Below are 112,399 nucleotides of genomic sequence, written 5' to 3'. Positions count from 1 at the left end.
CGCCCACCGCACGCGGCGCGCGGCCACCGAGGTAGCCCCCGGCAGGCTCCGGCTGGACGTCGTCTTCGAGGCCCCGTCAGGCCAGAAGCTCGACACGCGCTACGGCCCGTCGACCCGCCTGCTCGTGTCGTCGACCCCGCCCGGGCTGCTCCTGGCGGGAGAGGGCGCGGACACCGACCTCTCCCGCGAGCTGGAGCTCAACCCGGCCGTCACGGAGGGGGTTCTGCACATCTCGGCGATGGCCGCGTCCTGCGACGACGACCCCGCCAACGAGTACCCGGCCTGCCATGTCCACCAGCAGGACTGGGGCGTGCCGGTCCGCCTCACGGACCAGGGAGCGGACCGGCTCCCCCTGATCCTCGCCGGCATGGACCAACACCCCTAGGGGCCTACCGGCGGCGCGGAGCCAGCTTGTACAGGGCCGCTCCCGCCGCCACCAGCGTCGTGGCGGCCACCACCATCGCCATGCTGTTGACCCACAGTCCGGTCGCGGCCAGCGTCGCGCCTCCGGCCCCGGTGGTCCCGGCGCCGATCACTCTTCCGTACATCGTGCTTCTCCTGAAGGGGTTCTCTGAGGGGTTCTCTGAGGGGTTTACAAGGGTTTGTCGCCAAGTGGCCTAGGTGGCCACCCACTTCTCCTCGCTGCGGCGCAACAGCCCCCACAGCGAGGTGAAGTAGACGGCGTGCTGGAAAAGGTCGTAGAGCATCTCGGGGACCATCAGCGCGGCGACCAGCACCGCTCCCGGCCCCGCCCGCCGCACCGAGACGGTCTTCTCCACCAAGAAGATCAGCCCGATCGCGGTCCAGAACGGCGACAGACCGGGCCAGCCGTACAGCGACGTGTACGTGATCATGAAGGTGAGGTAGACGAGGAAGGACAGCGCGCCGAAGCCCATCAGGAGCTGCTGCGCGAAGTACCGCGCGGTGACCCGGGTCCAGCCGTAGTCGCGCAGGTTCTCCAGCGCCCCGCGCTGCCAGCGCAGCCGCTGGTGCCAGAGCTTGCCCAGGGTCGGCATGACCTCGGTGGTGACCGCGCAGCCGGCCGGTGACATGGCCCGGTAGCCGAGGGTCTTGACCGCCTTGGTCATCTCGTCGTCCTCGGTGAGCGAGGCGAGGCTGTAGTAGCCGCTGCCGCCGCCGATGACCCCGGCGCGGCGGGCGGCCCGGACCTCGCGCAGCACCCGCGCGCGGAACATCGTGCCGGTGCCGGTGAGGACCTGGGCCTTGCCGCCGGTGCGCTCCAGTTCCCAGGCGTAGCGGTGGAACTCCATGCGCTGGAGCAGGCCGAGCAGTCCGCCGCCCTCCTCGCCGTAGAAGACACCGCCGACCGCGCCCACCCTGCGGTTGAACGTGGACATCGCGGTCTCGCTGAACCACGGGTTGAGCACGGTGTCGGCGTCCTGCACGAGCAGCAGGTCGCGGTCCTCCAGGTGCGGCAGCACCCAGGCGATGGCCTGGTTGAGGGCGCCGGCCTTCTTGTGCGTGTTGCCCTGGGTGTGGAAGACCTGCGCGCCGTGCGCGGCGGCGATCTCGGCGGTCGCGTCGGTGCAGTTGTCGGCGACGACGACGATGAGGTCGGGGCGCCGGGTCTGCGCCCACAGGCCCTCGATGGCGTTGGAGATACGTTCCTGCTCGTTGTGAGCGGGGATCAGCACCACCAGGCGCGGTGGCAGGTCGAAGTCGTCGGGCGCGGCATGGGCGCGACGCGCGGCGTGCCGGCGCGGGTGCCGTGGCCTCGGATCGGGTGCCACGGCGGTCGTTGCCGCCGAGTGGAGCACGGGAGCCCCCGGTTGTGCTGGTGGACCACGCCCGGCACGTGCATCCCCCCGGGCTCTCAAGGCTCCCGAGTCTTCACGGTATTCACACAACCGCACAAGGCGACTCCGGTCACGGAATGCTCACGGTTGTCTGTGCTCGCCCTGTGCGCCGGAATTACTCGCCTTGCTCGCCTTACTGGGCTTACTCGCCTTACACGCCGTATCCGTCGCTGTAGCCGTCTCGCCGGGTGTGCGTGCGGGTCTCCTCGTCGATGACCGGCGTCGTGGGCGGGACCACGACCCGCCGGCGACGGGCGATGCTGCTGAAGGTGCTGACGCCGATGAGGCCGACGATCATCAGGATGATGCCGACCAGGTCGAGGTTGACTCCCTTCATGTGCCAGTCGGTCGCGAAGGTGAGTATGGCTCCCGCGGCGATGAGGATGATGCATCCGCCGAGGCCCATGAGTGTCCCTCTCTGTCCGGTCCATCCGGTTCCCTGGTGGAATCCGTGTACCCGGCCGGAGAAGGCCCATGCGCGGCGCCAGTTGACTCCCCCTCGGCTCCCCGGCCGCTAGCCCGCCAGGAACGCCGCCAGGGCGCTGGCCAGCAGGTGCGGGTCGTCCACGCCGCACAACTCCCGTGCGCTGTGCATGGAGAGGATCGCCACGCCGATGTCGACGGTCCTGATGCCGTGCCGGGCCGCGGTGATGGGGCCGATCGTGGTGCCGCAGGGCATGGAGTTGTTGGAGACGAAGGACTGGAAGGGCACCCCGGCCTTCTCGCAGGCGGCGGCGAACACCGCGCGCCCCGAACCGTCCGTCGCGTACCGGTTGTTGACGTTGACCTTGAGGATCGGCCCGCCGTTGGCCCGCGGATGGTGCGTGGGGTCGTGCCGCTCGGCGTAGTTGGGGTGGACCGCGTGCCCGGTGTCGGAGGACAGGCACACCGTCCCGGCGAAGGCCCGCGCCCGGTCCTCGTAGGACCCCCCGCGCGCGAACACCGAGCGCTCCAGCACGCTGCCGAGCAGCGGCCCGTCCGCACCGGTGTCGGACTGCGAGCCGTTCTCCTCGTGGTCGAACGCGGCCAGTACGGGGATGTAGGGCAGGTCGGCGCCGGAGGAGACCGCCGCCAGCGCGGCGACGCCCGCGTGCACCGACAGCAGGTTGTCCATGCGCGGCCCGGCCAGCAGCTCCCGGTCGCGGCCCAGGTAGGCCGGCGGCTCCACGGAGTGCACCATCAGGTCCCAGCCGGTGACCTCGCCCGCCGGGAGCCCGGCCGTCTCCTCCAGGAAGGCGATCAGGTCGCCGTCGCGCACGTCGTCGCCCAGGCCCCACACCGGCTGGAGATGACGCTGCTTGTCGAGCTTGAGCCCCTCCGCCGTCACCGAGCGGTCCAGGTGGACGGCGAGCTGCGGAACGCGCAGCAGCGGCCGGTCGACGTTCACCAGGCGCGTCGAGCCGTCCCGCAGGGTCAGCCGGCCCGCCAGCCCCAGGTCGCGGTCGAGCCAGGAGTTGAGCAGCGGTCCGCCGTAGATCTCCACCGCCACCTGGCGCCAGCCGTGCGCGCCGCTGTCGGGCAGCGGCTTGACCCGCAGGTTGGGGGAGTCGGTGTGGGCGCCGACGATCCGGAAGGGCGTGTGGGGGGCGGCGCCCTCGGGGACGTACCAGGCCATGATCGCCCCGCCGCGCAGCACGTACTTGCCGCCGCTGCCCGCGGCGGAACCCGCTGATGTCTCCGCGTCCCAGGCGTCCGTCTCGGCGACCTGTCTGAAGCCGGCCTTCTCCAGCCGCTCGGCGGCGGTCGCCACCGCGTGGTACGGGGACGGGCTCGCGGTCAGGAAGGACATGAGATCGTCGGTGTGGCCGCGGTCGAAGCGGTGGGGTGCGCTCATGGGTTCACCTTAACGACGTACGAGGGGCCCGTTCCCGGGAAGAGAACGGGCCCCTCGTGAAGAAACTGCGCCTACGCGGACGCCGGGGACGTCAGAACGCCGCCTCGTCCAGCTCCATCAGGTCCAGCTCGACGCCCTGCGCGAGCTTGCGCGCGCCGGTGACGCCCGGCAGGACGTTGGCCGCGAAGAACTTCGCCGCCGCGATCTTGCCCGTGTAGAACGCCTTGTCCTTGGCGGAGGCGGTCTGGAGCTTCTCGGCGGCCACGGCGGCGCCCTTGAGCAGCAGGTAGCCGACGACCACGTCACCGGAGGCCATCAGCAGGCGGGTGGTGTTCAGGCCCACCTTGTAGATGTTCTTGACGTCCTGCTCGGTGGCCGCCAGGTCGGTCAGCATCAGGCCGACGATGGCCTCCAGCTCGACGGCCGCCTTCGCCAGGTGCTCGCGGGCGCCGGCCAGCTCCTCGCCGCCCGTGCCCAGCGCCAGGAACTTCTTGATGTCCTCGGCGAGGGAGTTCAGGGCCGCGCCCTGGTTGCGGACGATCTTGCGGAAGAAGAAGTCCTGGCCCTGGATCGCGGTCGTGCCCTCGTACAGGGTGTCGATCTTGGCGTCGCGGATGTACTGCTCGATCGGGTACTCCTGCAGGAAGCCGGAGCCGCCGAACGTCTGCAGCGACTGCGCGAGCTGCTCGTAGCCCTTCTCGGAGCCGTAGCCCTTGACGATCGGCAGGAGCAGGTCGTTGAGCGCGTGCTCGGCCTTGGCGTCCTCGCCCGCGGCCTCCTTGACGGCGATCGCGTCCTGGATGGAGGCGGTGTAGAGGACCAGGGCGCGCATGCCCTCGGCGTACGCCTTCTGCGTCATCAGCGAGCGGCGCACGTCGGGGTGGTGGGTGATGGTGACCTTGGGCGCGGTCTTGTCCATGAAGTTCGCCAGGTCGGGGCCCTGGACGCGCTCCTTGGCGTACTCCAGCGCGTTCAGGTAGCCCGTCGACAGCGTGGAGATCGCCTTCGTGCCGACCATCATGCGGGCGAACTCGATGATGCGGAACATCTGGCGGATGCCGTCGTGCTTGTCGCCGATCAGCCAGCCCTTGGCGGGGTGCTTGTCGCCGAAGGTCATCTCGCAGGTGTTGGAGACCTTCAGGCCCATCTTGTGCTCGACGTTCGTGGCGTACACGCCGTTGCGCTCGCCCAGCTCGCCGGTCTCGAAGTCGAAGAGGTACTTCGGGACCAGGAAGAGCGACAGGCCCTTGGTGCCGGGGCCGGCACCCTCGGGGCGGGCCAGCACGTAGTGGAGGATGTTCTCCGCCATGTCGTGCTCACCGGAGGTGATGAAGCGCTTGACGCCCTCGATGTGCCAGGAGCCGTCCTCCTGCTGGACCGCCTTGGTGCGCCCGGCGCCCACGTCCGAACCGGCGTCCGGCTCGGTGAGCACCATCGTCGAACCCCACTGCTTCTCGACGGCGATCTTCGCTATGTGCTTCTGGACGTCGTTGCCCTCGTCGTGGAGGATCCCGGCGAAGGCCGGGCCGGAGGAGTACATCCACACGGCCGGGTTGGCGCCCAGGATCAGCTCCGCGTACGACCAGATCAGCGACGGGGGAGCGGTCGTGCCGCCGATGGCCTCGGGCAGGCCGAGACGCCAGTACTCGGAGTCCATGAAGGCCTGGTAGCTCTTCTTGAAGGACGCCGGGACCGGGGCGGTGTTCGTCTCGGGGTCGAAGACCGGCGGGTTGCGGTCGGCGTCCGCGAAGGATTCGGCCAGCTCGTTCTCCGCGAGCCGGGTCAGCTCCTCCAGGATGCTCTTCGCGGTCTCCGTGTCCATCTCCTCGAAGGGGCCGGTGCCGTACAGCTTGTCCCGCCCGAGTACTTCGAAGAGGTTGAACTCGATGTCGCGGAGATTCGACTTGTAGTGCCCCATGGCGACGGCTCCGTTAGAGAGATCGGCGAGGCACTCGGTGTGGATCCTCGCGCTAGTTCACGTACCAACAAGTAGCTACGATGATGCTACCCGTCGGTAATAACAAGCAACCCCGATCCGGCCATCTGTGACCGAACCCTCGCGCCCGGGTCAGTACGCTGTGGGGCATGTACGGATACGGCCAGCCCATGGATGGCGGCGCCGCCCAGCAGCAGTACGGCGTTCCGCCGCAGCAGCAGATGCCCGGCGGGTACGGCCAGCAGCCGCCGCTGTACCCCGAGCCGTCGCCGCCGTCGCTCGCGGACGCGGTGCGCGCCTTCACCACCGGCCAGCTGTCGGCCGAGGACTTCCAGCAGGTTTTCGCCACGTCCAAGGTGTACTGCCCGCGCGGTGACAACCCCGGTTTCCTCGCCCTGCACAACACCCAGCAGCCGGTGATCCCGATGTTCACCTCGCTCAAGGAGCTGCGCCGGTACGCGGGCAAGGAGTCCAAGTACTTCGTGATCACGGGTGCCGAGGTGATCGACCTGCTGCCCACCGGCTACGGCTTCGTCCTCGACATGGAGGGCGAGCACCGGATGGTCTTCGACGCGAAGGCCGTCGAGCAGATGGTCGACTTCGCGATGCGTCGCATGTACGGCTGAGGCGCGCGGTCCCTGGAACAGGCCCGGAGGGAATGCCCTCCGGGTCTTCTGCGTTCTGGGGTGGCAGAAAGTTCAACGCTCAACTAAACTGGCCGCACAAGGAGGTACCGACATGCCCGCTGTGACCGTCGAGAACCCGCTGACGCTGCCCCGCGTGGCCGCTCCGGCCGACGCCGTGGCACGACCCGTACTCGCCGTCACGACCGCGCCGAGCGGTTTCGAGGGTGAGGGCTTCCCGGTGCGCAGGGCGTTCGCCGGGATCAACTACCGCCATCTCGACCCGTTCATCATGATGGACCAGATGGGCGAGGTGGAGTACGCCCCGGGCGAGCCCAAGGGCACCCCCTGGCACCCGCACCGCGGCTTCGAGACCGTCACCTACATCATCGACGGCATCTTCGACCACCAGGACTCGCAGGGCGGTGGCGGCACCATCACCAACGGCGACACGCAGTGGATGACCGCCGGTTCCGGGCTCCTGCACATCGAGGCCCCGCCGGAGTCCCTGGTCATGTCCGGCGGTCTCTTCCACGGGCTCCAGCTGTGGGTGAACCTCCCGGCCAAGGACAAGATGATGGCGCCGCGCTACCAGGACATCCGCGGCGGCAACGTCCAGCTGCTGACCTCCCCCGACGGCGGCGCGCTCCTGCGGGTCATCGCCGGCGAACTGGACGGCCACGCGGGCCCCGGCATCACGCACACCCCGATCACGATGATCCACGCGACGCTGGCGCCGGGCGCGGAGATCACGCTGCCGTGGCGGGAGGACTTCAACGGACTGGCGTACGTGCTGGCCGGCCGGGGCTCGGTTGGTGCCGAGCGGCGTCCGGTCCACCTGGGCCAGACGGCGGTCTTCGGCTCCGGCGGCTCCCTGACGGTCCGCGCGGACGAGAAGCAGGACAGCCACACGCCGGACCTGGAGGTCGTCCTGCTGGGCGGACAGCCGATCCGGGAGCCGATGGCCCACTACGGCCCGTTCGTCATGAACACCCGCGAGGAGCTGCAGCAGGCGTTCGAGGACTTCCAGAAGGGCCGGCTCGGGACGATCCCGGCCGTGCACGGCATGACCGAGGGCGGGCTGTAACTCCGTTCGGCACCGCCGTTCGGCGCGACACGGGCCCGGAGCCGCACCTTTCGTCGTGCGGCTCCGGGCCCGTGTCCCGTCATGGCCCGTTCGGCCCACGGGGGGGCACGGATTCCGCCCGGGCCGGCAGGCCGCCGCGGCCCGGCCGTGATGCGCTGGGACCATGCAGCTCCTGCCCGAGTCCGTACGGCGGCTGGCGGCCTGGTGCGTGGTCGTCCTGCTGGTCGCCGGGGTGGGCTGTGTCGGGGTGCGGCTGTGCGCGGAGCTGCGGACCGCCGTCGTGCCCGTGCTGCTCGCGCTGCTCGGGACCGCCCTGCTCGGTCCGCTGCACCGGCGGCTCGTCGCGGTCGGCGTCCACCGCTCCGTCGCCGCCGCGCTCACCTGCGTCGCCGTCGTGGCCGTCGTCGGCGGGGCCGTGTACATCGTCGTCGCCGCGCTCATCGACACCGGCGACCAGATCGTCGCCTCGCTCAAGGACGCGGCCCAAGGGGTCGCCGACCACTTCGGAGCGGCCGGGACCTCGCTCGACGACCTCGCCGCCAACGCCAGGGAACTCCTCGCGAAGTTCGGCGGAACCGCCGCCTCCAACGTCATCAGCGGCGTCAGCGTCGTCGGCGAGGCCATCGCCATGGCCGTACTCGCGCTGCTCCTCGTCTTCTTCTTCCTGCGGGACTCCCACAAGGCCGCCGACCTGCTGCACACCCTCGCCCCGCGCGGCAGCGGCGACATCGTGGAGGCCATGGCCCGACGGGCATACGAGGCCGTCGAGGGCTTCATGCGCGGGACCACCCTCATCGCCCTCATCGACGCCGTGTGCATCACCGTCGGCCTGCTCGTGCTCGACGTCCCCGGAGCCGTCGGGCTCGGCGCGCTCGTGTTCGTCGGGGCCTACCTCCCCTACCTCGGCGCCTTCGTCTCCGGCGCGGTCGCCGTGCTGGTTGCGCTCGCCGACCGGGGCTTCGTGATCGCCCTGTGGGCCCTGGGGGTCGTGCTCGCCGTGCAGGTGCTGGAGGGGCATGTGCTCCAGCCCGCGATCCAGAGCCGGACCGTGCAGATGCATCCGGCGGTGGTGATGGTGACCATCACGGCGGGCGGGTCCGTCGCCGGCGTCCTGGGCATGCTGCTCGCGGTCCCGCTCACCGCCGCCGCCTTCGGCGTCGTCCACGAACTGCGCGCCCGCCACGCGCCGCGGCGGCCGTAGCCCCTCCCGCGGGCGTTCCCACCCCGAGGCGTCACTCGCCGGTCCCTTCCCGCAGCTCGAACCAGATGCTCTTGCCCTCCCCGCGCGGATCCACCCCCCACGCGTCCGCCAGCAGCTCGATGAGCATCAGACCGCGGCCCGAGGAGGCCAGTTCGCCGGGGCGGCGCTTGTGGGGGAGGTCGTCGCTGGTGTCCGTGACCTCCACGCGCATGCGGCGGTCACCCGTCTCGCCGCGCACCTCCGCGAGCAGGACCGCGTCGGCGTCGGTGTGGACGAGGACGTTGGTGAGCATCTCGGACAGCAGCAGGACCGCCGAGTCGATCTGGTCCTGGGAGGGCCAGTCGTGCAGGAGCTCGCGCAGCTGCTGGCGGGCCGCGGCGACGCGTTCCGGTTCGGCCTGGGCGATGGTGAGCATGGTGCGCCGGACCGTCAGCCCGGCGGCGGCCGTGTCGTCCTTGCCGGTCCGGGACAGCAGCAGGACCGCTATGTCGTCCTCGCGCCGGTCGGCGAGCGGGCCGGTGGTGTGGTGGGAGAAGGGCCCGTGCACGCCCCGCACCAGCGCGTCGGCGAGCTCCTCCAGGTCGTCGCCCGGGTGGTCCTCCAGGATCTGGCGGATGCGCCGCCAGCCGGTCTCCATGTCGTGGCCGCCGGTCTCGATCAGACCGTCGGTGCAGATCAGGAGGGTCTCGCCGGGTTCGAGGATGATCCGCGTGGTGGGGTAGTCGGCGTCCGGGTCGATGCCCAGCGGCAGCCCGCCCGCCGTCGGCCGCATCAGCACCGTGCCGTCCGCCATCCGGATCGCCGGGTCCGGGTGGCCGGCGCGGGCGATGTCGAGGGTGCCGGTGGCGGGGTCGGCCTCGACGTACAGGCAGGTCGCGAAGCGCAGGTCGGAGGGGTCCTCGTCGGCCATGCCGTGCAGGAAACGGGAGGCGCGGGAGAGGACCGCGTCGGGGCGGTGGCCCTCGGAGGCGTAGGCGCGCAGGGCGATGCGGAGCTGGCCCATCAGACCGGCCGCGCGGACGTCGTGGCCCTGGACGTCGCCGATGACCAGCGCGGTACGGCCGCCTCCGGAGGCGGGAGCGCCGGGCAGCGGGATCACGTCGTACCAGTCGCCGCCGACCTGGAGGCCGCCGCCGGTCGGGACGTAGCGGGCGGCGACGCTCATGCCGGGTATGCGCGGGCCCAGGTTGGGCAGCATGGAGCGCTGGAGGCCGTCGGTCAGGGCGCGCTCGGTCTCCTCGGCGCCGGCCCGGGAGAGGGCCTGCGCGAGCATCCGGGCGACGGTGGTGAGCACCGAGCGCTCGTCCGGGGTGAAGGCGACCGGGTAGGCGAAGGACGCCATCCAGGCACCCATCGTGCGTCCGGCGACGGTCAGCGGCAGGAACGCCCAGGACTCGCGGCCGAAGCTCTCGACCAGCTGCCACATCGCCGGGTAGCGCGCCTTGTAGGCGGCGGGGGAGGAGAGATAGACGGCACGGCCGGTCCGTATGACCTCGGCCGCCGGATAGTCCGTGTCCAGCGGCATCGGCGAGAACGGCTCCCCGTCGTCGGGGTGGTAGCCGTGCAGGCCGACGATGGTCAGCCGGTCGCCCTCCGCGCCGAACACCGCGAGCCCGTCCGGGGTGAAGCCGGGCATCGACAGGCCCGCCGCGACCCGCAGCACCTCCTCCGTGGACCGCGCCTCGGCCAGCGCCCGGCCCGCGTCCAGCAGGAACGCCTCCCGCGAGCGCCGCCAGTCGCCGGTGACCGCGCTGCGGCCGGCCGGTGTGCCGGGGGTGGGCTCGGTGACCTCCTGCAGGGTGCCGATCAGCCGGAAGGACTGCTTCTGCTTGTCGTAGGACGGCTTGGAGCGGGAGCGGACGACGCGGATCACCCGGCCCTGCTCGTCCATGACCCGGATCCGCACCTCGGCGAGCGTGCGCTCGGCGACGGCGAGGCCGACCACGCTGATGATCTCGTTCCAGTCGACCGGGTGCAGCCGGGACCGTGCCTGGGCCTCCGTGAGGGTGGTCTGCCGGGCGGGCAGCCCGAGCAACCGTGCCGCCTCGGCGTCGACCGTGACCAGCTCGGTGGCGGTGTCCCAGTGCCACAGGCCGGTCGCGAGGGCGGCGAGGACCTCCCCCACGGCGGGCAGGGGCTCGCCAGTGCGCATTGCCCCACTTTATGAACAGGTGATCGGTGCGTGCCACTGAACAGCCGAAGAGTGCCGCCCGTCACTCCGCGCTCGGGGCCGGGGAGAGCTCAATGGTGGAGAGGCGATCTCGGGCCGGCCGGTACCCTGGGGAGAGTTTCACGTGAAACACGGCCCCCATTCGCGAAGACTGGATGAACGACGATGCATCGGTACAGGTCCCACACCTGCGGCGAGCTCCGCGCCTCTGACGTCGGCACCGACGTCCGGCTGAGTGGCTGGCTGCACAATCGGCGCGACCTGGGCGGCATCCTCTTCATCGATCTGCGCGACCACTACGGCATCACGCAGCTGGTCGCCCGTCCGGGCACCGCGGCCTACGAGGCCCTGGACAAGGTCTCCAAGGAGTCGACGATCCGCGTCGACGGCAAGGTCGTCTCCCGCGGCGCCGAGAACGTGAACCCGGACCTGCCCACCGGTGAGATCGAGGTCGAGGTCGGCGAGGTCGAACTGCTCGGCGCGGCGGCCCCGCTGCCGTTCACGATCAACACCGAGGACGGGGTCAACGAGGAGCGGCGCCTGGAGTACCGCTTCCTGGACCTGCGCCGCGAGCGCATGCACAAGAACATCATGCTGCGTACGGCGGTCATCAGCGCCATCCGCCACAAGATGACGGCCCTCGGCTTCAACGAGATGGCGACCCCGATCCTCTCCGCCACCTCCCCCGAGGGCGCCCGCGACTTCGTGGTCCCCTCCCGCCTGAACCCGGGCAAGTTCTACGCCCTCCCCCAGGCACCGCAGCAGTTCAAGCAGCTGCTGATGATCTCCGGCTTCGACCGCTACTTCCAGATCGCGCCCTGCTTCCGTGACGAGGACGCGCGCGCGGACCGCTCGCCGGGCGAGTTCTACCAGCTCGACGTCGAGATGAGCTTCGTCGAGCAGGAGGACGTCTTCCGCCCCATCGAGCAGCTCATGACCGAGCTGTTCGAGGAGTTCGGCGGCGGCCGCCACGTCACCTCGCCCTTCCCGCGGATCCCGTTCCGCGAGGCGATGCTGAAGTACGGCTCCGACAAGCCGGACCTGCGGGCGCAGCTGGAGCTCGTCGACATCACCGACGTCTTCGAGGGCTCGGAGTTCAAGGCGTTCGCCGGCAAGCACGTGCGCGCGCTGCCCGTCCCGGCGGTCCAGGACCAGCCGCGGAAGTTCTTCGACCAGCTGGGTGACTTCGCCGTCTCGCTGGGTGCCAAGGGCCTGGCCTGGGTGCGGGTGGCCGAGGACGGCTCGCTGACCGGCCCGATCGCGAAGTTCCTCACCGAGGACAACGTCGCGGAGCTGACCAAGCGCCTGTCCCTGTCGGCCGGTCACGCCGTCTTCTTCGGCGCGGGCGAGTTCGACGAGGTCTCCAAGATCATGGGCGCGGTGCGGGTCGAGGCCGCCAGGCGGGCCGGGCACTTCGAGGAGGACGTCTTCCGCTTCTGCTGGATCGTCGACTTCCCGATGTACGAGAAGGACGAGGAGACCGGGAAGATCGACTTCTCGCACAACCCCTTCTCCATGCCGCAGGGCGGCCTGGAGGCCCTGGAGACGCAGGACCCGCTGGACATCCTGGGCTGGCAGTACGACATCGTCTGCAACGGCGTCGAGCTGTCCTCCGGCGCGATCCGGAACCACGAGCCGGAGATCATGCTCAAGGCCTTCGAGATCGCGGGCTACGACCGGGCGACGGTCGAGGAGAAGTTCGCCGGCATGCTGCGCGCCTTCCGCTTCGGCGCCCCGCCGCACGGCGGCATCGCGCCGGGCGTCGACCGCATCGTCATGCTCCTGGCCGACGAGCCCAACATCCGCGAGACCATCGCCTTCCCGCTCAACGGCAACGCCCAGGACCTCATGATGGGCGCCCCGACGGAACTGGAGGAGGCCCGCCTGCGGGAGCTCCACCTGTCGGTACGCAAGCCGCAGCCGAAGTAGGGCACAGGCGGAGTAAGACGCAGGCGTAAGGCACAGGCGTCACGAAGGGCTCGAAACCGGCGTCGGTTTCGAGCCCTTTCCCTTGGGGCCCCTGATTCACAGCTCTTTCCGATGTTCCTGCCCGGCGGGCCGCGCCTACGGTCGCTGGCCATGACAGACACTCAGACACCGGAAGAAGGAAGTCGGCCGGCCCGTCGTACGGTCCTCGCGGCCGGTGGTGTGGCCGTGACGGCGGTCGGGATGGGCGGGGCCTTCGTGGCCGGCGCGCAGGCCTCCGACCAGGTCCCGGAGACGTCGGACGGGGACGCCTGCTACACGCTGACCTCCGAACTGGTCGAGGGCCCGTACTACATCGACGCCGACAAGATCCGGCAGGACGTCACCGAGGACCAGGAGGGCATCCCGCTGCGGCTCCGGCTCAAGGTGATCGACGCGGAGACGTGCCGTCCGCTGCGGGACGCGGCCGTGGACATCTGGCACTGCAACGCCTCGGGCGTCTACTCCGGGTACGAGGAGATGGGCAGCGGCGGCGGAGGCGGCACCCCGCCGACCGGCGCGCCGACGGACGCCCCCACGGGGACCCCCACCGGCTCTCCCCCGCCCGGCGGTGGCGGCGGCCACCAGGAGCCGACCGACGACAAGCGCTACCTGCGCGGCACCTGGCGCACCGACCGGCACGGGTACGTCGCCTTCCGGACCGTCTTCCCCGGCTGGTACCAGGGCCGCTGTGTGCACATCCACGTCAAGGTGCACGTCGACGGCGCCTGGACCGACGCCGGCTACGAGGGCGGGCACACCTGCCACACGGGTCAGCTGTTCTTCGACGAGACGTCGGTGCTGCTGTCGGCGGACGTGGAGCCGTACGCGAGCAACACCACCCCCCGCACCACCCTCGACGAGGACACCATCTACCCCGGCAACGGCCATGAGGGCGGCCTGCTCCACCTCTCCTACGACCGCCACCGCATCGCCCGTGGCGTCCAAGCCCACCTGACGCTCGGCGTCTCCCCGGACGAGACCCACGACGGCTGACCCCCGCCGCCCGCCCGGCCTGGAACCCTCACCGGAGGCCCACAGGAATCCCGAGGGGCCGGCACAGAAGCCTGTCGTCTCATGGGGGTGACAGCGCAGGTGAGGCCTCCGGGCCGGGCAGGGCAAGGCAGGGAGGAAGCCATGGGATACGCGATCGCGCTCTCGGTGCTGCTGATCGCCGGGTCGGTGGGTGCGCTCGTCGCACTGCGCCGCTCGGCGCGGGCGGACGGCGGCACCTCCGGGCTGGACGCGGAGGCCGAGGCCAACCGCTGGCTGATCCGGCTGGGCGGCAGCCTCGTCCCGCCCGGCGCCGCCGTCTGGGCGAGCGCCGGCGAGACGGCGGGCCGGGAACTGACCCGGGCCGCCGCGTGCCACAGCGCCGCCCGCGCCCTGCTGACGGACGCCCGTACGGCCACGGAGTACGCGCAGGTGACCCGCACCGCCCAGGAGGGCCTACGACACGTCCACGCGGCCCGCGAGTCCCTGGGCCTACCGTCGGAACCACCCCCGCCGCCCCCCGCTGCCCCGCACGCCTCCGCCCCAGACGCCCCCGAGCCTGCCGCGGCCCTCCGGCCCGTGGCGTGACAGGCCGGACGCGAACGCCGGGACCGTCGACCTGTACCACCCGCCTGGAGACGTCGGCGTGCTCTCCGACGCCTCAGGTGTCGTACGAGCCGTCCCAGGGCGCCGTGAAGAACAGGCGGTCCGGGTAGAGCTCGGCCCAGCCGCCCTCCGCGTCCTCACCGGTCAGCAGACCGAAGGTCACGTCGTCGACGGTGACCTGGAACGGCCGTATCGCGATGTCGGTGTAGGCGCGGCGGGGCAGGCTGCGCAGCAGTTTCGCCAGGTGGACGCGGGCCCGCTGGAGCACCGAGTCGGCCCCGTCGGGATCGCGCAGCTGCTCGGCCCAGGTGCCGGCACACCAGATCTCCGAGTCGCGGTAGCGACCCTCGGTATCGAAGGTGTGCAGCACGGTGTAGAGACGTTTTTGCTCTTCCCAGCCGTGGTCCAGACGGAACCCCGCGGGAAAGGCGTACGTGATCGACGCCAGGAACTGACCGTCCCCGTACCGGCCGATGGATTCGGTGCGGTGCCGGGGCACATAGGCGATCGGGACGACTTCGGGCACTGCCATGGCCGAACAATACGGGGCCCGGAAAGCCCACCGGCCTCCCGAGCCCCTTATGTCACCGTTCCTGCGCCGAGTCGCTACGCCGGGTGCCTACGCGGCCTCGCCGCCGAAGCGCTCCTTGTACGCGGCGAGGTCGTCGTCCGTGAGCTTGGCGAACAGGACGGGGGGCACCGTGAAGGGGGTGCCGGCGGGGACGGAGGCCAGTGCCCCGGCCTCGTCGGCGGTGACCCAGGTGGCGTTGTCGTCGGTGAGTGAGAACGCCTCGCGCATGGCCTTGGCGGTCGTCGGGATGAACGGCTCCGAGACCACCGCGTAGAGGTGGATCAGGTTCATCGCCGTGCGCAGGGTCAGGGCCGCGCCGTCCTTGTCGGTCTTGATCTCCAGCCAGGGGGCCTTCTCCTCCAGGTAGGAGTTGCCGGCCGACCACAGGGCGCGCAGCGCCGCCGCGGCCTTGCGGAACTGGAGGGACTCCATGTGCTCCTCGTACTCGGCGAGCAGGCGGGCGATCTCCTCGCCGAGCCGCGCCTCCGCCGCGCCGGGCTCGCCGCCCGCCGGGACCTCCTCGCCGAAGCGCTTCCTGGAGAAGGACAGCACCCGGTTGACGAAGTTGCCGAGGGTGTCGGCGAGGTCCTTGTTCACCGTCGCCGTGAAGTGCTCCCAGGTGAACGACGAGTCGTCGGACTCGGGGGCGTTGGCGATGAGGAAGTAGCGCCAGTAGTCGGCGGGCAGGATCTCCAGCGCGTGGTCGGTGAAGACACCGCGCTTCTGGCTGGTGGAGAACTTCCCGCCGTAGTACGTCAGCCAGTTGAACGCCTTGACGTAGTCGACCTTCTTCCACGGCTCGCGCACGCCCAGCTCGGTGGCCGGGAACATCACGGTGTGGAAGGGGACGTTGTCCTTCGCCATGAACTCCGTGTAGCGGACGGTGGTGTCGACGTCGTACCACCAGGACTTCCAGTCCCGGTTCTCCGGGTCGAGGTCCGCCCACTCCTTCGTCGCGCCGATGTACTCGATGGGGGCGTCGAACCAGACGTAGAAGACCTTGCCCTCGGCCGCCAGCTCCGGCCAGGTGTCCGCCGGGACCGGCACGCCCCAGTCCAGGTCACGGGTGATCGCGCGGTCGTGCAGGCCCTCGTTCAGCCACTTGCGGGCGATGGAGGAGGCCAGCTGCGGCCAGTCGTCCTCGTGCCGGGCGACCCAGGCCTCCACCTCGTGCTGGAGCTTCGACTGGAGCAGGAAGAGGTGCTTGGTCTCGCGGACCTCCAGGTCCGTGGAGCCCGAGATCGCGGACCGGGGGTTGATCAGGTCGGTGGGGTCCAGCACGCGGGTGCAGTTCTCGCACTGGTCGCCGCGGGCCTTGTCGTAGCCGCAGTGGGGGCAGGTGCCCTCGACGTAGCGGTCCGGGAGGAAGCGGCCGTCGGTGGGGCTGTACACCTGGCGGATCGCCCGCTCCTCGATGAAGCCGTTCTCGTTGAGGCGGCGGGCGAAGTGCTGGGTGATCTCCACGTTCTGCGGGGAGGAGCTGCGGCCGAAGTAGTCGAACGCGAGCGCGAAGCCGTCGTAGACCGCCTTCTGGGCGTCGTGCGCCTGCGCGCAGAACTCGTCGACCGGGAGGCCCTGCTCCTTCGCAGCGAGCTCGGCGGGGGTGCCGTGTTCGTCGGTGGCGCAGATGTAGAGGACGTCGTGGCCGCGCTGGCGCAGGTAGCGGGAGTAGACGTCCGCCGGGAGCATGGACCCCACCATGTTGCCCAGGTGCTTGATCCCGTTGATGTACGGAAGGGCGCTGGTGATGAGGTGTCGAGCCATCGGGGGCTGCTCCCAGGTCGGTGTTCTTGGTTTGCGTTGCGAACCTTGAAATCGTAGCCGACACGGGTGGGCCGCCCGCTTCCCGTTTTGCGGGGCGAGAAGGGGCGGCCGGGGGTGGTGGTTCTACGGCGTCACGGGCGCCAGTTCGCCAGGATGCCCTCGTAGATCTCCGCGTCCGTGAGTTCCTTCGGGGTCTCGCCGGCCAGGAAGTGGGACGTGTTGGGGAGCTTGAGCTTGCGCAGGTAGTCGAAGGCCTTGTTCTCCGGGTCGCCGAAGGCGACGAAGGAGAAGAAGACGGAGGGGTGGGTCTTCGCCGCGTCGGTGAGGGCCTGGGTGGCGGGGGTCTTGGCGTCGGGGGCGCCGTCCGTCTGGAACACGACCAGGGCCGGGGTGTCCGGGGATTCCTTGGTGTGGTGCGTGAGGACTTCTTCGACGGCCGCGTGGTAGCTGGTACGGCCCATGCGGCCGAGGCCGGCGTGCAGGTCGTCGATCTTGTTGTCGAAGTCGGTGAGGGTGAGTTCGCCGGTGCCGTCGACCTCGGTGGAGAAGAAGGTGACGTGGACGGTGGCGGCGGGGTCGAGGTGGGCGGCGAGGGCGAGGGTCTGCTCGCCGAGGGCCTGGGCCGAGCCGTCCTTGTAGTAGGGGCGCATGGAGGCGGAGCGGTCCAGGACGAGGTAGACCTTGGCGGTGGTGTCGGTGAGGTTGTGGGTGGCGAGGGTGGTGGCGGCGGTGTCGTAGGCCGTGCGGAGGGGGGCGGGGACCGGGGGGTTGTTCCCACCCGCACCGCCCGTGCCGCTTTCGTGGCCGGGTGCGGGCCCCTGCGGGGCGCTGTCACCGTCGGCGACCGCGGGTTCGGGGGTGGGAGCGGGGCTGGGGGTGACCTGGGGTTCGGACACCGCTTCGGGTTCGGGAGCGGTGGCTTCGGAATCGGGAGCGGTGGCTTCGGGTTCGGAAACGGCCGCTTCGGGTTCGGACGCCGCTTCGGGTTCGGGAGCGGGGGTTTCGGATTCGGCAACGGCCGCTTCCGGCTCGGTGACGGTCACCTCGGGTTCGGTGGCGGTCACTTCGGGTTCGGTGGCGGTCGTTTCGGATTCTGCGGCGGCCGCTTCGGGTTCGGTGGCGGTCGTTTCGGGGGTCGTGGCGGGCTCCGGCTCCGGCTTCAGCTCCGGCTCGGCCTCCTGCTCCGGTTCCAGCTCCTGCACGGGCTCCGGCGCGGGCTCGGGCTGGGGCTCCGGTCCGGGCTTCGGCGCTGGCTGCGGGGTCTCGTCCGCAGGCGATGCCTCGGGCGCAGCAGCCTCGGGCTCCTCCGCGACGGATTCCTCGGCGGCAACCTCCGCGGCAGGTTCCTCCGCCACCACCGGCTCCCGCTCGGACTCCGCCTTCTCCTCCGTCACCGTCACCGTCGCCGGCTCCGGCTCCGGCTCGGGCGTCGGCTCCTCTTTCTCCGTCACCGCGACCGACTCGGGCTCCCGCGTCGGCTCCTCATCCTTGGCCGCCGCGACCGGCTCCGGTTCCTCTTCCTCCGTCACCGCCACCGGCTCGGCCTCCGGTGTCGGCTGCTTCGGGATGGTGACGTTGTCGAAGGCCGCTGCGACCAGTTCGTGTTCGTCGTCCGTGTTGGTGGGCGTGGGCTCCGGGGACGGGGACGCGGACGGGACCGTCGGCTCGGTGGAGGGCGTGGGCGTCGGCGTCTGCGAGGAGCCCGCACCCTCTGCTTCGGCGCCGCGCCCCTTGCGTGACCGGCCGAAAGTGTTCCGCAGGAGAGTGAGAATGCCCATGTGCGCACCCCTTCGCGTGAGTTGATGCCCGTCAATCCCTGGCCAGGACGGACACGTAAGGTTAGCGGCCCCGGACGGGCGCCCGATGACGCGCCCGCTCGTTCACTCGCCGTTCATCCGGCAGCAGCGCCTCCGCGCATACGCCCCCCTACCGTCACGCTCACACCAAGAGACCGCAAGGGGAGAGTAAAGTGCGCAAGCCGTTGCCCGTCGTCCCGGCGTCGTCCGCCCCGCATGCGGGTGGACGTTTCGCCCTGACCCGGACGCCCCCCACCCACTTCGTCTCCACCGACGGCAACAGCTCGGCTCGCACGACGGCCTGTTCGGGGTGGCCACGCGCGGCGAGCGGCGGGGTGAGCTGAAGCAGTTCCTCACCGTGCCGACCGGGGCCGACCGGGAGGTCGACGGGGCGTCCGTGGAGAAGCCGGCGAGCACCTGGCCCGACGGACCCGGGAAGATCACACGGCCGGCGGTGGTGGCCGTGTGGCGCACGGACGGACGGACGATCGGCGGCTGAGCGCTCCGCCGGGTGTGCGGCGACGGGCCGTCGTTCGGCTGCGGCACCGCCGGTCAGGTCATCCGCGCTGGTGGAGCGTGATGTCCACGAGCAGGGCGCGGTGGTCGGTGTCGGGGAGGGTGAGGAAGCGGGCGCTGTTCGCCGCGAAGTCCCGGGAGACGAGGACGTGGTCGATCTGGGCGCCGATCGCGGGTGCGGTGCGCGCCGGCCAGCTGGGGGTGCGATCGTGGCCGGCGAGGCGGGCGGCGTCGCGCAGGCCGGTGTCCAGGATGCGGCGGAAGGCGGCGTGGTCCTGGGTGGCGTTGAAGTCGCCGGCCAGGATCAGCGGCGTGCGGACGGCGGCGGCCGCGTCGCGGAGCCTGCCGAGCTCCCGGCGCCAGACGCCGACCTGGCCGGGCAGCGGGGGCATGGGGTGCGCGAGCTGGAGCCGTACGGCGTGGCCGCCGACGTCGGCGACGGCGCCGGGCATGCCCATGGTGCCGGTGACACCGCCGGCGGGCGTGAGCGGGAAGCGGCTGAGGATGAGCGAGCCTTCCGAACCGCCGGCCACCACGGCCCGGCGGTAGGGGTAGCCGGCGCGGAAGGTCTTCGTCAGCGTCGCCTGGCAGGTGTACTCGCACTCCTCCACGAACACGACGTCGGGACGGCGGGCGCGGACGACGGGAACCAGGGCGTCGGTGCCGCGGCCGAACTCGACGTTCGACGTCAGCACGCGCAGTTCGGCGAGGGCGGGGCCGCCGGGCTCGGCGCTTCGGCCGTACGGCTCGAAGTACCAGGCCAGCAGGGCCAGTACGACGACTGTCCAGACCAGGCCGGGCCACCAGCGGGCGAGCAGGGAGAGGAGGAGGGCGAGGGCGGTGGGGGCGAGGAGCCAGGGCAGGAAGGCGAGGAGCTGGGGGACGGGGGTGACGCCGTCGGTGTCGGCGACGCGGCAGCCGACCACCGCACTCACGCCGGCCAGGAGCAGGGCGCCGAGCCACCGTCCCGCGACCCGGGCCCGGCGTCGCGGGACGGTGGCTCGGGCGGAGTCGGTCACAGCCTCCGAGCGTACGAGTGGCCGTCCACCCGCGCCAGGAACTCCCCCAGCGCCGCGTTGAACTCCTCCGGCCGCTCCAGGTTCGGCAGGTGGGCCGCCCCCTCGATCACCCGCAGCGTCGAGTCGGGAAGGGCCGCGTGCATCGCCTCCGCGTCCGCGACCGGGGTATAGGTGTCGTCGCTGCCGACGACGACCAGGGCGGGGACGGTGACGCGGGCGAGCAGGGCCCGGTAGTCGGGGCGTTCGGCGCGGGCGCGCAGGGCCGCGGCGGCGCCCTCGGGGCGGGTCGCCGTCATCATGCGGTGGACGTGGGCCTTGACCCCGGCGTCGGCGTACGGCGCCACCATCTTCTCCAGGACCTCGTCGGCGTATCCGCGCATGCCCTCGGCGAGCAGCCGGTCGGCCGTCTCGTTGCGGACGATCCTCCCGCCGGCCGTCTCCGCCGCGGGGAAGGTGTCCGCGAGGACCAGGCCCCGGACGCGGCCGGGGAATCGCCGGTAGCAGTCCATGACGATCTGGCCGCCCATGGACAGGCCCGCCAGCACGCAGGTGTCCACCCCGAGGCCGTCGAGCAGGGCCTCGATGTCCTCGGCGAACTGCTCGAAGCGGGTGACGGGGGTGGCCGGCGAGGCGCCGTAGCCGCGCAGGTCGGGGGTGACGACCTGGCGTTCGGCGGCGAAGGCGGCCCGCTGCGGGTGCCACATGGTGTGGTCGAAGGGGTGGCCGTGGACCAGGACGAGAGGAGTGGGAGTCGCCATGGGAGCGAAACTAGGCGGGCCCGACTCCTCGGTGCAATAAAATCTTTGCCCTCGGTGCAATGTGCTCGGTGCGGGAGCCGCGCCGACCCGACCGGCAGGGACGGAGACCCGTGAGCGACTATCTGCGCATCGCCGACCGCATAGCCGCCGACATCGCCGAGGGGCGGCTCGGCCCGGGTGAACGGCTGCCGCCGCAACGGCGGTTCGCGCGCCGGCACGGCATCGCGGCCTCGACGGCGGAGCGGGCGTACGGCGAACTCGTGCGCCGGGGGCTGGTGGTCGGGGAGGTCGGCCGGGGCACCTTCGTGCGGGCCGCCCCGCCGCGTCCGGCCGGACGCGCGCTCACCGAGGCGGCCGGCGACTCGGCGCCGGTGAACATGGAGCTCAACTACCCTTCCGCGCCGGGCCAGTCGGAGTTGCTCGCACCCGCCCTCGCTCCCCTGCTGCGGCCCGACGTGCTGACCGAGGCCCTGCGCCCCGCGCCGGCCGCCGGCACCGCCGCGGCCCGCGCCGCGGTGACCGGGATGCTCGCCACCCCGGGATGGCGGCCGGACCCCGAGCGGCTGCTGTTCACCGGCAACGCCCGCCAGGCCATCGCCGCCGCCCTCGCCTCCCTGGTCCGCCCGGGCGACCGGGTCGGGGTGGAGGAGCTGACGTATCCGCTGGTCAAGGAGATCGCCGCGCGGCTGGGGCTCACGCTGGTGCCGTTGCCCACGGACGAGGACGGGCTGCGTCCGGAGGCCGTCGCCGCCGCCCGTGTGCGCGCCCTCTATGTGCAGCCGACCCTGCACAACCCGACCTCCGTGACCATGAGCGGCGCGCGGCGGCGGCAACTGGCCGAGGTGGTGCGGGGGTTGGGGCTGCCCGTCGTGGAGGACCGGATCTGGTCCTTCCTCGACGCCTCGGCCGAGCCGCCCCTCGCCGCCCACGCCCCCGAGCTCACCCATGTCGTCGACGGGCTGTCCAAGCGGGTGGCGCCCGGACTGAGCGTCGGCTTCCTCGTCGTACCGCCGCGGCGGGCGGACGCCGTGGCGGCGGCGGTGCGGTCGGGCGGGTGGAGTGCGGGGCGGTTCGCGCTGGAGGCGGCCGTGCGGTGGGCCGGGGACGGGACGGTGGCGCGCCTGGTGGCGGCGAAGCGGGCGGACGCCGCGGCACGGCAGCGGCTGGTGGCGCGCACGCTCGACGGGTTCCGGGTGCGGTGCGATCCCCGGGCCTACTTCGCCTGGTGGCGGCTGCCGGCGGGGTGGCGCGCGGAGCCGTTCACGGCCGCGGCGGCCGAGCGCGGGATCGCCGTGACGCCGGGGCCCGCCTTCGCCGTGGACCCCGGGTGCACACCTGATGCGGTCAGGCTTGGGCTTGCGTCGGCGTCGGTGCCGGAGTTGGAGCGGGCGTTGGGCACGCTGGTGGAGGTGGCGCGGAGTCGGTGACGGTTGCGGCGGCCGAGCGCGGGATCGCCGTGACGCCGGGGCCCGCCTTCGCCGTGGGCCCCGGGCGCACACCTGATGCGGTCAGGCTTGGGCTTGCGTCGGCGTCGGTGCCGGAGTTGGAGCGGGCGTTGGGCACGCTGGTGGGGGTGGCGCGGAGTCGGTGACGGTGGGGTGCGTCAGCCGGGGCCGGTCGGCCCGGTGGTGCCGGCGCGGGCGATCGCCGTCAGGTCGTCGGACGCCCTGACGGCCACGCCCGGCTCGGAGACCTGCGTGGCCGCCTGCATCTGCGGAGCCGGCGCGGCGAGGCCCAGCGCCTCCGGCACAGGTCCGTGCGGCCGGACCAGCGGCCGTACGAAGCGGGTCAGCCAGGTGGCCAGGGCCACCGCGAGGCCCACGGCGACCAGCAGCCAGGCCGCCTGGCGCAGGGTCGCGGTGAGGGCGTCGTAGACCGCGCCCGCGGCCGGCTGGTGGGCCGGTTCGGGCAGGTCGGCGAGGGTGAGGTGGCGGCCGATCGCGATCGCGAGGCCCAGGAAGGCGCCGCCGAGCGCGGTGCCCAGGGCGGTCGCGGTGAGCGCGCGGCGGCGGCAGACGGCGACGGCGATGCCGGCGACCGCGAAGACCACGGCCGCCAGCGGCAGCCAGAATCCGGCGACTTCCAACGCGTGGAACCCCTTCCGCAGCCGGTCCAGATCCTGGGCCGGAAGAACGGCGACCTCGGTGTGCTCGACGGGGATGCGCTCCGCGAGCGGCATGTGCTCGTCGGCCAGTTCCCGCTTGACCTGGGCGGTGACCGGCGCGAGGTCCACGGTCACCGCGCGCTCCCGCTCGTCGCGCAGGGCGTGCAGCACGGCGTCGTGGACGGCCCGGTTGCCGGCGTCCCAGGCGGTGCGGAAGGCCTCGGTGCGGGTGAAGGACCGTACGGCGTCGTGCACGAAGGGCCGTACGCCCCGCATCGGCCGTACGTCCATCCGGTCGTCGACCTCGTGCAGGACCTCGGTGCCGACGGTGTCCGCGACCGCGCCGCGCACCGCCGGGTCCGCGGCCAGCGGCGCCATCGCGGTGACGTAGCGCCCCGTGTCGGCCAGCCCGTACGCCGCCCACGCGGCCAGCGCGCCGCACGGCGCGAGCAGACAGGCGAGGGCGATGAGGGAGGCCGACAGAGCGGTTCTGAGACGTGCGGGCACCCTTCCAGGCAACGGGCCCGGGGCGGAGGGCGCGAGCGGGACGCCTGCATCCGGGTGTACATCCCGGGTGTACCTCCCGGGCGCTGCGGAACGGAAAGCAGGGCGGAACTGCGACTTCCGTTCTCCGGTGGAGGGTTCACCCGAACGGGTGTTTCCTGGTGCTGGGGAGAAGGAGGCCGATCATGCGCACCACTCCGGCCCTGAGGACCTTCACCGCAGCGCTGCTCGCCGGTGGCACGGTCGTCGCCGCGGCGGCGGGCACGGCGGCGGCCGCGCAGACCGCCCGTGACGGAGGCGGCGGCAGTCCGGTCTGGGGCACCGTCGTCTCGCGCACCGCGCTCAACGTGCGGGCGGGACCCACCGTCGACTCGTCCGTGGTGGACCGGCTCCCGCCAGGCGGTCAGGACCGTGTGCAGTGCATGGTCCGCGGACAGCGCGTCGACGGCAATCCGTACTGGTACTGGCTCGTCGGCTCGCAGGGCTGGGCGAGCGCCGTGTTCGTGGACACCGGCGGACGGCCGGTGCCGACCTGCGCGCACCCGTGCCCGCGGTGGAAGGACGGCGGCTGGTCCAACGCCGACCTCGACGACCCGAGCTGGAACGGCTCCTGGGCGGTGACCACCACGGTCTCCGTCGGCGTCTCCACCACGTGGAGTGCACTGGCGGTCCGGTGAGGTGAGGGAACCCGAGGGCCCCGGCGTCCGGCGCCGGGGCCCTCGGGCGTGGTCAGCGGATGCGGTTGCCCGCCGCGTCCTCGCGCGTGTAGTAGCGGTAGAAGAACACGCCGAAGACGGCCGCCGTGACCACCACGCCCATCGCCACGGACCGCAGGATCGACTCGCCGGTCTGGCTGTACAGGAAGCCCACCGCCGCACCGGCGAACGCCGACTTCACCAGGGAGTGGAGCTCGCGCTTGAGCAGCGGGGCGAACGTCGCCACGGCGATGCACAGCACGATGAACACGGCCGCGGTCACGAAGCCGAACAGCACGTTCCAGCCGGTGATGGGGCCGCCGCCGCGGCGGTTCGCGGCCGCCCAGAAGCCGTAGAGCAGTCCGAGGACCACCGGGATGCCGTACCGGGCCACGGTGTGGACGCGTTCGTCGAACAGGTCCGGTGTCCGGGTGGGCCGGGCCGCCCGGTTCGCCCTGACCCGCCCCATCATCCCGCCGGACGCGGGTGCCGCCTGAGCCATGAGAGCACTCCTCTCTCTCCTCGCCCCCGCTTCCAGAGCACACCTGGCGGCAGGGCCTGGCAAGTCGGCACAGCGCCCGAACCGGCCCGGATGCGCGGGTGCGGGGCGCGTGTTTCGCTGGGGATCATGAGCGGGCGCGGGCTGAGGCCGATGGCCGGGCGGCGGGGCCTGCTGCAACGGGTGCCGGCCGGCCAGGCGCAGGGCGCGCGGCGCGGCCAGACCCTGCGGTTGGGCGGGCGCAGTGTCGCGTGGCTGCCGCCGCTGCTGCTGCTCGTCGCGATCACGGTCGTCGACTTCAACACCACCGGCCGGTTCCGGATCATCTCCTGGGCGGTGCTGGTGCCGGCGGTGGCGGCGGCGATCTGCGGGGTGGTCGGCACGGCCGTCCTCGCCGTGCTGGCCGTCGTGGACTACCTGCTCGCCGACGCCGCCTGGCCGCACCAGTACCGGACCGGCCTGCCCGACTTCATCCTCGTCGCCACCGGCGGCATCCTGGCCACCGTGGCCTGCGCGGTGCGGACGCGCGGCGAGCGCCGCATGCTGCACATGCGGGACGTCGCCGACACCACCCGCCGTACCGTGCTGCGTCCGCTGCCCCCGGGCTTCGGGGGCCTCGACCACGCCGCCGTCTATCTCGCCGCCGACGTCGACGCCCGCGTCGGCGGCGACTTCTACGACGTCCAGCCCGGCCCGCACGGCACCCGCGTCCTGGTCGGCGACGTCCAGGGCAAGGGCCTCGGCGCGGTCGAGGCGGCGGCCGCCCTGCTCGGCACCTTCCGCGAGGCCGCCTACCACGAGGGCGACCTGAGCACGGTCGCCGACCGCCTGGAGATCCGCATGGTCCGCCACCGGGGCCACACAGCGGCCCTGCGCGCCGCCCCCGGCTCCCCGCCCACCCCCGCTGCCCGCCGCGAGCAGCACGCCCCGAACACCCGCCGGGAGTGCGACGACGACGCTCGCCGTACCGACGGTGACCGTTTCGCCACCGCCGTTCTGCTCGGGTTTCCCGACGACGACCCCGACGCCGTGGACGTGATCCTCTTCGGGCATGATCCCCCGCTCGTCGTCGGGCCCGGCGGGGTACGGCCGCTGCCGGCGGCTCACGCCCTGCCCATCGGCCTCGGTGACCTGGCCGCCGGCGGCCCGCCCGTCCCGCGCCGGGTGCGCCTCGCGGCCGGTGAGACGCTGCTGCTGACCACCGACGGCGTCACCGAGGCCCGCGACTCCGACGGCTGCTTCTACCCGCTCGCCGACGACGTGGCCCGCGCCGTCGCCGCCGACCCGCGCACCGCCGAACCGCGCCGCCTGGTCGCCTACGTACGCGACCGCACCCTGCGCCACTGCGGCGGGCGGCTGGACGACGACACCACGATCTTCGCCGTACGGCGCAAGCCGGGCGCCGACGGCTGAAGCGGACGTCTGCAGGCCGCACGCCCACCTTTGCAGCCGCAGCGGTTACGGTGCTGCCGTACGTGATCGACGGGGGATGGGGAGGGACCGATGCCCGGAACCGTGCTGCTGCTCGCCGCCGCGCCGGCCGGCAAGGGGTGCTTGGTGGACGCGGCCTCCGTGCTCCCCGTCCTCGCGGCCGTCCCGCCCGCCGTGCTGTCCGGCACCGAGACTGCGAACGTCGTCGAACTCGCCGACCCCCTGGAACCGCAGGCCGTGCTGACCCGGCTGCGGGCCGCGGCGGCGGCTCCCGGACCCCTCACCGTCTTCGTCACCGGGCAGCTCCAGCTCGACCGCCGCCAGCGCCTGCCCCACCTCGCCCTGGCCCGCACGACACCCTCGACCGTCCGCTACACCGCCCTGCCCTGGCACTGGATCCGCGAGGAACTGCGCCTGCGCCCGGCCGGTTCCACCACCCTCCTGCTCGACCTGCACGCCGACGCGGAGACCTGGCAGTGGCTGACCGCGCACCCCCTCGACTGCGGTGCCGCCCACGCCGTCTACGGCCGCATCGCGCCGCCGCCGGCCCGGCGCACGGTCGCGGTGCCGGCGTACATGAAGGCGGTGGCGACCATCCTGCGCAGCGGCCGGCGTCCGCCGCTGGAGCAGCTTCACCAGCAGGCGCTGGCCCGGATCACCGAGGAGCCCGCGGGGCTGGTGCTCACGGCTCCGGGGCCGCCGCCCGGCGACCCCCACGACGTCATCTCCGCCGCCGTCCGCGCCGGCCGCCACCCCGACGCCGACCTCCTCGCCGCCCGGCACGAGCAGGCCGCCGTCCGCGCCTTCGGGCCGGGGTCCGAAGAGGCCCTGCACTGGGCCGAGGTGCGGGCCGACCTCGCGATGCTGGCGGGGGACCCGGTGCGCAGCTGCCGGACCTGGCTGGCGGTGGCCGGTGCCCGGCTGGCGGCGGGGCAGCCGGCGGACACCCCGGCCGTCGAGGCCGCCGTGGACCGGGCGCACCACCAGTGGGGGCAGATCCGCGACACCCGCCCGGCCCGCGAACTGGGCGCCGCGCTCGCGGAGTTGCGGGCCCGTGTGCCCGGCCGGCGGCAGGGCGCGCTCGACCATGTGCAGCGGCAGCTGCGGCAGTTGCAGACACAAGGCTGAACCGGCTCTCCCCTACCGGACAAATCCGGTGCCATGATGGTGAGTTATGGCTGAGGGGGATGGAGTGGCCAACCAGGAGATCCGCGTACGGCTGGACCGCACGGCCGGGGAGAGCGATGTCGGCGCTCTGAAGAAGTGGCTGGAGCGGGAGGAACCGCTCGATCACTGGGCCCGGCGCGGGGAACTCAGGATCGAGGTGCGCGGCCGCAGGGACGGTGAGCCGGGCACGCCGATGGGCTTCGGCTCGGAGATCGTCGTCGCGCTGATCGGCGCGGGCGCCTCCGCCGCGTTCAAGGAACTCGTGCCGGCCGTCCGGCTGGCCGTACAGGCCTGGCGGGACAACCGCCGGGAGGTGGAGGACGGAGAACCGCCGGACGCCGACGTCGACGGTGTGGGCCCCGACGACAGGTAACCCCGTGAGCCGAGTCGACCCGCGGGGGAAGGCGAACCGGGCGTTGCTCGTCGGTGTGTCCGAGTACGACCACACGGAGCCCCCGCACGGCGTCCCGGGCGACCTGCCCGCCGTCAAGCACAACCTGGACCGGCTCGGTGAGGTCCTGCCGCGCGCGGGGGTGTTCGCCGCCGACGAGGTCACCGTGCTGCACTCGCCGCACACCAAGGAGTTCGAGCAGGCCCTGCACCCGGTGATCGAGGAGGCCGAGGGGCTGCTGCTGGTGTACTTCGCCGGGCACGGCGCGATCCCCAGCGCGGCCGACGAGCTGTTCCTGCAACTGCGGGGCGCCGGGGTGTACGCGGGCGCCGAGACGGGCGTGTTCCCGGGCGCCGAGATGTTCACCACCGTCCTGGGCATGCTGGGCGCCAGCCGGGCCGAGCGGATCGTGGTGGTGCTCGACTGCTGCTTCGCGGGCAACGCGGCCTGGATCTGGGAGCGCTTCCCCGACCCGGACCGGCGGCGGACGCTGCTGCTGACGAGCGTGCAGGCCAACCACCGCATCGACGCGGGCGATCCGGACACGCCGACGCCGTTCACCGCGCTGCTCGCCCGGCTCCTTGAGGAGGAACCCCGGGCCGGGACGGGCGAGTTGTGGTTCGGCGAGCTCGCGGAGCGGTTGCGGGAGCGGATGCGGGCGGCCCGGCTGAGGACCGTGCGCGGCCTGCCGTGGGAGCCGCTGAGCAGGGCCGAGCCGGGGGAGGACGTCCTGCTGGCCGCGGCGCTTCCCCGCCCGGCGCCCCCGCCGCCCCCGCCGCCTCCGCCCCCGCCCCGGCGGCTCCGGGAGAGGCTGCGGCTGCGGGAGGCGCTGCGGCGTGCCCGCGCCGCCGTGCTCCGCCTCCTGCGCGCCCTGCACCGGACCGTGCTCTTCGGCCTGCTGCTGGCCGTCCTCGCCACCGGCCTCGGCTCCTGCGGGCTGTCCGCCCTGCTCGCCTCCCACACCACCTGCGCCCCGCCGCTGGAGCTGCGCGTGCTCACCGACCCGGACCTGGAGCCGACGGTGACGTCGGCGGCCGACGCGTACCTGACGTCGGACGCCAACCGGGACGGCGACGGCTGCCGGCGCACCGGCATCACCGTCTACAGCGCCGGTGCCGCCGACGCGGTCGACGCCCTGGGCCGGCAGACCGAGGCGTGGCGGGAGCCGCGGGACGAGGACACCAACCCGCAGCGCGACATCGGCCCGCAGCCGGACGTGTGGATCCCGGCCTCCCCCGCCGACGTCCAGCGGGTCACCCACGTCCAGGACAGCGGCGCGGTGGCCCGGCTCCAGTCGGACGCCCACCCGCTCGCCTACTCGCCCGTCGTGCTGGCCGTGCCGCAGAACATCGCCGGCGCCTCGCAGGCCGAGCGCACCGCGCCGACCCTGGCCCGGCTGCTGGAGGACCTGCGCCGGCGCGACAAGGAGGCCGAAGTGCGCCGCCCCGACCCGGAGTTCACGGACGCCGCGCTGCTGGCCACCACCGGCCTGTACGGCACCGCGGGCGCCCGCGCCGAACGCGAGGCCGCCCAGCCGGGGCCGCCCGCCCGCACCGCCGCCGACCTGCTGTGCACGCTGCCCGACGACGACGCCGTGGACCAGCGCACCGCCGCCCTCGTGCCGGAGTTCCTGCTGAAGACGGGCGTGGGCTGCGACCGTACGACGCGCACCCCGCGGCTCGCGGAGTACGCGGACGACGTGCCCGGCATCGAGCCCACCTTCGTGCGGGTCCGCTGGGCGGACGCCGACCGGGACGAGGGCGCGCGGGAGGACGCGGCCGACCGCTTCCACGCCTGGCTCGCCGGCGAGGGCGGCCGGAAGGTGTTCGCCCGCGACGGTTTCCGGGCCGCGACGGGCCGGCGGGACCTGCTGGACGAGGACGACGTCGGCGACGGCGTGCGCCGGATCCTGTCGCAGCCCTTCCGCCCGGCCGGACGGGAGGCGATGGACACGGCGCTGAAGGAGTACCGGGGCGCGCACGGGCCCGGCCGGGTGCTGTTCCTGCTGGACAGCTCCGGCTCCATGGCGGGCCTGTGGCAGGGCCCGAGCGGCGGCCCCGGGCTGCTGAAGCAGTCGCTGGGCGGGCTCGGCCCCCAGGACGAGTACGGCGTGTGGGCGGTCGCCGGCACCTCGGGACGGCCGTACACGGTGCTGCTGGAGTTCGGGCAGCACCGCAGGCCGGAGGCCGAGAGCACCATCGACGGCGGTGCGAAGGTCCGGGACGCCGAGGCCGACCCGCACGCCGCGCTGCTCGCCGCGCTCGACGACATGGCCCACCGCGGCGCCGACGACGACCGCCCGCAGCTGGTCGTGTACGTCACCGACGACGAGGACGACTCCCGGCTGACCGGCGCCGCCCTGCGGCAGGTGCTGGCGCGGGCCCGGTCGGTGAAGGTGCCGGTGACCATGGTGTCCCTGGTCGGCGGCGGCTGCGACCGGGGCCGGCCGGACGCCGGCGTCTCCGGCGCGAGCGGCGGGCGCTGCCTGGACGCCGACGACGACCTCGGCACGGGCCTGGCGGACGAGGTGGCGCGCACCGGGACGGGGGAGGACTGATGACCGTACGGCCGCTGCGGCGGATCGCGGCCCTGACGGTGCTGCTGGTGCTGGCCGCGTGCACGGGCGGCGGGCACGGGCCGTCCGCGCGGGAGGTGCCCGGGGACATCGTGGTCGCCAGCGGCCGGGACGTCACCGGCAAGGACGGGGTGCGCCAGCAGCTCATCGACGCCTGGAACCGGCGCCAGGACAGCCGGCACACCGGCTACCACGCCCGCCTGGTCGAACTCTCCGGCAGCGCGGACGAACAGCGCAGCCAGCTCCTCGGGGCGCTCCAGTCGGGCGGGGCGTCCTACGACGTGGTCAACCTCGACGTGACGTGGGTGCCGGAGTTCGCCGCCGCGCATCTCGTACGGCCGCTGCCGGACGGCATGATCGACGGCGACGTCGTCAAGTCGGTCGCGGACACCGCGCGGTGGGACGGACACCTCTATGCCGTGCCCTTCAACAGCGACGTCGGCCTGCTCTACTACCGGCGCGACTGGCTGCGGGCGGCGGGCGTCCAGCAGACCGACCTGAGCGCCGTGGACCTCGACTGGACCAGCCTGGACTCGCTGATGAGCGCGGTGAACGACCACCAGCCCGAGGGGTACGAGAAGGGCTGGACCACCCAGCTCGCCGGGTACGAGGGCCGGACGGTCAACGCCGTCGAGGCGTTCGCGACCGCGGTCCCGGGGCTCTCGCTCACCGCGGCCGACGGCCACTACACCGGTGACGTGGACGAGTTGGCGCGGGGCGTCGCGGAACTGGGCCGGCGCACCGACCAGTCGTATCTGCTGCCGGACGCCGTGCACTCCGACGAGGCGGCCTCGCTGAGCGACTTCGCCGACGGACGCACCGCGTTCCTGCGCCACTGGCCCTACGCCTACCGCACCCTCTTCCAGACCCTCACGCCCGGGCAGCTGGGCGTGGCGCCGCTGCCCGGGCGGGCGGTGCTCGGCGGGCAGAACCTGGCGGTGACGGCGTCCTCGACCAAGGCGAAGGGCGCCGCCGACCTGATCTCCTTCCTCACCGGCAGGCAGAGCGAACGCTGCCTGCTGGACGCGGGCTTCGCGGCCACCCGCGCGTCGGCGTACACGGACGACGACCTGCGCTGCGCCACCGGCACCCCGTCCGCCTCCCCCACCGGCGAGAGCGCCGACCGCATGCCCCGCGACCAGGCCGGCCGCCCCGCCTACGCGCGCGGCATCCTGCTCCCGGCCCTGAAGAAGGCGGTCCCCCGCCCGCGCACCCCGCTGTACGGGGCCTTCACGCAGACGCTCACCGCCCAGCTCGGCGCGCTGTTCAGCGCCCACCCGCCGGACGCCGAGACCCTCGCCAGAAGCCTGGACAAAGCCCTGCGCAAGGCCCTGTCCGGCTAGGCCAGACAGGTGAGCGCGCCCGAGACCAGCGTCCGCACGCCGGGGGCGATCGTGGCGGGGTCGGGGGCGAAGTGGGGGCTGTGGTTGCTGGGGACGGCCAGGAACTTCTCCATCAGGTCGTCGCCCTCGGCCGCGTCCCACACCGCGGCGGGGGTGGTGGTGACGAACCAGTACGAGTACGGGATGCCGCCCCGCGCCAGCCGCGGGAAGTCCTCGCTGCCCATCACCGGCCCGAAGTCCAGGACGGTGCCCGCCCCGAGCACCTCCTCGTGCACGGCGGCCACCCGGCGGTCGGTGTCCGCGTCGTTCACGGTCACCGGGAAGGTGGCGCCGACGGTGACCTCCGGCTCCCGGGGACACCCGGCGGCGAGGGCCTCGCCGGCGGCGATGCGGCGGATCGCGGCGAGCATCCGCTCGCGCACCTCGTCGGACTGGGTGCGCAGGTTGAGGGCGATGCGGGCCTCGGCGGGGATGATGTTGTGCCGGGTGCCCGCCTCGATGCGGCCGACGGTCAGGACGGCGGACTCGCTGGCGGCGATCTCGCGGGAGACGACGGTCTGGAGGCGGGTGACGAGGTGGGCGGCGGTGACGACGGGGTCGACGGTCGTCTCGGGGCGCGAGCCGTGCCCGCCCCGGCCGTGCACGACGATGTCGACGTCCGTCGACGCCGACATGATCAGCCCCGGCGAGTGCGCGTAGAAGCCGACCGGACCGGGGGCCGCGTGCTGGCCCAGCAGCACGTCCGGGCGCGCGAACCGCTCGTACAGCCCGTCCGCCACCATCCGCTCGGCGCCCTGCCCGGTCTCCTCGGCGGGCTGGCCCACCACCAGCAGGGTGCCGCTCCAGGTCTCCCGTCCCTCCGCCAGCGCCCGGGCGGCGCCCGCGAGCCAGGTGACGTGCAGGTCGTGCCCGCAGGCGTGCATCACGCCGTCCGTCTCGGAGGCGTATGGCAGTCCGCTCTCCTCCCGCACCGGCAGCGCGTCCATGTCGGCCCGCAGCAGCACGGTCGGCCCCTCGCCGTTGCGCAGCACACCGGCCACCCCGGTACCGCCGACGCCCTCGGCCGTCTCGTACCCGGCGGCGCGCAACCGCTCGGCCAGCCGGCCGGCGGTGCGGTGCTCCTGGAGCGAGAGTTCGGGGTGGCGGTGCAGGTCGCGGTAGAGGTCCTCCAGGTCGGGGACCGGCAGATCGGCGGTGAGGTCCAGGGCGGTGCGGGCGGCGGCGGAGGTCATCCCCGCAGCGTACGCGTGGCGGAGGCCCGGGCACCGGTCAGGCGTACGGGTCGAAGGCGATGCCGCTGGGCAGGGCGGTGGCCAGGTGGGCGTCGAACTTGGAGTCCTGGAGCGGGAAGTTGGCGTCGCCCCAGTCGGAGGCGTTGAGGATGTCGCGCAGGTTGGACGCCATGTTCTCCCAGGTGAGCAGGTTCTCCTGGTGCCAGGCGCCGGTGTCGTTCTCGGGGGTCTCGCCCCACTTGGCGAAGCGGAAGGCGTGGGTGCTCAGACCGTCCTTGTGGTAGACCACCTCGACCCGCTGACCGCTCATCGGCACGTCGGCGACCGCCTCGGTGTCGAAGTCGCCGTGTGCGGACGCCGAGAGGTACGACGGGGTGGACGCGCCGTCCCTGACCCAGACGACGATGCACTCCCAGTCGTGGCGGTGGCCGATGCCGGGGGAGGCCTCGTCCTTCTCGAAGTAGCTGGCGTAGACGATCCCGCACCAGCCGTTGTTGCACTTGGAGCGTGAGTAGGTGTTGGCGTGACCGAGGTGGCCGTCGCGGCAGTCGCCGGTGACCGAACCGGTGGGCTTGAGGCCGCCGTTGAGCGTGCCGCCGGGGTCGATGGCGGCGGCCGGGTAGCAGCTGTCGGTGTCGTAGTCGTACAGCGGCTCGAAGTTCTTCTCGAACGCGGTCGCGTTCTCGGGCAGGTTCTGCAGCACGCCCGCGGAGGCGGTGAACGGCAGGGCGAGGGTGAGGGCGGTGACGCTGCCCGTGACGGCGGCGGCTCGGGCGAGACGGCGGGTCCTGCTGCGGGTCATCGGGGCTCCAGTTGACGGTCCACGGACATCCGGTCAGTCGGAGAGTGGCCCACACGGCGAGCGATGGAAGGGCTTTCTACCAAACTCACAGGGGATTTTCGCCGAACGGATTCCGCGATACGGGTCACCCGAGCGGAGTCGTCTGACTACGCTCGGTACATGCCCCACATGCGTGAACTGGACCCCGCGGCCTCCCCGTTGGACTACTTCGGCTCCGAGCTGCGGAGGAAGCGGGAGGAGGCGGGGCTGACCCTGAAGGAACTGGGCTCGGCCGTCTTCTGCACGGGCTCGCTGATCGGCCAGATCGAGACGGCCTTGAAGGTGCCGCAACGGGAGTTCGCGGAACGGCTGGACGCGGCGTTCGGAACGGACGGCTCGTTCTCACGGCTGGTGGGGCTGGTACTGCGCAGCCAGTTGCCGAGCTGGTTCCAGCCGTACGCGGAGATGGAGGCGAAGGCGACGTACATCTCCACGTATCAGTGCCAGTTGGTGTACGGGCTTTTGCAGACGGAGGCGTACGCTCGCGCCCTGCTGGCCACCGGTTTGCCGGACAAGCTGGACGAGCTGGTCGCCGCCCGGATGGACCGCCAGCGCATCCTGATGAGGGACCGGCCGCCGCTGACGTGGATCGTCCTCGACGAGGCGGCCCTCGTGCGGCCAATCGGCGGTCCTCGGGTCATGCGGGACCAGCTCGCCCACCTGCTGAGCTTCCTGGACCACAAGTGGGTGCGCATCCAGGTGCTGCCGTTCTCAGCGGGACAACACGCCAGCCTCGCCGGCTCGTTCAACGCTCTGCGCTTCGACGACCACCCGGACCTCGTCTACACCGAGGACCTGATCTCCGGGCACATGACGGCCAACCCGGACACGGTCAGGGAGGCTGCCCTTCGTTACGCTCACTTGCAGGCGTCGGCTCTCTCCGTGGAGGATTCGGCGGCACTGATCACCCGCGTGATGGAGGAACGCTATGCGCATACACCGGGACCTGAGGGACGCGCACTGGCGTAAGTCCTCGTACAGCGGAAACACCGGCGGTGATTGCGTCGAGGTCGCCGAACTCCCCGCCCTCGTCGCCGTGCGGGACTCCAAGGACCCCGCCCGTGGAACCCTCACCCTGTCGCCGGGGGCGTTCTCCCTGTTCGTCGGTTACGTGGGGACGGGGGCCAGGCCCGGCGTTTCGGAGCGGTAGCGCGTTACGGCGGACCAGGAGGCCTCGGGGTCCGTCGCGAGCATCGCGCGGGCCGTGGCGAGGCGGTCGACCGGGTCCGGACCCGCGGTGCGCAGCCAGTCGAGATACAGGGACACGTCTCCCTCCGTGAACGTCCGCAACAGCGTGGCCCCCAGGGCCAGATAAGCCCGCACTTGGGACACGGCACGCGTGCCGGCGAAGTCGCCGGGAACGTCCGGGGGCGCGGCGGAGACGAGCACCTCCCACTCGTCCGCCGTCACCGGCGCCTGCGAGACGTCGGCGATCCAGCGCGCCGCGGCGGGCCCGCCCGCGCCGGTCAGCGTGGCGGCGTAACGGCTCTGCGCGGACAGGACGGACCGGGCGTCGTCCTCGATCAGCTTCCTCGTCAGCGCCCGCATGTCGACCGTCCCGCGCAGGGCCCGCTCGGTGGCCAGGCTGGTGACGGCGCGCAGCAGCTCACGGGGAAGCCCGCCGGACAGCACCTGACACAGCCACAGGTAGGGGTCGGGCAGCCAGACGCCCCGCAGCTCCAGCAGCCGGCGAGCCTGTTCGAGGGTGAGGGGCCGGACGGCGACCACCCGGTCCAGGGCGCTGTCGAACGCGGTGCGGACGTCGAGGACCTGTCGGCCGAACGTGGTGAGCGCGTCCTCGGACACCGCCACCAGGAAGTGGCAGCCCCGGACCCCGAAGACGGCCTTGAGGTCGTTGAGGAAGCGTTCGGCCTCCTGCGGGCTGCCGAGCTTGTCGAGCTCGTCGATGCCGATGACGACCTGCCGACGGGGGTTCCGCTCCCTCGCGACGACATCGAGGAACGCGCGGAACTGGGCGACGAGTTCGGGATGGGTGAGGACCTGCCGGGTGTGCTGGGTCTGGCCCGCGTCGGAGACCTGGAGGCCGCCGGGCAGGGCGAGTTGGGCGGTGCGGCCGCGGGTGACGGTCAACTGGTAGTGGAGGGCGCGCAGATGCTGCGCGGCCAGGGCTTCGGCGCTGCCACGTCGCAGACCGGGCCCGGTCGCCCGCAACGACAGCAGCAGCGCCCAGACGACGCCGGCGGCGATGAGCACGGCGGAGCCGGTGATCAGCAGCACGCGCACGTGCCCGGCCAGGGCGCGGGTGGCGGAGGTGAGGTGCGGCCACAGGAGCGTGCCGAGCAGGAGAAGCACACCGGCGAGGGCGGTCGCGGCGGCGCCGGCGTGGAGGGCGAGTGCCCGGCGCCGGGTCGCGTCGCGCCCCGGGCGCCCGTCGTCGGCGGAGTCCTCGCCGGTGATGCTGCGGCAGACCTCCGCGAACATGTGGATCAGGAACTCGCGGGGGTCGTAGGAGGTGGGGGCCGGAACGAGGACGAGCAGGTCGTCGGCGGCGGACAGCGGGCCCCGCGTACAGAACCGCTGCATCAGACTGGACTTGCCCGCGCCGCGCTGACCGCTGATTCCGATGCTCGCGCTCTCCAGCGAACGGAGGTGGTACTCGATCTCGTCGGCGGCGTCCGTGTTCAGGAACTGGTCCGACCGCCGGGAGCCGGTCAGCCGCGACGGATCGATGCCGGGCAACGGCGGCTCCGTACCCACGCCCGTGCCCACGGCCAGCTGGTCCCGTATCTCCGGCATGACCCCCTGCCGGGCCACGGCGTTCAGCCAGGACTGCCGGGCCTGAAGGGCGGCTTCCCGGAGATTGCGCAGCTCCGGCAGATCGGGCCACGCGGCGGGCACGTCGTCGAGGGCGGCGCGGGCGCGGGCGGGGTGGGGACGGGCGTAGAGCCAGAGGATGAGGAGGAGGACGGTGAGGGGGGCCGCGACCAGGGCCGACACCATCGCGGGGCGCCGGGGGACGAACGGGGCGAGGGCCCAGGGGGCCGCGAGGTAGAGGGCCACCGTCCCGGCGGACCGGCAGAGGAACGGGAGTCTGGATCCGGGGCGCTGCCGTGCGATGCGGACGTCCGCGAAACCCACGTACGTGATCAGGCCGCCGATGCCGAGGAACGCTTCCAGAACCAGCGCACCGAGGCCGGTACCGACCATGACGTGTATCGCTCCGAACGCCACGGCTCCGGCCGTCAGCGCGGCAGCCGCGTACGCCCGGGTCGGGACGGGCCCGGCCCACCAGGGCATCCTGACCGCGGCGCTCATGCGCTCGCGGGCCTTGCGGTAGACCTGGTACGCGTCGAAGCCCCTGTCGGCCACGTCCCGGAGCTTGGCGGTCCTCACCTGGTCCACGAGCCGCGCGATGCGCTCCGTCTCCGGCGCGGTGGTCGGCGAGGACGTGTCCGCGGTGCGTGCGACGTAGGCGACGGACTCGGGAAGGCCGAGGACTTCCTCCTGGATCTCCCGCCAGCATCGCTTCGTCGTGTCGACATACGCCCGGCGGTCCGGACCGTAGGCCAGGAGGGTCTCGCGGACCAGTTCGTGCCGGAACGCGTAGCAGCCGGAGCCGTATCCGTCGGCCGCGGTGAGCAGGCCGTGCTCCTCGGCCTGGCGCAGCAGACGGCCGAGGCGCGGCGGCAGTGCGCCGTCGACGACGAGGGCGAGGTGGGCGATCCGGAAGCGAGCCCACGCGGTGGTGGAGAGCAGGGTCGCCGCGAAGACCGCCGTGGCGAGGATCGCCGGGACGCCCCACGGCGGCCTGTACCGGTCCGGCTGGAACAGCAGCTGGGAGAGGACCAGCAGCGCCGCGGCACCGGACGCCGTGAGCCCGGCCAGCAGGTCGGTCCGAAGGTCTCCGGCCCGGCCGCCGCGTACCGGTACGGCGTTCGGCCGTGAGAGGAGGAAGGCTCCGAGGACCACGGCCGAGCCGAGGTCGGCCAGGTTCGATGCCGAGAAGACGTGGATGCTCGGAACCAGGCCGGAGACCTGGGAGAGCTGCCAGGTCAGAACGCCGACCGCCAAGCCCCGGGGGGCGGACGCGCGGATGCGCGCCGGCAGCGGCGCGGCTCCCCCGTACGAGAGCACGATGCCGACGACCGTCGCGTACGGCACCAGGAAGCGGGCTCCGGCATCCCGCGCGGCGGCCAGGGAGACGAGCGCCGCGACGGCCAGCAGCACTGCGGACGCGTACCAGGGACCCCGCCGGGAACCGTAGTTCTCCGCCATCCGCCACCACAGCAGCAGCCCGTCGCTCTCGCGTCCCATGGCGTCGGTGAGGAACGCCAGGTTGTCTCTGCCGACCGTGCCCCAGCCCTCGATGTTCGCGATGGTGTCGGCCGTGTCGAGGATGCGCTGCTGTACGGCGAGGGCGTCGGGGAGGGTCGTCAGTTCGGCCGGATTCCGGCTGCTGTCTCCTGCGTAGCCCTGGGTGGCCAGGGACAGGAGCCACGGCGAGGACAGCGCCTGGGCCACGGACCCGTCCGGGTCGTCGCCGATCGCCTGGATGACGGGTCTCCAGCGCTGCGCGTCGGCCTCCGAGAGATGCCGGGTGACGTCGTCCGGCCCGAGGGGGAGGAGTTCCACCGCCGTCCCCAGAGAGAGCCGGGACGTCTCCGGGTATTCCGCGCTACGGCAGGTGACCACGGACCCGGGGAATCCGCTCAGCCACCGCGGCAACACCCGTTCCGCCGCGCCGCGTTGGGCGGGCGGAAGTTCGTCCAGGCCGTCGAGCACCGGCAGAATGCGGCCCCTGAGCACCAGTTCACGGACATGGGCGGGGCGGATTCCGTAACGGCCCGCCACGCGTGACACGAACCATGCCTCGATCTCCTGCGAGGCCGGGTCCCACGAGGAGAGGCCGAGGAGGACGGGCACGGGCTCGTCGCCCTGAGTGCGGCGTCGCAGAAGGGAGACGACGAGCGAGCGGGCGACCGTCGTCTTGCCGGTGCCCGGCTCCCCGAGGATGAGCAGACGCCGTTGATGCAGGCCCTCGTACAGCCGGCCGATGTCCCGGCGGCGGGGTCCGTCGGCAGCCCCTCCGGGTTCGACGGTGAACAGGGGGTCCAGTCGCGTCGGTCCGGTGCGCCGCAGCTGTTCGGACTCGACGGCGAGGACGCTGCGCGCGAGGTCGTCGGCGGACGCCTGGGCGGGCAGCCGCCGGACGAATCGCCACGTCGTCCAGGCCACCACGGCCAGGGCCAGACCAACCACCCCCACCGGTCCGTTGGCCACCCAGTCCCGCCACCACACCCCCAGGTCCGCCATCCCCGCATCTTCCCCGACCACAGCCGTCCACGTCGTTAGCATGGGCCGAACAGGCAGGTCAGCGAAGCCGAACAGGCAGGTCAGCGAAAGAGACAGCGCGGTGACCGCACGTTACTCGCGCAAGGACATGGTGTTCGGCGCGTGAGCGGTGTGGGGGGACTGGTGGGTCCGGTCGACGTGGTGGGTGTCCGCCGCCCTCGCCGGACCCGCGTTCGCCGCCAGGACCAGGGCGGTGACTGCGATGACGGCTGCGCCGAACCCTCTGGCGTAACGCTCGGAGACGTGTCGGAGCACGGCAACCTCTCAACAGCGTTTCAACAGTGTTGTATTAAACGCGCTTAAGACGCCGCTTAACCTAGGGGCAGTCTAGGCTCAACAGCAAGAGGGGCTGGGGGAGTTGACGGTGTCGGAGCGGGACGATCCGGGGACGATCGGGCGAAGAGTCCAGCAGCTGAGGGCCGAACGCGGGCTGACGCAGAAACAGTTGGCGGAGCCCGCCTACACCCCCGCCTACATCTCCACCCTGGAGGCCGGCCGCGTGCGCGCCTCCGACGACGCCCTGCGGCACATCGCCCAGCGGCTCGGCGTGGCCTACGAGGAGCTGGTCACCGGACGTCCGGCGCATCTCGCCACCGACCTGCGCCTCAGGCTCACGGAGGCGCAGCGCACCCTCGCCGGCGGTGACGCCGAGCGCGCCGCCGGGCAGTACGCCGCGCTGCTCGCCGAGGCCGAGGAACACGAACTGGTCGACGTACAGGCCGTCGCCCTGCTCGGCCTCGGCGAGTGCGCCCTCGACACGGGCGAACTCGACACCGCCCGCCAGTACTTCGAGCAGAGCGAGAAGGCCGTCGCCGACGCCCCGCTGCCCGCCCGGGTCCCCGCCCTGCGCGGCCGGGCCGTCTCCCACTACCTCGCCGGTGAGCTGCGGTACGCGGTCTACCTGCTGGAATCGACCCTGGACGAGCTCAACCGGGGCGGCCTGCACGACCCCGACGCCCTGCTGCTGCTCTACGCCAGCATCATCGGGCCCTACATGGACATGGGCGCCCAGGCGCGGGCCGCCCAGGCCGCCGAGTTCGCCCTCGCCCTCGCCCCCCAGTCCGGCGACCCCGCCCTCGTCGCCCGCATGCACCGCTCCGTCGCCCGCACCCTGCTCGCCGAGGGCCGCGTCGCCGAGGCCGACGCCTCGCTCGCCAAGGCCGCCGAGCTGTACCGCACCCTGCAACTGCGCACCGAGCTCGCCAACTGCCACTGGATGCGCGGATACGTCTACGCCCAGAACGGCGAACTGGAGCGCGCGGAAAGCGAGTTGCGGCTCGCGCTCGACATGCTCTCGGCCGGCCGTGCCGCCCTCTACAGCAGTCAGGTCGCCGTCGAACTCGCCGACGTCCTGCACCGGCGCGGCGAGTCGGAGCAGGCCGCCGCCCTGCTGCACGACGTCCTCAGCGACCTGCACTCCGAACGCGGCGCCCTGCACTCCGCCGCCGCCCACCGCCTGCTCGGCATCATCGCCGACGACGCCCACGACACCGAGGCCGCCGAGGAGCACTACGTACGGGCGCTGAGCCTGCTGGAGCGGGCGGGCGCGGCCGGCGACCTGGCCGACCTGTGCCGGCTGCTGGGCGACCTGTTCCGCCGCACCGGACGCGTGGAGGCCGCCCTGGACGCCTACCGGACCGGGCTCGGGCACCGTACGGCCCCCGGCACCACCACCCTCGGACCGGCACCCGCACAGCCTCCTCTGTGAGGATTCCGGGCCTGCTCACAGCCCCGTCCGGCTAGCCTTCGCACGAACGGGAGCGACGAGCGGGACGGGCGCGTGGAAGATCGACGGACGGTGGCCGACGGGCTGCGGCTCGCCGTGCGCGCCCTCGTGTACGCGGTGCTCGGCGGGGCCGCGCTGGCCGCCATCGCCACCGTCGTCTCCGTACTCGGGCCGATGCTCGCGCTCGACCTCTACACCCCGCCCGTCGCCGCCTGGTGGACCGTCTTCACCGCCATCGCCGTGCAGGGCGTGCCCTTCCTGCTGCTCGGCACGGTCGTCTCCGCGGCGATCGGCGCCTTCGTGCCGGAGCGCGTCTTCACCCGGCTGCTGCCCCGCAGTCCCGCGCTCGCCGTGCCGGTCGCGGGAGCCGCGGGCGTGGTGCTGCCGGGGTGCGAGTGCGCCTCCGTGCCCGTCGCCGGGAGCCTGATGCGGCGCGGGGTCGCCCCGGCCGCCGCCCTCGCCTTCCTGCTGTCGGCGCCCGCGATCAACCCGGTGGTGCTGGTGGCGACCTCGATCGCCTTTCCCGGGCAGCCGAAGATGGTCCTCGCCCGGCTGCTCGCCTCCCTCGCCACGGCAGTCGTCATGGGCTGGCTGTGGGCGCGGTTCGGGCGGCGCGAGTGGCTGCGGCTGCCCGAGCGGCAGGCACCCGCGGCCTCGGGGCTGCGCGCCTTCGGCGCCGGGCTCCAGCACGACTTCCTGCACGCCGGCGGGTTCCTGGTGCTGGGCGCGGCGGCCGCGGCCACCTTCAACATCGCCGTGCCGCGGTCCGTCCTGGACGTCTTCACCGGCTCCGCCTGGCTGTCGGTGCCGCTGCTCGCCGTCCTGGCCGTGGTGCTGTGCGTGTGCAGCGAGGCGGACGCGTTCGTGGCGGCCTCGCTCAGCGGTTTCCCGCCGGTCGCGCGGCTGGCGTTCATGGTGGTGGGGCCGATGGTCGACCTGAAGCTCATCGCCCTCCAGGCGGGCACCTTCGGGCGGTCGTTCGCGGTGCGGTTCTCCTCGGTCACGTGGGTGGTGGCCGTGGTGAGCAGCGTGCTGGTGGGATGGTGGGCGCTGTGAGGCGGTACGGGCCCGCGCTGCTGCTGGTGCTGGTGGGTGCGGCGCTCCTGCGGATCTCGCTGTTCAGCACGCTGTACCTGCGCTATGTGCAGGCCGGGTTGCGGCCGTACCTGGTCGCCTCGGGGGCGGTGCTGGTCCTGCTGGGGGTGGTACGGGCCGTCCTCGGCGAACGGGGGCACGGTCACGAGCACGCGCACGGTCCTCGTGTCGCCTGGCTGCTCGCCCTGCCCGCCCTGGCCCTGCTGCTCTTCCCGCCCCCCGCCCTCGGCTCCTACAGCGCCGCCCGCGAGGCCGCTCAGCAGGCCGCGCAGGGAGTCGGGACCTTCCCGGCGCTGCCGGCCGGGGACCCGGTGGACATTGGCGTCGGCGAGTTCGGCTCCCGCGCGGTCTACGACAGCGGGCACTCCCTGAAGGGCCGTACCGTCCGCATGACCGGCTTCGTCACCCACGGCGACGGCGACACCTGGTACGTCACCCGCCTGCTGGTCTCCTGCTGCGCCGCCGACGCCACCACCAGCAAGGTCGAGATCCGCGGCGCCGACCCGCTGCCCGCCGACACCTGGGTCACCGTCACCGGCACCTGGCACCCCAAGGGCAGGCTGGGCACGGACGGCGCCTGGCCGCCGGTCCTGGACGCCACCTCGGTGCGCCAGGTCCGCGAGCCGGCGGACCCGTACGAGAAGAGGTGAGGGGCGGCGGCCACCGCCTCCGTGTTCGGCGGTGGCCGCCCGGCGGGCGCGCGGGCGCCCCCGGAGCGCGCGCTCGCCAGGGAGGTCCCCGTCCCGCTCAGGGCGGCGGGAGACGCCCCGGTCGGCTCGCGGGAGACGGGGACGAGGGTCCGTGAGGGGGAGGGGAGGGAGACGGCAGACGGCGAACGGCGCGGCGGATCGCCGTCGTGCGCTGTCGCGGCCTGACGCGCACCACGGCCGACGGTGGCGAGCCGCACCCCGTGGTGGGAAGAGCGGGGCGCGGCTCGCGGCGCCGACGCGGCGGCGTTTCGGGCCCGGGGCCACGGGTAGTCGGACGGCGCCCCGGACGAGCCCGCCACGAGCCGCGACCCCTGCTCCGGGTGAGCTTGTACCGGGGCCCGTGGAGGATAATGGCCGCGCTGCGATCGAAGGAGGCGGTGGCCGTGCGGCCCAGCGACGACCGCGACGCCTTTCCCCGGGAGCACTCGGGCGACGATCCGCGTCTGTCCGGCCGCAACGCCCGCGAGGAGCGCGAACGCGAGCGGGTGCGGGCCAGCGACGTCATCGCGGAGGGCGTGCGGGGTGCCGAACTCCGCGAGGTCCCGGGACGGCTGTGCACGGTGGCGGTGAAGCTGCTGCCGGTGGTCGGCGCGAGCGTGTCCCTGCGCAGCGACGGCATGCCGATGCAGCTCAGCGCCAGCAGCGACGAGGCCGCCCGGCTGTCCGAGATCCAGGCCACCCTGGGCGACGGGCCGTGCGTGTACGCCGCCGAGTTCGGCGCCCCGGTCCTCGCCTCCGACCTGACCGACGGCCCTGACGCGCGGCGCTGGCCGGTCTTCGCCCAGCAGGCGACGGCCGCCGGGGTGCAGGCCGTGTACTCGATGCCGCTGGGCAACGACGCCGTCTGCGTGGGCACGCTCGACCTGTACCGGGACACGCCCGGCGGGCTGACCGAGCGGGAGGTGCGCACGGCCCTGCTGGTGGCGAGCGTGATGACGATTGCCCTTATGGCGCTGCCCCGGCAGGAGGACAATGGGCCTCAGGGAGACGAACCCTGGCTGAGCGGTCTGGCCACCGATCACGACGAGGTCTACCAGGCCATCGGCATGATCATGGCGCAGCTCGGGGTCGGTGCCGACGAGGCGCTGGCCCGGCTGCGCGCCCACGCGTTCGCGGAGAACCGCACCGCGCTGGAGGTGGCGCGGGAAGTGGTCTCGCACAGGAAGAGGTTCGATCGTGACTGACGACGACTCTCCGGCGCCGCGGCCGTCGGATGTGCCGGGTGCAGCTCTGAGGAGGATCGGATGAACCGCGAGCTGCGGTTGACGCGTGCCTTCGTCGACCTGGCGGACACGCTGGCCGCCCGCTTCGACCCGCTCGACCTGTTCGCGCGGCTGGGCGACCACTGCCTGGAACTGCTGGCGGTGGACGCCGTCGGCGTGCTGATGGCGGACTCGCGGGGCGAGTTGCGCGCCATGGCCGCCTCCGAGGAGGAACTGAGCCGTCTCGACCTGTTCCAGGTGCAGAAGGACCAGGGCCCGTCCGTCGACTGCTACCGCAGCGGCGACCCCGTGGCCGCGGACGACCTGCGCGCCGGCGGTCGCTGGCCCGAGTACACCGAGCACGCGCTGGCCGCCGGGTACGAGTCCGTGCACGTGGTGCCGCTGCGCCTGGAGAGCCGCCCGATCGGCGCGGTGACGCTGGCCAACCGGCACAGCGAGGCCCTGCCGCCCGCCGACGTCGCCGTGGCGCAGGGCATGAGCGACGTCGCCGCGCTCACCCTGACCCACTGGCCGGTCCAGCGCAGGCGCCCGCACGACCTGCTGACCTCGCTCCAGGCCGCGATCTCCGCGAAGGCGACCGTGGAACTGGCCAAGGGCCTGGTCGCGGAGACGGCCGACGTCTCCCTCACCGAGGCGCGGGAGCTGATGGCGGCCCACGCCCACAGGGAACAGCTGTCCCTGACGTCCGTCGCCCGCGCCCTGGCCGAACGGCGGCTCGATCCGCTGGAACTGTTCGAGGAGGAACGGACCGCCTGACGGCGCTCAGACCTGCACGCGCCCCTGCCTGCGCACCTCCGCCAGCCGCCGCACACCGGTCTCCACGGCGGCCTGCGTCACGTCGGCCGACACGTCCCCGAGGCCGCCGTTGGTGAGCGCGATGGTGTCGTCGCCGGCCCGGACCGCGACGACGTCCAGCGTGAGCAGGACCGGCTCGCCCTCCTCCGTCTCGCCGGCCAGCGACACCCGCAGGCCCTGACGGGCGTCCCCGACCGCGGGCAGCCGCGCCTGAGTCACCTGCCCGTCCCAGACGGCCCCGTGCTGGGTGACCGCCGTGAACCGGCCGCACGTGCCCGGCAGCGTCCGCATCCACTCCAGCGTCCGGTCCACCTCCGCCGGCGGCAGCGCGAGCACCTGGTAGCGCAGCTGGGCCTGGTCCACGGCGTCGTCCAGACCGGTGACGGCGTGAGCGGTGGCGCCCGCGCCGGCACCGGTACCGAACAGGTCGTCGGCGTAGAGCGCGTCGAGCAGGTGCCGGCAGTCCGGCACCTCGGTCGTCGCCTTCAGGACGCCGTCCCGCCAGGTCGCGGCGCCCTGGGTGGGCGTCCAGGGCTCGCCGAGGTCGGCGGCGGTGATCAGGGCGGCCTCGGCCTGCGCCGCGGTCAGGGCGCGCGGCGAGGGCGGGGCGGCCGGGGAGGCGGACGTGGTCGCGGGCACCGCGGGTGCCTTCGCGGCCGGCCGGCCCGTGCAGGCGGTCGCGGCCAGCAGGACGGCGAGGGATACGACGAGGACGCGGGTCATGTCTCCCACGGGATCACCGCCGTACGCGCTCCACCAGCGCGCCGGTCCGTCCGGGTTACGCCCGCCCGCCGCCGTAAAACCCGTGGCGCCACCGCCCGTCCGCGCCGTACGGTCCTGTCATGCAGCGCGCCCACGCCTTGTGCACGACGACGCCGGAGAGTGTCCCGGCGCGCTGACAGCCGACCAGTCGACAGCCCCGGGGCGAACGCCCCGGGGCTTCGTCGTGTCCGTGGCGTTCGCCTCCCGCAGCAAGGAGAGCGACCATGACCGTCCCCGACCACCGCCGCCTCGGCCGCGCACTCGGCCTGTTCGACACCGACCCCCTGATGGGCGCCGGGCTGCCCTACTGGCTGCCCGACGGGGCCGTCGTACGGCACACCCTGGAGGAGTACGTACGGGACCTGGAGCGGGCCGCCGGCTACCGGCACGTGTACTCGCCCGTCCTGGGCAAACGCGAGCTGTACGAGATCTCCGGCCACTGGGACCACTACGGCGACGACATGTTCCCGCCGATGAGGCTGGGCGGCGAGGAGGTCGTCCTGCGCCCGAGCCTGTGCCCCCACCACGCCCTGGTCTACCGGTCGAGGTCCCACAGCCACCGCGAACTGCCGCTGCGGATCGCCGAGGTGGGCGGGATGTACCGCGCCGAACTCTCCGGCGTGCTGGGCGGCCTCACCCGGGTGCGGGCGATCCAGCTCAACGACGCGCACGTCTTCTGCACCCCGGAACAGGCGGTGCGGGAGGCCGGGGCGGCGCTGGAACTGATCCGCCGCGCCTACGCCGACCTCGGCATCCGCGCGGTCCGCCACCGGCTGTCCCTGCCGGGGGAGGGCGGCAAGTACGTGGCCGACCCCGGGCTGTGGCGGCGGGCCACCGCGCTGCTGCGGGAGGTGCTGGCCGCGTCCGGCGTCGCGTACGAGGAGGGGGAGGGCGAGGCCGCGTTCTACGGGCCGAAGATCGACGTCCAGATCGCCGACCCGGCCGGCCGCGAGTCCACCCTCTCCACCGTCCAGATCGACTTCCACCAGCCCGAACGCTTCGACCTGCACTACATCGGCGCCGACGGGGCGAAACACCGGCCGGTCATGGTGCACCGCAGCATCGTCGGCAGCGTGGAGCGGGCCGTGGCCCACCTGATCGAGGTGCACGGCGGGGCGTTCCCGGCCTGGCTCGCACCGGTGCAGCTGGCGGTGCTGCCGGTGTCGGAGCACCAGCGGGAGCGGGCCGAGGAGCTGGCGGGAGCGGCGGCCGGGCGGGGGCTGCGGGCGCGGGTGTACGGGGCCGAGGAGGGCACCCTGGGCGCGCGGGTCCGGGCGGCGCGGCTGGTGCCGTACCTCGCGGTGATCGGGGAACGGGAGGCCGCGGACGAACGGGCCGACGTACGGCTGCGGGGCGGGCGGCGGGTCGGGGCGGTGCCGGTGGTGGAGCTGCTGGAGCGGATCGGTGCACAGGTCGCGGCGCGTGGCGCCGGGCTGTGGGCGGCTGCGTAAGGTCACGCTCACCGGGTCCGCCGCGGGGCCCGGCGGAAGGAGCGCGCGCCATGACGACCGACCGGCCCATCCCCGTGATCATCGACTGCGACACCGGAGTCGACGACGCCCTCGCCCTGCTGTTCGCCGTCCGCCACCCGGGGCTCGACCTGCGGGCGGTGACCTGTGTCGCCGGCAACACGGACGTCGACGGCGTGGTCCGCAACACGCTGACCGTGCTGGAGCAGGCCGGTGCCCCGGACATCCCCGTCGGCCGGGGCGCCGAGCGGCCGCTGATCGAGCCCGCCCGCTCGGCACGGCACGTGCACGGCACGGACGGCATGGGCGACCTGGGGCTGCCCGCGCCGACGCGGACCGCGTGCGGGCTGGACGCGGTGACGCTGCTGCGGCGCGAGATCCTCGGGTCGCCGTGGCCGGTGACGCTGGTTCCCACGGCGCCGCTGACGAACATCGCGCTGCTGCTGCGCAGTCACCCCGAGGTGGTGCGCAACATCGAGCGGATCGTCTTCATGGGCGGGGCGGTGGGGGCCGGGAACGCCACGGCGGTGGCCGAGTTCAACGTCTGGCACGATCCGGAGGCGGCGGCGATCCTGCTCACGGCCGGGGTGTCGATCACCATGTACGGGCTGGACGTGTTCCGGCGGGTGGTGGTGCCGGGGGCGGACGTGCGGCGGCTGCGGGGGAGCGCGGAGGCGGGGGCTCGGCTGGCCGGGGAACTGCTCGCGCACCGGCCGTCGGCGCCGGACGTCACGGACGACGTGGAGGCGGGTGGGCTGGGGGACGCGGGGGCGGTGTGCGCGGTGGCCGATCCGGGGGGTATCCGCACGGAGTTGCTTCCGGTGGAGGTGTCGCTCGCGCCCGGGGTGACGCGGGGGCAGACGGTCGTGGACCGGCGGATCCGGCCCGGTGAGTCGGAAATCCACGAGGGCGAGCGCGAACAGGCCCTGGTGGACGTGGCGTTGGATGTGGACGTGGACCGGTTCGTGGGACTGTACCTGTCCGTCGTGGCCGGCGCCTGAAAGCCTTCCCACCCGCGCCACTTTCCTGGCCTGGTGCGGGTGGCCCTCGTGGAGGGTTCTTGCCGGTGGCGGCTGCGGGTGAGCGCGGCGGGTCTCGGGACACGGCGGGGGCTGGTGGTGGGGCTTTCGTGGGTCGGGTGCGGGTGGCCCTTGTGGAGGGTTCTCGCCGGTGGCGGCTGCGGGTGAGCGGGGCGGGTCTCGGGACACGGCGGGGGCTGGTGGTGGGGCTTTCGTGGGTCGGGTGCGGGTGGCCCTCGTGGGCGGTTCTCGCCGGTGGCGGCTGAGGGTGAGGGGTGGGGAGTTGGGTGTGGGGTGGGTCGGTTACTGGGGGTCCGCTGGTTGGGGGGACCAGCGTTGTTCGACCTTGGCCAGGCGCCAGTACGTCACCGCCGCTGCCCAGACCAGCACGAACAGGGCCACGACCATGTAACCGGCGTTGCCCAGGTCCAGGCCGAAGAGTTCCATCGTGGCGATGAAGAAGGCGACGGCGATGGACAGGCCCGTGATGGTCAGGTTGTAGAAGACCTTGCGCACCGGGTTGGAGAACGCCCACTGGTAGGCGAAGTTCATGAACGTGCCGTCCAGCGTGTCGAACAGGCTCATGCCGGCGGCGAACAGCAGGGGCAGGCACAGGACCCCGTACCAGGGCAGGCCCGCCGCCGCGCCCGAGCCGGCCATCACCATCAGCGTGACCTCCGTGGCCGTGTCGAAGCCGAGGCCGAAGAGGAAGCCCAGCGGGAACATCTGGCCGGGACGGGTGATCGAGCGGGTGAGGCGGCCGAGGACGCGGTTCATGAACCCGCGGGAGTCCAGGTGCGCTTCGAGTTCCCGCTCGTCGTACGACCCCGCCCGCATCGCCCGGAAGACGCGCAGGATGCCGACCAGGGCGACCAGGTTGAGGGCGGCGACGAGGTACAGGAACGTGGCCGAGATCGTCGTACCCATGAGGCCGAGCACCTGGTGGGTCCGGGAGTCCTCGTCCATCACCCGGTCCGCCAGCTGCGTGCCGCCCGCGATCATCGCCGCCAGCACGACGACCACGCTGGAGTGGCCGAGCGCGAACCAGAACCCCACCGACACCGGCCGTTTGCCGTCGGCCATCAGCTTGCGCGTGGTGTTGTCGATCGCGGCGATGTGGTCGGCGTCGAAGGCGTGCCGCATGCCCAGCGTGTAGGCGGTGACGCCGAGTCCGATGCCGAAGGTCTTGGAGCCGACCTCGTAGTGGCCGGGCACGACGAGGAGGAAGAGGATGCCGAAGGCCAGGACGTGGAGCAGGGCGATCACCGCCATCAGCCCGGCCGTCCGGACGGTGTCCTCGCGTCGCCAGCGGAAGGACGCAGGGTCGGTCATGCGGTCACGCTCCAGCACCTCGTGGATCACTTCGTGAGATGCCGTGGCCGGTCTCCTGGCTTGGGGGAGGGTCGAGCGTCGTCCGTCCGCCTTCCCGGGCGCCACAAGGCACCCAGTGACCGTCCCTCGCGGGACACGCCGGACGACTCCCCGGTCACAGTGGCGAGGGCCGCGCCGGCATCGCACCGGCTTCCCGAACACCACGGCCCGCCCACCGTAGGCGCCCGGCCGCACTCCTGCATAGCTGCACACCTGCGCAGGTATCCAAGATCACATACGGCCCTGCGAGGATGACCCCATGCATCTCGTCCCGGCCGACCGCGCAGACCGCCGCACCATAGACGGCCACCGGGTGTGCGACGCCATCGCCGCCATCGGCGACGCGGCGCGCGTGCGCACCTGGGCCGACCGCTTCGCCCTGCTCGGCGACCCCAAACGCCTCGCGCTGCTGCTGGCCCTGCACCGCACGGGCCCGATGGCCGTCTCCGACCTCGCCCTGGCCACCGACATGAACGACCCCGCCGTCTCACAGGCCTTGCGGCTGCTGCGGGCGGCGGGGGTCGTGGAGGGCGAGAAGGAGGGCCGGGTCGTGCGCTACCGGGTGGTGGACGACGAGGTGCGGCTCCTTCTCACCCACTGCACGTGAACTAGGCGCGCGTCGAACGCTTCCGGCGGGACGCCAGCACGATCGCCGCGCCGCCCGCCAGGAGCACCGCCGCGCCGCCCGCGATCAGCGGGGTGCTGCTGCTCGCGCCGGTCTCCGCGAGGTCGCCGCCACCGCCGTTCGGGGTGGCCGCGGGCGCGGTCGTCGACTCCGAGGACGACGGCGTGGAGGTCTCCGAGGACGGCGTGGACGTCTCCGTCGCCGGCGCGGTCGTCTCCGTGGCCGGCGGGGTGGACGTCCCGGACGCCGGCGTCGACTCGGACGCGGACGGGCTCGGCGACTGCGACTCGGTCGCCGTGCAGTCCTTCGTGCCGCCGTTCCAGGACGCGATCAGCTTGTCCTTGATGACCGCGTGGTCGGGACCGGCGGGCAGGTCGCCGTGCTCGAAGCCGTCCTTGGCGTCGAGCTTGCCGTCGTACTTCACCGCGCCGCGGTAGAGGTCGACCTGCGCGAAGCAGCCCTGGTCGGGCACCGAGATGTCGAGGGAGTCGGTCTGGCCGGCCTTGACGGTGACCGTGTCGAAGTCGTGGAAGACCTGCTGGCCGGAGGTGGCGAAGGTGGCGCCGTGGGCCAGGTAGGAGGCGAGGGAGGCGGTGCAGGTGGACGCGTCGCCCGCGGTGCGGACCTTGACGTGGACCTTGCCGTCGTCCGACGGCTTGAGGTTCTGGTCGTCGACCTTGACCGAGGCGAAGAAGTGCTCGCCGTCGAGCGAGAACTCGCAGCGGTCGGTCTCCGTCTTCGTGCCGGCGCCCGTCCCGGGCTTGTAGCTGCCACCGGACTCCCAGCCCTGGCCGCCGGGGCAGTCACTGGCCGAGGCGACGGAGGCGGAGGCGGCGCAGAGGGCGAGCGTCGCGGCGCCCGTCCCCAGCAGGCGCCGCATGGTGACACGTCTCGCTATGGACATGCGTATCCCATCAGGACAAGGGTGAGTGGTCTTGAGAAACACTGGTCCCATTGGTCACACGGGCCACAGTGTCCGCACATCGTGGATGCCGCCGCGGAACGCTGTCAACCTGCGGTGACGCGCCGGTAGTTCGGTCGGCCGTCACAGTTCCGGCACAGACGGAGGCAGATGCTCCGGATGATGGGAGGTTCGTCCGGCGCGACCGGTGGACAGAGTTCTCTTCGTGCACCAAAACGACCCCCGAACCGACCTGCCCACCGATCTCTCGTCCAAGGACCCCGACTGGTGGCGGCAGGCCGTCGTCTACCAGGTCTACCCCCGCAGCTTCGCCGACGCCGACGGCGACGGGCTCGGCGACCTCAGGGGCGTCACCGAGCGGCTGAACCACCTGGCCGCCCTCGGCGTCGACGCCCTGTGGCTGAGCCCCTTCTACCCGTCCGAACTGGCCGACGGCGGCTACGACGTCGCCGACCACCGGGACGTCGACCCGCGCCTGGGCACGCTGGACGACTTCGACGCCCTGGTCGCCGAGGCGCACCGGCTCGGTCTGAAGGTCGTCGTCGACCTGGTCCCCAACCACACCTCGCACCTCCACGTCTGGTTCCAGGAGGCCCTCGCGGCCGGGCCCGGCTCGCCCGCGCGCGAGCGCTACGTCTTCCGCGACGGCCGTGGCGCGCACGGCGAACTCCCGCCCTCCGACTGGCAGTCCGTCTTCGGTGGCAGCGCCTGGCGCCGGGTGCCGGACGGGCAGTGGTACCTGCACCTGTTCGCGCCCGAACAGCCCGACCTGAACTGGGCGAACGAGGAGGTCCGCGCCGACTTCCGCACCACCCTGCGGTTCTGGGCCGACCGGGGCGTCGACGGCTTCCGCGTCGACGTCGCGCACGCCCTCGCCAAGGACCTGGAGCCGCCGCTGCGCGACCTCGGCGACCTGCCCGGCGTCGCGGAGGAGGCCCTGGACCTGCTGGAGCCGGGCAGCCACCCCTACTGGGACCGCGACGAGGTCCACGAGATCTACCGCGACTGGCGCCGCCTCCTCGACGCCTACTCCCCGCCCCGCATGGCCGTCGCCGAGGCCTGGGTGCCGGCCGCCCGCCGGGCCCGCTACGCCCGCCCGGACGAGCTGGGCCAGGCCTTCAACTTCGAGTACCTGCAAGCCCGCTGGAACGCCGACGAACTGCGGGGGGTCATCACCGAGTCGCTGCGCACCGCGCACGCCGCCGGCGCCTCCGCCACCTGGGTGCTCTCCAACCACGACGTCGTACGCCACACCTCGCGGCTGATGCTGCCGCCGGGCACCGACGAGAACGCCTGGCTGCTGTCCGGCGGCCGCGCGCCCGCGCTGGACGAGGAGGCCGGGCTGCGCCGGGCGCACGCGGCGACCCTGCTCATGCTGGCGCTGCCCGGGTCGTCGTATCTCTACCAGGGCGAGGAACTGGGCCTGCCCGAGGTCGCCGACCTACCCACCGAGGTGCTGCAGGACCCGATCTGGGAGCAGACGGGACACGTCCGCAAGGGCCGCGACGGCTGCCGGGTGCCGCTGCCGTGGACGCGGACGGGTCCGTCGTACGGCTTCGGCGCGGGCGGCGCCTGGCTGCCGCAGCCGGCCGGCTTCGGGGCGTACTCCGTCGAGGCGCAGGACGGCACCGACGGTTCCACGCTGGAGCTGTACCGCAGGGCGCTGCGTCTGCGCCGCAAGCTGTCGGCCGGCGAGGAGCTGCGGTGGGCCGAGGCCCCGGACGGCGTGCTGCACTTCGCCCGCTCGGACGGCTGGCGGTGTGTCACGAACCTGGCCGGGGCCCCCGTTCCGCTGCCGCCCGGCGAGGTGCTGCTGAGCAGCGCCCCGCTCGGCGACGACGGCCTGATGCACACCGACACCACCGTGTGGCTCGGCTGAGCGGACCCGGTGAAGCCGATCACCCCACGGTCGGGCTGGGACTGGGGGTGGCGGAGCTGGAGCTCTCGCCGGGCAGGACCGGGGGCTGGGTGGTGCTGTCCACCGGCGGGGTCAGCACCACCTGCGGCTGGCCCCCCGCCGGGGGCGGCGGGGTCAGGTCCGAGGCGGGCAGCTTCGGCGGGGTCGTCTCCTGGAAGAGGACCTGGTCGAAGTTGACCAGCCCGGTCTGCTCCATGACCGTGATGTGGTCCAGCACGGTCGCGTTGGCCTGGTCGGCCAGGGTCCGCACCACGGAGTTCTCGGTCGTCGAGCGGATCTTCGCGATGGTGTTGAAGATCGAACCGTGCGTCACCCGCAGGATGTTGGCGAAGTCGGTGTCGAACTGCTTGCCGCTGTCCGCCTTGAGCGTGTTGACGAAACCCTGCTGCTGGGGGCTGGGCAGGTTGGGGATCGTGATGTTGAGCATCGTGGAGATCTTGCGGCAGCTGGCGTCCAGCGCCGCGTGCCCGTCGATCAGGTGCTTGCTGGCGGTCTTCACCGCGGCGCTCTGGCCCTTCTGCAGGCCCAGCTGCCCCACGGGGTACTCCCACAGTCCCGCGGCCCGCACCTTGACCACGAAGTCCCGGTCCGCCTCCGTCAGCGGTCCCCACTGCGTCTGCGCGATGACCCGCGACCCCGAGCTGGAGGTGGTGCTGACCCCGAGCATCGAGGGGTAGGCGAGAGCGGCGAGAGTGAGACTGAGGGCTCCGCCCACGAAGAGCGTTCCCGTCGCGTTCCGCGAAAAGCGCACCGTGCCTCCTGCCCGGTCGGGGGTCCCCGCCGGCGATCAGCGGGGTCGGACGGTGGGGAGTACGGATCCCGGCCCGGCGGGGAACCTTTTGATTTGGTAAAAAGTGGCCGGTGTGAGCCATGTCTCGGGTGCCGCGGCTTGGAAGGAGGCATGACAAGTTGACGGAACGTTGACCGCTTCACGGGAGAGTCGAGACGAACCCCTGACCTAGATTCGCCGCATGCCCCCACAGCCTGCCCCCAGGGTGCCCGCGGCCCTTCCCGTGCTGCCCTACCGCAAGCCCACCAAGGGCCGCGACTACTGGGTCCTCGACGACGTGCTGCCCGACGTGGACGCCGTACGCGCCCGCTGCCTGGCCAAGGACGACTGGGTCCAGGGCCACCCCTACACCTCGGAGACCTGGCCGGGCCTGCGCACCATGCCGGGGCTGGAGCCCGCCGAACTCGCCCGCGTCGAACGCCTGGTGAAGAAGGCGACCGGCGCGAAGGAGCTGTGGGTGCAGCAGGCGCCCGGCGGCGGCACCCTCAACCACAACTGCATCCAGGTCGTCGGCGAGGGGGAGAGCGAGCCCCGGCCGCACACCGACTCGCGGGCGCTGTGCCGGTACGCGGCCGTGCTCTACCTCAACCCGGACGTCCCCAAGGACTGCGGCACCGCCTTCTACCGCCAGTCGCTGCCCGGCGGCCGGCTCGGCGGCAACATCGTGCAGGCCCCGCACAACAACCTCGTCGAGGCGCTCGGCACGCGGTTCGTGCCCGGGGACCACTTCGAGGAGGACGTACGGGTCCCGCACAAGTACAACCGTCTCCTCCTCTACCACGCCAACCTCGTGCACAGCGCGACCGGTTACACCGGCCGCACGCTGGAGGAGAAGCGGATGACCGCGGTCTTCTTCTGGATGGCCTGAGCCCCGCGGCTCACCGCAGTCCCAGGCCGCCGCTGCCGAAGGAGCCGCTGGAGCCGGGCATCCAGCGCCGGCGCCGCTGGTCCTTTCCCGTCCGGCTGGGCGTGGGGTGCAGTTCGTAGGGCATCAGCCGCCGCTCGCCGTCCACGGGCACCTCGTCCGGTTCGCGCACCTCGCGCGCCTCGCGGACGGCACCGCCGTCGGGCAGGTGGGGCTGTTCGGTGGGCAGGGGCCGCGGCAGTTCCCGGTCGCGCACCCGCATGCCGTACCAGAAGGCCCAGATCAGGGCACCAGCGATGATCAGGCCACCGACGAAGGCGACGATCACGTTGCGAATCTCGATCGACGTGGCCGCCATGACAAACGTCGCGGTACTCATGGGGTGATTATCGCCCCAAACGCCGTGAAGCGGGAGGTCGGGCGCGGCGGGCCGTCCGGCCGCTCAGCCGAAGCGGCCCGCCACGTAGTCCGCGGTGCGCGGGTCGCTCGGGGCGCCGAAGACGTCGCTCGTGGGCCCCGCCTCGACGATCCCGCCCGGGGTGCCCTGCTCGGCCAGGAAGAAGGCGCACTGCTGGGAGACGCGGGCCGCCTGCTGCATGTTGTGGGTGACGATGACGACCGTGACCTGCCCGGCCAGCTCCTGGATCGTCTCCTCCACGCGCCGGGTGGAGGTGGGGTCCAGCGCCGAGCAGGGCTCGTCCATCAGCAGCACCCGGGGGCGTACCGCCAGGGCGCGGGCGATGCACAGGCGCTGCTGCTGGCCGCCGGAGAGCGCGCCGCCGGGCTTGCGCAGACGGTCGCGGACCTCCTTCCACAGGCCGGCGCGGGTCAGCGACTCCTCCACCAGCTCGTCCTTCTCGCGGCGGCCCGCCCGGGTGCCGGTCAGCCGCAGGCCCGCCACCACGTTGTCGTAGATCGACATCGCCGGGAAGGGGTTGGGCTTCTGGAAGACCATGCCGATACGGCGGCGCGCGTCCGTCAGCCGCCAGGACGGGGCGTAGACGTCCTCGCCCTCGAAGAGCACCTCGCCGCCGAACCGGGCCGCCGGGATCAGCTCGTGCATCCGGTTGAGGGTGCGCAGGAACGTCGACTTGCCGCAGCCCGAGGGGCCGATGAGCGCGGTGACCCGGCCCGCCGGCATGGTCAGCGAGACCCGGCTGAGCACCTGGTGCCCGCCGAACCAGGCCGAGACGGCGCGGGCCTCCAGGGTGGCGGGCGCGGCGGCGCCGGCCGGTGGCAGGGTCACCGTGTCGGTCAGGGGGTCGACGGCGGGGACGGTCACTGATTCGCTCACTTGGGACACCTCACAGCAGGTTCGGCAGGAGTTCGGTGGTGCGGGTGGCGACCTGGAGGCCCAGCACCGCGACGAGCGGCGCGCAGACGATCCACGTCTGGTGCCGGCCCCAGCGGTGCCAGGCCCACACGGCGGCGACGGCGGCCAGCAGCAGCGCCTGCAGCCACATCACCAGCGGCCAGGGGACGCCGGACGGGCGGGCCAGCGGCTCCTCGGAGTCCGGGAGCGTGCCCGCCCGGATGACCGCCGACGGCGTCTGGAAGGGGGCGGAGACCAGGTCGGCGTCGACCCGCAGGACACCGGACGGCATGAAGCGCGGCCCGGTGGCGGTGACCAGAACCAGACGTCCCTTGCCGGCGGCGAGCGCGCCGGGCGCCGGGTCGCCGGCCCGCCGTACGCCGGCCACCTCGTAGGTCGCCCGGCCCTGGCCGGTGGTCACGGTGAAGCGGTCGCCCGCGGCGAGCGAGCCCAGCCTCCCGAAGGGACCGCCGTAGGCCGCCGCGCGGCCCATGAGCACGCTGGTGCCCGCCTGGCCCGGCATCGGGGTGTCGCGGCGGTGGCCGGGACCGCCGGTCAGGACGGAGGAGTCGGTGCCCTCCAGGACGACCTGGCTCAGCCCCAGCCGGGGAACGTCGATGAGGGCGACCGGCGTGCCGGGCGCGAGCAGCCTGCCCTGCGCGTCGGTCTGCGCCACCGGGGCGGTGCCCAGGGCGAGTTGATTGCGCAGGTCGTCGAAGGCGGCGTGCTGCGCGGAGTGTTCCTGGACGCCGCTGACCAGCAGCAGCTGTGCGGTGATGCCGAGCAGCAGGGCGGCCAGGGTCAGCAGACCGCCCCGGGCGAGGTGGCGGACGGCGGTGACGCCCGGCACGCGCGGGAGCGTGAGTGTTACGGCGACCGTCACGGCGGCCCGCCTCCTTCGCGAGTCGGTGAGGGGATGGCCGTACGGCCGGGGAGACCTCTCCCTCAAGGGATCTCCCCGGCCGCCGGGACCGGGTGATCAGGTGGACTTGATGGTGAAGTCGGCGCCGGACTTGGCGTTGACCGTGGACGAGCCCGCGTAGGAGGCGTGCAGGACGTGCTTGCCCTTGCTCAGCTTCGGCAGGGTGAGGGTCACCTTGCCGCCGCTCAGCGTGCCGGTGGCGAGCAGCTTGGTGCCTTCGTAGATCTTCACCGTGCCGCCGGGCGTGGTGCCGGTCGCGGTGACCTTGACGGTGACCTTGGCGTGCGCGGTGTGGCTGACCGAGGCGGGGGCCGTGGTGGTGACGGTCGGCGTCGCCTTGGTGATCTTCAGGCTGAGGCTCGTCGAGGACGCGTACAGCTTGCTGGTGCCGGGGTAGGACACGGTCAGCGCGTGCGTGGCGACCTTGAGGTGGTTCGGCAGCGCGACGGTGACCTTGCCGGAGCCGTCCAGGGTGCCGGTGCCGAGGACCGTGGAGCCCTCCTTCACGGTGACCTTGCCGGTCGGGGCGACGCCGTGGCTGCCGGCGACGGTGACGGCGACCTTCGGGGTCTTGCCGTAGGCGGTGGTGGAGGTGGTCGCGGTCGTGGTGCTCCTGTACTTGACCGTGCCGGCCCAGTTCGCCGCCGCGCCGGTGCCGCTGAGGTTGGCGCCGGCGACCGTGGCGGAGTACTTGCCGATCGCGAGGCCGGTGAAGCTGACCGACGTGGTGGTGGCCGGCACGTCCTTGACGGCGGCGACGGCGCCGTCCGCGTCGTACAGCGTGACGCGGTAGTCCGTCAGCGGCAGCGCGGTCGCGGCCGGGGCGGTCCAGCTCAGCTTCAGGCTCTTGTCGCCCGGCGTGGCCTTCAGGGCGGGCGCGGCCGGCACGCTCACGTCGAAGCCCGTGCCCTCCAGGCCGCCCTGCTTGGCGTGCTTGGCGAGGTTGACGGAGCCGTTGTAGGACTCGTTGACGAAGCCGAAGGAGGCGATGACCTTCTCGGCCGCGTCGGAGGCCAGTTCGGCGGTGTGGCTGCCGCTGGTGACGAAGACGTCGTAGAGGTCCTTGTCGAAGAAGACGCTCGTCGGGTCCACCGCCCGGGTCGGCACGACGTTGTAGACGTCACGGCCGAAGGTGGAGTTCTCGTAGTAGGCGTCGACGGGCGTGAGCTTGCCGTTGACCGTGGTCACCGGGCTGGTCGCGCCGCCGGTGTCGCCCGGGAGCTGGATGGCCGCCAGGTGACCGCCGCCGGCCGCCGAGGACTTGCTGTAGTCGGGGGCCACGCCGTTGTTCTGGGCGATCCAGCTGCCGACCGAGAACGGCACGAGCGCGCCGTCCTCGGTGAGGGCGGCGTTGCCCTGGTTCTCCTGGACGACCGTGACGCCCGGGGCGAGGTCGGCGTCCTTCAGTCCGATCGCGTTCAGGAAGAACTTGCGGGTGCCCGAGCCGGACTGCGGGATCCTCGGGTGCACGGTCTGGCCGTTCACCGTGGTGAGGGTGCCGTTGTAGATGTCGTGCAGCTGGTCCACGGTCAGCGTGTCCAGCCCCGAGCCGCGCACCGCCACGCCCACGGCGTCGCGCGCCATCGGGATGTAGGTGAGGGCGGTGCCCTGGTTGGAGGGGGCGCCGGAGGAGCGGGCGAAGTCGACCTGGCCCTTGATGGAGACGCCGGAGGAGTCCGGGTACGCCTCGCCCGTCAGCGACTTGGTCAGGGCGATACGGCCGTTGCCGGAGCCGTTCGGGCGCAGGAAGGACGGGCCGCCGCTGCGGGTGGTGATGGCCGACGTGGTCGAGCCGGTGCCGGGCTCGATCGCGTCGTAGGAGGCGATGCCCGCGCCGGAGGCCGACTTCACGGCGGTGGCGGAGTAGCCGATGCCGTTGACGGTGTCGCCGGCGAGGGCGTTGAGCACGTCCTGCGTGGTGTCGGAACCCACGCCGACCAGCTGGCGGAAGGTCCCGGCGGGGGTGGGATCGGCGTGCGCCGGGCCGGCGAGGGCCAGGCCGCCGGTCACCACGGCTGCGGCGACCATGGCCGCCGTGGAGCGCGTTGTGCGCATCGAGGTCTCCGTGAGTGTGCGAAGGGGTGGATCTGGCAGGGTGGTGCGAGCCGTCCGCCCCGACTGCCTTTCGGGGCGGGCGGCCGTTCGTGGGAGCACGGGCCCCGCGGGGACCGGCTCGGTCGAGGGGTGCGGGCCGGTCAGGGGCCCGCGCCGGCGGGCGGACGGTGCACGGGTCCGGCTCCCGCCGGTGGCCCGGCGCGCGTCCCGGCCCGTGGCACGGCCCTCACCCCCGGTCCCGTGTCAGCAGCCCGCGCAGCCGCCTGAGGAGCGTGGCGTCCGGTACGAGGGTCACCGTGCGCCCGCCCGGCAGGGGCAGCCGCAGCGGCAGGCGCAGGCGGCTGCCGCCCGCGAAGGGGGCGCCCGCGCCGGCCAGGGCGCCGAGGGCCGCGCCGGCCGGGACGGCGTAGCGCAGCGGGTTGGCCGGGTCGGCGGGCGTGTCGCCGCCGGCCGTGGTCTGCACGGCCTGCCCGCCGCCGTACGACGCCCTCGCGCTCGGCGTGGCGCTCGCCTGCGCGGTCGTGGGGCCCGTGCCGTCGCCGGCCGCCGTACCGCTCGTCCCGTCGCCGCCGGCACCCGTGCCGGTGGTGCCGGAGCCACCGCTGCTGGTGCCGCCGGAGGCGTCGGCGGTCGGGCCGGTGTAGTGCAGCAGCGCCTGGGCGGCGCGGGCGGTGCGCTCGCGCAGGGACGCCGGCAGCGGGGCGTACCCGGCGGGCAGGCGGCCCGGGTCGGCGCCGCTGACCTGGCCGCTGCCCGCCGCGTACCGCAGCAGGGCCGCGTAGTCCTTGCGGGCGTCGCTCTTCAGCTTGGCCGGGCGCACCGCCGCGTACACCAGCTGGGCCAGCGGGTAGGCGTCCTTGGCCTTCGCGCCGGCCGGGGTGATCTCGGCGACGGGCTTGCCGGTGGCGCTCTTCGCGGCGGCGGTCAGGGACGCGGTGGTGGGGGCGACGAACGTGCCCGCCGCGTTGCGCAGCCGCGCGGTCTGCAGGCCGTAGCGGGCCGCCGAGGCCGCGTCGGTGACGGTGATGACGAAGCGGGAGCCGACGGTCTGCGGGCCGGGGCTCTTGAAGGCGGGCGGGTCGGCGAGCGCGTCCCAGCTCGACTTCCACAGGGTGTCCGTGCGCCGGGTGTGCAGGGCGCCGGCGTGCATGTTGTCGACGTACGGGTGGAAGTCGGTCATGCACTGCCGGAGCGTGGCGCCGGTGCCGGGCGGGACCGTGCACCAGGGGTCGCTCTTGGGGTAGTCGTCCAGGGCCGACGGGTCGAAGGCGATGCCGGACGGGTTCAGGTCGGCGTTGGTGCTGTAGTACGGGTTGACCCGCATCCCGTAGTCGTCGGGGACGCCGGCCAGGAACTGCCGGGCCTCCTTGTCGGAGACGATCCACTGCCACAGCGCGCGGGCGGTGTCCGTGTGGCCGAGGGAGGTCATCAGGTCGGTGTCGGTGGCGGGCGTCTCGGAGACCGACAGATACGCGAACTCCGGGTTGAGGGCGGTGAACTCGGGGTCGCTCGCCAGGCCGGCCGGGTTGCTCTTCGCCCAGCCGTAGCCCTTGGCGGCGGTGCCGTTGATCACCGCGCCCCAGGGCGAGTTGCGGTACGACTCGGTGAGCAGCTTGGCGACCAGGCGCGGGGTCAGCCGGATCGACTGGACCTTGGTGCCGGCGAGTTTGTCGACGGAGTCGGGTGCGTCGGAGCGCGGTCTTCGCTCGATGGTGAAGCCGATGACCGCCCCGGAGAGCGCGACGGGCGCGTACGTCGTGGTGTCCGAGGGCGCGGCCGAACTCGCGTCGGCGCCCAACGCCCGTGTGGTGAGGGCCAGTCCGGAGGAGCCGTCGTTGCTCAGCCGGGCGCGGGCGTCGGGCTCGCCGAGCTCGGTGTAGCCGTACACCGTCCCGCTCGGGCACAGGGCCGCCTGCCAGCTGGTCATGACGTCCGCGGCCAGTTCGCTGCCCGTGGTCGGGCGCTCCTCGGCGCCCAGGGAGCAGTTGGCGCCGACCGAGTTGAAGTGCAGCGGGATGGCGATCCGGTTGGCCCAGTTGGTGGAGGACACGGGGGAGCCCGCGTTGACCTGGCTGGTGTCGGCGTACGGCCTGCCGTCCAGGTCGAGGTGACCCTGCGGCACGATCACCAGCCAGCAGTCCCGCGGCCTGGTGACGCCGTCGGTGGTGACGGGGGCGCCGCAGCCGAGGTGCGGGGCCTCGTTGGCGGTCTGCACCTCGAAGTACTCCGTGCCGGTGCCGTCGGCGCCGGTGCGGGCGAAGTCGACCTCGTTGGTGGTGTTGTGGTTGAAGAACGGGTTGTTCTGGGTGTTGGTGGTGACCGTCGTGCCGTCCACCGACTTGAAGGGGACCTCGCCCGGAGCGTTGGGGTTGGCGGCTCCGTAGCGGTTGTCCTGGCCGTAGTTGGTGGGGTCGGCGCTGTAGAAGACCTTGCGGGAGTCGTCGTAGTCGTTGCCCGGCCAGCTGCCCCGGTCGGTGGTCGGGGAGGCGCCGTACTGGCACTGGGTGCGCGGCGGGCCGGGGTTGGACGGGACCGTGCCGTCGTCGTCGCCCCAGCACTGCATGATCTGCACGAAGTCCGTGTCGAACTGCGTGCCCGCGAAGGTGGTCGGGGTGCCGCCGGTCCAGGAGACCGTGACGGCCTGGCTGGTGAGGTGGCTGGTCTGGGAGACCGTGAACCTCATGTCCTTGAACTCGCCGCGTCCCGGGACGGTGACGGCGGAGTCGGCGCTCGCGGCGGTCGCCGGCGGTGCGGCCTGGGCGACCGCGAGGCCGGCGAGGGCGCCGACGGTGGCCCCGGCGGCGATCCGCAGCAGCAGCCGGCGTACGCGCGTCATCACTTGCCTCCGTCCGAGGAACGGCCGCCGACCAGGCGGGAGACGAGCGAGGGCAGCAGGATCAGGCCGGCGATCAGGACGACGGCCAGCAGCATCAGCGTCTGCGTGCCGGTCCAGCCGTGCCGGGCGGCCACGGCGACCGGCTGGGCGAGGGCGACGGTGCCGCCGGCGGTGGCGGCGGCACCGTCGCCCGTGCCGTCGGGGGAGACGGTCTGGCCGGTGTCCGGGTCGACCGAGGGCCGGGCGCCGGAGCCGGTGCCGTCGCCGGCCGCGCTGCCGGTGCCGCCGGCCGCCGTGCCGGTGCCGGAGCCGCCGGAGGTGCCGCCGCCGGAGCCGCTGCCCGAACCCCCGCTGCCGGAGCTGGACTTGGCGCCGCCGCTGCCCGAGGTGCAGGGCGCGGCGCCCTTCTTGTCGCAGGCCGCCGGGTAGGGGGCCGTCTCGGCGAGCTTGTTGCGGCCGGAGGTGGTGAAGGTCGGGTTGTTGCAGTTCCTGATGTTGATGTTCTGCGCCTGGACGCCCGGGATGCGGCGGATCTGGTCGAAGCCCGCCTGCACCAGGTTGATCGGCAGCGGCGAGTAGCCCAGGTCGGGGGCCTGTTGCTGGCCCTGGCACATGAAGTAGTAGGAGAACGCGCCCAGCGTCTTGCCCTTGGCCTTGGTGAAGGTGCCCTGCACCTTCAGCGGCAGGATCATGTACGAGTAGCTGGAGAGCGGGTAGTTGCGGCGGTCGGTGTCGTTGTAGACGCCGTCGAGCTGCTGGGTGAGGTAGTCCGGCGAGCTCTTGTCGGTGTCGATCTTCGCCTTGAGCAGCGAGACCGCCACGTTCTGCGGGGTCGGCTCGGTGTAGTAGCCCGCGTGGTTGAGGACCTTGGCGACCGGATAGTGGGCGTTGAGGGCGTAGGAGTAGTTGACGTAACCGATCGCGCCCTCGCCGTAGTTCTGCGCGACGTAGCCCGCGACGCCGAGGTCGCCGGACTGGGCGATCATGCCGGAGACGGTGGGGTAGTACGAGGTCTGGCCGCACGCGCCCGAGCGGCCGACCTTGGCGCAGTACGCCTGCCACAGCGCCTTGTGCTGGTTGGCCATCCACATCGTGAACTGGGCGGTGGAGCCGGAGCCGTCGGAGCGGACGACGGGGACGATGGTGCGGTGCGGGAGCTGCAGGCCGGGGTTGTCGGCCTTGATGGCCGGGTCGTCCCAGGTCCTGACGGAGCCCGTGAAGATCTTCGTCACCACGTCTCCGGAGAGGCGGAGGTTGGTGACGCGCTTGCCGTTGACGGTGAGGTGGTACATGAAGACGGTGCCGCCGGCGACGATCGGCATGTAGGCGTACGACCCCGTGGCCGGGCGCTCGGCCGCGCTGCCGTCGGTGGGGTGGGTCTGGAAGGGGATGTCGGAGACCGCGAAGTCGACGGTGCCGGAGAGGAACTGACGGCGGCCGTCGGAGGAACCGGTGCCGGCGTAGCTGATGCGCATGCCGTACTGGTTGACCGCGCGGCGCCATTCGTCGACGGCGTTCTCGGCCCAGGTGGAGCCGGCGCCGGCGATGGGGGTGTAGGTGTCGGCGCTTGCGGGGGTGGCTGTGGTGAGGATGCCTATGAGCGCGGCCAGGATGCCGAGCCGCCTGAGGGCGTTGATCATCAGTGACGATCTCCGTTGTCGGGTGCGGGTTCGTTGTGGCCGGTCGCGCAGTTCCCCGCGCCCCTGAGGGCGTTGAGCTCGGCGTACCTCTCCCTGTCCCGTCGGGACGCGCGGTCTGATCTGCGGGCCTGGCGTCTGCTCTGGTGGCCCGGCCCCCTCCCCCCGATCACCCGCGCGATCGCGAACAGGACCAGGACCAGGGCCATCAGGACCGCCGCCGCGCCGAAGCCGCGCGCGATCATCGTCGGCTCGGGGGAGCGGACGAAGTTGAAGACGGCCAGGGGGAGGGAGATCATCGGGCCGTCGGTGGGGTTGGCGTTCAGGGCCGCCGTGAAGCCCGCCGTGAGGAGGACGGGGGACGTCTCGCCGATGCCCCGCGCCGTGCCGAGGATGACCGCCGTCGCCAGCCCGGAGCGTGCCGTCGGCAGGACCACGTGCCACACCGTCCGCCAGCGCGGTGCGCCGAGGGCCTCGGCCGCCTCCGTCAGCGTGCCGGGCACCAGGCGCAGTACGACGTCCGCCGCCCGGACGACGATCGGCAGCATCATCACGCTGATCGCGAACCCGGCGGCCAGCCCCGACTTCTGCAGGCCGAGGCCGAGGATCCAGGTCGCGTACACCATCAGCCCGGCGACGATCGAGGGCAGCGCGGTCATCGCCTCCACGATCGTGCGGACGAAACGGGAGAAGCGGCCGGGGATCTGGTTCAGGTACACCGCGCAGGCCAGGCCCAGCGGCACGGTGATCGTCAGCGCGATGGTGATCATCAGCAGCGTGCCGAGCATGGCGTGCGCGATGCCGCCGTGGGTCAGCGGGTCCAGCGGGCCCGCCGCCTGCATGTCCTGGGTGAAGAAGTTGCCGTGCGGCAGCGCCTCACGGCCGCGCCAGGCGGTGAAGCCGACGACCGAGGCGAGGGCGCTGAACAGCAGCAGGGCCGCCGTCCACAGCACGACGGTCATCACCCGGTCCCGTACCGCCTGCGCGTCCTCCTCCAGGGCGGTCAGCGCCGCGTAGACCGCGAGGAAGGCGGCGTACGCGGTGACGGCGAAGCCCAACGGGCCCGAGAACGGCGCCAGTTCACCGAACAGGAGCACGGCGACGCAGATCCCGGAGGTCGCCGCGCCGAGCAGGGACAAGACGCCGGAGCGGGTGGCGCCGCCGATGCGGCGCGGGAGGTCCGGCGGTTGCGGGGCGACCGTGCCGGTCGCCGGCGTGAGCTCTTCCACGACGGTCATCTCATGCCTCGCTCTGCGCGCCGGACCGGGAGCGGGCCACGATGGAGGAGGCGGTGAAGTTGACCGCCAGGGTGAGCAGGAACAGCGCCAGGCCCGCCGCCATCAGCGCCGACATCCCGAAGGTGGAGGCATCGCCGTAGTGCAGGGCGATGAGGGAGGAGACGGAGTTGGAGCCGGTCTGCAGGAGGTGCGGCTGGATGACGAAGACCGGCGAGATGATCATGTAGACGGCGATCGTCTCGCCCATCGCCCGCCCGAGCCCGAGCATCGTGCCGCCGATGATCCCGCCCATGCCGTAGGGCAGGACGACCGTGCGGATCATCCCCCAGCGGGTGGCGCCCAGCGCGTACGCGCCCTCCCGCTCGCCCGCCGGCGCCTGCGTGAACACCTCGCGCATCACCGAGCACTGGATCGGCGCGACCATCAGCGCGACCACGAGCCCGGCGACGAAGGTGGAGGCGGTGTAGACGCTGGTGGAGGCGAGCGGCTCACCCGGCTGGGTGCCGTCGACCCGGAACGGCGGGATCCAGCCGAACCAGTCGGACAGCCAGCGGGAGAGCCCGATGACGTGCTGCTGGAAGAAGAACAGCCCCCACAGCCCGTACACCACCGACGGCACGGCCGCCATCAGGTCGACCATGGTGACCAGCGTGCGGCGCAGGCCGCGCGGGGCCACGTCGGAGATGAACAGGGCGGTGCCCACGGCCAGCGGCACCGAGACCACCACGGCGACCCCGGCGATCAGCAGGGTGCCGGTGAGGACGGCGGCGATGCCGAACCGGTGGACGTCGGGCTGCCATTCGGCGGTGGTGAGGAAGTCGAGGACGCCCACGGCGCGCAGCGCCTGAGCCGCCCTCAGCAGCAGGAACAGCCCCACGGCCGCCATCACGGCGAGGACCGCGACGCCGGTGGCCGTCAGCTGGAGACGGAAGAGCCGGTCCCCGAGACCCCGGGCCGCGTCGGGCCGTCGGGCTTCGGGTCTGTCGGACTCCGGTCTGTCGGAGTCCGGTTGAGCGGACAGCACGTGCGCCCCCCAGGAGGAAACGGTTCGCCCCGCGCCGCCGGTCACAGGCGGCGCGGGGAGAGTCAATGGCCGGATGCTGTCGGCGCGAGGCGTCACATGTGGATGAATGGTGAACGATTCATGTCACTTCGGTGGGGCTGCTGTGGAGACCGGATGGGCGGCGCCGCTCCCATGCGTCTCCTACGGGTTACGAATCCCTCAATCTCTGGTGGCTGTGCGGTGATCGGCGCACCATGGGCGTATGACCCCGGTCCAGAGAGCCATGGCCCAGCTGGAGACATGGCCCGACCTCAGCCCGTGTCCGACGAGTTGCGGCACGGGCCGCGCGCTGCGCAGCACCCGCGAGGAGATCGTGCACTTCCACTCGGACCGCGATGTGGACCTCCATCTCACCGATCCGGCGATCCACCGGCTCCACTTCGACTTCGCCGAGTCCACCGCGATCCGCCTGGTGCCGGGCTCGCGCTGGGTGACCGTGCACATCGACTGCGAGGCCGACGCCGACCTGCTGCTCAGCCTGGTCAGCGTCGCCCTCAAGGCCCACCAGACCCGCTCCCCCTCCGGCGACTCCTCGGCCGCGCTGTGCAACTTCCGCCGGGTGACGGTGCTTCCGCGCGGCGAGGGCGACTGAGCCCGCAGGCGAGCCCCGTACGGCAAACCCTTTCCCAACTGTCACAGGCATGACATAGGCTTCACGCCGCAGCCGCGCCCCGCGCGTCGCCGCCGTCGAGCGGTCACGTCCGGGCGTTGCGCGGCGCTCTCGTCTGCCCGGTGACCACCGGGTTTCCTCGTGGGGGTATCAGTACTGTGCGCATGCGCAGCATCTCGACCGCGACGGCGTTCGCGGTCCTCTTCGGCTCGGCGGCGCTCGCCGTCGGCGCCGCGGGACCGGCGGCGGCCGACTCCGCCAGGGTCCTGTCGGTGAAGTCGGTCGGCGACATGGTCGTCGACGGCGTCCACCAGCGGGTCTACGTCTCCGACCCGACCAGCGGCACGATCGTCGTCACCGACTACTCGGGCGCCGTGAAGACGACCCTCACCGGGCTGCCCGGGGTGACGGGCCTGGCGCTGTCCGCCGACTCCGGGCTGCTGTACGCGGCCGTCAGGAACGACGACCGGATCGTGGCCGTCGACACGCAGACGGCCCAGCCGGCCGTCAGCTACCCGCTGGGCTCGGCCGAGCCGGCCGACCTGGAGATCGTGGACGGCCGCGTCTGGTTCTCCTACGGCACCGACTTCGGCTCGCTGGACGTCTCCGGCGCCGAGCCCGTCGTCCACCTCGCCCAGCGCGGGGACGTCGGCTTCTTCGGCGGCGACACGCTCCTGGCCGCCGACCCGGCCGTCCCGGGCGTCCTGGTCGCCGGCAACGGCGGCGACCTCGCGGTGTACGACGTCACGGCGGACGGCGCCACGCTGCGGACCAAGGGCAGCATGGACACCGGCGTGAAGCAGATCGACCTGACGCCGGACGGCAAGGAGGTGCTCACCTCGTGGGGCGCCCCGGAGTACGGCTACGGCATCGGCGCGTACGCGGCCACCGACCTGAGCAAGCAGACCGGCTACCCGATCGACGCCTACCCCAACGCCGTACGGATCGCGCCGGACGGCAGCGTCGCGGGCGGCAGCTTCTCCTGGTACGAGCCCGACGTCCACATCTACAAGCCCGGCGAGCAGAAGCCGGTGCGGGAGTACGACTTCCCCAACACCGGCACCAGCAGCGGCGCCGACACCCTGGTGGACGGCGCGCTGGCCTGGGCGCCGGACGGCAGCCGGCTGTTCGCCGTGTCGGAGAACGACCTCGGCACCTACACCCTGCGCGCGCTGACGGCCCCCACCAAGGAGCTGCCGACCCTCACGGTGTCGGCGCCCGCCACCGCGGAGCGCGCCAAGAAGCTCACCGTCACCGGCAAGCTGGCCTCCCGCACGCTCCTGCCGGCCGGCACCGCCCTGACGGTGACCCGCACGGACCTGGAGTCGCCGAACGGCAAGGCGCTGCCCGCCGTCACCACGAAGGCCGACGGCACCTTCTCCTTCACCGACACCCCGCCGGCCGGCGGCAAGGTCACCTACAAGGTGTCCTTCGCCGGTGACGCCGGCCATGCGGCGGCCACCGGCTCCGACGCGGTGCAGGTCTCCCGGCACGCGACCGCGCTGAGCCTGAACAACAACGGCAAGGTGTACGCGTACGGCAAGGACGTGAAGTTCACCGCGCACCTCGGCACCACGTACAAGAACCGCTCGGTCGAGATCTGGGCCGACCCGTTCGGCGCCGACAAGCCCAAGAAGCTGATCAAGGCCGGCAGGGTCGACTCCCACGGCAACATCTCCGCGTGGGTGGACATGACCCGGGACACGCAGGTCTCCGCGGTCTTCAAGGGCGACGCCCGCTACGCGCCCAAGACGGTCAAGTCCACGGCCTTCGCCAAGGTGAAGATCTCCGTCGCCGTCTCCCAGCACTACAAGACGGGCAAGATCGGCTCGCACACGTACTACTGGTTCCACAAGAACACCGACCCGGTGCTCACCACCACGATGACCTACTACCCGGGCCGCCAGCAGCGCTTCGACCTTCAGGTCTACTACGACGGCTCCTGGTACTCCACCGGCTCCGAGTACTTCCCGCTCGCCTCGAACGGCAAGTCCGCGGTGCGCCTGGGCGCCCCGGGCGAGTCCGGCATCCGGGCGCGGATGCGCTCGGTGTACGTCAACGGCTCCTCCGGCGACACCGTCAACACCACGACGTACGGCTCCTGGAAGTACCTGTACTTCTCCAACTAGCTCACGTCGGCTCCCACCGGCGTCAAGAAGCGCCGGGCCGCCTTCGCCGCCGTCGCCCCCTGTGCGGGGGGCCTGTCAGTGGTGAGGGTGGCCCTGCGCCGGGGAGCCGCCCATCATGCGGAGCATCCCGGGGCCGCCGGTGCGCAGGAAGCGGACCAGCAGGGCCGCGGCCGGCAGCAGGAAGGCGATGTTGAGCCAGGTCGTGTAGTTCCAGGTGATGCCGGAGTCCGGGATGCGCGCGTCCGCCTGGTCGGGCACCAGGCCCAGGCCGCCGAAGGCGAACTCCACGGCGTACCCGGCGACGGCCATCGCGGCGAAGAACGTGACCAGCAGGAAGGCGGCCATCCGGACGCCGTAGTACTTGCGGTAGATGTTGAGGATCGGCAGGATCAGCAGGTCCGCGAAGATGAAGGCGATCACCCCACCGAAGCTGATGCCGCCCTTCCACAGCACGACGGCCAGCGGCACGTTGCCGATCGAGCAGACGAACGTCGCGATCGCCACCAGCGGGCCGACCAGCGGACCGATCGCCTTCGCGGCGAGGGGGTGGTCCTGGAGGAAGAACGACCGCCAGAAGTCGTCCGGCACCCACGCCGCGATCGCCCCGGCGATCAGCAGCCCGGCCACCAGGTCCCGCAGGATCGCCGCCCACTCCATGACGAAGATGTGCGCCACGGACGTGAACCCGTCCCGGGACAGCAGTCGGCGCAGGAACCCGCCCTCGCCACCCACCGACATGTCCATCGCCGCGTGCCCCTCCATCGACCCGGCGATCCCCCGCTCGGCCTGCTCCCGCGCCCCCTCCAGCAGCCGCCGGCGCAGGAACAGACGGAACAGCAGCGCGAGGACGAGGATCATCACCGGACCGCCGGTGAACTCCGCCGCGGTGAACTGCCAGCCCATCAACAGGGCCATGATCACGCCGAGTTCGATCACCAGGTTGGTGGAGGCGATCTCGAAGGCCATCGCCGCCGTGAAGTCCGCCCCCTTGCGGAACAGCGACCGCGCCAGCGCCACGGCCGCGTACGAACACGACGAGGAGGCCGCGCCCAGCCCGGCCGACAGGGCGAGGGTGCGCGGACGGTCGTCGCCGAGCAGCCGGACGACCGTGGAGCGGCGCACGACGGCCTGGACGACGGCCGAGAGGGCGAAGCCCAGGATCAGCGCCCAGGTGACCTCCCAGGTCATCGATCCGGCGATGGACAGAGCGTGCCCGATGGCGTCCATGGACGGAAGTGTACCCCTGGGGGGTATGGGCACACCGGAGGCGTCACCCGCCCCGCACGAGGTGCACACCAACTGTCCAGAAGGCGTAGCCGCGGAGTTCTTCCGTTCGTTGTGCCTGCCGTCTGTGGTGCTGGTACCGCCCGCGCGCCACGTGGTACGCGGGCAACGAGGAGGCGGCGTGAGCGTGTTGGCGGTGGCGCACCGGGGCGACCCGCGGGGCGCGGTGGAGAACACCCTGGAGGCGGTCCGGCTGGCCGACAAGGCCGGGGCGGACGCCATCGAGGTGGATCTCCGGCGCACGGCGGACGGGGTGGTCGTCCTGCACCACGACGACGACCTGCGCCGGCTGTGGGGCAGCGCCGAGCTGATCGCGGACCTGACCCTGAACCAGCTGCGCGCCCACGCCCCGGAGATCCCCACCCTCGCCGAGGCCCTGACGGCCACCGACCTCCCCCTGCTGCTGGACACCGGCGACCCCGAGGTGGCGCTGGCGGCCCACGCCGAACTGGCGGGCAGGCCGGCCATGTTCTGCGGCGCGGCCCGGGCGATGGCGGCGCTGCGGGCCGTGGACGAGGACGCCACCCTGTTCCTGAGCTGGTACGGCGCCGAGCCGCCGGGCCCGGACGTGCTGGCCGCCGTCCGCCCGCAGTACTTCAACCCCGAGCACCTCTTCCTCTCCGAGGCCGGGGTGGCGGCCTGGCACGAGCGCGGGGTGCTGGTGAGCTGCTGGACCGTGGACGGCGAGGCGCGCCGCGCGCAGCTGCTCTCCTGGGGCGTGGACGCGCTCATCAGCAACGACGTGGAGGGACTGGTGAGAAGCTGTGCCGCGGGATGACCTGGACGCCGGGACCGGGGTGGACCTGGAGCGGGCACTGGAGGTCGCCGTCGGGCTGGCGGAACGGGCCGCGGAGCTGATCCGGCGACCGCGTCCGGACGCCGTACGGGAGAAGGACTCGCCCGCGGACATCGTCACGGACACGGACGAGGCCGTGGAGGCGGAGGTCCGCGAGGTCCTCGGCCGGGCCTTCCCCGAGCACGGGATCGTCGGCGAGGAGTACGGCGTCACGAAGGGCGCCGCCGACGCCCCGCACTGGGTCGTCGACCCGATCGACGGCACCACCAACTACGCCCACGGCCTGGGCTGGTGCTCCTTCTCCCTGGGCCTGGCCGCGCCCGACGGAACCCCGCTGCTCGGCGTGGTGGCGGACCCCTGGCGGGGCGAGACGTTCACGGCGGTCCGGGGCGCGGGGGCCCGGCTCGACGGCACGCCGGTCCACGCGGCCGACCACACCACCCTCACCGGCCACGCCTTCCTCACCGAGTGGGCGGCCCACGCCCACTGGCCCGGCATGGACGCGCTCCTCGCCGAACTCGCCGCCCGGCACTGCACGGTGCGCGTGATGGGCTCCACGGCCCTCTCCCTGGTCCAGGTGGCGGCGGGCCGCGCGACCGCGGCGGCGATCGGCGAGTTCCACCACGTCGACGGCCTCCCGGCACTGCTCATCGCCACGGAGGCGGGCGCCGTCGCCGTACCCGAACGCCCCGCGTACGACGAGCCGTTGCTGCTGGCGGCCCCGGGAGCGGCGGCGGAGGCGACGGAGATCTGGCGGCGGTCGGGGGTGGGGGCGCGGGAGGCGGGGTGACCGGGGGCGGCGGTGCGCGGCGAGGCCCGCCCCCTTGTCACGCGGTCGGCGGACGGTGGGCTGCCCACAGACCGCGCACGTGGCCGAGGTGACGGGTCATGATCGTGCGTACGGCCTTCTCGTCCCGGGCGACCAGGGCGTCGAGGAGGTCCAGGTGCTCCTGGGCGGAGGCGAGCAGGCGGCCCGTCTCCACCAGTGCCGTGAGCCCGTACAGACGGGAACGGCCGCGCAGGTCGGCCACCACCCGAACGAGGTGGGCGTTGCCCGCCAGGGCGAGCAGACCCAGGTGGAAGCGGGTGTCGGCCTCGACGTAGGCGACGAGGTCGCCGGCCGCGGCGGCGGTGACGATCTCGCGGGCCGCCGGCCGCAGCGCCTCCAGGGAGACGAGATCGGCGCTGCCGGCCAGCTCCACCACGGTCGGGATCTCGATCAGGGCGCGTACGTGGGTGTACTCGTCGAGCTGCTTCTCGGAGACCTCGGTGACCCGGAACCCCTTGTTGGGAACGGCGTCGACCAGGCCCTCCTTGGCCAGGTCCAGCATGGCCTCGCGCACCGGCGTCGCGGACACCCCGAAGCGCGCGGCCAGCGTCGGCGCCGAGTACACCTCGCCCGGCAGCAGCTCGCCCGCGATCAGCGCGGCCCGCAGCGCGTCGGTGACGCGCTCGCGGTAGCTCCTCTTCTTGCCGCCCAGGACGGGCAGGTCGGGCGCGACGGCCATGGCGGATCTCCTCGTATGCGATGTCACGCGCCACCGGCGTCCGCTGCGGCCTCCGGTGGTGGGGCCGGCCGCGCTCAGAGGACGAAGCCGGCCGGGAACGGGTCGGTCGGATCCAGAAGGTACTGCGCGGTGCCGGTGATCCACGCCCGGCCGGTGAAGCTGGGCAGCACGGCCGGGCGGCCGGCGACCTCGGTGGTGCCGAGGAGGCGGCCGGTGAAGCGGGTGCCGATGAAGGACTCGTTCACGAACTCGGTGCGCAGCGCAAGTTCGCCGCGCGCGTGCAGCTGGGCCATGCGGGCGCTGGTGCCGGTGCCGCAGGGGGAGCGGTCGAACCAGCCGGGGCGGATCGCCATCGCGTGCCGCGAGTGCCGGGCGGTGGAGCCGGGGGCGACCAGGTGGACGTGGTGGCAGCCGCGGATGGACGGGTCCTCGGGGTGCACGGGTTCGTCCTCGGCGTTGATCGCCTCCATGAGGGACAGGCCCGCGGCGAGGATGTCGTCCTTACGGGTGCGGTCGAACGGCAGCCCGAACTCCGTCAGCGGCAGGATGGCGTAGAAGTTGCCGCCGTACGCCATGTCGTATGTCACCGTCCGCCCGTCGGCCAGGGTGGCCTTGCGGTCGAGGGCGACGGAGAAGGACGGCACGTTGCGCAGGGTGACGTGCTCGGCCCGGCCGTCCGCCACCGCGACCTCGGCGACCACCAGGCCGGCCGGGGTGTCGAGACGGATCGTGGTGACCGGCTCGGCCACCTCCACCATGCCCGTCTCCACCAGCACGGTCGCCACGCCGATGGTGCCGTGCCCGCACATCGGCAGATAGCCGGAGACCTCGATGTAGACGACGCCCCAGTCGCAGTCGGGCCGGCTCGGCGGCTGGAGGATCGCGCCGCTCATCGCGGAGTGACCGCGCGGCTCGTTCATCAGCAACTGCTTGATGTCGTCGCGGTGTTCGCGGAAGTACAGGCGCCGTTCGTTCATCGTCGCGCCGGGGATGGTGCCGATGCCGCCGGTGATCACGCGGGTCGGCATGCCCTCGGTGTGCGAGTCGACGGCGTGCAGGACGAGCCGGCTGCGCACGGCCTACGCCAGTCCGGCCGCGAGGGCCCGCTCGGTGGCCGCCCGCACGACCGCCTCCTGCTCGGGCCGCAACGGCACGCGCGGTGGCCGGCAGGCGCCGCCGTGGCGGCCGGCGAGGTCCATGGACAGCTTGATCGCCTGTACGAACTCGACCCTGGAGTCCCAGCGCAGCAGGGGATGCAGCTGCTCGTACAGCTTCTTCGCGGTGGCCAGGTCGCCGCCGGCCGCCGCGCGGTACAGCTCGACGGTCGCGGCCGGCAGCGCGTTGGGGTAACCGGCCACCCAGCCCTTCGCGCCCGCCAGCGCCAGCTCCAGCAGCACGTCGTCGGCGCCGATCAACAAGTCGAGTTCCGGGACGAGTTCGGCCAGCTGGTAGGCGCGGCGGACATCGCCGGAGAACTCCTTGACCGCGTGGACGTACCCCTCGCCGTGCAGCTTCGCGAGCAGCTCGGGCACGAGGTCGACCTTGGTGTCGACGGGGTTGTTGTACGCCACCACCGGCACGCCCGCCCCGGCGACCTCGGCGTAGTGCGCGAGCACCGAACGCTCGTCGGCGCGGTAGGCGTTGGGCGGCAGCAGCATCACGGCGGCGCAGCCCGCGTCCCGGGCCTGCTCGGCCCAGCGGCGGGCCTCGGCGGACCCGTACGCGGCCACCCCCGGCATCACGCGCTGCCCGCCGACCGCGGCGACGGCCGTCTCGACGACCCTGGCGCGCTCCTCGGGCGTGAGGACCTGGTACTCGCCGAGGGAGCCGTTGGGGACCACACCGTCGCAGCCGTTGTCGACCAGCCAGGCGCAGTGCTCGGCGTACCGGCCGTAGTCGACGCGGAGGGCGTCGTCGAAGGGGAGCGCGGTGGCGACGAGAACGCCCCGCCAGGGGCGGGTCGTCGGGGTGGTGGTCATCAGGGGCATCCTCCAACCGATGTGTGACACATTACCGACGGTCGTGCGCTTCCTCCCCGGCACGGGCGAGCACACCGAGCGGCACCGGCCGGGCGAACGGCCTGCGCGCGGCCGTCTCCGCGCACCCGGCGAGCCCGGCCACCGCCGGACCGCACATCCGCCCCTGGCACCAGCCCATCCCGGCCCGCGTCAGCAGCTTGACGGTCCGCGCGTCCCCGGCGCCCAGCTCCCGCACCGCCCGCCGGACCGCCCCCGCGGTGACCTCCTCGCACCGGCACACCACCGTCCCGTCGCCGACCTGCTCGGCCCAGTGCGCGGGCGGCGCGTACACCGCGTCGAGCGCGGCGAGGAACCGCCGCAGCCCCGCCCGCCGTCGTGCCGCCGCCGCCCAGGCGGAAGGGTCCGGCTCGACCCCGGCCAGCCGCGCGGCGGCCGAACGCCCCGCGATGTGCCCCTCGGCGAGGGCGAGCGCCGCGCCGCCGACGCCGGTGGTCTCGCCCGCCGCCCACACGCCCGGCACGTCGGTGCGCTGTTCGTCGTCCACGCGCACCGCGACCCCGTCGAGCCGGCAGCCCAGGGCCTCGGCGAGATCGGTGTGCGGCAGCAGACCGTGCCCGACGGCCAGCGTGTCGCAGGCGATCCGGCGCCGGGTGCCCGGGCGCACCCGGCCCGCGGAGTCGAGCGCGGCGACGGTGACGGCCGTCAGCCGGTCCTCGCCGTGGGCCTCCACCACGGTGTGGTGGACGAGGGTGCGGACCCGGTGCCGGAGCAACCGGGCGCCGTAACCGGCCCCTTCGGCGAGCTTGGCGGGCTGGGCGGCCAGTGCGCGGGCCCGGCGGGCGAACGCGCGCGGGTCGGCGGACTCCACCAGCGCCGCCACCCGTGCGCCGGCCGCCGCGAGGCCGGTGGCGACCGGCAGCAGCAGGGGCCCGGTGCCGGCGACGACGGCCGTGCGGCCGGGCAGCACCAGCCCGCCCTTGAGCAGGGCCTGCGCCCCGCCCGCCGTGACCACGCCGGGGAGGGTCCAGCCGGGGAAGGGCAGCACCCTCTCGTAGCCGCCGGTGGCGATCAGGACGGCGTCCGCGGGCAACTCGGCGGGCTCCGCCTGCTCGGGGCCGTGCAGGGCGTGCACGGTGAAGCCCCGCTGCCGGCGCTCGACCAGCCACACGTGGTGGCCCGCGACATGTCGTATGGCACCGGTTCGCACGCCTCCCGCCAGGCCGTCCCGGAGGCGTTCCCAGGTGCGCCGGTCGTGGTGCAGGGCCTGCGGGCGGGCGGCGCGCAGGGCCGGGGCCGGCTGCCGGTGGAACTGGCCGCCCGCCTGCTCCGCCGCGTCGACCAGGGTGACGCGCACCCCGTGGGCCGCGGCGGCGAGGGCGGCGGCGAGACCGGCCGGCCCGGCGCCGATCACCGCGAGGCGGGGGCGTTCAGTCACCGTGGCCCGTCCCCTCCTGCGTGCCGATCACATCGCCAGGCCGCACCGGGACCAGGCAAGCCCGTTGGCCCGGGCGGCCGTTGACGGTGACCAGGCAGTCGAAGCAGACGCCGATCCCGCAGAAGACGCCGCGCGGACGGGCCTGCACCCTGGTCGTCCGCCACGCGGTCACGCCCGCCGCCCACAGCGCGGCCGCGACGGTCTGGCCGGGCAGCGCCGTCAGCTCCCGCCCGTCGAAGGTGACGGTGAACGCCGGGCCCGGGCGGGCCCCGGCCAGTTCCAGGGGGTTCACGCGGCCTCCTCGGGGAAGCGGTCGGGGCGGAACGGCGTCAGGTCGAGCTCCGGCGTCTTCCCGCTCAGCGCCTGGGCGACCAACTGCCCGGTGCCGGTGGCGAGTCCGATGCCCGCGCCCTCGTGACCGCAGGCGTGGTGCAGGCCGGGGACGCGCGGGTCGGGGCCGATGGCGGGCAGGTGGTCCGGCAGGTACGGGCGGAAGCCCACGTAGCTGCGCAGCGCGCGGACGTCCGACAGGAACGGGAACAGCCCGGTCGCGCCGGCCGCCAGCGCCCGCAGGGCCGGCAGGGACAACGAGCGGTCGAAACCGACGCGTTCGCGGCTCGCCCCGATCAGCACCGGCCCGGCCGCGGTGCCCTCCACGACGGGCGAGGTCCGCAGGGCCGCCGAGTCGCTGGCGACGTCGGCCACGTAGTCGGCGGCGTACACCTTGTGCCGGATGCGGCGCGGCAGCGGTTCGGTGACCAGCACGAAGCCGCGGCGGGGGCGGACGGGGAGGGTGACGCCGGCGTGCGCGGCGAGCTCGCCGCCCCAGGTGCCGGCGGCGTTCACGACGGCCGGGGCGTGGATCGCGCCGCGGTCGGTGCGGACGCCGCGGACGGCGCCGCCTCGGGTGCGCAGCACCTCGGTCACGGCAGGGCCGGTCGCCAGGCGGGCGCCCGAGGCGCGCAGCAGGTGGGCGGCGGCGAGGGCGGGCATCACCTGGGCGTCCTGCGGGTAGAGCACACCGCCTGCGAGTCCGGGCGCCAAGTGGGGCTCCAGCGCGCGGAGTTCCTCGTGACCGACGCTCACCGCCTCTACCCCGGCCGCCCGTTGACCGACCGCGAGCGCCTTCAGCGCGGTGAGGTCGCCGGGCGTGGCGGCGACGACGAGACCGCCCTTCGCCTCGTACTCGAACGACGGCCCGAGATCCGGCTCCTCGGCCAGCTCGGCCCACAAGCGGGCGGAGAGCAGGGCGAGTTCGAGCTCGGGGCCCGGTTCCTTGTCGGAGACGAGCAGGTTGCCCTCGCCCGCGCCGGTGGTGCCGCCCGCGACCGGGGCGCGGTCCACCACGACGACGTCCAGGCCCGCCCGGGCGGCGTACAGCGCACAGGCGGCGCCGACCATCCCGGCACCGACGACCACGACATCGCAGGTCAGTCGCCCCACCCCGGTAATATGTCACATGGCACCCCCCGCCAAACCCCGGCGCGACAAGCCACCGAACCTCAGAGCGACGAGCGAGCCGCCGAACGTCCGCACGGCGAGCCGCCGAGCTTTCACGCGGTGGGCTGCTAAACCTCCGCGTGGTGGGCCGCCGAGCTTTCACGCGGTGGGCTGCTAAACCTCCGCGTGGTGGGCTGCCGAGCTTTCACGCGGTGGGCTGCTAAACCTCCGCGTGGTGGGCTGCCGAGCGTCCGCGCGGTGGGCCGCGAGACCTCCGCGTGGTGGGCTGCCGAGCGTCCGCGCGGTGGGCCGCGAGACCTCCGCGTGGTGGGCTGCCGAGCTTTCACGTGGTGGGTCGCCAAAACCTGGCGCGGTGAGCCGCCGAACCTCCGTGCGGTGGGCGCGCTAAACCCCGGCAGTGAAGGCGCGCGCGCCGCTCCCTCGCTCTCCCCCCGCGCTTCCGCACGCCGGGCGGTCACCCTTCCGGGGCCGTAACCGCCGCCACAAGAATGGCCCCCCGTGCCGCTGCTCCCAGCTCCCAGCTCCTCGGTCGTGAAGTCGTACCCGACCGGCGTCTCCGTCTGGAAATGACGGCACATTCCCAGAGCCGGACACCGCAAGCCTGCCACCACGAGCAAGGAACACGATCGTGAACTACCTCAGCGGTACCGGCACCGGACTCGTCGCGGGCGGTGCCTCGCTCGCCGCCACCGGTGTCTCCTCCACCACCCACCTGATCGTCGCGGCCAGCCTGGCCGCGTTCCGCCGTCGACGGCGCGACGCCGGCGCGGCCGGCGACTGAGCCGGGCCGCCGCCTCTCACCCCGGCACGGCCGGACCCGCCGCGCGCAGGTGCCGGACCGGCCGTGCCGGACCGGCCACCGTCGCCGCCACCACCCCGGGCCCACGCCCCGGGGGTTCGTCATGCCCCCTCCGCATGCCCCCTCCGCCGCGCGCGCCCGCGCCGTCAGGAAACCGGTGCCGTTCCGTCCGGCAGCAGCGCCCGCAGGGCCATCCGCGTCAGCTCCGCCTCCACCGCGTCCCGGTCCGGTACGACGGCCGCGCGGAACCCCCGGCCCGCGAGCAGCGACACCAGCCACCAGGCCGCCGTCCCCGGCTCGACGTCGGCGCGCACGTCACCGCTCGCCTGGCCGCGCCGCAGCAGGTCGGCGAGGGCGTCCGCGAAGTGCCGGTGGACCTGGCGCAGCGCCTCGCCGAGCTCCGGGTCGTGGGCCAGAGCGGTGGCGTCGGCGAACAGGAAGCCGTGCGCCCCGGGCCGGTGGAAGCGGTCCATGTGGGCCGGGTCGAGGAACTCGGCCAGCACCTCGGGCACCGGCCGGCCGGCGTCGGCGGCCCGGTGCAGCAGCCCGGAGACGGCGTCGGTGGCGTGGTCGAGGGCGGCGCGGTACAGCGCGGACTTGGAGCCGAAGTTCTGGAAGACGACCGGTTCGGTCACTCCCACCCGGCGGGCGATGTCGGAGACCTTGCCGCGCTGGTAGCCGGTCTCGGAGAAGACCTCGGTCGCCGCGGCCAGGATCGACGCCCGCCGTTCGGCGGCGGGCAGGCGGGTGCGGGTGCGCGGGCGGGACTCGGTCACGTCGCCCATCCTATGCCGCCCTTGCCACGGTTCTTAGTCGCGACTAAGTTAGGGACAGGTACTTAGTCACGACTAAGTTATGGAGGAGGGCCCATGTCCCTCGGACGTCTCATGCAGGGCGGGTCGCACCCGGACACCCCCGGCGTGACCATCACGACCCCACGCGCCTACGAACTCTTCGGCGACGTCTGCTTCGCCGGCCGCCGCCACCGCGCCTTCACCCGCCTCGCCGAGCTCAGCGGCGCCGCACCGGGCGACCGCGTCCTGGACGTCGGCTGCGGCACCGGCTACCTGACCCGGCACATGGCCGCCCGCGTCGGCCCGGACGGCACGGTGACCGGCGTCGACCCCTCGGGGCCGGTCCTGGACTACGCCCGCCGCCGCGCGCCGCGCCCCGGCAGCGCCCCCTGCATCTACCAGGAGGGCACCGCCGAGTCCCTCGACCTGCCGGACGCCTCCTTCGACACCGTCGTCACCAGCCTGATGCTGCATCACCTGCCGGAGGAACTGCGCCCCGCGGCGCTGCGCGAGATGTACCGGGTGCTGCGTCCCGGCGGGCGGCTGCTGGTCGCGGAGTTCCGCCCGCCGAGGAACCGGCTCGGCCGTCTGCTGGTGCACGGCGCCACGTGCCACGCCATGGCCCACCACCGCGTCGACCTGCTCGACACCCTCGTCGCGGACGCCGGCTTCGAGGTGAGCGGGACCGGGGACGTGCGGCCCTGGCTGTCCTACGTACGGGCGGCACGGCCCCTCTGACGGCACGCGAACCGCGTGCCGGGCGCGCTCAGCAGGCCCGCAGCGCGTCGGCGGGCGGTGTGCTCAGGGCCCGCCGGGTGGGCAGTTCGACGGTCAGGAAGGACGTCGCCGCCACGGTCACCGCGAGGGCGGGCAGCAACCAGAGGGGGCCCGCCGGCCAGGGGTGGCCGAGGAAGCCCTGGCCCAGCAGGGCGAGGGGGAGGGCGGCGAGCACCAGGCCCGCGGTGAGCGCGGCGACGGCGACCAGCGCGGCCTCGCGGCGCATCATCGCGCGGATCTGGCGGGGTGTCGTACCGACCAGGCGCAGCGCGGCGATCTCGGTGCGGCGCTGGGCGGTGGCGGCGACCAGCTTGTTGGCGATGCTGAGCAGCAGGTAGCCGAGCAGGACGACGATGGTGGCGAGGTTGATCCACACCTCGGGCGGGGTGCCCCGGCCGGCGGCCGCTCCGGCGTCCCGCAGGGTCAGACCGGGGCGCGCGGCGGCCAGTCCGGCCAGCCGGTGCGCGGTGGCCGCCGTCCCGTCCGTGCGGACCAGCAGGCTCTGGTCCAGGGCCGAGGTGGTGTGGCCGGCGGCCAGGTCGGCGGAGAGGACGACCGGGCCGAAGCCGAGCCCGCGGTCGTAGACGGCGACCACCCGGGCCTCGACCCGCGTGCCGTCCCCGAGCACCAGCCGCACCCGGTGCCCGAGCCCGGCGTCCCGGGTCCGCGCCACCTCGCCGCTGACGGCGACCGTGTCCCCGGACAGCCGGTCCAGGCCGCCCTCCCGCACCGCCGGGTCGAGCACGCCCGTGGCGGCCGGGGTGAGGATCATCGCGGTGTCGGCCTCGGTCTCGGTGTCGCCGAACTGCCGGTAGGACCACACCACCGTGGTGGTGCCGGCCGGCGCGACCGCCCGCACTCCCGGCACCTCCCGCACGGCCGCCCGCGTGTCCGTGGGCAGCCCGCCCAGGGCCGGCGCGCTCAGCCGGTACCGGGCGAGGGTGCCGGCGCGGGTGTCGTGCGCGGTGGCGGCCAGCACGGTGGTCTGCGCGAGGGCGTACGTCAGCACGAACACGACCGCCATGGCCAGCGGGCTGACCACGCCCGCGATCCGCAGCGCGTACGCCCGTACGTTCGCCAGCGCCAGCCAGGTCGGTGCGGCGGCCCCGGGCCGCAGCCGGCGCACGGCCGCCGCACCGGCGTACCGCACCAGCGCCGGGCCGGACAGGGCGAGGCCGATCGCGGCGAGGATGCCGGCGATGGAGGTCGCCGAGGCGCCGAGCACCGTGCGGGAGAACAGGGGCACCGCGCCCAGCACGCTCGCGGCGGCCATCAGCAGCAGCCCGGCGTGCGTGCGGGCGGGCGAGGGCCGGCGCGGTTCGCTGCGTGACTCGGCGACCGCCTCGGTGGCGGGCATCCGCGAGGTCCGCCAGGCCGCGCACCGGGCCGACACCTGCACCACCACCGCGAGCAGCGCCAGTGTGGCCAGCGCGGGCAACGGGCCGACGGTCAGCGGCAGTTCGGGCGGCAGGACGCCCCGGTCGGCGAGCAGCTCGCGGAACCGCCCGGCCAGCGGGTAGCCGAGCGCCACGCCGGGTACGACGGCCACGGTGGCGACGGCCGAGGACTGCGCGGCGGCCAGCCGGCGGATCTGCTTCGGGGTCGCGCCGACCGCCCGCATCAGTGCCAGCTCCCGGCGCTGCCCGGCGATCGACACGCCCAGCGCGCCCGCCGTGACGAACCCGGTGATCAGCAGCACGATCCCGGAGAGCGAACCGGCGAGCAGCACCAGCAGCGCGCGGGCCGAACCCACGCCGGGCGAGACCGACTCCCCGACCCCGGCGCCGGTGCGCACCCGCAGCCCGGTTCCGGCCACCCGGCTGCGCACCGCCTCGGCGACCCACCGCTCGGCGCCGGGCGCGGTCCGCAGGCCCACCAGGTCGACCGTGTCCGTGCCGCGACCGGCCAGGCGTACGGCGGTGGCGTTGGCGAAGTAGACGCCGGCGCCCGGCGCGTCGACCACGGCGGAGACGCGGTAGCGGGCGGCGGGGCGGCCGTTCGCGACGACCTCGACCCGGTCACCCGGCTCCAGGCCCGTCCCGGACGGTACGCCGACCTCGTCCGGCCCGGCCGGCGCCCGGCCCGTCACCCGCGGGTGGGCCAGCAGCTCCGTCGAGGACCAGCCGTGCCCGGCCGCCGCGGGGTCGTCGGCCGTCGGCAGGACGCGGCCGCCGCTGCCGACCAGCGCCGCCGGGAAGCCGATGTCCCCGACCGCCGCGGTCACGCCCGGCAGTCCGGCCAGCCGGCCGACGAGCCGGGCGGGGACGCGGGCGCGCTCGGGCAGGGCGAGGGGCAGATCACCGCCCGGGTGGTACTCCTGGTCGGCGGCCACGACGACGTCCGCGCCGCCGAGCCGCCCCGGCGGCACCGTCGAACGCAGCCCCGACTCGGCCAGCACCCCCGTGGCGGTGATCAGCGCCGCGCCCCCCAGCACCGCGCACACCACGGCGAGCAGCGCGGTGATCCGGTGGACGGCCATACGCACGGCGAGCTGGAACATGGTCCGGGACCTCTCTGTCGGATCAGTCGGATCTGTCGGATCTGACGGGCTTGACGGGGGCCGGCGTCCGCCGCGCCTAGCGCTCGCCCAACACGGCGAGCCGCTCCGCCAGTTGCGGTGCCGTCGGGGCGTCCAGGGCGTCGACGACCGAGCCGTCGGCCATCACCAGGGCACGGTGGGCGCGGGAGGCGGCGGCGGGGTCGTGGGTGACCATGACGACGGTCTGGCCCAGGTCGTCGACCAGGCCGCGCAGCAGCTCCAGCACCTCGTGCGCGCTGCGCAGGTCCAGCGCGCCGGTCGGCTCGTCGGCGAACACGACGGCCGGTTTCGCCGCCAACGCCCGCACGACGGCCGCCCGTTGCTGCTGCCCGCCGGAGAGCTCGGCGGGCCGCCGGTCGAGCCGGCCGGCCAGCCCGACCCGTTCGACCAGCCCCGCCACCCAGTCCCGGTCGGGCCGGCGGCCCGCCAGCCGCAGCGGCAGCGTGATGTTGTCCTCGACGCTGAGCGAGGGGATCAGGTTGTACGCCTGGAAGACGAACCCCACGCGGTCGCGGCGCAGTTCGGTCCGGCGGGTCTCGTTCAGCCCGGCGATCTCCCGGCCGTCGATCCGGACGCTGCCCGAGGTCGGCGTGTCCAGCCCCGCGGCGCAGTGCATCAGCGTGCTTTTGCCCGACCCCGAGGGCCCCATCACGGCGAGGAAGGTGCCGGGAGCGACCGTGAGGGACACGTCGTCCAGGGCCCGTACACCCCCGGGGTAGGTCTTGGTGAGGTGACTCAGCGCGATGGCCGGGGCGCGCACCGCGAGCGTGGTGACGCTCATCGACGGCCCCGCAGCCGCCGTACGACGAGGACGGCCGCGCTCAGCGCGGTGACCGCGCCGCACGCCAGGTGCACGCCGAGGCCGGAACCGGCGTACGAGGCCGCCATGTTGGCGACCGCGCTGACCACCAGCAGCAGCCAGAGCAGGACGCGCACGAGGTCGGCGCGGCTGACGGGGGAGGACGCGGAGGGGGTGTTCGTCATCCGGGGCTCCTTGGACGATCGGGGCTGACGTGCATCGACGCTAGGGATCACGGGCCCCCGCGGCCGATCCCGCCTGCCGCCCGATTCGAGGTACAGCAGGCTGTACTGCGCCGCGGCCTCCCCCGGCCGTAAGGTCGTTCGCGCCGACACGAGCGGAGGGCGCATGACGACCCGGACAGTGAGCCGAACCGACCCCGACGGCTTCCGGCGCATCGCCGTACGGGCCCTGCGCGCGGCCGGCGCGGCGCTCGGGGAGCTCGTCGGCGGGCTCGTCACGGCCGTCCTGGCGCTGGGCCTGCTGGTGCTGCTGGCGGTCTGCGCCGTGACCGCGCCGCTGGGCGCCGGCCTGCTCGCCGCGCCCCTCGCCGTGCGCGCCCTGCACGCGCTGGCCGGCCGGGAGCGGGAGCGGCTCTCCCGGCGGGGCCCCGAGGTCCTCGCGCCGGACCCACCGCCCACCCGGCTGCGGCTCGCCCTCGCCGACGCCACCACCCGCCGTGAGCTGCGCTGGCTGCTGCGGCACGGCACGCTCGGGCTGCTCCTGGGGCTGCTCGGCGTCTTCCTGCCGGTGGCCGCCGTCCGCGACAGCGTCTTCCCGCTGCTGTGGCCGTTCGCACCGGCCGACGCGACCAGCACGTCCCTCGGGTTCGGCACCGCCCGCTCATGGCCCGAGGCGCTCTCGGTGAGCCTGCTCGGCGTCGCCTGGATCGCGATCATCCTCGGGCTGGGTCCCGGCATGGCACGGCTCCAGGCCCGCCCCGGGCGCCTGCTGCTCGCGGCCGGTCCCGGCACCGACCTCTCGCTGCGCGTCGCGGAGCTGACCGCCACCCGGGCCGCCGCGCTGGACGCCCACGCCGCCGAACTGCGGCGTATCGAACGGTCGTTGCACGATGGCACGCAGAACCGGCTGGTGACCGTCACCGTGCTGCTCGGCGCCGCCCGCCGCCAGGTGGCCCGCGACCCGGCCCGCGCCGACGAGATCCTCGAACGCGCCCAGTCCGCCGCCGAACAGGCCCTGGCCGAACTGCGCTCGGTCTCGCGCAGCATCCTGCCGCCGGTGCTCTCCGACCGCGGTCTGGCCGGCGCCCTGGCCGGGCTGGCCGCGGAGTGCGCCGTGCCGTGCCGCACCGACGTCGAGGCACCCGAGCGGTGCGCCGCCTCCGTGGAGGCCACCGCCTACTTCGTCGTCGCCGAGGCCCTGACCAACATCGCCAAGCACAGCGGTGCCTCCCGGGCCGCGGTGACCGTGCGCTCCCGCGGCGGCCGGCTGCTGGTGACCATCGAGGACGACGGGCGGGGCGGCGCCGACGAGAACGGCGGCTCCGGACTGACCGGCATCCGCCGCCGCGTGGCCGCGCACGACGGTACGCTCCGCGTGACCAGCCCGCCCGGCGGCCCCACGACCCTGGACGTGGACCTGCCCTGCGGGCGCTGAACCACCTTCTCCAGCGAGCGAGTTGCCGATATGCGGATCGTGATGGCCGAGGACGACCCGTTGCTGCGCGAGGGGCTCGCGCTGCTGCTGGGCGCGGAGGGCCTCGACGTGGTGGCCAGGACCGGCACGGCCGAGGAGGTGCTGGCCGCCATCGACGCGCACGAACCCGACGTGGCCGTCCTCGACGTACGGATGCCGCCCACGCACACCGACGAGGGCGTGCGCGCCGCCGTCGAGGCCCGGCGCCGGCACCCCGGCCTCGCCGTCCTCGTGCTGTCCGCCTACGTCGAGCAGTCCTTCGCGACCGAACTGCTCACCGGCGGGGTGAGCGGGCTCGGCTATCTGCTGAAGGAACGCGTCGGCCGGGTCGAGGAGTTCCTCGACGCGCTGCACCGGGTGGCCGCCGGCGGCACCGCCATCGACCCCGAGGTCGTCGCCCAGCTCTTCACCCGCTCCCGCCAGGACACCCGCCTCGAACGCCTCAGCCCACGCGAGCGGGACGTCCTCGCCCTGATGGCCGAGGGCCTCGGCAACAGCGCCATCGCCGAACGCCTCGTCGTCACCGACGGCGCCGTCCACAAGCACATCCGCAGCATCTTCGCCAAGCTCGACCTGGCCCCCACCGACCAGGTGGACCGGCGGGTGGCGGCCGTCCTGCACTACCTGGAGGACGCCCGCAGGAAGGCGTGAGTACAGCCTGCTGTACCGCGGTTCGGGGCGCGCACGGCAATGATCGGCGGGCGCGGCGCTGGTGTGCTGGAGGCATCACACCAGCCCCCGCCGAAGGGACACCGCGGTGACGACCACCACCGTCGAGACGCCACTCGACCCCGCTTCCCACCCCCTGCGTGACGGCATCCGCCGGCGCCCCCTGACCTGGTTCTTCACGCTGGCGTTCGCGCTGAGCTGGCTGGCCTGGACGCCGTACGTGCTCTCCCGCAACGGCCTCGGCGTCTGGCACTTCGCCTTCCCCGGGGCCGGCGGCAGCAGCCAGCTGCTGGGCGTGCTGCCCGGCGCCTACCTCGGTCCGATCACCGCCGCGCTCCTGGTCACCGGCGTCACCGAGGGCCGCGCCGGACTGCGCGCCTGGCGTCGCCGGATGACCCGGTTCCGGGTCGGCTGGCGCTGGTACGCCGTCGTCCTGGTGTCGGTGCCCGCGACCCTGACGCTCACCTCGGCGGTGCTGGCCGGCCGGGGTCCGGCAGCGCCGTCCGCCGCGGTGCTGGCCGCGTATCTGCCGGGCCTGCTGCTGCAGATGGTCACCACGGGGCTCGCGGAGGAGCCGGGCTGGCGGGAGTTCGCGATGCCGCGGATGCAGCGCCGCTACGGGCCGCCGACCGCGACGCTCGTGGTCGGCGTGCTGTGGGGCGCCTGGCACCTGCCGCTGTTCCTGACCGAGTGGGGCGGCGGACCGCACGTGGACCCGGCCCGGCCGCTGGAGTTCATGGCCACGACCCTCGCCTTCAGCACCGTCATGACCTGGGTGTTCAACCGCTCCGGCGAGAGCATGCCGCTGGTGATGCTGCTGCACACCGGCGTCAACAACTTCTTCTCCCTGGCCTGGCCGGACCTGTTCCCCTCGCTCTCCCTCGCCGACACCACGCATGCCTTCCTGCTCGCCTCGGCGGCGGCTGCCCTGATCCTGCTGCTCGCCACCCGAGGCCGCCTGGGACTGCCCCCGCTGGTGTCGGCCACACCCAACTCCAGGGCAATCAAAGGGAGTTGACAGCGGCAGGGACAGCCTCGGCCGGCAGAGTCGCGGCACTTCGCGTCCCCGAGCACGCAAGAGGCCCCTGCCGTGACCCACCTCCGCTCACGCACCGCCCTCCCCGTCGCGGCCGTCCTCACCGCCTTCTCGGACTCCGACGGCATCTCCGGCGACACGGTCACCGACATCACCGGCAACGGTCACACGGTGACATACGACACCGCACTGAGCGCCAACAGCGCGCTGGACGGCCCTACGTACGCCCTGCGGGGCGGCGGCAGGCTGACTCCGGCGCGCTGACCGGTCCGGCGCGTTCAGGGACGTCACCCGGCTCGGGCCGGTGACGAGGAAGGAGCGGTCAGCTCCAGTCGACGGCCGTCGACTGCCAGGGCGCGGGCTGTTCCGCGGGCGTGGCGGGCGGGGCATCGTGGCAGGTGAAGCCGAGCCGGGTCAGCGCCCTGCGGACCTCGCCGACGGTGAAGTCGCGGCGGTCCTGCCGGGTGATCACCTCACCGACCTGCATGACCGGGTAGGTGCGGCGGCCGATGGTCACGGACACGCCGGTGACGGGCTCGGCCGTGACGCCTCGCATCGACTGCTCCACCTCGAACTTGGTGAAGTCGAACGGGTAACGGGCGATGACGCAACGCATGGTGCCTCCACGGGGGTGGGGAGCGGAACGCCGGAGGGGACCCGGCGCCGCGCGGGCGGTCAGGGGTCAGGGCAGCAGGGCGAGCACGCCCAGGGCGTAGCCGTGCTCGTCGACCACGGGGGACACCTCCAGCGCCCGGGTCCGCATGGCGGCCTCCGCGTCGCCGAGAGCGGCCGCGGACGAGGTGAACGGCCCCCGGTCGTAGGGGATGTCCCGCAGCCGGGCCCGGTCGCGGTACCACGAGGCACCCCGGTGGGCGGTGAGCTGGGCGCGGGTGACCAGGCCGGCGCACCGGCCGTCCTCGTCCCGCAGCAGCAGGTGCGGGACGCGGGCGCCGATGAGCACGGACAGCGCCACGTCGACCGCCATGTGGTCGTCGGCCTGGAGCCCCGGGGCGTCCATGGCGTCCTTGGCGGTCAGACCGGTGCCGAAGGCCACGTCGGCTGGCGGGGACCAGGGGGAGGGGTCGGACGTCAACGGCTTCTCCTGTTCGACCGTCCGCCGCGTCGGCGGCCGGCGGGGCGTGGACGCCCGGTGGGGGCGGCGTCGGCGGTGGCCGCGACGGTGAGGACGACCGGGGTGCCGGAAGGCGGCCGGGCTCCGGTGATGCGGGTCAGTTCGGCCTCGCCCGAGCGGGTGCGCACGGTGCGGGCGGTGACGCCGGCGTCGGCCAGCAGGCGGGCCATCGCGCGGCGCTGGTGGGGCAGCACGAGGGTGACGACGGTGCCGGACGCCCCGGCGCGTGCGGTACGGCCGCCGCGGTGCAGGTAGTCCTTGTGGTCGGCGGGCGGATCGACGTTGACGACCAGGTCGAGGTCCTCGACGTGGATGCCGCGGGCGGCGACGTTGGTGGCGACCAGGGCCGTGACGTGGCCCTCCTTGAACTGCGTCAGGGTCCGGGTGCGCTGGGACTGGGACTTGCCGCCGTGCAGCGAGGCCGCGCGCACCCCGACCGCCAGCAGCTTCTTCGCCAGCCGGTCCGCCGCGTGCTTGGTGTCGATGAACATGATCACCCGGCCGTCGCGGGCGGCGATCTCGGCCGCGGTGGCGTGCTTGTCCTCGTCCTCGACGTGCAGCACGTGGTGCTCCATCGTGGTGACCGCGCCGGCGGCCGGGTCGACCGAGTGGACCACGGGGTCGTGCAGGTACGTGCGCACCAGCCGGTCGACGTTGTGGTCCAGGGTGGCCGAGAACAGCATCCGCTGCCCGTCCGGGCGCACCTGGTCCAGCAGCGCGGTGACCTGCGGCAGGAAGCCCATGTCGGCCATCTGGTCGGCCTCGTCGAGGACGGTGACGGCGACCCGGTCCAGACGGCAGTCGCCCCGGTCGATGAGGTCCTTGAGCCGGCCCGGGGTCGCGACGACGACCTCGACCCCGCCGCGCAGCGCGCTCGCCTGCCGGCCGATCGACAGCCCGCCGACCACGGTGGCCAGCCGCAGGCGCAGTGCCCGGGCGTAGGGGGTGAGGGCGTCGGTGACCTGCTGGGCGAGCTCGCGGGTGGGGACCAGCACGAGGGCCGACGGCCGCCCGGGCTCGGCCCGTCGTCCCGCGGTGCGGGCCAGCAGGGCGAGCCCGAAGGCGAGGGTCTTGCCGGAGCCGGTGCGTCCGCGGCCCAGGACGTCCCGCCCGGCCAGCGAGTTCGGCAGGGTCGCCGCCTGGATCGGGAACGGCACGCGCACGCCCTCGGTGCGCAGCGCGTCCAGGACGGGCTGGGGCAGGTCGAGGTCGGTGAACGCCTCGGCGGACGGCAGTGCCGGGGTGGCGGGGGCCGGCGGCGCGATCTCCTCGCGGGGGCCGGCGGGGCGGGTCTTACGGCCGCCGTGTGCGCTGTCGGCCGGACGGGAGCGGGCGTTGCGGCGCGGGGGTTTCCTGCGGTGCAGGGGCGGGGGACCGTCGGTCGTGCGGCCTTCGCGGTTCAAGCGGAACCTTCCTCGATGCGGCACGTATCGAGGAATACCGGGAGGCGGTGAGGACCCGCACCGGGATTCGCAAGAATGAGCCTGACGTGGGTCGACTGGGCGTGACGTCTGGTGACGCGGGCCGACGTGGAAATGCATACGAATCGGGGCCCGCACCCGAAAGTGCGGGCCCCGGTCGCGTGGGACGCGGCGCGTCAGCGTCAGGCGGGAACGATGTTCTCGGCCTGCGGGCCCTTCTGGCCCTGCGTGACGTCGAAGGTAACCTTCTGGCCTTCCTGAAGCTCGCGGAAGCCGCTGGTGGCGATGTTCGAGTAGTGGGCGAACACGTCAGCGCCGCCGCCGTCCTGCTCGATGAAGCCGAAGCCCTTTTCCGCGTTGAACCACTTCACGGTGCCAGATGCCATATTGAATCTCCCTAAGGGGGCAGTGCCGGAATCCGCACTTTACGGATCCGAGTCGCCGCGATGATCACCCCTCCGGAAAGATCCGGAAAGCTCTGCAAAGAATGAAATCTCTGGCAACCAAAACTGCAACTGCTATCACGCTAACACAGGCCGGACCGGAAGACCTCATGAGTTTTCGGACCGCCGGGCAATTCTCCTCCCGCGGCCGCACCTATTTCTGCACCGGCGGGACCAGCTATTCGCCCCCGCGCTCGCCGAGCCTGCGGCTCAGGTCCCGGTTCTGGCGCAGGACGTCCTCCAGCCGGTCCTCCAGCGAGACGATGCGGCAGGCGGCCTCGACGGGCGTGCCCTGGTCGACGAGCTCACGGGCGCGGGCGGCGACGCGCAACTGGCGGCGCGAGTACCGGCGGTGGCCGCCGTCCGAGCGCAACGGCGTGATCAGCTCGGCCTCGCCGAGGGCCCGCAGGAAGGCGGGGGTGGTGCCGAGCACGTCGGCGGCCCGTCCCATGGTGTAGGCGGGGTAGTCGTCGTCGTCGAGGTTCCCGGCGACGGGGGCGTTCTCAGCGGGCATGACACCTTCGTTTCGAGGACGTACGCCAACCCTAACGCCGCCAGGCAAGCACATATGGCTTCGCCGTGACAGATTCCCAAACGGCCGTCCACCGCCCGTTCCCGGTCGAGGACGCCGAGATTCCGCGGGGCGGGCCGTCGGTGCCGACGGCGTGCGGCGGCAGGGCCGGTCCGCTCCCGCCGAACCGGCGTGTCAGCTCACACTCTTGATCCACTCGCCGCCGCCCGGCGGGTAGTTGTAACTGGTGCCGCCGACCTTGGCACACGTGCGGAACGGGGTGCCGCCGTTGTCGATGTGCACCGTGCCGTGCCGGCTGCCGCTGGACCAGTCCAGGGTGAGGTCCCAGCGGACGTCGTGGGCCTTGGTGTGGACGGTGACGTAGTAGACCTCCGGGTCCGACTCGCTCACCTTGTACGGGAAGTCGCGCTGCCCGTTCCTGACGGTGAGCGTGGGACTGCCGCTGTCCAGATCGGCGTCGAACGACCTGGTCTCGACACCGCCGCCGCAGCCGGACCCCATCGCGTACTCGTTCCAGCCGAGCGGCGCCCCCTTGGACAGGACGCGCAGGTGCAGCGCTTGTAGCACGACGGTGTCCTGACCGGTGCCCTGCACGGTGAGCGCGACCCGCTGCTCGCCCGAGGAGACGGCCCCGTAGGCGGCGGCCCAGCGCGTGGCGTCCTGCTCGCCCGCCGGCGGCCCGACCTGCCCCGGCTCGCTGTCGACGAGGAAGTACTGGCTGCACGGAGTGTCGTAGACGTAAGGGCGGACGTCGACGGTGAGGGGAACGGCGGCGGCGGAGCCGGTGCCCGCAGGCTGCTGACGCGCGCCCTCCTGCCCGCCGGTGCCGGAGCCGGAGCCGGTGGCGGTGGCGGCGGGAGAGGCGGAAGCCGGGGCGGAGGCGGATGCGGACGGCTTACGCCCCTTGCCGCCGCTCGCGGAGGGATCGGCGCCGGGCTTCCCGCCCCCGGCCGCGCCACTCGACGCCGGGACCGTGTCCGGCTGCCGGTGCGCCGTGTCGTCGGCGGAGCCGAAGGAACCGGGCAGGGTGAGGGCGACCGCGGTCAGGGTGGCGGCCGCGACGAGGGAGGCGACCAGCACGGCACGGCGACGGGAGGGGCGACGGGGCTGGGACGGGCCGGCGGTGTCGGGGAGATCGAGGACGACAGGCAGGTCGTCGCGGCCCGGGGCACCGGGCACGGTGGCGGCGGCGGCCGGGGGGTCGGCGGCGGGGACGCCGGGACCGGTTCCTCGGGCTGAGCCGCGTGCCTGAGCGGGACCGGTTCCTCGGGCTGAGCCGCGTGCCTGAGCGAGGCCGGTTTCTCCGGCTGAGCCGCTCTCCTCCACCGAGCCGGCCCCTTGCGGCGAACCGCTGCCCTGCGCCGGGCCGCTCTCTTGCGGCGAACCGCTGCCCTGCGCCGGGCCGCTGCCCTGCGGCGAACCGCTGGCCTGCGCTGGACCGCTCTCTTGCGGCGAACCGCTGCCCTGCGCTGGACCGCTGCCCTGCGCCGGGCCGCTGCCCTGCGCCGGGCCGCTGCCCTGCGCCGGACCGCTCCCCCGCGCCGAACCGCTCTCCTTCGCCGAGCCGGCCCGTCGTGCCGCGTCGGCCAGGATCCACCGCCGGTGCAGTTCGACCATTTCCTCCGGCGTGGCCCGGCAGGCTCTGGCGAGGCGCTCCACGGGCGCGTACTCGTTCGGTACGGCGGTGCCGTTGCAGTAGCGGTGGAGCGTGGACGTACTCATGTGGAGCCGCGTGGACAGCGCCCCGTAACTGAGTCCCGAGCGCTCCTTGAGCTCCCGCAGCAGCTGCGCGAACGCCTCCGTTGCCCCTGACACGCGTCCCCCTCATCCCAGTCGAGCGTTCCAGGGGAACGGCGTTTCCCCTAGCCAGACGCCGTTTCGGCGTTCCAGCGTCCCCAACTCCCCGCTGGCCCTGGCAGTTGGGACAGAACTCCTCACAAGCTTCGGTCATCCAATCACCAACGCCACCGGAACACCGAAGGGGCACGTCCATGTCGAACCTCCGTACCTCCCGCATCCGCCTCGCCGCCGCAGCCGCGACCACGGTGCTCGCCGCGCTCTCCCTGACGGCGTGCAACGACGGAACGGGCGCCCGCTCCGAGGGCCCCGCGACGCAGACGGAGCCCACGTCCACCCCGAAGACGAGCCCTTCCGCAAGCACCTCGAACTCTCCGGACCCCGAGGCCACTTCGAACCCCTCGAACCCTTCGGGCTCTTCGAACGGTTCATCCGGAGCCCAGTCCGCCACGGGCGCGAAGAAGACGACCGACCCGGCCGCCTCCGGCACCCCGGTCACGTGCGAGGGGTCCAACACCAGGACGGTGGCGGCCCCGTTGAACCGCCCCGTGAACCACATGCTGCTCACGGTGACGAACACCGGCAGCAGGAGCTGCTACCTCTACGGCTACCCGGCCGTCCGCTTCACCGACGCGCAGTCCGTGCCCCCGGCCATCGAGGACTCCAAGCCGCAGGCGGTCGTGACCCTGAAGCCCGGCGAGTCCGGCTACGCCTCCGTGAACCTCTCCAGCGCCGACGGCAGCGGAACGAACGGCCGCACGGTGAAGACGCTGACCGTCTACTTCTCCGGCCGCTCCCTCAGCGGAAGCGTCGGCAAGGCGGCCACCCCGCCGCTGCCCGCGCAGGGCGTCTACATCGACGACTCCCTCAAGGTCACGTACTGGCAGCAGTCGATGAACGACGCCACCGACTGGTGACGGCCTGACGGTGGTGTGAGGGGCGGGGGAGGGCTCGTGCCGTCGCCGAAGACGACGACCTACGCGCACCCCGAAGCCGCTCCCCCCGTCGACTCACTTGCCGGCTTCGGGGCCGTGCCACTGAAGCGCCTGTCCGGGTCGACTTCGGGGTGCGTGAACCGCACGGGCTTGCCCAGCGACCGGGCGTAGGCGATCTCGGCCCGGGTGCTGTCTCCGATGTAGTCGCCGACCACGAGCACCTCGTCGGCGAGCCGGATCTTCGCCCGGTGCAGATCGTCGAGCCGAACCTTCAGGGCCTCGGCCTCGACGGAATCGGACCACAGTTCGTGCGGCGACTTCATGTCACAGCCCGGTTTGACGACGATCTTCCCGTCTCTGGTCTCCCGCAGATCGGCCTCGCTCATCTCGGTCATGAAGCGGGTGGAGCCGCAGATCACGACGATACGCGGAAGCCCCAGCCGCTTCTTCGCGTCGGCGAGCTCCTCCTCAGGGGTGAGCGGTCGCGGGTGTGACACTGGTTCCTCCTGAGCGTGCAGCATGCGGAGATCCTGGACCGAGCCGAGCATCGACGGCCACGTGAGCGAGGGTCTGCCCCATCGCGCCCCTGGACGGTGCCGCCCCGTCCGGTCCCGGGTCGGCGGCGGGCGGCGGCCCTGGCCGGACGGACCAGAACGGCCGTCACGCGGCAGCGGCTCCAGACTGTACGGGCCGCCCGACGACCAGATGGACGCGGCGATGAACGTCACCGCATACGAGTCGGCCAAGGCGTGCGGGGCCTACGTGCTGGTCCGCACAGCCGGCCCCGGCGGCTGTCCCGCACCGACCACAGCTGCTCCCTGTCCACCGATGGCACCGGCTGCGGCGGGCGCACGACCGCTGCTCGGGACCCGGGCGACCCGGGCTGAGCACTGTTAGGCTGCGCCCCCATTGTTAAACGCGCAACTAACGCGCACATCATTGCCAGGAGAGGGCGGGGATGCTCCTCGATGACGCGTCCGCGGAGTTCCACGAATTCTTCGAACGCCACCATGCCGAACTCGCCCGTCTGGCATACCTCCTGACCGGCGAGGCCGACGCGGCGGACGACCTCGCGGCGGACGCCCTGGTCGCCCTGTGGCAGCGCTGGGACCGGTTGCGGCAGGCCGACCACCCGCTCGCCTATGCCCGCGGTGTGGTGGCCAACCTGGCGCGGGGACGGATCCGCAGCGCGGTGCGCGAACGACTCCGGATCACGCTGTTCTGGTCCCGCAGCCCCGAGAAGGTGGAGGGGCCGGACATGGCGGCCGTGCTGGACGTCCGTGCGGCGCTCGCCCGGCTGCCGTTCCGCAAGCGCGCCTGCGTGGTGCTGCGGCACGCCTTCGACCTGTCGGAGAAGGACACGGCGGCAGCGCTGGGCATATCGGTCGGTACGGTCAAGAGCCAGACCGCGAAGGGAATGGCGGAGCTGAAAAGGCTGCTGGGCGCGCGAGCCGTCGGGGACCTGGTCGCAGAGAGGAGGACCCGGTGAACGAGGAGATCGCTCGTCGGCTGCGCGAGGCCGCCGAGGCCCACCGGCCCGACCGCGCGAGGATGCTGGCCCGGGTGCAACGCGGCATGGCCGGCCCCGCCGTCCGTCACCGCGCCAGGCCGTTCGCGAGGTCCGGGACCAGGGTCGCCCTCGCCGGGCTCGCCGCCACCGGCATCCTGGCGACCGGTGGCCTCGCCGTCGCCGCCATCGTCGCGCACTCGTCGACGTCGCCCACCGTGACCACGCCTGCCACCCCGTCCCCGACTGTCAGTTCCCCGCACCCGACATCGGCCCGCCCCACCCCTGTCGCGCCGGCCCCGGCCACCACCCCGGGCAGCTCGCGCCGGACTCCGCCGGCCGCCACTCCGTCACCGTCCGCCGACGAGGGCCAGAACGGGGCGCTGTGGTCGGCCGGCTCGCTGGATCCGCACAGCACCGTCTACTGGACGCAGAGCAACCTCGTCCTCAAGACGACCCAGCCGCTCACCTCGCTCACCGTGGAGATCCGGATCGTGCAGACCGGCGGGGTGAAGAACACCGGCACCTGGCAGACCCTGCCGAGTGCCGACTTCACCGTCACCACCGAGGAGGCCGGCGGCACACTGGTCTACCGCTGGGTCCTCAAGCCGGGCCTGACCGTGCCGACCGGGAGCCATGAGTTCGCCGTCCAGTTCAACAACGGCACCGGCGAGCGCACCGCCACGGGCGACGGCTACCGCGTCGACGCGCGGGGTTCGGGCGGCCCCGCGTCGGTCCGAGGAGGGTTCGTCCCGGCCCGGTGAACGCCGCTGTGCGGCAAGGGCCAGCGGGTCGCCGTGGAACCGGGTGAGGACGGTGACGGCGGCCGTGAGGATTCCTCCATCGATCGCGGCAACCTTCGTGCGCCTGATGGCGACTGGCAGGCAACCGGGTCCGGATCAACGCCTGCTGTGCCAGAAGGACATGCCGCCGTCCGGCACTCCCAACTGCCCGGTGGGTCAAGTCCATCACCGGCGCCGGCACTCGCCTACTTGAGCGCTGTGCCGCCCGAGTTGTGATAGGCGATCGTCTTGCTGATCAGGTTTCCGCCGTCGGACTCGACCGTGGTCTGTTCCTGCTGCCCTGGACCGAAGAACAGGCCGGCGACATGGGCGTTCGCGACCTGGTCCATGTGCGCGAACAACCAGTCCACCTTCTTCCCGCGTTCCTCCGCCGGCACCTGGAGCCGTACGCCGACCCCGGCTTGACGGGTTGCTCTTGGTGGGGAAGAAGGGGACACCGACGGAGAGCAGCAAGTCGCAGCCGCCCCCGACGCCACAGTACGGAAGGCATGCCAGGATGCCGAGACCGTCCCGGAACAGCAGACGGTCACCGCGCACAGCAAAGAGGCCCGGGTCGATGACCTGGGCCTTCTTCATGGAGCGGGTGACGAGAATCGAACTCGCGCTCTCAGCTTGGGAAGCTAAGGGTATCTGGGGCTTGCTTCGGAGCTGACCTGCGGTGGGGCGGCCTCGGAGCCTGGCGGGCGGTCGCCTGGTTCCCCGGTGTTCCCCGTGGTTCCCCGCACGATCTGGCACGGGTCTGGCACAGATGGCCCTTCCGGGTCAGGCCTAGCGCGATCTGTGGCCACGCGTCAGGGCATTGCGCGGGTGAGGCGTTATGCCGCTTACGCGATATCGACGGTGTGCTATCAGGGGATTGGGCAAGATCCCTGATAGCACGATGCCGCCATGGGTAAAACAGGATGGAACTCAAAGCGAGACGCTCTGTCTAATCCCGTGGGCTGCTTCCTGCGGGGGATGTCGCCGGGCGTGAAGCGACGGCCTTTCCCGACTCTGGGCGATCGAGCTTGACCCTGCCCATTCCAATTTGCATGGCCATCAGATCCACGGCCTGCCGAAGATAAGGGAAGACGTCAGGAACGCCGATTTCATCCCCAAATTTCATTGCGTGTGCCGCCGGGATTTGAGGGTGATCAGGGCCAATTCGGTAATTTCCCACGACAATGGCCTCGATTTGACCGAGCGTCTTTTCGGACTTCCCGCGCGCCGTAGCGGTGCAGGATAGCCAGATGTGGATATGGTCCTTGCTAAACCCGAAAGATCGTTTGATCGAAATTTCCCACTCGGCTGTCCGTCCGGGGCGCTCTCTCTCGCCGCTCAGGCGCCTGGTTGCAACCTGGCACAAGTGAGCGTTTTCATGCAGCCATTTAGGGTCGGCTGCTACGTCTTCTTTGTGCGTCAACTCTGCCATATCACTGCGCCTGTACCGTGCGGTATTCGATCACGGAATCGTCGATACTTTCCCATGGAAAGGGTTCTTCTGGCTCCCTCTCCTCGGCAGGGGTATTCTCCTTGCGTACGACCGCAAGCTCCACAACTTCTGCCCAAGTGACTCGCTCTTGGTCACCCTCTTCTTCGCATTCTTCGTGAGGGCGATTGGCGACTACCTTATTTCGCGCCGTGCCTGCTTCGACTCGCTCTAGGGAGAGCTCGTAGCCCAGGGTGTGAAGGTATTCGGCGAGTGTGGAGATGCGCATATTACCATCCCCGTGTACAACCTGGTTGACGGCAGATTTTCGAATCCCAAGCCTGCGGGCAAGCTCGGCCTGAGTCATCCTGGAGTCTGTCAGGCTGTCATGAATAGTGGCGAGAACTTCGTACCGTAGTCGGGCCGCAGCAAGAGCGCGGGCGCCTTCTTCGGTTGAAGCGAGCCGCTCATACAAGTTCTTCATTGCGCTGTATCCTCCTTCATGACCCAGAGAGCCTTGTCGATATGCTTGCGAGGCGTCTTCTGTGATTTCTTCAGGAAGCCGTGAGTCAAGCGCGCAGTTTTGCCTATGAAGTGAGTGCAGTAAAAAAAGGGAAGCCTTACATCCCCGGCCTTGATTTCATAGATCTCGCCACGAAGATGGTTTAGTTGCAGTGGGACGCGAAGGGTTCCTCTTTCGGCAAACTCTTCCAAGCGTATTGCAATGTCTGCGAGTCTTTGCAGGTTGCCCTTCCGCTTAGCGTTTTTCTCTAAGTCGGCGATGAACTCGTCGGCTTCGAATCTCCCTTCTGTCGTTCGTGCAGCTTCGATCATGAGTGCCGTCCCTCGCTCGTAGCTGATCCTGCTGCAGTCTGCGCACGTTGTCCGTCGTACAGTTTCCACTGTACCGCCCTCCCCAAACGAGCGATATGAGTGAGCGGGATGCTAGCCGGGTTGAGCCGCTATGTGGGCGCTTCGGAGCGTTTCGTACCTGATCGATAGCTTGAGGTGGTGCCGCGTTGACCAGCACACACATCGCGGCTGGTGGAACGACTTTGGCCTGGAGCTGCTTTGGCGCGAGTGATCATGGCCCCGTAAGCTTCCGGCGCGTCGGGCAGTCTTTGGAGCTGCCCGGTGAAGCACGACGTTGGGGCCATGATCTTCGAGGCTCGCGCCAAAGTGGCTGGCTAAAGTCGTGGAGCCAGCCGCCCCAGCCACGACGTACCCCTCCTACGGCAAGTGGCTGATTGCTGTGCGCGCGGCACGGGCGCCGGCCGGGCTGGAGCGGGGCGGAGACAGGAGCGCAGGCCCGGCCGGGGGCCGGGCCGCGCGCGGTGAGCGGAGCGAGCCGCCTTGAACCAGTAGAGAAAGTTGTAACTCAGTCGGCAGCGTGGGGCTTGAAGTCGTACGCGCAGGCTGGAAGTTCGGCGCCGCTGCGGTGTGCGAGCGGCACGAAGAGCACCGGCCGGATCGTCCACGTGATCCGGGTGCGGGCCTGGGTGATGGACACGGTGCAGGGCTCGGACCGCAGGAGGGCTCGTCGTGTCTCGGTGCGGCCCTCGTATAGCCAGTCCCACGCCTCGTCGGAGGCTTCCGCGTCCAGCGCGGGTGTGATCGTGCGCAGCGTGACTGCCACCCAGTTGTCGGCCTGTGCCGCCGAGTACGCGTCGATCGATGCCAGGAGTGCCGGCCGTCGCTGCTCGTCCAGGTCCTCGGTCCAGCACTCGCACCAGTAGCCCCGCTGCGGCATGTCCATCAACACCGGTGGCCTCCAGGGCGCCAGTCCGCGAAGAGCTCCGCGGTAACCGTGTGGCCGCCGTCGGTCTCGTGGACCACGACCCGGTGCGCGATGACGCTCACCATGCCAAAACCGCGGCCGTGCTCGGCGTCCTGGTCCTGGTGCTCGACCTTCGGGGCCGTGCCGGTACCTCCGTCGTCTGTGACCGACAGGGCGATCACCTGCGGGGAGACGGCGAGTGCCAGGTGGAAGCTGCCCGACTCCGCGCCGCTGGCCGTGTGCAGGATCGCGTTCGCGCTCAGCTCGCTCACGATCAGCTCGGCGTCCTCCGCTAATGGTGATCCGCGCAGGATGTCGCGGGTCCATCGGCGGGCCCGGCTGACCTCTTCCGGGAATCCTGGGCAAGTGAGCCCCCAGACCCGGGCGCTACTCGTATACTCGTGCATACAAGTTCCTTCGTGCTGGTAGGCCGCCATGTGCAGCGGGTTCGGGCTAGACGAGTTTCACGCCGTCGTGGGCGCGAATGGCAGGCGGAGACGCCGCGTCCATTGCGTCCAAGACGCGGATCGCGTACGCCTCGTCGGCGAGCTCGGATACTTCTTCGCGGGTGGCCCAGCGCAGTGCGCGGGTTTCGCTTCCGGTGGTCGGCGTGCCGTCGGCGGCTTCGCAGCGGAAGACCAGAGAGACGATCAAGCCCGTCATGTTCTTGTAGACGCCGGTCAGGGTCGCAGGAAGTGCGATCTTGATGCCGGTCTCTTCGAGGACTTCGCGCTGGAGGGCCTCGGGGATGGTCTCCTCGCGTTCGAGGATTCCGCCCGGCGGTTCCCACTTGCCGTTGTCACGGCGCTGGATCAGGAGGGCCCGGCCGTGGGTGTCGACGACGACCCCGGCGACGCTCACGGAGTGCGGGCGTTCAGTGCTCACGTTCCTCGGCCCTCTCGGCTGGCTAGGCTCTCCACCGTAGCAACAAGACTCGCCCACTCGTCTAGATACCTAAAGGAGTACACACGTGAGCCCTGCTCTTCCTTCGGGCCTCCTCGGTGATCTCGACCCCACGAGCGATCGTGCGGTCTTCCGGCAGATCGCCGACCAGTTGCGTGAGGCCATCGACCGTGGGCGATTCAGAGAGGGCGACAAGCTGCCCTCCGAGGCTGACCTTGTCGAGCATTACGGGGTATCCCGTATGACGGTTCGAAACTCCTTCTCCATCCTCCAAGGGGAAGGGCTCGTGCACGCCGAACACGGTAAGGGCGTCTTCGTGCGGCCCCGGCCTCCCGTGCGGCGGCTCGCCTCTGACCGGTTTGCCCGGCGGCACCGGGAGCAGGGCAAGTCCGCCTTCATCGTCGAAGCGGACGCGGCCGGCAGCCACCCGCAGGTCGACAGCCTGGAGGTCAAGGAAGAGAAGGCGAGCCAGGACGTCTCCGCCCGGCTCGGGTCTGTACGGCGCGTGCTGGCTCGTCGGCGCCGGTATCTGCTGGACGGGCGGCCCGTGGAGTTCGCCACGTCCTATCTGCCGCTCGACATTGCTCGCGGTACGCCCATCGCCGAGCCGAACCCCGGCCCTGGTGGCATCTACGCCCGTCTCGAAGAGCTGGGCCACCGCCTCGACCACTTCGAGGAGGAGATCCGCGCCCGGATGCCCTCGCCCGCGGAGGTGAAGACGCTCCGGCTGGCCTCCGGCGTGCCGGTCATTCACCTGATCCGGACCGCCTTCGACACGGAAGGGCGGGCCGTGGAGGTCTGCGACACGGTGATGGCAGCGGACGCGTACGTGCTGTCGTATCAGCTTCCGGCGACCTGATCGTCATGGTTTGCGGTGGTGCGCGGGGACGCTTTCCCGAACTCGTACACCCCAACAGGCATACTCGTATAGACGAGTGGGCAAGTTGTGTGGCAACGTGGTTCCATGCGATCCCGGGAGATCGGGTTCGCGGGACGCATCATGTATAGACGAGTAGATAGGAAGAATCCCTTGCGTACCATCCGCGTTGAGACCTCCGGCGCCACGATCCTGCTGACCGAGGCTCCTGAGCCCAAGGTCCGCGACCGCCAGACCGGAGAGATCGCAAAGGACGCCAACAGCGGTGAAGCGCTGATGACCATCGGCGTCGTCTACATCGAGGACGGCGAGTCATCGCTGATCAAGGTCACCGTCCCGGAGGGCGGCATCTCCGAGGGGCTCGCCCTCGGGGCGCCGGTCTCGCTGCCTGGGCTGGTTGCCCGGCCCTGGGAGAGCGTGTTCAACGGTCAGCAGCGTCACGGCATCGCCTACCGTGCAGCCGCCGTCACCCCGGCCGCGTTCCCGGCCTCCACGGAGGCCGCCGCCTGATGAGCGACATAGCGACGCTTCTGGAGGTGGGTGGTCCTGTCGCCGCGCTTGGCGGCGGGGCCGCCTACGCCAGGGCCAAGCATCCGGCGGCGTACTGGTCCACAGTCGGCATGCCGGTATCCACAGTCCGGCTGCTCAGCACGTACGGCTCGGTCATGGAAGCGTGTGGCCTGACCGTCGCGCCGTCCCGGCTTCGGGTCCTCGCGGTCAAGGCGACCACCCGGCGTGAGGTTCGGCCTGTTCCGCCGCGTCGGGGGATCATTCGGCCCACGTCGACCGGGCTGCGCCTCCGCCTCCGGCTCGCCCCTGGGCAGGAACCCGCTGACGTCGCTGTCTCGGCCGAGCGGCTGCGGCATGCCTGGGGCGTTCACGCCGTGTACGTCACCACGCTCAAGCCGGGCGTGGTTGAGCTGCGGGTGGTCGGCTTCGATGTGCTTCGGAAGGTACGAATGCCTCGCAAAGTCGCGGGCGGGCTCCTCCGGGTGCCGGTTGCGCTGCGGGAGGACGCCACACCCTTCGTACGCGACTACCGCACCATCCCGCACCAACTCACCCTCGGTGCAACGCTGTCAGGCAAGTCCATGTACTTGCGCCACTTGATCACCGGCCTCGCTCGACAGCCCGTCGCCCTGGTCGGTATCGACTGCAAGCGAGGGGTGGAACTGGCGCCCTTCGCGCCCCGGCTCTCGGCGCTCGCCACCGACCCGGAACAGGCGGCCGACCTGCTGCCCGTGCTCGTCAAGGAAATGGAGGACCGCTACGACCTGATCAAGGCACGCAGGGCATCGCCCCCAGCACCCCCGATGAGGAGATCACCTCCGACATCTGGGGACTGCCAGAAGACGAACGGCCTGTGCCTGTCGTGCTGTTCGTCGATGAAGTCGCCGAACTCTTCCTCGTCGCCACGCGCAAGGACGAGGAACGCCGCGACGAGATGGTCACCCAGCTCATCCGACTCGCCCAACTCGGCCGTGCCGCCGGGATCTACCTGGAGGTGTGCGGGCAGCGGTTCGGCGCCGAACTGGGCAAGGGGGCCACCATGCTCCGGGCGCAGCTCACCGGCCGTGTCTGCCACCGGGTCAACGACGAAGCGTCCGCCAAGATGGCCCTCGGCGACATCGCCCCCGAGGCGGTCTTGGCTGCCTGCGCCATCGCTCCCGAGCGTCCCGGCCTGGCCGTTGCTGGCGACACCTCCGGCGGCTGGTCCCGCATCCGCACGCCGTACCTCTCCCTCGGCGATGCCGCCGAGACCTGCCGGGCCTCGGCACACCTGGTGCCCGACCTGCCTGCGCTGAAGCCCTTCCAGCCGTGACCGACTGACTTCCCCGACCCGTCGGCGTGGCCACCTCACGCCAACTCCCTACCCCTCCCATGTCTGAATCCGAAAAGGAGCCGCACCATGCGCGCCCACCTGGCCCGTGTCGACGCGGTGCTCATCCAGGCGCTCATCGCTGCCGCGCTGTCCTTCGCCCACCTCCACGACATCGCCTCGGCGGCCGGACAGGACGGTTGGAAAGCGTGGGCCTACCCGGTCAGCGTCGACCTGCTGCTCGTCGCCGCCTGGCGTCGACTGCGGTCCGGCGAGGCAAAAGCGGCCGGGTGGTGCTGGTTCGTCATCGCGCTCACCGCGTCCCTCGGCGCGAACGTAGCCACCGCCGGACTGCTCGACATGAACCAGGTGCCGGCCTGGCTGCGCATCCTCGTCGCAGGCTGGCCCGCAGTCGCCTTTCTCGGTGGGACGCTCCTCGCCCACTCCACACCATCAGCAACTGACGAGGACGACGACGGCGTTGAGGCCGTCGAGGACCAGGAGGACGCGCCCGAACCTGCGCCCGAGGCACCGCCCGCCCACCCCGTCATCGAGGCAGCGCCGGAACCCCCTTATGTACCCGTCCCGGCCGCCCTCGTCGAACACGCTCGCAAGGTCGCCGCCGACCACCAGACCCGCACCGGAACTCCCATCGACACCCCAACCCTCCGCGCACGGCTCGGCGTCCCGGCAGCCATGGCCGAAGCCATCGCCGCCCGCCTCTGAGAGGAGAGGAGATCCGTATGACCGCGAACCGTCGATTCCGGCACGTCACACGCATCGGCCCCGTCCAGGTCGGCACCTCGTACGACGGCCGGGGCCGCGAGAAGCACACCGCCGCCTGCACCGCCCCGCGCTGCGGTTTCTCCGCCGACTACGACAGCCGTGCCGCCGCCGAGCTGGCGGCCCGTACCCACCGCTGCCCCGTTCGCTGAAAGGACTCCGCCAACCGTGACCGTCAGCCTGCCGCTCGTCGTCGTCCTCGGCTTCTTCGCCTGGGGCGCGGTCAAGTTCCTCGGCGTCCGCACATGGATCGTCGTCCTGATCGCCCTCTTCGGGTTCTGGCTCTCGCACACCTTCCTCGCCCCGGCCATCGAATCCGGCACGCGTTCCGGCGTGGACGTCATAAACGGCTCGCATGTATAGACGAGTAGATAAGGAGATCCGCGCCGTGTTCCTGCCCAAGTACCCCGACAACCAGACTCCGCCGGCCGCACACACCCACATACCGGCTGATCCGGCGCCCGTAACGCGCTCGCTCCCGCAGGTCTCGATTAGTACGGGAGCCGTAGTGGCCGTGATCACGGGTGGCGTGGTCCTCACCGCGCTCTTGGCGGCCGTCGCCGTCTCGGCCATCTCCGTGGCCATCGCCGCCGTGGTCCTGCGCTCGCTGCTCCGCGAACACAACCGGCGCTGAACTGCGCCCGGCCTCCGGGGCGGCGCGACACGGCCAAGCATCCGCCGCCCCGGGGCCTGTCCTCCCTGACCAGATCAGCCAGAAGGAGAACGCCATCTTCACCCGCACCACCCCGCCCCCACTGCCGGAACTCGCGAACCTGGCCACGGACGGCACGTTGCCGGGTATCGTCCACCAACTCTCCGGCCTCGGCGGCTGCACCCACCCGATCCGGCTCGACGGCCACCGCACCGAGTACGACATCGACACAACGACCGGCGAGATTGGCCGAGTCCTCCACCACCTCGACTCGACCAGCCTCCCGGCCGGGCAGCTCCTGGTCCGCTGCAACAACCGCCGCATGACGCGGTGCCCGGCCTGCGCGGAGGTCTACCGCCGGGACACCTTCCACCTGATCACCTCGGGCCTACGCGGCGGCAAGGGCGTCCCGGAACACGTCGCCGCCCACCCGCGCGTGTTCGCCACCTTCACCGCGCCGAGCTTCGGCCCGGTCCACAACCGTCCCACCGGCCAAGCCGGAAGGGTCCGCCCCTGCCGCTGCGGCGTCACACACGACCAGGACGACGACGCGCTTGGCACCCCGCTTGCCCCGGACACGTACGACTACGAAGCGGCCGTGCTGTGGAATGCACACGCCGGTCAGCTCTGGCGACGCTTCTCGACCTACTTGCGCCGGGAGGTCGCCAAGCGTGCGGGCCTGTCTCAGCGCCGGTTCCGCGAACACGGGCGCGTGTCCTTCGCCAAGGTCGCCGAGTACCAGAAGCGGGGCGCCGTCCACTTCCACGCAGTCATCCGCATCGACGGCCCCAGCGGTGGCGACACCCCGCCTCCGCCCTGGGCCACGGCCGAGCTGCTCACCGACGCCATCCGCGCTGCCGTAGCCAAGGTCCGCGTGGACGGCCCGGTCATCGACGGGCGCACCCACACCTTCACCTTCGGCCACCAACTCGACGTCCGCACCATCCGATCCGCCGAGTTCAACGACGGCCAGGAACTGACCGAGCGCGCGGTCGCTGCGTATATCGCCAAGTACGCCACCAAGGGCGCCGAGACCGCGACCGGTGCCCTCGACCGGCCCCTGAAGTTCGCCGCCGAACTCGCCCAGCTCGACATCAGCGACCACGCCCGCCGCCTGATCCGTACCGCGTGGACTCTCGGCGCACGGAAGGAACTGGAACACCTTCGCCTGCGGGCTTGGGCCCACATGCTCGGCTTCCGCGGCCACTTCTCCACCAAGTCCCGGCGCTACTCCACCACGCTCGGCGCTCTCCGCGATGCCCGTGCCGAATGGCGCCGAGCCCAAGCCGCAGCGGCCAACGGTCCCGAATCGGACACGACGTACGTCCTCGCGCACTGGGTCTTCGCCGGTACCGGCCTCTCGGACGCCGAAGCCTGGCTTGCCGCATCTCTCGAACCCGCCCTCGGAACGGAAGGAGAGCCCACCGCATGACCGACCGCTACCTGTCCGTCGACCAGGTCGCCGAGTTGCTCAGCACGACTACCCGCTTCCCCCGGCGGCTGATCGAGGAACGACGCATCCGGTACGTGAAGGTCGGCCGGCACGTGCGCATACCGGAAAGCGCGGTCGAGGAGTTCATCCGGTCCCGCACGGTGGAGCCGCTGAGGCGACCCCGGCCGCGCTACGGGAGGGCTGCCTGATGGCCAACAACAAGGGCAGGCGGCGCCGCTTCGGGGCGATCAGACGGCTTCCCTCCGGCCGGTACCAGGCACGCTATCCGGGGCCCGACGGCGTGATGCGTCCGGCTCCGGTCACCTTCGAGACGACGGCGGACGCGGACGACTGGCTTGCCGAGAAGCAGACGGAGATCCGCCGTGGCGAGTGGCGTGACCCGGAGGCCGGAGCGGTGAGCTTTCGCGCTTACGCCGACAAGTGGGTCGAGGAACGGGAGTTGGCGCCACTGTCCCGGGACCTCTACCGCTATCTGCTCGACAAGCACCTGTTCGCCTTGGCCGAATTGGACTTGGACGAGATCACCGCACCGCGCGTCCGCGAGTGGCGGGCCGAACGGCTGCGGATCACAGGCGCCAAGACGATCACGGCCAAGGCGTACCGGCTCCTGAAAGCCATCATGGAAACCGCCGTGGATGACGAGCTGATCACGCGCAATCCTTGCCGGATCAAGGGGGCCGGTAAGGAGAAGGCGGCCGAGCGGCGCATTGCCACCGTCACCCAGGTCGACGCGCTCGCCAACGCTGTGGGGATGCGGTGGCGCCTGATGGTCTACCTCGGCGCCTATGGTCCGATGCGGCCGGAAGAGCTGGCCGGCCTCCGCCGCCGAGACGTCGACCTCGACAACCTGCGCATCCGCGTCCGCCTCGCCGAACCGGAGCGGATGAACGGGCGCCGGGTCCGGGGCGACACCAAGTCGGAGGCCGGTACCCGGACTGTGATTCTTCCCGCGTTCCTCCGTCGGGAGCTCCGCTGGCATCTGGAGAGCTACGCCGAGCCGGGGCCTGACGGTCTGCTCTTCGTCGGCGAGAAGGGCGCACCGTTCCGGCGCAGCACCTTCGGGCGGAAGTGGCGTAAGGCGCGCGAGATCGTCGGCATGCCCGAGGGCTTCCGGTTCTACGATCTCCGGCACACCGGGCACACCCTGTCCACCCGGTCCGGCGCCACTCTGAAGGACACGATGGTCCGCGCCGGGCAGTCCTCGGAGAAAGCCGCGCTGATCTACCAGCACTCGGACGACGAACGACAGCAGGAAGTTGCTGCCGGACTCGACGCGACGGTACGCAAGGCACGCCAGGAAGCTGCGGCCGTGCCAGATGATCCGCCGGACAAGCCGGACGATCAGCGTTCTGGCACGAATCTGGCACGCGACCACTGATCACAGCGGACAGCAAAAAGGCCCGGGTCTCTGACCTGGGCCTTAATCATGGAGCGGGTGACGAGAATCGAACTCGCGCTCTCAGCTTGGGAAGCTGATGTTCTACCATTAAACTACACCCGCGTAAGACGCCGACAAGGTCGGTGTCCGAACGCAACGTTACCTTACCCCATGCCAGGCCCCCGGCGCTGAAGCCGTGGGGCCTGAGTGCGTTTGAGGGATGGGACGGGGCTGCGGGGGGCCGGAGTTGGGGCGTACGGTGGAGGGGTGGGAGAGGGTCCGGGTGGGGTCGGAGTGCCGCCTGGAGAGTCGTTCCGTTGATCCCGTAATGTGGCATTTGTCGTCCGGCGAGCAGCAGCCGGACGCGGCTCTTGGGGAAGGGACAAAGGGACTTGATGGAGCGCACCGTCGTCCGTTGTGCCGATGGGCACGTGTTCAGCACCGCTTCGTTCCCGATGCAGCAGGCCGAGCGACTCGGCCCCGGCCGCCTGATGAGGTGTCCACGGTGTGCCCGGCTGCGCAGCGTCGTGCCGGTCACCCTTGAGAAGCGGTAGGGAACAGGTTCAGTGGTCGCAGGCGCGCGGCGTCCGATTGTGGGCGGTCCGCGCGCCGTGCGTATCCTCGGGGCGTGCTTCTCTCAGACAAGGACATCCGGGCCGAGATCGACGCCGGGCGGGTGGTGATCGATCCCTACGATCCATCCATGATTCAGCCGTCGAGTGTCGACGTGCGGCTGGACCGCTATTTCCGGGTGTTCGAGAATCACCGGTACCCCCACATCGACCCGTCCGTGGAGCAGGCCGACCTCACGCGGCTCGTCGAGCCGGAGGGGGACGAGCCGTTCATCCTCCACCCCGGTGAGTTCGTGCTGGCCAGCACGTACGAGGTCATCACGCTTCCCGACGACCTCGCCTCCCGCCTGGAGGGCAAGAGCTCGCTCGGGCGGCTCGGGCTCGTCACCCACTCCACCGCCGGCTTCATCGACCCCGGCTTCTCCGGGCACGTCACCCTGGAGCTGTCCAACCTCGCCACGCTCCCCATCAAGCTGTGGCCCGGCATGAAGATCGGGCAGCTGTGCATGTTCCGGCTCTCCTCGCCGGCCGAGTTCCCGTACGGCAGCGAGCGCTACGGATCCCGGTACCAGGGGCAGCGCGGGCCCACCGCCTCCCGGTCCTACCTCAATTTCCACAGGACGCAGGTATGAGCGCCGCGGACGCACGCGAGAACCTCACCTACGAGGCGTTCGGCACCGCCGTGCGCGAACTCGCGCAGACCATCGCCGACGACGGCTACGAGCCCGACATCGTCCTCAGCATCGCCCGCGGCGGCGTCTTCGTGGCCGGCGGACTCGCCTACGCCCTCGACTGCAAGAACCTCCACCTGGTGAACGTCGAGTTCTACACGGGCGTGGGCACCACCCTGGAGATGCCCGTCATGCTCGCCCCCGTGCCGAACGTCATCGACTTCTCCGACAAGAAGGTCCTCATCACCGACGACGTCGCCGACACGGGCAAGACCCTCAAACTCGTCCGCGACTTCTGCCTCGACACGGTCGCCGAAGTCCGCAGCGCGGTGATCTACGAGAAGTCGCACTCGCTGGTGAAGTGCGAGTACGTCTGGAAGCGCACCGACGCCTGGATCAACTTCCCGTGGTCTGTTTTGCCTCCATGCCGTAAGTCTGGCACGCCGGTCACGCCCTCGGAAGAGGCACTGTGAGACTCCTGGACGTGAGTCGATCTACAAACGGAAACTTGTCTGACTGCATGCATCAGTGATCAGCTGGCTGACGTGGTACGACACATTGCCTGTTCACAACCCAATACCGGAACCGGTGGGGTAGCGGTGTCGTCTCCCACCGAGTGGCCTGTAGTCCAGGGCCCAGGATCTTGGAGGAGGCTAAGGATGCCCATGAAGTCCGCGGGCAGGTTCGTCTACTGGTCTGACCGACTAGTCGAAGAAGTGGTCGATTCCAACGGTATCCGATTCGACTCGTCTATAAAATCAGCAGTAAAGCTTGGCGTGAGCGGAGTGGGTGTCGAGTTGAGCGGGAAAGACCGTCCAACGAGGACCAGTTTTGAGATCGCTAATAAGATTACAAAGAAGCTCGGATCTCAACTAGTCTCTAATTTCGATGACTCCGGCCCGCTCCAGCTCGTTCGCGGTAATGGGCATGTAGAGGTGGCGAAATTCCAGTGGTGGGGGTACGGAGGAGACCCCGCTGTCCTTCGGGATACATGCGTAGTTCACACGCGTACAGTTACCAAGCGGGGGCGCCGTGTGGATCTCTGCCTATTCGGCGGTATGAAAAATTTGAAAGGCTACATTACTACTGAGGACGAAGTTGGCGGTTGGACGTCATCGGCGGCTCCCGCGATCGGAGAACTCATCTCATCCCGAGGCTCGGTGAACTCTGAGGGGTACGATGACGAGTCACTTGCACTGGAAGCATTGAAGATCGCCCTATACCAAGGCGTCTACGTGAATGAGTCTGAACACGAGGGGCGACCTGAGACACGCGCTTTCACGATCGGAGGCGCTGACTCATGCGAATACGCAGCCTTGATCTATAAAGATGTAACCTTGACTCGCTCTCGATGGAACCACGACCTTGATATGAGCGGTGCTGATCGCATCCTCATCGGAGCGCCAATTTGGATCAGGACAGCGCAGCCTGAAAGTGTCAGAAGCTATTTTGGGCCGAATCGAGTGGTTCTCTCTTAGGCCCATAACCAAACAATAGATCGCCACCTGGAGTATGAGAGGTAAGCGGCACCGTGAACGGATTCTACGGACGCGAAGACAGCCTCAATGGACTTCTTGATCGCCAGACTCCGGTTGCGGTCGTAACAGGCGACGAAGGCATCGGTAAGAGTGCTCTGCTGGCAGTTTGTCGAGATGCAGTAAGAACACAGCACCTTGTCAGTGAGCAAGTTACAAGGCTCCCGCACCGAACGGGAGGCCTTCAGGCCGCTATTCTCAGTCAACTGACTTCAATTACATCAGGCCTGATAGCAGAGAGGGGCATGGCGGCAAAACTAGGCGAGCAATTCGCGATTCGAACTCGCGCGGCTCTCGGGTCTCGGCGCAAGGATTTCGCTCTGGCTGTTGCCAAGGAACTGCTCACTATTGTAAAGGAGCGTCTAGGTAGTGACACTGGGCAGGCGCTCGGTGAATTTTTTGCCGATGTCTCGGTAGACAATAGCGAGTCCCTGCTTGCGGTGTTGAATACCAAAATTGATGGTGATGCCTTGCAAGCGGTCATTGATATCGCTGGCGATGTTGCGTCACTTAAGCGGGACTCGACACTCTATCTATTTTTCGAAAATGCACAGAATCTGTCCGATGATGACCTGAGGCAACTTGCGGACATTTCCTTGATGTTGCCCGAAAATGTTGTCGTGAGAGTCGAACACCAGGATTCGAGTGAGGAGCATCGGCGAAGGATAAAGCTTCTTCGGTCGGGAGGCGTTACTCAGATCTCCCTGACAGGGCTAGACGAAGACGTCGTCAGGTCCTGGTGCCAAGCAGAAGGCGTGCCGGCTTCACTGCACAATCGTGTATATGTCTCCACGCGCGGTTATCCGCTGTACGTGAGCGGTGCAATTGGCCAAGCTTTGGCGAAACGACGCATCGGGGACGTCGCGCCGAAAGAGAACTTCCGACTCAATACTCTGGATAGCCTGAATGATCTGGACCCAGATGCGGCGGCAGCTGCTCGGAAGCTGTCAGCATTTATTGAACCTCCGCCTCATGAGCAGTTGATCAGGGAAGTCCTAGAGGGCGGAATGAGTGGAGTGCAGTGGGAGGGAATCCAGGCCAGGTTGCAGCAATCTCGAATCTTCGCAACAGAGGTCGGTGGAGTCCCATGGTTCCACGAGGCGCGCCGACGATGTATTTGGGAAAGTCTGTCAGCTCAGACCAAGCAAGATGTGGCTGATCGTGCTGTTGACGTAATCCTATCCCTTTTTAGAGATACCGGAAATACCGAACTACTTGTGAACCTTGCTTTTATCGGCACGGCCAGCAGCAAGATTCAAGAAGACTCTCGGGCAAGTTATCTCTGCAGAGCAAAGCTTGATGAAATTGCGCTACTGGGTGCGCTGCTTGAGCTAGCCGAACCGGTCAACGAGGGTCCATCGCCCGAGACGCCTACCGCATGGGGTGCTTCGGTTTTTGACTACTCGCGTCAGGCATTCATGCCGGATATTAATGCCACTTCCGCGCTCAACGATTTGTCTGCTGTCGAGATTATTTTCGAAGCACAGAACGAGAACGCTTCTGTGCTAGTTCCAAGGCTGACTGAACTGGCGTACTTTATTGCGCTCGGTCGTGCTGGCGCAGAGCTTCCCAGGTTTCCAATGGCGCGGCTCGCGACTGTCATCTTTCAGCATGCGATCGCTCCGAGAGTGGCAGGTTTTGCAACTTGTAACTATGGCATCGGAAAGCAGAACCTGCTCAAAGCCATAGTGGACGGCAGAAGGGCATATTCTGCTGAGTGCACACGGGCGCAAAGATTGATCAAGCCCTATACAGATGCGGTCTTCCTGCGAGCGTTGGTAGAGCAGCAACCCTTCTATGCGTATGCGACCTTTCCCGATGTAGAGCAGGCGAATCGCAGTGCAGAGGTCCTGAACCTGGTGGGAGGTGATTACTGGGGATTGCATCTCGACTTGGAATGGGTTCAACAGCTCCCTGCGGAAAAGATCCGATCAGGCCGCTTCCTGAATGCGCTAGAACGTCTTCACTTTAAGCAACGAGACGGTCTTTCGTATCTACAAAACGTCACCAAGAAAGCTGACTTGTTGCGGCACGTGCGCGCGAATCTGAATCGCCTAGAAAGAGGTGTACTGAACCTTGAGGAATCGATCAGTTATATTGTTATGGAGACGGACGGCCATGCAATGCTGGTCGAGGTAACTGGTCGTGGTGACGGAGTAATCTCGCTGCCTGCCTCGGCATTTTCTGATTTCTCCTTTACGGGGCCATACCGATGGGCGGCGCTGAAGGAAACTCTAAATCTCAAATCAGGCGAGAGAGCTGATCATGTAACGATCCAGACGGCGAGTGCGACGTATGGCGAACCTAAGAAGATTTTGGAAGAATTGGCGAATAAGGCGAAAGCCTATAATCGCTATCAGCCAGCCGTGCAGATCAGGACCGCTCAAGGCGATCTATGTGAGACTCTGCAGGCCTCAGCAGCGGGGACTTTCTTTGACGCTCAGGCGCTTGGTGCAGTGTTGAGCCAATACGGAAGTGTAGATCTCACTCCGCAGAGGACGCTATTCATGCTTTACCGCAGCGGTGAGGGGGGAAGGAGGCTCGAAGGTGCCAACTCCGAAGCAGTATATTTGACAGTCCCTGATGCATCACTTGATTGCGATGCTATTGATGTGAAAGTGGCTGACTGCCCGGAGTCGTCGGCATTCGACACGGAATTGTTTGGTGCTGCCTTTTCTGAGCAGCTTGCTCAGATTCCGGAAGTGGCCAACGGTACCCGTGATTGGCGAATGTTCCTGAGTGTGGGTGACGCGTATTACGTGATCTCGCGACTCCTCGGCTACGGAGTCAGCGACGTTAGATTCGTGCCATAAAGTTGCGGACTCTGCTATAATTGTTCGGCCTGTGATTATTTTCGCGATGGCTCTATTGTGGTCTGGTTAGAATGGAAGGTCTGGGCCGATAGTCCCGCGTTTTATGGTCGTGACTCGCTCATGAAAGTCCCGAGTGGCGGCTTCACGCGGGTAACGGGAGCGCAGTTCTCTATCGAGCTCGTCAGCGACTAATAGCAGGGACGGCAGGGACCTGCGGTTGGCTTCCAGAGCTGTGGTGCCCATGCCGATGGCTTCTTCTATCTCGCCGGTGCGGGCTGCGGCTACTCCGAGGGTGAGGCGGGCTTCTGCGGCGCGCATGGGGGAGATCTCGGTTCCGTCGGGGCCGGTGCTGATCTCGATCACTGACCGGGCGTGGGCGGCGGCGCGCTCGTCGTCTCCGAGGAGGCGGTAGGCGTCCATCTCGTAGAAGTCCCACTTGTCGGGGTCGATGATGAAGTGGTGTTCGGGGTGGTCGGGGCGAGGTAGGCGGTCCAGTCGTGCTCGGCCGGCATCTAGGGAGTCGCGGACCAGGCGGGCGTCTCCCATGCGGGCGGCGGCGCGGGCCTTGTGGGCATAGAGCTGTACGCCGACCGAGTGTGTCTGGTCGGCGATGTGTCCGGCCTCGACGGCGGCGAGCATGTCTTGCCAACGGCTCTGGGTGAGGGCGAACCATGCCTGGATCTCCCATGCCCATGCTTTGATCTCGCCGTGTCCGGCTTCCTCACCGATGCGGAGTGCGGCGGCCTTGCTGAGGTTGGCGGCCTCGCGCTGGCCCCGGTCGTACTGGACGCACGCGTTCAGGAGGAAGAGCCAACCGGCGTCAACGAGTAATTCTCGGTGCTGGCGGAGGGTGGTGCGGCCTTCGAGCTGCTTGGTGACGTAGTGCAGCCCGTTCTTGGTCCGCTCGTGGAGGTAGTCGGCCCGCAGTGATAGAAGTCCAATCTGCGGTCGTCCGGGGCGGCCGATCGGCGGCCGAGCACGGTGAGGGCGGCCTGAACATCCGCCGTGACATGCGTGTCTTTAGGGGAGCGCGGAGTTTCTCTAGTGGTTTCGCGCACATGGGCCGTGAGCAGCTCTACCACCGTGGGCCTGTAATCCTCCGACTCTTTGGCGATGCGCTCAAGGGCAAAGATGCCGCCAATTCGTACCGTCATATTCTCTGATGAAAGGAGTTTGATCGCCTCTACGTACCTGTCAGTTACTTGCCCCTCGCGGGTAAGCTGAGCTTATTCTCGGTCCTTCTCGCGAGTATGCTCAAAGAGTTTTTCTGACTGCCCAAAGAGCCTTTCAGTGTGTTTGTGGCTGCGGTGAGTGTAGTAAAGGCCCAGTGCCGCAATTACTCCGCGCCGAGCGCCACAACGGTCGTACGAAATCCCGTGATCACAACCCCGTCTGCAGGTTGAAGATCTTTATGCCGAAGATGGCTGTTATCGAACCACCACGGGCCTTTCCACAGCAGGAGTCCATACCCCAGCACGACCGCGGCAGCCAGAAGCCCGGTGCTTACAGGTTTCACCCACGCCCTCATGCCTCACAGCATGCCTCGCAGTCCAATGGCTCAACCGGCGAATGATGCAAGCCTGAGGAACAATTGAGGTCCAAGCGCACGGTGCCGTCAGTACGGTACCCAAAGGTCGGTGTAGCGGCTTTGGGGTGGCGCTGCTTTGGCGCGAGTGATCATGGCCCCGTAAGCTTCCGGCGCGTCGGGCAGGTAGTGGACCTGTCCGGTAAAGCACGACGTTGGGGCCATGATCTGCGAGGCTCGCGCCAAAGTGGCTCCGTAAAGCCGCGGAGCCGACCGCCCCAGCCACGA

At 71.6% G+C, this 112,399-nt stretch carries 105 protein-coding genes, 1 tRNA gene, 2 pseudogenes and 1 riboswitch (1 of these 109 cut by a window edge); of the genes and pseudogenes, 53 read left to right on the top strand and 55 right to left on the bottom strand.

From position 1 onward, the window contains the following. Positions 1-385: the final stretch of an NHL domain-containing thioredoxin family protein gene (locus ACYF6T_RS15835; RefSeq protein WP_461696858.1), read on the top strand. Its footprint begins 1,451 nt before the window's first position; the window shows 385 of its 1,836 coding nt (coding positions 1,452-1,836); its start codon lies beyond the left edge, outside the window; its stop codon occupies positions 383-385. Between the two features lie 4 nt (positions 386-389). Here the strand turns inward: ACYF6T_RS15835 and ACYF6T_RS15830 are convergent, their stop codons facing one another. From ACYF6T_RS15830 to ACYF6T_RS15810, 5 genes are all read right to left on the bottom strand, one after another. After that, positions 390-548, bottom strand: a complete 159-nt coding sequence (locus ACYF6T_RS15830; RefSeq protein ID WP_461696856.1) for a hypothetical protein — start codon at positions 546-548, stop codon at positions 390-392. Positions 549-617: 69 nt separating this feature from the next. Further along, the gene (locus ACYF6T_RS15825) at positions 618-1,751 is read right to left on the bottom strand and encodes a glycosyltransferase family 2 protein (RefSeq protein WP_461696854.1); all 1,134 of its coding nucleotides are present in this window, start codon (positions 1,749-1,751) and stop codon (positions 618-620) included. Positions 1,752-1,968: 217 nt separating this feature from the next. Continuing rightward, positions 1,969-2,223: a DUF6458 family protein gene (locus ACYF6T_RS15820; protein WP_461696853.1), complete on the bottom strand. Its 255-nt coding sequence runs from the start codon at positions 2,221-2,223 to the stop codon at positions 1,969-1,971. Positions 2,224-2,331: 108 nt separating this feature from the next. Further along, complete coding sequence (locus tag ACYF6T_RS15815) at positions 2,332-3,651, bottom strand: M18 family aminopeptidase (RefSeq protein ID WP_461696852.1); 1,320 nt, start codon at positions 3,649-3,651, stop codon at positions 2,332-2,334. 91 nt (positions 3,652-3,742) lie between these two features. Continuing rightward, positions 3,743-5,569 carry an acyl-CoA dehydrogenase gene (locus tag ACYF6T_RS15810; RefSeq protein WP_461696851.1) on the bottom strand — a complete coding sequence of 609 codons (1,827 nt, stop codon included), beginning with the start codon at positions 5,567-5,569 and terminating at the stop codon, positions 3,743-3,745. A gap of 167 nt (positions 5,570-5,736) precedes the next feature. Here ACYF6T_RS15810 and ACYF6T_RS15805 point away from each other — a divergent pair, with 167 nt between their 5' ends. The 3 genes from ACYF6T_RS15805 (at position 5,737) to ACYF6T_RS15795 (ending at position 8,498) form a co-directional block, all read left to right on the top strand. Beyond that, positions 5,737-6,213 carry an SseB family protein gene (locus ACYF6T_RS15805; RefSeq protein WP_461696849.1) on the top strand — a complete coding sequence of 159 codons (477 nt, stop codon included), beginning with the start codon at positions 5,737-5,739 and terminating at the stop codon, positions 6,211-6,213. 112 nt (positions 6,214-6,325) lie between these two features. Continuing rightward, positions 6,326-7,297 carry a pirin family protein gene (locus tag ACYF6T_RS15800; RefSeq protein WP_461696847.1) on the top strand — a complete coding sequence of 324 codons (972 nt, stop codon included), beginning with the start codon at positions 6,326-6,328 and terminating at the stop codon, positions 7,295-7,297. 163 nt (positions 7,298-7,460) lie between these two features. Continuing rightward, positions 7,461-8,498, top strand: coding sequence for an AI-2E family transporter (locus ACYF6T_RS15795; protein ID WP_461696846.1), 1,038 nt, complete (start codon positions 7,461-7,463; stop codon positions 8,496-8,498). 31 nt (positions 8,499-8,529) lie between these two features. Here the strand turns inward: ACYF6T_RS15795 and ACYF6T_RS15790 are convergent, their stop codons facing one another. Next, positions 8,530-10,650: a SpoIIE family protein phosphatase gene (locus ACYF6T_RS15790; RefSeq protein WP_461696844.1), complete on the bottom strand. Its 2,121-nt coding sequence runs from the start codon at positions 10,648-10,650 to the stop codon at positions 8,530-8,532. Between the two features lie 183 nt (positions 10,651-10,833). Between ACYF6T_RS15790 and aspS the strand changes: the two genes are divergently transcribed. The 3 genes from aspS (at position 10,834) to ACYF6T_RS15775 (ending at position 14,214) form a co-directional block, all read left to right on the top strand. Next, on the top strand, positions 10,834-12,597 hold the full coding sequence (gene aspS / locus ACYF6T_RS15785; RefSeq protein WP_461696843.1) for an aspartate--tRNA ligase: 1,764 nt from the start codon (positions 10,834-10,836) through the stop codon (positions 12,595-12,597). A gap of 150 nt (positions 12,598-12,747) precedes the next feature. Continuing rightward, on the top strand, positions 12,748-13,629 hold the full coding sequence (locus ACYF6T_RS15780) for an intradiol ring-cleavage dioxygenase (RefSeq protein WP_461696842.1): 882 nt from the start codon (positions 12,748-12,750) through the stop codon (positions 13,627-13,629). 141 nt (positions 13,630-13,770) lie between these two features. Further along, positions 13,771-14,214 carry a hypothetical protein gene (locus tag ACYF6T_RS15775; protein WP_461696840.1) on the top strand — a complete coding sequence of 148 codons (444 nt, stop codon included), beginning with the start codon at positions 13,771-13,773 and terminating at the stop codon, positions 14,212-14,214. Between the two features lie 73 nt (positions 14,215-14,287). On the opposite strand, the gene ACYF6T_RS15770 is transcribed toward ACYF6T_RS15775, so the two are convergent. From ACYF6T_RS15770 to ACYF6T_RS15760, 3 genes are all read right to left on the bottom strand, one after another. Beyond that, the gene (locus ACYF6T_RS15770; RefSeq protein WP_461696839.1) at positions 14,288-14,764 is read right to left on the bottom strand and encodes a hypothetical protein; all 477 of its coding nucleotides are present in this window, start codon (positions 14,762-14,764) and stop codon (positions 14,288-14,290) included. An 87-nt stretch (positions 14,765-14,851) separates the two neighbouring features. Next, the gene (gene metG / locus ACYF6T_RS15765; RefSeq protein WP_461696837.1) at positions 14,852-16,567 is read right to left on the bottom strand and encodes a methionine--tRNA ligase; all 1,716 of its coding nucleotides are present in this window, start codon (positions 16,565-16,567) and stop codon (positions 14,852-14,854) included. Positions 16,568-16,698: 131 nt separating this feature from the next. Then, a complete protein-coding gene (locus ACYF6T_RS15760; RefSeq protein WP_461696835.1) occupies positions 16,699-18,345 on the bottom strand; it encodes a VWA domain-containing protein in 1,647 nt (548 codons plus the stop codon). Positions 18,346-18,623: 278 nt separating this feature from the next. Here ACYF6T_RS15760 and ACYF6T_RS15755 point away from each other — a divergent pair. After that, positions 18,624-18,862 (top strand): annotated as a pseudogene (locus ACYF6T_RS15755) (phosphatase); the annotation flags it as partial. A gap of 58 nt (positions 18,863-18,920) precedes the next feature. Here the strand turns inward: ACYF6T_RS15755 and ACYF6T_RS15750 are convergent. Both ACYF6T_RS15750 and ACYF6T_RS15745 read right to left on the bottom strand, forming a co-directional pair. Further along, positions 18,921-19,898: an endonuclease/exonuclease/phosphatase family protein gene (locus tag ACYF6T_RS15750; RefSeq protein WP_461696833.1), complete on the bottom strand. Its 978-nt coding sequence runs from the start codon at positions 19,896-19,898 to the stop codon at positions 18,921-18,923. Continuing rightward, complete coding sequence (locus tag ACYF6T_RS15745) at positions 19,895-20,656, bottom strand: alpha/beta fold hydrolase (protein ID WP_461696831.1); 762 nt, start codon at positions 20,654-20,656, stop codon at positions 19,895-19,897. The genes ACYF6T_RS15750 and ACYF6T_RS15745 overlap by 4 nt, the downstream gene beginning before the upstream one ends. Before the next feature lie 110 nt (positions 20,657-20,766). Here ACYF6T_RS15745 and ACYF6T_RS15740 point away from each other — a divergent pair, with 110 nt between their 5' ends. Beyond that, positions 20,767-22,083, top strand: coding sequence for an aminotransferase-like domain-containing protein (locus ACYF6T_RS15740; RefSeq protein ID WP_461696830.1), 1,317 nt, complete (start codon positions 20,767-20,769; stop codon positions 22,081-22,083). A 176-nt stretch (positions 22,084-22,259) separates the two neighbouring features. Here the strand turns inward: ACYF6T_RS15740 and ACYF6T_RS15735 are convergent, their stop codons facing one another. Then, positions 22,260-23,267, bottom strand: coding sequence for a hypothetical protein (locus tag ACYF6T_RS15735; RefSeq protein WP_461696828.1), 1,008 nt, complete (start codon positions 23,265-23,267; stop codon positions 22,260-22,262). Between the two features lie 182 nt (positions 23,268-23,449). On the opposite strand from ACYF6T_RS15735, the gene ACYF6T_RS15730 reads away from it, so the two are divergent. Further along, positions 23,450-23,941, top strand: a complete 492-nt coding sequence (locus ACYF6T_RS15730) for an SH3 domain-containing protein (RefSeq protein ID WP_461696826.1) — start codon at positions 23,450-23,452, stop codon at positions 23,939-23,941. 52 nt (positions 23,942-23,993) lie between these two features. Here ACYF6T_RS15730 and ACYF6T_RS15725 read toward each other — a convergent pair whose 3' ends face one another. Continuing rightward, a complete protein-coding gene (locus ACYF6T_RS15725) occupies positions 23,994-24,461 on the bottom strand; it encodes a hypothetical protein (protein ID WP_461696824.1) in 468 nt (155 codons plus the stop codon). A gap of 126 nt (positions 24,462-24,587) precedes the next feature. Here ACYF6T_RS15725 and ACYF6T_RS15720 point away from each other — a divergent pair, with 126 nt between their 5' ends. The 5 genes from ACYF6T_RS15720 (at position 24,588) to ACYF6T_RS15700 (ending at position 31,365) form a co-directional block, all read left to right on the top strand. Continuing rightward, positions 24,588-25,871 carry a PP2C family protein-serine/threonine phosphatase gene (locus ACYF6T_RS15720; protein ID WP_461696822.1) on the top strand — a complete coding sequence of 428 codons (1,284 nt, stop codon included), beginning with the start codon at positions 24,588-24,590 and terminating at the stop codon, positions 25,869-25,871. Positions 25,872-25,961: 90 nt separating this feature from the next. Further along, positions 25,962-27,017 (top strand): hypothetical protein, encoded by a 1,056-nt coding sequence (locus ACYF6T_RS15715; protein ID WP_461696821.1) that lies wholly within the window; start codon positions 25,962-25,964, stop codon positions 27,015-27,017. A gap of 46 nt (positions 27,018-27,063) precedes the next feature. Continuing rightward, positions 27,064-27,429 carry a hypothetical protein gene (locus tag ACYF6T_RS15710; RefSeq protein WP_461696820.1) on the top strand — a complete coding sequence of 122 codons (366 nt, stop codon included), beginning with the start codon at positions 27,064-27,066 and terminating at the stop codon, positions 27,427-27,429. Between the two features lie 4 nt (positions 27,430-27,433). Next, positions 27,434-30,004, top strand: a complete 2,571-nt coding sequence (locus ACYF6T_RS15705; RefSeq protein WP_461696819.1) for a substrate-binding domain-containing protein — start codon at positions 27,434-27,436, stop codon at positions 30,002-30,004. Next, positions 30,004-31,365, top strand: coding sequence for an extracellular solute-binding protein (locus tag ACYF6T_RS15700; RefSeq protein WP_461696818.1), 1,362 nt, complete (start codon positions 30,004-30,006; stop codon positions 31,363-31,365). The genes ACYF6T_RS15705 and ACYF6T_RS15700 overlap by 1 nt, the downstream gene beginning before the upstream one ends. On the opposite strand, the gene ACYF6T_RS15695 is transcribed toward ACYF6T_RS15700, so the two are convergent. Both ACYF6T_RS15695 and ACYF6T_RS15690 read right to left on the bottom strand, forming a co-directional pair. Continuing rightward, entirely contained in the window at positions 31,362-32,597 is a 1,236-nt protein-coding gene (locus ACYF6T_RS15695; RefSeq protein ID WP_461696816.1) for an amidohydrolase, read from the bottom strand. The genes ACYF6T_RS15700 and ACYF6T_RS15695 overlap by 4 nt on opposite strands. 37 nt (positions 32,598-32,634) lie before the next feature. Beyond that, a complete protein-coding gene (locus ACYF6T_RS15690) occupies positions 32,635-33,399 on the bottom strand; it encodes an NPP1 family protein (protein WP_461696814.1) in 765 nt (254 codons plus the stop codon). A 159-nt stretch (positions 33,400-33,558) separates the two neighbouring features. Here ACYF6T_RS15690 and ACYF6T_RS15685 point away from each other — a divergent pair, with 159 nt between their 5' ends. Beyond that, complete coding sequence (locus ACYF6T_RS15685; RefSeq protein ID WP_461696812.1) at positions 33,559-34,407, top strand: helix-turn-helix domain-containing protein; 849 nt, start codon at positions 33,559-33,561, stop codon at positions 34,405-34,407. After that, positions 34,367-34,588 carry a DUF397 domain-containing protein gene (locus tag ACYF6T_RS15680; protein WP_461696810.1) on the top strand — a complete coding sequence of 74 codons (222 nt, stop codon included), beginning with the start codon at positions 34,367-34,369 and terminating at the stop codon, positions 34,586-34,588. The genes ACYF6T_RS15685 and ACYF6T_RS15680 overlap by 41 nt, the downstream gene beginning before the upstream one ends. On the opposite strand, the gene ACYF6T_RS15675 is transcribed toward ACYF6T_RS15680, so the two are convergent. Together ACYF6T_RS15675 and ACYF6T_RS15670 are read right to left on the bottom strand one after the other, a co-directional pair. Further along, positions 34,546-38,712 carry an NACHT domain-containing protein gene (locus tag ACYF6T_RS15675; protein ID WP_461696808.1) on the bottom strand — a complete coding sequence of 1,389 codons (4,167 nt, stop codon included), beginning with the start codon at positions 38,710-38,712 and terminating at the stop codon, positions 34,546-34,548. The two genes, ACYF6T_RS15680 and ACYF6T_RS15675, sit on opposite strands and share 43 nt — an antisense overlap. Before the next feature lie 111 nt (positions 38,713-38,823). Then, positions 38,824-39,006 (bottom strand): hypothetical protein, encoded by a 183-nt coding sequence (locus ACYF6T_RS15670; RefSeq protein ID WP_461696806.1) that lies wholly within the window; start codon positions 39,004-39,006, stop codon positions 38,824-38,826. Between the two features lie 109 nt (positions 39,007-39,115). Between ACYF6T_RS15670 and ACYF6T_RS15665 the strand changes: the two genes are divergently transcribed. The 5 genes from ACYF6T_RS15665 (at position 39,116) to ACYF6T_RS15645 (ending at position 44,261) form a co-directional block, all read left to right on the top strand. Continuing rightward, positions 39,116-40,459, top strand: a complete 1,344-nt coding sequence (locus tag ACYF6T_RS15665; protein WP_461696805.1) for a helix-turn-helix domain-containing protein — start codon at positions 39,116-39,118, stop codon at positions 40,457-40,459. Positions 40,460-40,531: 72 nt separating this feature from the next. Continuing rightward, positions 40,532-41,533: a permease gene (locus tag ACYF6T_RS15660; RefSeq protein ID WP_461696803.1), complete on the top strand. Its 1,002-nt coding sequence runs from the start codon at positions 40,532-40,534 to the stop codon at positions 41,531-41,533. Further along, a complete protein-coding gene (locus ACYF6T_RS15655) occupies positions 41,530-42,222 on the top strand; it encodes a TIGR03943 family putative permease subunit (protein ID WP_461696802.1) in 693 nt (230 codons plus the stop codon). Before ACYF6T_RS15660 ends, ACYF6T_RS15655 begins: the two co-directional genes overlap by 4 nt. Before the next feature lie 410 nt (positions 42,223-42,632). Continuing rightward, the gene (locus tag ACYF6T_RS15650) at positions 42,633-43,466 is read left to right on the top strand and encodes a GAF and ANTAR domain-containing protein (RefSeq protein ID WP_461696800.1); all 834 of its coding nucleotides are present in this window, start codon (positions 42,633-42,635) and stop codon (positions 43,464-43,466) included. Positions 43,467-43,526: 60 nt separating this feature from the next. Next, positions 43,527-44,261, top strand: coding sequence for a GAF and ANTAR domain-containing protein (locus ACYF6T_RS15645; protein ID WP_461696798.1), 735 nt, complete (start codon positions 43,527-43,529; stop codon positions 44,259-44,261). Positions 44,262-44,267: 6 nt separating this feature from the next. Here the strand turns inward: ACYF6T_RS15645 and ACYF6T_RS15640 are convergent, their stop codons facing one another. Beyond that, complete coding sequence (locus ACYF6T_RS15640; protein ID WP_461696797.1) at positions 44,268-45,023, bottom strand: hypothetical protein; 756 nt, start codon at positions 45,021-45,023, stop codon at positions 44,268-44,270. 263 nt (positions 45,024-45,286) lie between these two features. Here ACYF6T_RS15640 and thrS point away from each other — a divergent pair, with 263 nt between their 5' ends. After that, the gene (gene thrS / locus ACYF6T_RS15635) at positions 45,287-46,513 is read left to right on the top strand and encodes a threonine--tRNA ligase (RefSeq protein ID WP_461696795.1); all 1,227 of its coding nucleotides are present in this window, start codon (positions 45,287-45,289) and stop codon (positions 46,511-46,513) included. Positions 46,514-46,563: 50 nt separating this feature from the next. Next, positions 46,564-47,532, top strand: a complete 969-nt coding sequence (locus ACYF6T_RS15630) for a nucleoside hydrolase (protein ID WP_461696793.1) — start codon at positions 46,564-46,566, stop codon at positions 47,530-47,532. A gap of 321 nt (positions 47,533-47,853) precedes the next feature. Here the strand turns inward: ACYF6T_RS15630 and nicT are convergent, their stop codons facing one another. Further along, positions 47,854-48,882: a Nickel transporter NicT gene (gene nicT / locus ACYF6T_RS15625; protein ID WP_461696791.1), complete on the bottom strand. Its 1,029-nt coding sequence runs from the start codon at positions 48,880-48,882 to the stop codon at positions 47,854-47,856. A gap of 28 nt (positions 48,883-48,910) precedes the next feature. Then, positions 48,911-49,102, bottom strand: a riboswitch (cobalamin riboswitch). A 78-nt stretch (positions 49,103-49,180) separates the two neighbouring features. On the opposite strand from nicT, the gene ACYF6T_RS15620 reads away from it, so the two are divergent. Next, positions 49,181-49,528: an ArsR/SmtB family transcription factor gene (locus ACYF6T_RS15620; RefSeq protein ID WP_461696789.1), complete on the top strand. Its 348-nt coding sequence runs from the start codon at positions 49,181-49,183 to the stop codon at positions 49,526-49,528. A 1-nt stretch (position 49,529) separates the two neighbouring features. Here the strand turns inward: ACYF6T_RS15620 and ACYF6T_RS15615 are convergent, their stop codons facing one another. Then, positions 49,530-50,450 (bottom strand): LAETG motif-containing sortase-dependent surface protein, encoded by a 921-nt coding sequence (locus tag ACYF6T_RS15615; protein ID WP_461696788.1) that lies wholly within the window; start codon positions 50,448-50,450, stop codon positions 49,530-49,532. A gap of 223 nt (positions 50,451-50,673) precedes the next feature. Here ACYF6T_RS15615 and ACYF6T_RS15610 point away from each other — a divergent pair, with 223 nt between their 5' ends. Beyond that, on the top strand, positions 50,674-52,347 hold the full coding sequence (locus tag ACYF6T_RS15610) for a glycoside hydrolase family 13 protein (protein WP_461696786.1): 1,674 nt from the start codon (positions 50,674-50,676) through the stop codon (positions 52,345-52,347). Between the two features lie 19 nt (positions 52,348-52,366). On the opposite strand, the gene ACYF6T_RS15605 is transcribed toward ACYF6T_RS15610, so the two are convergent. Then, positions 52,367-53,101, bottom strand: coding sequence for a DUF4142 domain-containing protein (locus ACYF6T_RS15605; RefSeq protein WP_461697111.1), 735 nt, complete (start codon positions 53,099-53,101; stop codon positions 52,367-52,369). A 256-nt stretch (positions 53,102-53,357) separates the two neighbouring features. Between ACYF6T_RS15605 and ACYF6T_RS15600 the strand changes: the two genes are divergently transcribed. After that, the gene (locus ACYF6T_RS15600) at positions 53,358-54,044 is read left to right on the top strand and encodes a DUF6445 family protein (protein WP_461696784.1); all 687 of its coding nucleotides are present in this window, start codon (positions 53,358-53,360) and stop codon (positions 54,042-54,044) included. Positions 54,045-54,054: 10 nt separating this feature from the next. Here the strand turns inward: ACYF6T_RS15600 and ACYF6T_RS15595 are convergent, their stop codons facing one another. The 8 genes from ACYF6T_RS15595 to pstC all read right to left on the bottom strand — a co-directional run bounded on the left by ACYF6T_RS15595 (position 54,055) and on the right by pstC (position 65,065). After that, the gene (locus ACYF6T_RS15595; RefSeq protein WP_461696782.1) at positions 54,055-54,420 is read right to left on the bottom strand and encodes a DUF6479 family protein; all 366 of its coding nucleotides are present in this window, start codon (positions 54,418-54,420) and stop codon (positions 54,055-54,057) included. A 63-nt stretch (positions 54,421-54,483) separates the two neighbouring features. Further along, on the bottom strand, positions 54,484-55,248 hold the full coding sequence (locus ACYF6T_RS15590) for a phosphate ABC transporter ATP-binding protein (RefSeq protein WP_461697109.1): 765 nt from the start codon (positions 55,246-55,248) through the stop codon (positions 54,484-54,486). A gap of 97 nt (positions 55,249-55,345) precedes the next feature. Continuing rightward, entirely contained in the window at positions 55,346-56,236 is an 891-nt protein-coding gene (locus tag ACYF6T_RS15585) for a sortase (RefSeq protein ID WP_461696781.1), read from the bottom strand. A 96-nt stretch (positions 56,237-56,332) separates the two neighbouring features. Then, the gene (locus ACYF6T_RS15580; protein WP_461696779.1) at positions 56,333-58,330 is read right to left on the bottom strand and encodes an Ig-like domain repeat protein; all 1,998 of its coding nucleotides are present in this window, start codon (positions 58,328-58,330) and stop codon (positions 56,333-56,335) included. Positions 58,331-58,556: 226 nt separating this feature from the next. Further along, positions 58,557-61,166 carry a hypothetical protein gene (locus ACYF6T_RS15575; protein WP_461696777.1) on the bottom strand — a complete coding sequence of 870 codons (2,610 nt, stop codon included), beginning with the start codon at positions 61,164-61,166 and terminating at the stop codon, positions 58,557-58,559. Next, the gene (gene pstS, locus ACYF6T_RS15570) at positions 61,166-62,806 is read right to left on the bottom strand and encodes a phosphate ABC transporter substrate-binding protein PstS (RefSeq protein ID WP_461696775.1); all 1,641 of its coding nucleotides are present in this window, start codon (positions 62,804-62,806) and stop codon (positions 61,166-61,168) included. Before pstS ends, ACYF6T_RS15575 begins: the two co-directional genes overlap by 1 nt. Then, positions 62,806-64,041, bottom strand: coding sequence for a phosphate ABC transporter permease PstA (pstA, locus tag ACYF6T_RS15565; protein WP_461696774.1), 1,236 nt, complete (start codon positions 64,039-64,041; stop codon positions 62,806-62,808). The genes pstS and pstA overlap by 1 nt, the downstream gene beginning before the upstream one ends. A gap of 1 nt (position 64,042) precedes the next feature. Further along, entirely contained in the window at positions 64,043-65,065 is a 1,023-nt protein-coding gene (gene pstC, locus ACYF6T_RS15560; protein WP_461696772.1) for a phosphate ABC transporter permease subunit PstC, read from the bottom strand. 241 nt (positions 65,066-65,306) lie between these two features. On the opposite strand from pstC, the gene ACYF6T_RS15555 reads away from it, so the two are divergent. Beyond that, positions 65,307-65,696: a luciferase domain-containing protein gene (locus ACYF6T_RS15555; RefSeq protein WP_461696770.1), complete on the top strand. Its 390-nt coding sequence runs from the start codon at positions 65,307-65,309 to the stop codon at positions 65,694-65,696. A 182-nt stretch (positions 65,697-65,878) separates the two neighbouring features. After that, positions 65,879-67,843: a YncE family protein gene (locus ACYF6T_RS15550; protein ID WP_461696768.1), complete on the top strand. Its 1,965-nt coding sequence runs from the start codon at positions 65,879-65,881 to the stop codon at positions 67,841-67,843. 75 nt (positions 67,844-67,918) lie between these two features. On the opposite strand, the gene ACYF6T_RS15545 is transcribed toward ACYF6T_RS15550, so the two are convergent. Then, positions 67,919-69,070 (bottom strand): permease, encoded by a 1,152-nt coding sequence (locus ACYF6T_RS15545; RefSeq protein ID WP_461696767.1) that lies wholly within the window; start codon positions 69,068-69,070, stop codon positions 67,919-67,921. Between the two features lie 178 nt (positions 69,071-69,248). On the opposite strand from ACYF6T_RS15545, the gene ACYF6T_RS15540 reads away from it, so the two are divergent. Then, positions 69,249-69,905, top strand: coding sequence for a glycerophosphodiester phosphodiesterase (locus ACYF6T_RS15540; protein ID WP_461696765.1), 657 nt, complete (start codon positions 69,249-69,251; stop codon positions 69,903-69,905). Next, entirely contained in the window at positions 69,892-70,713 is an 822-nt protein-coding gene (locus ACYF6T_RS15535; RefSeq protein WP_461696764.1) for an inositol monophosphatase family protein, read from the top strand. Before ACYF6T_RS15540 ends, ACYF6T_RS15535 begins: the two co-directional genes overlap by 14 nt. A gap of 37 nt (positions 70,714-70,750) precedes the next feature. Here the strand turns inward: ACYF6T_RS15535 and ACYF6T_RS15530 are convergent, their stop codons facing one another. The 6 genes from ACYF6T_RS15530 to ACYF6T_RS15505 form a co-directional block, all read right to left on the bottom strand. Then, positions 70,751-71,431: a GntR family transcriptional regulator gene (locus tag ACYF6T_RS15530; protein ID WP_461696762.1), complete on the bottom strand. Its 681-nt coding sequence runs from the start codon at positions 71,429-71,431 to the stop codon at positions 70,751-70,753. Positions 71,432-71,505: 74 nt separating this feature from the next. Next, a complete protein-coding gene (locus ACYF6T_RS15525) occupies positions 71,506-72,507 on the bottom strand; it encodes a proline racemase family protein (protein ID WP_461696761.1) in 1,002 nt (333 codons plus the stop codon). Positions 72,508-72,510: 3 nt separating this feature from the next. After that, a complete protein-coding gene (locus ACYF6T_RS15520) occupies positions 72,511-73,410 on the bottom strand; it encodes a dihydrodipicolinate synthase family protein (RefSeq protein ID WP_461696760.1) in 900 nt (299 codons plus the stop codon). A gap of 31 nt (positions 73,411-73,441) precedes the next feature. Next, positions 73,442-74,845 carry an FAD-dependent oxidoreductase gene (locus ACYF6T_RS15515; protein ID WP_461696759.1) on the bottom strand — a complete coding sequence of 468 codons (1,404 nt, stop codon included), beginning with the start codon at positions 74,843-74,845 and terminating at the stop codon, positions 73,442-73,444. After that, entirely contained in the window at positions 74,838-75,137 is a 300-nt protein-coding gene (locus tag ACYF6T_RS15510; protein ID WP_461696758.1) for a (2Fe-2S)-binding protein, read from the bottom strand. Before ACYF6T_RS15510 ends, ACYF6T_RS15515 begins: the two co-directional genes overlap by 8 nt. Next, the gene (locus ACYF6T_RS15505; protein ID WP_461696756.1) at positions 75,134-76,288 is read right to left on the bottom strand and encodes an NAD(P)/FAD-dependent oxidoreductase; all 1,155 of its coding nucleotides are present in this window, start codon (positions 76,286-76,288) and stop codon (positions 75,134-75,136) included. Before ACYF6T_RS15505 ends, ACYF6T_RS15510 begins: the two co-directional genes overlap by 4 nt. A gap of 646 nt (positions 76,289-76,934) precedes the next feature. Between ACYF6T_RS15505 and ACYF6T_RS15500 the strand changes: the two genes are divergently transcribed. Then, positions 76,935-77,087, top strand: coding sequence for a hypothetical protein (locus ACYF6T_RS15500; RefSeq protein WP_461696754.1), 153 nt, complete (start codon positions 76,935-76,937; stop codon positions 77,085-77,087). A 164-nt stretch (positions 77,088-77,251) separates the two neighbouring features. Here the strand turns inward: ACYF6T_RS15500 and ACYF6T_RS15495 are convergent, their stop codons facing one another. Continuing rightward, the gene (locus ACYF6T_RS15495; protein WP_461696752.1) at positions 77,252-77,881 is read right to left on the bottom strand and encodes a TetR family transcriptional regulator; all 630 of its coding nucleotides are present in this window, start codon (positions 77,879-77,881) and stop codon (positions 77,252-77,254) included. Positions 77,882-77,974: 93 nt separating this feature from the next. Between ACYF6T_RS15495 and ACYF6T_RS15490 the strand changes: the two genes are divergently transcribed. Next, positions 77,975-78,637, top strand: a complete 663-nt coding sequence (locus ACYF6T_RS15490; RefSeq protein WP_461696751.1) for a class I SAM-dependent methyltransferase — start codon at positions 77,975-77,977, stop codon at positions 78,635-78,637. 28 nt (positions 78,638-78,665) lie between these two features. Here the strand turns inward: ACYF6T_RS15490 and ACYF6T_RS15485 are convergent, their stop codons facing one another. The 3 genes from ACYF6T_RS15485 to ACYF6T_RS15475 all read right to left on the bottom strand — a co-directional run bounded on the left by ACYF6T_RS15485 (position 78,666) and on the right by ACYF6T_RS15475 (position 82,199). Next, positions 78,666-81,176, bottom strand: coding sequence for an FtsX-like permease family protein (locus ACYF6T_RS15485; RefSeq protein WP_461696749.1), 2,511 nt, complete (start codon positions 81,174-81,176; stop codon positions 78,666-78,668). Positions 81,177-81,252: 76 nt separating this feature from the next. Beyond that, positions 81,253-81,996: an ABC transporter ATP-binding protein gene (locus ACYF6T_RS15480; RefSeq protein ID WP_461696748.1), complete on the bottom strand. Its 744-nt coding sequence runs from the start codon at positions 81,994-81,996 to the stop codon at positions 81,253-81,255. Continuing rightward, the gene (locus ACYF6T_RS15475; RefSeq protein WP_461696747.1) at positions 81,993-82,199 is read right to left on the bottom strand and encodes a hypothetical protein; all 207 of its coding nucleotides are present in this window, start codon (positions 82,197-82,199) and stop codon (positions 81,993-81,995) included. Before ACYF6T_RS15475 ends, ACYF6T_RS15480 begins: the two co-directional genes overlap by 4 nt. A 163-nt stretch (positions 82,200-82,362) precedes the next feature. Here ACYF6T_RS15475 and ACYF6T_RS15470 point away from each other — a divergent pair, with 163 nt between their 5' ends. The 4 genes from ACYF6T_RS15470 to ACYF6T_RS15455 all read left to right on the top strand — a co-directional run bounded on the left by ACYF6T_RS15470 (position 82,363) and on the right by ACYF6T_RS15455 (position 85,639). Continuing rightward, entirely contained in the window at positions 82,363-83,631 is a 1,269-nt protein-coding gene (locus ACYF6T_RS15470; protein WP_461696745.1) for a sensor histidine kinase, read from the top strand. A gap of 30 nt (positions 83,632-83,661) precedes the next feature. Further along, positions 83,662-84,321, top strand: a complete 660-nt coding sequence (locus tag ACYF6T_RS15465) for a response regulator (RefSeq protein ID WP_461696744.1) — start codon at positions 83,662-83,664, stop codon at positions 84,319-84,321. Positions 84,322-84,427: 106 nt separating this feature from the next. Further along, positions 84,428-85,357, top strand: a complete 930-nt coding sequence (locus ACYF6T_RS15460) for a CPBP family intramembrane glutamic endopeptidase (protein ID WP_461696742.1) — start codon at positions 84,428-84,430, stop codon at positions 85,355-85,357. Between the two features lie 72 nt (positions 85,358-85,429). Next, positions 85,430-85,639, top strand: a complete 210-nt coding sequence (locus ACYF6T_RS15455; protein WP_461696741.1) for a hypothetical protein — start codon at positions 85,430-85,432, stop codon at positions 85,637-85,639. Between the two features lie 58 nt (positions 85,640-85,697). On the opposite strand, the gene ACYF6T_RS15450 is transcribed toward ACYF6T_RS15455, so the two are convergent. The 6 genes from ACYF6T_RS15450 to ACYF6T_RS15425 all read right to left on the bottom strand — a co-directional run bounded on the left by ACYF6T_RS15450 (position 85,698) and on the right by ACYF6T_RS15425 (position 90,718). Beyond that, positions 85,698-85,991, bottom strand: coding sequence for an SCO5918 family protein (locus ACYF6T_RS15450; RefSeq protein WP_461696739.1), 294 nt, complete (start codon positions 85,989-85,991; stop codon positions 85,698-85,700). Positions 85,992-86,057: 66 nt separating this feature from the next. Beyond that, positions 86,058-86,393 (bottom strand): CBS domain-containing protein, encoded by a 336-nt coding sequence (locus tag ACYF6T_RS15445; RefSeq protein WP_461697107.1) that lies wholly within the window; start codon positions 86,391-86,393, stop codon positions 86,058-86,060. A gap of 71 nt (positions 86,394-86,464) precedes the next feature. Next, on the bottom strand, positions 86,465-87,910 hold the full coding sequence (locus tag ACYF6T_RS15440; RefSeq protein ID WP_461696738.1) for a DEAD/DEAH box helicase: 1,446 nt from the start codon (positions 87,908-87,910) through the stop codon (positions 86,465-86,467). A gap of 200 nt (positions 87,911-88,110) precedes the next feature. Beyond that, on the bottom strand, positions 88,111-88,314 hold the full coding sequence (locus ACYF6T_RS15435; RefSeq protein ID WP_007383480.1) for a cold-shock protein: 204 nt from the start codon (positions 88,312-88,314) through the stop codon (positions 88,111-88,113). Between the two features lie 235 nt (positions 88,315-88,549). Further along, positions 88,550-88,885, bottom strand: a complete 336-nt coding sequence (locus ACYF6T_RS15430; protein ID WP_461696732.1) for a MerR family transcriptional regulator — start codon at positions 88,883-88,885, stop codon at positions 88,550-88,552. A 192-nt stretch (positions 88,886-89,077) separates the two neighbouring features. Next, positions 89,078-90,718: a helix-turn-helix domain-containing protein gene (locus ACYF6T_RS15425; protein WP_461696730.1), complete on the bottom strand. Its 1,641-nt coding sequence runs from the start codon at positions 90,716-90,718 to the stop codon at positions 89,078-89,080. Positions 90,719-90,894: 176 nt separating this feature from the next. Between ACYF6T_RS15425 and ACYF6T_RS15420 the strand changes: the two genes are divergently transcribed. Then, positions 90,895-91,617 carry a DUF4232 domain-containing protein gene (locus tag ACYF6T_RS15420; protein WP_461696729.1) on the top strand — a complete coding sequence of 241 codons (723 nt, stop codon included), beginning with the start codon at positions 90,895-90,897 and terminating at the stop codon, positions 91,615-91,617. A gap of 59 nt (positions 91,618-91,676) precedes the next feature. On the opposite strand, the gene ACYF6T_RS15415 is transcribed toward ACYF6T_RS15420, so the two are convergent. Continuing rightward, entirely contained in the window at positions 91,677-92,156 is a 480-nt protein-coding gene (locus ACYF6T_RS15415; protein WP_461696728.1) for a hypothetical protein, read from the bottom strand. A gap of 437 nt (positions 92,157-92,593) precedes the next feature. On the opposite strand from ACYF6T_RS15415, the gene ACYF6T_RS15410 reads away from it, so the two are divergent. Beyond that, positions 92,594-93,124, top strand: a complete 531-nt coding sequence (locus tag ACYF6T_RS15410; protein ID WP_461696726.1) for a SigE family RNA polymerase sigma factor — start codon at positions 92,594-92,596, stop codon at positions 93,122-93,124. Then, complete coding sequence (locus tag ACYF6T_RS15405; RefSeq protein ID WP_461696724.1) at positions 93,121-93,906, top strand: hypothetical protein; 786 nt, start codon at positions 93,121-93,123, stop codon at positions 93,904-93,906. The genes ACYF6T_RS15410 and ACYF6T_RS15405 overlap by 4 nt, the downstream gene beginning before the upstream one ends. 224 nt (positions 93,907-94,130) lie before the next feature. On the opposite strand, the gene ACYF6T_RS15400 is transcribed toward ACYF6T_RS15405, so the two are convergent. The 6 genes from ACYF6T_RS15400 to ACYF6T_RS15375 form a co-directional block, all read right to left on the bottom strand. Beyond that, positions 94,131-94,295 (bottom strand): hypothetical protein, encoded by a 165-nt coding sequence (locus ACYF6T_RS15400; protein WP_461696722.1) that lies wholly within the window; start codon positions 94,293-94,295, stop codon positions 94,131-94,133. Positions 94,296-95,357: 1,062 nt separating this feature from the next. Further along, positions 95,358-95,837 carry a helix-turn-helix domain-containing protein gene (locus ACYF6T_RS15395; protein WP_461696721.1) on the bottom strand — a complete coding sequence of 160 codons (480 nt, stop codon included), beginning with the start codon at positions 95,835-95,837 and terminating at the stop codon, positions 95,358-95,360. Further along, positions 95,834-96,187 (bottom strand): type II toxin-antitoxin system RelE/ParE family toxin, encoded by a 354-nt coding sequence (locus ACYF6T_RS15390; protein ID WP_461696719.1) that lies wholly within the window; start codon positions 96,185-96,187, stop codon positions 95,834-95,836. Before ACYF6T_RS15390 ends, ACYF6T_RS15395 begins: the two co-directional genes overlap by 4 nt. 544 nt (positions 96,188-96,731) lie before the next feature. After that, positions 96,732-97,109, bottom strand: coding sequence for a hypothetical protein (locus ACYF6T_RS15385; protein WP_461696717.1), 378 nt, complete (start codon positions 97,107-97,109; stop codon positions 96,732-96,734). Continuing rightward, the gene (locus ACYF6T_RS15380) at positions 97,109-97,537 is read right to left on the bottom strand and encodes an ATP-binding protein (RefSeq protein ID WP_461696715.1); all 429 of its coding nucleotides are present in this window, start codon (positions 97,535-97,537) and stop codon (positions 97,109-97,111) included. The genes ACYF6T_RS15385 and ACYF6T_RS15380 overlap by 1 nt, the downstream gene beginning before the upstream one ends. 46 nt (positions 97,538-97,583) lie before the next feature. Further along, on the bottom strand, positions 97,584-97,991 hold the full coding sequence (locus ACYF6T_RS15375) for an NUDIX hydrolase (protein ID WP_461696714.1): 408 nt from the start codon (positions 97,989-97,991) through the stop codon (positions 97,584-97,586). A 109-nt stretch (positions 97,992-98,100) separates the two neighbouring features. Here ACYF6T_RS15375 and ACYF6T_RS15370 point away from each other — a divergent pair, with 109 nt between their 5' ends. From ACYF6T_RS15370 to ACYF6T_RS15325, 10 genes and pseudogenes are all read left to right on the top strand, one after another. Then, positions 98,101-98,892, top strand: a complete 792-nt coding sequence (locus tag ACYF6T_RS15370; protein ID WP_461696713.1) for a GntR family transcriptional regulator — start codon at positions 98,101-98,103, stop codon at positions 98,890-98,892. Positions 98,893-99,063: 171 nt separating this feature from the next. After that, positions 99,064-99,420: an SCO3933 family regulatory protein gene (locus ACYF6T_RS15365; RefSeq protein WP_461696711.1), complete on the top strand. Its 357-nt coding sequence runs from the start codon at positions 99,064-99,066 to the stop codon at positions 99,418-99,420. After that, positions 99,420-100,732 (top strand): annotated as a pseudogene (locus tag ACYF6T_RS15360) (FtsK/SpoIIIE domain-containing protein). Before ACYF6T_RS15365 ends, ACYF6T_RS15360 begins: the two are co-directional and overlap by 1 nt. Before the next feature lie 87 nt (positions 100,733-100,819). Then, entirely contained in the window at positions 100,820-101,455 is a 636-nt protein-coding gene (locus tag ACYF6T_RS15355) for a DUF2637 domain-containing protein (protein WP_461696709.1), read from the top strand. 17 nt (positions 101,456-101,472) lie between these two features. Further along, positions 101,473-101,664 (top strand): mobile element transfer protein, encoded by a 192-nt coding sequence (locus tag ACYF6T_RS15350; protein ID WP_461696707.1) that lies wholly within the window; start codon positions 101,473-101,475, stop codon positions 101,662-101,664. 16 nt (positions 101,665-101,680) lie between these two features. Next, the gene (locus ACYF6T_RS15345) at positions 101,681-101,875 is read left to right on the top strand and encodes a hypothetical protein (protein ID WP_461696705.1); all 195 of its coding nucleotides are present in this window, start codon (positions 101,681-101,683) and stop codon (positions 101,873-101,875) included. A gap of 25 nt (positions 101,876-101,900) precedes the next feature. Next, positions 101,901-102,146, top strand: coding sequence for a SpdD protein (locus ACYF6T_RS15340; RefSeq protein WP_461696704.1), 246 nt, complete (start codon positions 101,901-101,903; stop codon positions 102,144-102,146). A 139-nt stretch (positions 102,147-102,285) separates the two neighbouring features. Further along, on the top strand, positions 102,286-103,596 hold the full coding sequence (locus tag ACYF6T_RS15335; RefSeq protein WP_461697106.1) for a replication initiator: 1,311 nt from the start codon (positions 102,286-102,288) through the stop codon (positions 103,594-103,596). Further along, complete coding sequence (locus tag ACYF6T_RS15330; protein ID WP_461696703.1) at positions 103,593-103,805, top strand: excisionase family DNA-binding protein; 213 nt, start codon at positions 103,593-103,595, stop codon at positions 103,803-103,805. Before ACYF6T_RS15335 ends, ACYF6T_RS15330 begins: the two co-directional genes overlap by 4 nt. Further along, positions 103,805-104,995: a tyrosine-type recombinase/integrase gene (locus ACYF6T_RS15325; RefSeq protein ID WP_461696701.1), complete on the top strand. Its 1,191-nt coding sequence runs from the start codon at positions 103,805-103,807 to the stop codon at positions 104,993-104,995. The genes ACYF6T_RS15330 and ACYF6T_RS15325 overlap by 1 nt, the downstream gene beginning before the upstream one ends. A 49-nt stretch (positions 104,996-105,044) precedes the next feature. On the opposite strand, the gene ACYF6T_RS15320 is transcribed toward ACYF6T_RS15325, so the two are convergent. After that, positions 105,045-105,118, bottom strand: a tRNA-Gly gene (locus tag ACYF6T_RS15320). Between the two features lie 505 nt (positions 105,119-105,623). Between ACYF6T_RS15320 and dcd the strand changes: the two genes are divergently transcribed. From dcd to ACYF6T_RS15305, 3 genes are all read left to right on the top strand, one after another. Next, positions 105,624-106,199 (top strand): dCTP deaminase, encoded by a 576-nt coding sequence (gene dcd / locus ACYF6T_RS15315; protein WP_461696699.1) that lies wholly within the window; start codon positions 105,624-105,626, stop codon positions 106,197-106,199. Next, positions 106,196-106,711, top strand: coding sequence for a phosphoribosyltransferase (locus ACYF6T_RS15310; RefSeq protein WP_461696698.1), 516 nt, complete (start codon positions 106,196-106,198; stop codon positions 106,709-106,711). The genes dcd and ACYF6T_RS15310 overlap by 4 nt, the downstream gene beginning before the upstream one ends. A 1,058-nt stretch (positions 106,712-107,769) precedes the next feature. After that, positions 107,770-110,586 (top strand): hypothetical protein, encoded by a 2,817-nt coding sequence (locus tag ACYF6T_RS15305; RefSeq protein WP_461696696.1) that lies wholly within the window; start codon positions 107,770-107,772, stop codon positions 110,584-110,586. 66 nt (positions 110,587-110,652) lie between these two features. On the opposite strand, the gene ACYF6T_RS15300 is transcribed toward ACYF6T_RS15305, so the two are convergent. After that, complete coding sequence (locus ACYF6T_RS15300; protein ID WP_461696695.1) at positions 110,653-111,225, bottom strand: hypothetical protein; 573 nt, start codon at positions 111,223-111,225, stop codon at positions 110,653-110,655. Positions 111,226-112,399: the final 1,174 nt, after the last annotated feature.

Source organism: Streptomyces sp. 7R007, assembly GCF_054850255.1.
Note: the sequence above shows the minus strand (reverse complement) of the source record. Positions and strands in the feature narration are given on the sequence as shown.

Excerpts from the sequence above, each read along its gene's own strand:
- ACYF6T_RS15830 (WP_461696856.1), bottom strand. The coding sequence starts at position 548 with ATGTACGGAAGAGTGATCGGCGCCGGGACCACCGGGGCCGGAGGCGCG.
- ACYF6T_RS15820 (WP_461696853.1), bottom strand. The coding sequence starts at position 2,223 with ATGGGCCTCGGCGGATGCATCATCCTCATCGCCGCGGGAGCCATACTC.
- ACYF6T_RS15815 (WP_461696852.1), bottom strand. The coding sequence starts at position 3,651 with ATGAGCGCACCCCACCGCTTCGACCGCGGCCACACCGACGATCTCATG.
- ACYF6T_RS15810 (WP_461696851.1), bottom strand. The coding sequence starts at position 5,569 with ATGGGGCACTACAAGTCGAATCTCCGCGACATCGAGTTCAACCTCTTC.
- ACYF6T_RS15805 (WP_461696849.1), top strand. The coding sequence starts at position 5,737 with ATGTACGGATACGGCCAGCCCATGGATGGCGGCGCCGCCCAGCAGCAG.
- ACYF6T_RS15800 (WP_461696847.1), top strand. The coding sequence starts at position 6,326 with ATGCCCGCTGTGACCGTCGAGAACCCGCTGACGCTGCCCCGCGTGGCC.
- ACYF6T_RS15795 (WP_461696846.1), top strand. The coding sequence starts at position 7,461 with ATGCAGCTCCTGCCCGAGTCCGTACGGCGGCTGGCGGCCTGGTGCGTG.
- ACYF6T_RS15790 (WP_461696844.1), bottom strand. The coding sequence starts at position 10,650 with ATGCGCACTGGCGAGCCCCTGCCCGCCGTGGGGGAGGTCCTCGCCGCC.
- aspS (WP_461696843.1), top strand. The coding sequence starts at position 10,834 with ATGCATCGGTACAGGTCCCACACCTGCGGCGAGCTCCGCGCCTCTGAC.
- ACYF6T_RS15780 (WP_461696842.1), top strand. The coding sequence starts at position 12,748 with ATGACAGACACTCAGACACCGGAAGAAGGAAGTCGGCCGGCCCGTCGT.
- ACYF6T_RS15775 (WP_461696840.1), top strand. The coding sequence starts at position 13,771 with ATGGGATACGCGATCGCGCTCTCGGTGCTGCTGATCGCCGGGTCGGTG.
- ACYF6T_RS15770 (WP_461696839.1), bottom strand. The coding sequence starts at position 14,764 with ATGGCAGTGCCCGAAGTCGTCCCGATCGCCTATGTGCCCCGGCACCGC.
- metG (WP_461696837.1), bottom strand. The coding sequence starts at position 16,567 with ATGGCTCGACACCTCATCACCAGCGCCCTTCCGTACATCAACGGGATC.
- ACYF6T_RS15760 (WP_461696835.1), bottom strand. The coding sequence starts at position 18,345 with ATGGGCATTCTCACTCTCCTGCGGAACACTTTCGGCCGGTCACGCAAG.
- ACYF6T_RS15745 (WP_461696831.1), bottom strand. The coding sequence starts at position 20,656 with ATGGCGACTCCCACTCCTCTCGTCCTGGTCCACGGCCACCCCTTCGAC.
- ACYF6T_RS15730 (WP_461696826.1), top strand. The coding sequence starts at position 23,450 with ATGCGCACCACTCCGGCCCTGAGGACCTTCACCGCAGCGCTGCTCGCC.
- ACYF6T_RS15725 (WP_461696824.1), bottom strand. The coding sequence starts at position 24,461 with ATGGCTCAGGCGGCACCCGCGTCCGGCGGGATGATGGGGCGGGTCAGG.
- ACYF6T_RS15720 (WP_461696822.1), top strand. The coding sequence starts at position 24,588 with ATGAGCGGGCGCGGGCTGAGGCCGATGGCCGGGCGGCGGGGCCTGCTG.
- ACYF6T_RS15715 (WP_461696821.1), top strand. The coding sequence starts at position 25,962 with ATGCCCGGAACCGTGCTGCTGCTCGCCGCCGCGCCGGCCGGCAAGGGG.
- ACYF6T_RS15710 (WP_461696820.1), top strand. The coding sequence starts at position 27,064 with ATGGCTGAGGGGGATGGAGTGGCCAACCAGGAGATCCGCGTACGGCTG.
- ACYF6T_RS15700 (WP_461696818.1), top strand. The coding sequence starts at position 30,004 with ATGACCGTACGGCCGCTGCGGCGGATCGCGGCCCTGACGGTGCTGCTG.
- ACYF6T_RS15695 (WP_461696816.1), bottom strand. The coding sequence starts at position 32,597 with ATGACCTCCGCCGCCGCCCGCACCGCCCTGGACCTCACCGCCGATCTG.
- ACYF6T_RS15690 (WP_461696814.1), bottom strand. The coding sequence starts at position 33,399 with ATGACCCGCAGCAGGACCCGCCGTCTCGCCCGAGCCGCCGCCGTCACG.
- ACYF6T_RS15685 (WP_461696812.1), top strand. The coding sequence starts at position 33,559 with ATGCCCCACATGCGTGAACTGGACCCCGCGGCCTCCCCGTTGGACTAC.
- ACYF6T_RS15680 (WP_461696810.1), top strand. The coding sequence starts at position 34,367 with ATGCGCATACACCGGGACCTGAGGGACGCGCACTGGCGTAAGTCCTCG.
- ACYF6T_RS15675 (WP_461696808.1), bottom strand. The coding sequence starts at position 38,712 with ATGGCGGACCTGGGGGTGTGGTGGCGGGACTGGGTGGCCAACGGACCG.
- ACYF6T_RS15650 (WP_461696800.1), top strand. The coding sequence starts at position 42,633 with ATGGCCGCGCTGCGATCGAAGGAGGCGGTGGCCGTGCGGCCCAGCGAC.
- ACYF6T_RS15645 (WP_461696798.1), top strand. The coding sequence starts at position 43,527 with ATGAACCGCGAGCTGCGGTTGACGCGTGCCTTCGTCGACCTGGCGGAC.
- ACYF6T_RS15640 (WP_461696797.1), bottom strand. The coding sequence starts at position 45,023 with ATGACCCGCGTCCTCGTCGTATCCCTCGCCGTCCTGCTGGCCGCGACC.
- thrS (WP_461696795.1), top strand. The coding sequence starts at position 45,287 with ATGACCGTCCCCGACCACCGCCGCCTCGGCCGCGCACTCGGCCTGTTC.
- ACYF6T_RS15630 (WP_461696793.1), top strand. The coding sequence starts at position 46,564 with ATGACGACCGACCGGCCCATCCCCGTGATCATCGACTGCGACACCGGA.
- nicT (WP_461696791.1), bottom strand. The coding sequence starts at position 48,882 with ATGACCGACCCTGCGTCCTTCCGCTGGCGACGCGAGGACACCGTCCGG.
- ACYF6T_RS15620 (WP_461696789.1), top strand. The coding sequence starts at position 49,181 with ATGCATCTCGTCCCGGCCGACCGCGCAGACCGCCGCACCATAGACGGC.
- ACYF6T_RS15615 (WP_461696788.1), bottom strand. The coding sequence starts at position 50,450 with ATGTCCATAGCGAGACGTGTCACCATGCGGCGCCTGCTGGGGACGGGC.
- ACYF6T_RS15600 (WP_461696784.1), top strand. The coding sequence starts at position 53,358 with ATGCCCCCACAGCCTGCCCCCAGGGTGCCCGCGGCCCTTCCCGTGCTG.
- ACYF6T_RS15595 (WP_461696782.1), bottom strand. The coding sequence starts at position 54,420 with ATGAGTACCGCGACGTTTGTCATGGCGGCCACGTCGATCGAGATTCGC.
- ACYF6T_RS15580 (WP_461696779.1), bottom strand. The coding sequence starts at position 58,330 with ATGCGCACAACGCGCTCCACGGCGGCCATGGTCGCCGCAGCCGTGGTG.
- ACYF6T_RS15575 (WP_461696777.1), bottom strand. The coding sequence starts at position 61,166 with ATGACGCGCGTACGCCGGCTGCTGCTGCGGATCGCCGCCGGGGCCACC.
- pstS (WP_461696775.1), bottom strand. The coding sequence starts at position 62,806 with ATGATCAACGCCCTCAGGCGGCTCGGCATCCTGGCCGCGCTCATAGGC.
- pstA (WP_461696774.1), bottom strand. The coding sequence starts at position 64,041 with ATGACCGTCGTGGAAGAGCTCACGCCGGCGACCGGCACGGTCGCCCCG.
- ACYF6T_RS15555 (WP_461696770.1), top strand. The coding sequence starts at position 65,307 with ATGACCCCGGTCCAGAGAGCCATGGCCCAGCTGGAGACATGGCCCGAC.
- ACYF6T_RS15550 (WP_461696768.1), top strand. The coding sequence starts at position 65,879 with ATGCGCAGCATCTCGACCGCGACGGCGTTCGCGGTCCTCTTCGGCTCG.
- ACYF6T_RS15545 (WP_461696767.1), bottom strand. The coding sequence starts at position 69,070 with ATGGACGCCATCGGGCACGCTCTGTCCATCGCCGGATCGATGACCTGG.
- ACYF6T_RS15530 (WP_461696762.1), bottom strand. The coding sequence starts at position 71,431 with ATGGCCGTCGCGCCCGACCTGCCCGTCCTGGGCGGCAAGAAGAGGAGC.
- ACYF6T_RS15520 (WP_461696760.1), bottom strand. The coding sequence starts at position 73,410 with ATGACCACCACCCCGACGACCCGCCCCTGGCGGGGCGTTCTCGTCGCC.
- ACYF6T_RS15490 (WP_461696751.1), top strand. The coding sequence starts at position 77,975 with ATGTCCCTCGGACGTCTCATGCAGGGCGGGTCGCACCCGGACACCCCC.
- ACYF6T_RS15485 (WP_461696749.1), bottom strand. The coding sequence starts at position 81,176 with ATGTTCCAGCTCGCCGTGCGTATGGCCGTCCACCGGATCACCGCGCTG.
- ACYF6T_RS15480 (WP_461696748.1), bottom strand. The coding sequence starts at position 81,996 with ATGAGCGTCACCACGCTCGCGGTGCGCGCCCCGGCCATCGCGCTGAGT.
- ACYF6T_RS15475 (WP_461696747.1), bottom strand. The coding sequence starts at position 82,199 with ATGACGAACACCCCCTCCGCGTCCTCCCCCGTCAGCCGCGCCGACCTC.
- ACYF6T_RS15470 (WP_461696745.1), top strand. The coding sequence starts at position 82,363 with ATGACGACCCGGACAGTGAGCCGAACCGACCCCGACGGCTTCCGGCGC.
- ACYF6T_RS15465 (WP_461696744.1), top strand. The coding sequence starts at position 83,662 with ATGCGGATCGTGATGGCCGAGGACGACCCGTTGCTGCGCGAGGGGCTC.
- ACYF6T_RS15450 (WP_461696739.1), bottom strand. The coding sequence starts at position 85,991 with ATGCGTTGCGTCATCGCCCGTTACCCGTTCGACTTCACCAAGTTCGAG.
- ACYF6T_RS15445 (WP_461697107.1), bottom strand. The coding sequence starts at position 86,393 with ATGGACGCCCCGGGGCTCCAGGCCGACGACCACATGGCGGTCGACGTG.
- ACYF6T_RS15435 (WP_007383480.1), bottom strand. The coding sequence starts at position 88,314 with ATGGCATCTGGCACCGTGAAGTGGTTCAACGCGGAAAAGGGCTTCGGC.
- ACYF6T_RS15430 (WP_461696732.1), bottom strand. The coding sequence starts at position 88,885 with ATGCCCGCTGAGAACGCCCCCGTCGCCGGGAACCTCGACGACGACGAC.
- ACYF6T_RS15420 (WP_461696729.1), top strand. The coding sequence starts at position 90,895 with ATGTCGAACCTCCGTACCTCCCGCATCCGCCTCGCCGCCGCAGCCGCG.
- ACYF6T_RS15415 (WP_461696728.1), bottom strand. The coding sequence starts at position 92,156 with ATGCTGCACGCTCAGGAGGAACCAGTGTCACACCCGCGACCGCTCACC.
- ACYF6T_RS15410 (WP_461696726.1), top strand. The coding sequence starts at position 92,594 with ATGCTCCTCGATGACGCGTCCGCGGAGTTCCACGAATTCTTCGAACGC.
- ACYF6T_RS15395 (WP_461696721.1), bottom strand. The coding sequence starts at position 95,837 with ATGAAGAACTTGTATGAGCGGCTCGCTTCAACCGAAGAAGGCGCCCGC.
- ACYF6T_RS15390 (WP_461696719.1), bottom strand. The coding sequence starts at position 96,187 with ATGATCGAAGCTGCACGAACGACAGAAGGGAGATTCGAAGCCGACGAG.
- ACYF6T_RS15385 (WP_461696717.1), bottom strand. The coding sequence starts at position 97,109 with ATGGACATGCCGCAGCGGGGCTACTGGTGCGAGTGCTGGACCGAGGAC.
- ACYF6T_RS15380 (WP_461696715.1), bottom strand. The coding sequence starts at position 97,537 with ATGCACGAGTATACGAGTAGCGCCCGGGTCTGGGGGCTCACTTGCCCA.
- ACYF6T_RS15355 (WP_461696709.1), top strand. The coding sequence starts at position 100,820 with ATGCGCGCCCACCTGGCCCGTGTCGACGCGGTGCTCATCCAGGCGCTC.
- ACYF6T_RS15350 (WP_461696707.1), top strand. The coding sequence starts at position 101,473 with ATGACCGCGAACCGTCGATTCCGGCACGTCACACGCATCGGCCCCGTC.
- ACYF6T_RS15330 (WP_461696703.1), top strand. The coding sequence starts at position 103,593 with ATGACCGACCGCTACCTGTCCGTCGACCAGGTCGCCGAGTTGCTCAGC.
- ACYF6T_RS15325 (WP_461696701.1), top strand. The coding sequence starts at position 103,805 with ATGGCCAACAACAAGGGCAGGCGGCGCCGCTTCGGGGCGATCAGACGG.
- ACYF6T_RS15310 (WP_461696698.1), top strand. The coding sequence starts at position 106,196 with ATGAGCGCCGCGGACGCACGCGAGAACCTCACCTACGAGGCGTTCGGC.
- ACYF6T_RS15300 (WP_461696695.1), bottom strand. The coding sequence starts at position 111,225 with ATGCTCGCCGCCGTCGAGGCCGGACACATCGCCGACCAGACACACTCG.